Origin of the sequence: Streptomyces sp. NRRL F-5135 (assembly GCF_000719775.1) — a bacterium.
Lineage (GTDB): Bacteria > Actinomycetota > Actinomycetes > Streptomycetales > Streptomycetaceae > Streptomyces > Streptomyces hebeiensis.
The window spans coordinates 57672-172665 of the sequence record NZ_JOHR01000011.1 but is presented as its reverse complement, the minus strand read 5'-3'; the positions used below and the strand labels follow the sequence as shown (position 1 = coordinate 172665).

The 114994-nt window shown below is 71.2% G+C and carries 103 protein-coding genes and 3 pseudogenes (1 of these 106 running past the window's edge); 54 read left to right on the top strand and 52 right to left on the bottom strand.

Features of this window, described 5'->3' with window-relative positions; genetic code table 11:
* Nucleotides 1–135 precede the first annotated feature (135 nt).
* The gene (locus tag IG02_RS0120755; protein WP_078854648.1) at nt 136–1344 is read left to right on the top strand and encodes a cystathionine gamma-synthase; all 1209 of its coding nucleotides are present in this window, start codon (nt 136–138) and stop codon (nt 1342–1344) included.
* A gap of 181 nt (nt 1345–1525) precedes the next feature.
* Here IG02_RS0120755 and IG02_RS0120750 read toward each other — a convergent pair whose 3' ends face one another.
* The 3 genes and pseudogenes from IG02_RS0120750 to IG02_RS0120740 form a co-directional block, all read right to left on the bottom strand.
* On the bottom strand, nt 1526–1780 hold the full coding sequence (locus IG02_RS0120750) for a hypothetical protein (RefSeq protein ID WP_030750077.1): 255 nt from the start codon (nt 1778–1780) through the stop codon (nt 1526–1528).
* A 215-nt stretch (nt 1781–1995) separates the two neighbouring features.
* A pseudogene (locus IG02_RS42960) lies at nt 1996–2448 on the bottom strand (sigma factor-like helix-turn-helix DNA-binding protein); the annotation flags it as partial.
* A gap of 205 nt (nt 2449–2653) precedes the next feature.
* Nucleotides 2654–3322, bottom strand: a complete 669-nt coding sequence (locus IG02_RS0120740) for a MarR family winged helix-turn-helix transcriptional regulator (RefSeq protein ID WP_078854647.1) — start codon at nt 3320–3322, stop codon at nt 2654–2656.
* Nucleotides 3323–3519: 197 nt separating this feature from the next.
* On the opposite strand from IG02_RS0120740, the gene ilvA reads away from it, so the two are divergent.
* Nucleotides 3520–4749, top strand: a complete 1230-nt coding sequence (gene ilvA / locus IG02_RS0120735) for a threonine ammonia-lyase (RefSeq protein WP_030750074.1) — start codon at nt 3520–3522, stop codon at nt 4747–4749.
* Between the two features lie 118 nt (nt 4750–4867).
* Here ilvA and greA read toward each other — a convergent pair whose 3' ends face one another.
* Nucleotides 4868–5365 (bottom strand): transcription elongation factor GreA, encoded by a 498-nt coding sequence (gene greA, locus IG02_RS0120730; RefSeq protein ID WP_030750073.1) that lies wholly within the window; start codon nt 5363–5365, stop codon nt 4868–4870.
* Between the two features lie 186 nt (nt 5366–5551).
* Complete coding sequence (locus tag IG02_RS0120725) at nt 5552–5953, bottom strand: DUF4307 domain-containing protein (protein ID WP_030750072.1); 402 nt, start codon at nt 5951–5953, stop codon at nt 5552–5554.
* Between the two features lie 154 nt (nt 5954–6107).
* Here IG02_RS0120725 and mca point away from each other — a divergent pair, with 154 nt between their 5' ends.
* The gene (gene mca / locus IG02_RS0120720) at nt 6108–6989 is read left to right on the top strand and encodes a mycothiol conjugate amidase Mca (protein WP_037803615.1); all 882 of its coding nucleotides are present in this window, start codon (nt 6108–6110) and stop codon (nt 6987–6989) included.
* 1 nt (nt 6990) lies between these two features.
* Nucleotides 6991–7254: a hypothetical protein gene (locus IG02_RS0120715; RefSeq protein ID WP_030750069.1), complete on the top strand. Its 264-nt coding sequence runs from the start codon at nt 6991–6993 to the stop codon at nt 7252–7254.
* 241 nt (nt 7255–7495) lie between these two features.
* Here IG02_RS0120715 and IG02_RS0120710 read toward each other — a convergent pair whose 3' ends face one another.
* From IG02_RS0120710 to IG02_RS0120660, 10 genes are all read right to left on the bottom strand, one after another.
* A complete protein-coding gene (locus IG02_RS0120710; protein ID WP_030750067.1) occupies nt 7496–10999 on the bottom strand; it encodes a tetratricopeptide repeat protein in 3504 nt (1167 codons plus the stop codon).
* 248 nt (nt 11000–11247) lie between these two features.
* Nucleotides 11248–11394 carry a hypothetical protein gene (locus IG02_RS41665; protein WP_158712349.1) on the bottom strand — a complete coding sequence of 49 codons (147 nt, stop codon included), beginning with the start codon at nt 11392–11394 and terminating at the stop codon, nt 11248–11250.
* 192 nt (nt 11395–11586) lie between these two features.
* Nucleotides 11587–12246: a hydrolase gene (locus IG02_RS0120700; RefSeq protein ID WP_030750065.1), complete on the bottom strand. Its 660-nt coding sequence runs from the start codon at nt 12244–12246 to the stop codon at nt 11587–11589.
* Nucleotides 12247–12879: 633 nt separating this feature from the next.
* Nucleotides 12880–13218, bottom strand: a complete 339-nt coding sequence (locus IG02_RS0120690) for a GNAT family N-acetyltransferase (RefSeq protein ID WP_030750064.1) — start codon at nt 13216–13218, stop codon at nt 12880–12882.
* A gap of 22 nt (nt 13219–13240) precedes the next feature.
* The gene (locus IG02_RS0120685; RefSeq protein WP_030750062.1) at nt 13241–14230 is read right to left on the bottom strand and encodes a pirin family protein; all 990 of its coding nucleotides are present in this window, start codon (nt 14228–14230) and stop codon (nt 13241–13243) included.
* A 292-nt stretch (nt 14231–14522) separates the two neighbouring features.
* Nucleotides 14523–14990 carry a MarR family winged helix-turn-helix transcriptional regulator gene (locus tag IG02_RS0120680; protein ID WP_030750060.1) on the bottom strand — a complete coding sequence of 156 codons (468 nt, stop codon included), beginning with the start codon at nt 14988–14990 and terminating at the stop codon, nt 14523–14525.
* 344 nt (nt 14991–15334) lie between these two features.
* Nucleotides 15335–15901, bottom strand: a complete 567-nt coding sequence (locus tag IG02_RS0120675; protein ID WP_030750057.1) for an NADPH-dependent FMN reductase — start codon at nt 15899–15901, stop codon at nt 15335–15337.
* A 189-nt stretch (nt 15902–16090) separates the two neighbouring features.
* Entirely contained in the window at nt 16091–17830 is a 1740-nt protein-coding gene (locus IG02_RS0120670) for a pyruvate dehydrogenase (RefSeq protein ID WP_030750054.1), read from the bottom strand.
* Nucleotides 17748–18413, bottom strand: coding sequence for an EamA family transporter (locus tag IG02_RS39595; protein ID WP_158712348.1), 666 nt, complete (start codon nt 18411–18413; stop codon nt 17748–17750). Before IG02_RS39595 ends, IG02_RS0120670 begins: the two co-directional genes overlap by 83 nt.
* A gap of 153 nt (nt 18414–18566) precedes the next feature.
* Nucleotides 18567–18875 (bottom strand): GNAT family N-acetyltransferase, encoded by a 309-nt coding sequence (locus tag IG02_RS0120660; protein WP_030750049.1) that lies wholly within the window; start codon nt 18873–18875, stop codon nt 18567–18569.
* A gap of 255 nt (nt 18876–19130) precedes the next feature.
* Here IG02_RS0120660 and IG02_RS0120655 point away from each other — a divergent pair, with 255 nt between their 5' ends.
* Nucleotides 19131–21206: a thioredoxin domain-containing protein gene (locus IG02_RS0120655; RefSeq protein WP_030750047.1), complete on the top strand. Its 2076-nt coding sequence runs from the start codon at nt 19131–19133 to the stop codon at nt 21204–21206.
* 78 nt (nt 21207–21284) lie between these two features.
* Here IG02_RS0120655 and IG02_RS0120650 read toward each other — a convergent pair whose 3' ends face one another.
* The gene (locus IG02_RS0120650) at nt 21285–22325 is read right to left on the bottom strand and encodes an NAD(P)-dependent alcohol dehydrogenase (RefSeq protein WP_030750045.1); all 1041 of its coding nucleotides are present in this window, start codon (nt 22323–22325) and stop codon (nt 21285–21287) included.
* 181 nt (nt 22326–22506) lie between these two features.
* On the opposite strand from IG02_RS0120650, the gene IG02_RS0120645 reads away from it, so the two are divergent.
* The gene (locus IG02_RS0120645) at nt 22507–23505 is read left to right on the top strand and encodes a helix-turn-helix transcriptional regulator (RefSeq protein WP_078854646.1); all 999 of its coding nucleotides are present in this window, start codon (nt 22507–22509) and stop codon (nt 23503–23505) included.
* Between the two features lie 222 nt (nt 23506–23727).
* Here the strand turns inward: IG02_RS0120645 and IG02_RS37890 are convergent, their stop codons facing one another.
* Nucleotides 23728–24312, bottom strand: a complete 585-nt coding sequence (locus IG02_RS37890) for an FG-GAP repeat domain-containing protein (protein ID WP_158712347.1) — start codon at nt 24310–24312, stop codon at nt 23728–23730.
* A 7-nt stretch (nt 24313–24319) separates the two neighbouring features.
* On the opposite strand from IG02_RS37890, the gene IG02_RS36700 reads away from it, so the two are divergent.
* From IG02_RS36700 to IG02_RS0120610, 9 genes are all read left to right on the top strand, one after another.
* The gene (locus IG02_RS36700; protein WP_051765386.1) at nt 24320–29083 is read left to right on the top strand and encodes a polymorphic toxin-type HINT domain-containing protein; all 4764 of its coding nucleotides are present in this window, start codon (nt 24320–24322) and stop codon (nt 29081–29083) included.
* Between the two features lie 5 nt (nt 29084–29088).
* Nucleotides 29089–29559, top strand: coding sequence for an SUKH-3 domain-containing protein (locus IG02_RS39590; RefSeq protein ID WP_158712346.1), 471 nt, complete (start codon nt 29089–29091; stop codon nt 29557–29559).
* A 375-nt stretch (nt 29560–29934) separates the two neighbouring features.
* Nucleotides 29935–30297, top strand: a complete 363-nt coding sequence (locus tag IG02_RS41660; RefSeq protein ID WP_158712345.1) for a hypothetical protein — start codon at nt 29935–29937, stop codon at nt 30295–30297.
* Nucleotides 30298–30618: 321 nt separating this feature from the next.
* Nucleotides 30619–30933: an SUKH-3 domain-containing protein gene (locus IG02_RS39585; protein ID WP_158712344.1), complete on the top strand. Its 315-nt coding sequence runs from the start codon at nt 30619–30621 to the stop codon at nt 30931–30933.
* A 555-nt stretch (nt 30934–31488) separates the two neighbouring features.
* Nucleotides 31489–31704: a DUF397 domain-containing protein gene (locus IG02_RS0120630; protein ID WP_234314837.1), complete on the top strand. Its 216-nt coding sequence runs from the start codon at nt 31489–31491 to the stop codon at nt 31702–31704.
* Nucleotides 31705–32353: 649 nt separating this feature from the next.
* Entirely contained in the window at nt 32354–33415 is a 1062-nt protein-coding gene (locus IG02_RS0120625; RefSeq protein WP_030750029.1) for a hypothetical protein, read from the top strand.
* Nucleotides 33412–34407 (top strand): hypothetical protein, encoded by a 996-nt coding sequence (locus IG02_RS0120620; protein WP_234314836.1) that lies wholly within the window; start codon nt 33412–33414, stop codon nt 34405–34407. Before IG02_RS0120625 ends, IG02_RS0120620 begins: the two co-directional genes overlap by 4 nt.
* A complete protein-coding gene (locus IG02_RS0120615) occupies nt 34404–34976 on the top strand; it encodes a hypothetical protein (protein ID WP_030750025.1) in 573 nt (190 codons plus the stop codon). Before IG02_RS0120620 ends, IG02_RS0120615 begins: the two co-directional genes overlap by 4 nt.
* A gap of 83 nt (nt 34977–35059) precedes the next feature.
* On the top strand, nt 35060–36886 hold the full coding sequence (locus IG02_RS0120610) for an asparagine synthetase B family protein (RefSeq protein WP_030750017.1): 1827 nt from the start codon (nt 35060–35062) through the stop codon (nt 36884–36886).
* A gap of 125 nt (nt 36887–37011) precedes the next feature.
* Here IG02_RS0120610 and trhA read toward each other — a convergent pair whose 3' ends face one another.
* A complete protein-coding gene (trhA, locus tag IG02_RS0120605) occupies nt 37012–37728 on the bottom strand; it encodes a PAQR family membrane homeostasis protein TrhA (protein ID WP_078854643.1) in 717 nt (238 codons plus the stop codon).
* A gap of 321 nt (nt 37729–38049) precedes the next feature.
* On the opposite strand from trhA, the gene IG02_RS0120600 reads away from it, so the two are divergent.
* Entirely contained in the window at nt 38050–39900 is a 1851-nt protein-coding gene (locus tag IG02_RS0120600) for a phosphoenolpyruvate carboxykinase (GTP) (protein WP_030750014.1), read from the top strand.
* A 235-nt stretch (nt 39901–40135) separates the two neighbouring features.
* On the opposite strand, the gene IG02_RS0120595 is transcribed toward IG02_RS0120600, so the two are convergent.
* Nucleotides 40136–40543, bottom strand: a complete 408-nt coding sequence (locus IG02_RS0120595) for a RidA family protein (protein ID WP_030750012.1) — start codon at nt 40541–40543, stop codon at nt 40136–40138.
* Between the two features lie 269 nt (nt 40544–40812).
* Entirely contained in the window at nt 40813–41415 is a 603-nt protein-coding gene (locus IG02_RS0120590) for a DUF3455 domain-containing protein (protein WP_030750009.1), read from the bottom strand.
* A gap of 288 nt (nt 41416–41703) precedes the next feature.
* Between IG02_RS0120590 and IG02_RS0120585 the strand changes: the two genes are divergently transcribed.
* Nucleotides 41704–43188 carry a peptidoglycan D,D-transpeptidase FtsI family protein gene (locus IG02_RS0120585; protein ID WP_030750006.1) on the top strand — a complete coding sequence of 495 codons (1485 nt, stop codon included), beginning with the start codon at nt 41704–41706 and terminating at the stop codon, nt 43186–43188.
* A gap of 195 nt (nt 43189–43383) precedes the next feature.
* On the opposite strand, the gene IG02_RS0120580 is transcribed toward IG02_RS0120585, so the two are convergent.
* The 4 genes from IG02_RS0120580 to IG02_RS0120565 form a co-directional block, all read right to left on the bottom strand.
* A complete protein-coding gene (locus IG02_RS0120580) occupies nt 43384–43770 on the bottom strand; it encodes a hypothetical protein (RefSeq protein ID WP_030750003.1) in 387 nt (128 codons plus the stop codon).
* Between the two features lie 95 nt (nt 43771–43865).
* The gene (locus IG02_RS0120575) at nt 43866–45074 is read right to left on the bottom strand and encodes a pyridoxal phosphate-dependent aminotransferase (protein WP_030750000.1); all 1209 of its coding nucleotides are present in this window, start codon (nt 45072–45074) and stop codon (nt 43866–43868) included.
* A gap of 284 nt (nt 45075–45358) precedes the next feature.
* The gene (locus IG02_RS0120570; RefSeq protein WP_030749996.1) at nt 45359–47005 is read right to left on the bottom strand and encodes an N-acyl-D-amino-acid deacylase family protein; all 1647 of its coding nucleotides are present in this window, start codon (nt 47003–47005) and stop codon (nt 45359–45361) included.
* A 160-nt stretch (nt 47006–47165) separates the two neighbouring features.
* Nucleotides 47166–48503, bottom strand: a complete 1338-nt coding sequence (locus IG02_RS0120565) for an amino acid deaminase (RefSeq protein WP_051765384.1) — start codon at nt 48501–48503, stop codon at nt 47166–47168.
* 269 nt (nt 48504–48772) lie between these two features.
* On the opposite strand from IG02_RS0120565, the gene IG02_RS0120560 reads away from it, so the two are divergent.
* The 4 genes from IG02_RS0120560 (at nt 48773) to IG02_RS0120545 (ending at nt 52665) form a co-directional block, all read left to right on the top strand.
* Nucleotides 48773–49744, top strand: a complete 972-nt coding sequence (locus IG02_RS0120560; RefSeq protein ID WP_051765434.1) for a sugar kinase — start codon at nt 48773–48775, stop codon at nt 49742–49744.
* Complete coding sequence (locus tag IG02_RS0120555; RefSeq protein ID WP_030749986.1) at nt 49741–50517, top strand: IclR family transcriptional regulator; 777 nt, start codon at nt 49741–49743, stop codon at nt 50515–50517. The genes IG02_RS0120560 and IG02_RS0120555 overlap by 4 nt, the downstream gene beginning before the upstream one ends.
* Nucleotides 50510–50929, top strand: a complete 420-nt coding sequence (locus tag IG02_RS0120550; RefSeq protein ID WP_030749984.1) for a RidA family protein — start codon at nt 50510–50512, stop codon at nt 50927–50929. The genes IG02_RS0120555 and IG02_RS0120550 overlap by 8 nt, the downstream gene beginning before the upstream one ends.
* 263 nt (nt 50930–51192) lie before the next feature.
* Complete coding sequence (locus tag IG02_RS0120545) at nt 51193–52665, top strand: GntP family permease (protein WP_030749980.1); 1473 nt, start codon at nt 51193–51195, stop codon at nt 52663–52665.
* A gap of 123 nt (nt 52666–52788) precedes the next feature.
* Here the strand turns inward: IG02_RS0120545 and IG02_RS0120540 are convergent, their stop codons facing one another.
* Nucleotides 52789–53802 (bottom strand): NAD(P)-dependent alcohol dehydrogenase, encoded by a 1014-nt coding sequence (locus IG02_RS0120540; RefSeq protein WP_030749977.1) that lies wholly within the window; start codon nt 53800–53802, stop codon nt 52789–52791.
* A 99-nt stretch (nt 53803–53901) separates the two neighbouring features.
* Between IG02_RS0120540 and IG02_RS0120535 the strand changes: the two genes are divergently transcribed.
* A complete protein-coding gene (locus IG02_RS0120535; RefSeq protein ID WP_030749974.1) occupies nt 53902–54501 on the top strand; it encodes a TetR/AcrR family transcriptional regulator in 600 nt (199 codons plus the stop codon).
* A gap of 120 nt (nt 54502–54621) precedes the next feature.
* On the opposite strand, the gene IG02_RS0120530 is transcribed toward IG02_RS0120535, so the two are convergent.
* The gene (locus IG02_RS0120530; protein WP_030749971.1) at nt 54622–55998 is read right to left on the bottom strand and encodes a M14 family metallopeptidase; all 1377 of its coding nucleotides are present in this window, start codon (nt 55996–55998) and stop codon (nt 54622–54624) included.
* A 241-nt stretch (nt 55999–56239) separates the two neighbouring features.
* Between IG02_RS0120530 and IG02_RS36695 the strand changes: the two genes are divergently transcribed.
* The 6 genes and pseudogenes from IG02_RS36695 to IG02_RS42955 form a co-directional block, all read left to right on the top strand.
* On the top strand, nt 56240–56956 hold the full coding sequence (locus tag IG02_RS36695) for a hypothetical protein (RefSeq protein WP_234314835.1): 717 nt from the start codon (nt 56240–56242) through the stop codon (nt 56954–56956).
* 608 nt (nt 56957–57564) lie between these two features.
* The gene (locus IG02_RS0120515) at nt 57565–58893 is read left to right on the top strand and encodes a cytochrome P450 (RefSeq protein ID WP_234314834.1); all 1329 of its coding nucleotides are present in this window, start codon (nt 57565–57567) and stop codon (nt 58891–58893) included.
* A gap of 181 nt (nt 58894–59074) precedes the next feature.
* Nucleotides 59075–60475, top strand: coding sequence for an Nramp family divalent metal transporter (locus IG02_RS0120510; protein WP_051765382.1), 1401 nt, complete (start codon nt 59075–59077; stop codon nt 60473–60475).
* Between the two features lie 345 nt (nt 60476–60820).
* The gene (locus IG02_RS0120505) at nt 60821–61111 is read left to right on the top strand and encodes a hypothetical protein (RefSeq protein ID WP_030749963.1); all 291 of its coding nucleotides are present in this window, start codon (nt 60821–60823) and stop codon (nt 61109–61111) included.
* 136 nt (nt 61112–61247) lie between these two features.
* A complete protein-coding gene (locus IG02_RS0120500) occupies nt 61248–61949 on the top strand; it encodes a response regulator transcription factor (protein ID WP_051765380.1) in 702 nt (233 codons plus the stop codon).
* Nucleotides 61946–63061: pseudogene (locus IG02_RS42955) on the top strand (sensor histidine kinase); the annotation flags it as partial. The gene IG02_RS0120500 and the pseudogene IG02_RS42955, both read left to right, overlap by 4 nt.
* Nucleotides 63062–63082: 21 nt before the next feature.
* Here IG02_RS42955 and IG02_RS42950 read toward each other — a convergent pair.
* The 11 genes from IG02_RS42950 to IG02_RS0120440 form a co-directional block, all read right to left on the bottom strand.
* Entirely contained in the window at nt 63083–63859 is a 777-nt protein-coding gene (locus IG02_RS42950) for a polysaccharide deacetylase family protein (protein ID WP_030749955.1), read from the bottom strand.
* Nucleotides 63860–64115: 256 nt separating this feature from the next.
* Nucleotides 64116–65870 (bottom strand): chitinase, encoded by a 1755-nt coding sequence (locus tag IG02_RS0120485; RefSeq protein ID WP_051765378.1) that lies wholly within the window; start codon nt 65868–65870, stop codon nt 64116–64118.
* A 211-nt stretch (nt 65871–66081) separates the two neighbouring features.
* Nucleotides 66082–66642, bottom strand: a complete 561-nt coding sequence (locus IG02_RS0120480) for a hypothetical protein (RefSeq protein WP_063756822.1) — start codon at nt 66640–66642, stop codon at nt 66082–66084.
* Nucleotides 66626–67117 carry an RNA polymerase sigma factor gene (locus IG02_RS0120475; RefSeq protein WP_030749946.1) on the bottom strand — a complete coding sequence of 164 codons (492 nt, stop codon included), beginning with the start codon at nt 67115–67117 and terminating at the stop codon, nt 66626–66628. Before IG02_RS0120475 ends, IG02_RS0120480 begins: the two co-directional genes overlap by 17 nt.
* A gap of 160 nt (nt 67118–67277) precedes the next feature.
* On the bottom strand, nt 67278–67964 hold the full coding sequence (locus IG02_RS0120470) for a class F sortase (RefSeq protein WP_030749943.1): 687 nt from the start codon (nt 67962–67964) through the stop codon (nt 67278–67280).
* Entirely contained in the window at nt 67961–68437 is a 477-nt protein-coding gene (locus IG02_RS0120465) for a hypothetical protein (protein ID WP_030749940.1), read from the bottom strand. The genes IG02_RS0120470 and IG02_RS0120465 overlap by 4 nt, the downstream gene beginning before the upstream one ends.
* Nucleotides 68438–68617: 180 nt before the next feature.
* A complete protein-coding gene (locus IG02_RS0120460) occupies nt 68618–69238 on the bottom strand; it encodes a nucleoside/nucleotide kinase family protein (protein WP_030749937.1) in 621 nt (206 codons plus the stop codon).
* A 1-nt stretch (nt 69239) separates the two neighbouring features.
* Nucleotides 69240–69686, bottom strand: coding sequence for a hypothetical protein (locus IG02_RS0120455; protein ID WP_030749934.1), 447 nt, complete (start codon nt 69684–69686; stop codon nt 69240–69242).
* A 153-nt stretch (nt 69687–69839) separates the two neighbouring features.
* Nucleotides 69840–70262: a DUF3592 domain-containing protein gene (locus IG02_RS0120450; RefSeq protein WP_030749931.1), complete on the bottom strand. Its 423-nt coding sequence runs from the start codon at nt 70260–70262 to the stop codon at nt 69840–69842.
* 9 nt (nt 70263–70271) lie between these two features.
* A complete protein-coding gene (locus tag IG02_RS0120445; RefSeq protein ID WP_037803610.1) occupies nt 70272–70853 on the bottom strand; it encodes a hypothetical protein in 582 nt (193 codons plus the stop codon).
* A gap of 49 nt (nt 70854–70902) precedes the next feature.
* Nucleotides 70903–72444: a hypothetical protein gene (locus IG02_RS0120440; RefSeq protein WP_107055652.1), complete on the bottom strand. Its 1542-nt coding sequence runs from the start codon at nt 72442–72444 to the stop codon at nt 70903–70905.
* Nucleotides 72445–72829: 385 nt separating this feature from the next.
* Between IG02_RS0120440 and IG02_RS0120435 the strand changes: the two genes are divergently transcribed.
* The 18 genes from IG02_RS0120435 (at nt 72830) to IG02_RS0120350 (ending at nt 90084) form a co-directional block, all read left to right on the top strand.
* Entirely contained in the window at nt 72830–73708 is an 879-nt protein-coding gene (locus tag IG02_RS0120435) for a hypothetical protein (protein WP_030749925.1), read from the top strand.
* A 357-nt stretch (nt 73709–74065) separates the two neighbouring features.
* Nucleotides 74066–74776 (top strand): Flp pilus assembly protein CpaB, encoded by a 711-nt coding sequence (gene cpaB / locus IG02_RS0120430; RefSeq protein ID WP_030749922.1) that lies wholly within the window; start codon nt 74066–74068, stop codon nt 74774–74776.
* Between the two features lie 55 nt (nt 74777–74831).
* A complete protein-coding gene (locus tag IG02_RS0120425; protein ID WP_030749919.1) occupies nt 74832–76085 on the top strand; it encodes an AAA family ATPase in 1254 nt (417 codons plus the stop codon).
* Nucleotides 76086–76294: 209 nt separating this feature from the next.
* Entirely contained in the window at nt 76295–76675 is a 381-nt protein-coding gene (locus IG02_RS0120420; protein ID WP_324604735.1) for a TadE/TadG family type IV pilus assembly protein, read from the top strand.
* Nucleotides 76676–76678: 3 nt separating this feature from the next.
* The gene (locus IG02_RS0120415) at nt 76679–77044 is read left to right on the top strand and encodes a TadE/TadG family type IV pilus assembly protein (protein WP_030749913.1); all 366 of its coding nucleotides are present in this window, start codon (nt 76679–76681) and stop codon (nt 77042–77044) included.
* A 199-nt stretch (nt 77045–77243) separates the two neighbouring features.
* Complete coding sequence (locus tag IG02_RS0120410; RefSeq protein ID WP_030749910.1) at nt 77244–78584, top strand: CpaF family protein; 1341 nt, start codon at nt 77244–77246, stop codon at nt 78582–78584.
* A 192-nt stretch (nt 78585–78776) separates the two neighbouring features.
* Nucleotides 78777–79718 carry a type II secretion system F family protein gene (locus tag IG02_RS0120405; protein WP_030749906.1) on the top strand — a complete coding sequence of 314 codons (942 nt, stop codon included), beginning with the start codon at nt 78777–78779 and terminating at the stop codon, nt 79716–79718.
* A gap of 15 nt (nt 79719–79733) precedes the next feature.
* Nucleotides 79734–80624: a DUF5936 domain-containing protein gene (locus IG02_RS0120400; RefSeq protein WP_030749903.1), complete on the top strand. Its 891-nt coding sequence runs from the start codon at nt 79734–79736 to the stop codon at nt 80622–80624.
* 165 nt (nt 80625–80789) lie between these two features.
* Entirely contained in the window at nt 80790–82145 is a 1356-nt protein-coding gene (locus IG02_RS0120395; RefSeq protein ID WP_078854638.1) for a sensor histidine kinase, read from the top strand.
* A 169-nt stretch (nt 82146–82314) separates the two neighbouring features.
* Complete coding sequence (locus IG02_RS0120390; protein WP_078854637.1) at nt 82315–83415, top strand: response regulator; 1101 nt, start codon at nt 82315–82317, stop codon at nt 83413–83415.
* A 320-nt stretch (nt 83416–83735) separates the two neighbouring features.
* A complete protein-coding gene (locus tag IG02_RS0120385; RefSeq protein WP_030749896.1) occupies nt 83736–83972 on the top strand; it encodes a hypothetical protein in 237 nt (78 codons plus the stop codon).
* A 2-nt stretch (nt 83973–83974) separates the two neighbouring features.
* A complete protein-coding gene (locus IG02_RS0120380; protein WP_030749894.1) occupies nt 83975–84637 on the top strand; it encodes a pilus assembly protein TadG-related protein in 663 nt (220 codons plus the stop codon).
* A 29-nt stretch (nt 84638–84666) separates the two neighbouring features.
* Nucleotides 84667–85266, top strand: coding sequence for a hypothetical protein (locus IG02_RS0120375; RefSeq protein WP_030749892.1), 600 nt, complete (start codon nt 84667–84669; stop codon nt 85264–85266).
* Entirely contained in the window at nt 85266–85931 is a 666-nt protein-coding gene (locus IG02_RS0120370; RefSeq protein ID WP_030749889.1) for an OmpA family protein, read from the top strand. The genes IG02_RS0120375 and IG02_RS0120370 overlap by 1 nt, the downstream gene beginning before the upstream one ends.
* A gap of 267 nt (nt 85932–86198) precedes the next feature.
* Nucleotides 86199–87719, top strand: a complete 1521-nt coding sequence (locus IG02_RS0120365) for a polymorphic toxin-type HINT domain-containing protein (protein ID WP_030749887.1) — start codon at nt 86199–86201, stop codon at nt 87717–87719.
* A 97-nt stretch (nt 87720–87816) separates the two neighbouring features.
* On the top strand, nt 87817–88431 hold the full coding sequence (locus tag IG02_RS0120360; RefSeq protein WP_030749884.1) for a hypothetical protein: 615 nt from the start codon (nt 87817–87819) through the stop codon (nt 88429–88431).
* Complete coding sequence (locus tag IG02_RS37885; protein ID WP_051765377.1) at nt 88428–89213, top strand: hypothetical protein; 786 nt, start codon at nt 88428–88430, stop codon at nt 89211–89213. Before IG02_RS0120360 ends, IG02_RS37885 begins: the two co-directional genes overlap by 4 nt.
* 73 nt (nt 89214–89286) lie before the next feature.
* The gene (locus IG02_RS0120350; protein WP_030749876.1) at nt 89287–90084 is read left to right on the top strand and encodes a hypothetical protein; all 798 of its coding nucleotides are present in this window, start codon (nt 89287–89289) and stop codon (nt 90082–90084) included.
* Here the strand turns inward: IG02_RS0120350 and IG02_RS0120345 are convergent.
* A complete protein-coding gene (locus tag IG02_RS0120345) occupies nt 90081–90536 on the bottom strand; it encodes a DUF192 domain-containing protein (protein ID WP_030749873.1) in 456 nt (151 codons plus the stop codon). The two genes, IG02_RS0120350 and IG02_RS0120345, sit on opposite strands and share 4 nt — an antisense overlap.
* A gap of 87 nt (nt 90537–90623) precedes the next feature.
* Here IG02_RS0120345 and IG02_RS0120340 point away from each other — a divergent pair, with 87 nt between their 5' ends.
* Both IG02_RS0120340 and IG02_RS0120335 read left to right on the top strand, forming a co-directional pair.
* Complete coding sequence (locus IG02_RS0120340; RefSeq protein WP_030749870.1) at nt 90624–91658, top strand: prepilin peptidase; 1035 nt, start codon at nt 90624–90626, stop codon at nt 91656–91658.
* 158 nt (nt 91659–91816) lie between these two features.
* Nucleotides 91817–92599 (top strand): class I SAM-dependent methyltransferase, encoded by a 783-nt coding sequence (locus tag IG02_RS0120335; RefSeq protein ID WP_051765373.1) that lies wholly within the window; start codon nt 91817–91819, stop codon nt 92597–92599.
* A gap of 520 nt (nt 92600–93119) precedes the next feature.
* Here IG02_RS0120335 and mgrA read toward each other — a convergent pair.
* Nucleotides 93120–94157 carry an L-glyceraldehyde 3-phosphate reductase gene (gene mgrA, locus IG02_RS0120330; RefSeq protein WP_030749865.1) on the bottom strand — a complete coding sequence of 346 codons (1038 nt, stop codon included), beginning with the start codon at nt 94155–94157 and terminating at the stop codon, nt 93120–93122.
* 172 nt (nt 94158–94329) lie between these two features.
* Here mgrA and IG02_RS0120325 point away from each other — a divergent pair, with 172 nt between their 5' ends.
* The 4 genes from IG02_RS0120325 to IG02_RS0120310 all read left to right on the top strand — a co-directional run bounded on the left by IG02_RS0120325 (nt 94330) and on the right by IG02_RS0120310 (nt 99526).
* Nucleotides 94330–95091 carry an isoprenyl transferase gene (locus IG02_RS0120325; protein ID WP_030749863.1) on the top strand — a complete coding sequence of 254 codons (762 nt, stop codon included), beginning with the start codon at nt 94330–94332 and terminating at the stop codon, nt 95089–95091.
* Between the two features lie 390 nt (nt 95092–95481).
* On the top strand, nt 95482–96804 hold the full coding sequence (locus tag IG02_RS0120320) for a PhoH family protein (protein WP_030749861.1): 1323 nt from the start codon (nt 95482–95484) through the stop codon (nt 96802–96804).
* A 438-nt stretch (nt 96805–97242) separates the two neighbouring features.
* Complete coding sequence (locus IG02_RS0120315; RefSeq protein ID WP_030749859.1) at nt 97243–97968, top strand: transglycosylase SLT domain-containing protein; 726 nt, start codon at nt 97243–97245, stop codon at nt 97966–97968.
* Between the two features lie 151 nt (nt 97969–98119).
* A complete protein-coding gene (locus tag IG02_RS0120310) occupies nt 98120–99526 on the top strand; it encodes an AI-2E family transporter (RefSeq protein WP_030749857.1) in 1407 nt (468 codons plus the stop codon).
* A 126-nt stretch (nt 99527–99652) separates the two neighbouring features.
* Here IG02_RS0120310 and IG02_RS0120305 read toward each other — a convergent pair whose 3' ends face one another.
* Both IG02_RS0120305 and IG02_RS0120300 read right to left on the bottom strand, forming a co-directional pair.
* Nucleotides 99653–100195 carry an alkyl hydroperoxide reductase gene (locus IG02_RS0120305; RefSeq protein WP_030749855.1) on the bottom strand — a complete coding sequence of 181 codons (543 nt, stop codon included), beginning with the start codon at nt 100193–100195 and terminating at the stop codon, nt 99653–99655.
* A gap of 6 nt (nt 100196–100201) precedes the next feature.
* A complete protein-coding gene (locus IG02_RS0120300) occupies nt 100202–100756 on the bottom strand; it encodes a peroxiredoxin (protein WP_030749852.1) in 555 nt (184 codons plus the stop codon).
* Nucleotides 100757–100935: 179 nt separating this feature from the next.
* Here IG02_RS0120300 and IG02_RS0120295 point away from each other — a divergent pair, with 179 nt between their 5' ends.
* Nucleotides 100936–101940: a hydrogen peroxide-inducible genes activator gene (locus IG02_RS0120295; RefSeq protein ID WP_030749851.1), complete on the top strand. Its 1005-nt coding sequence runs from the start codon at nt 100936–100938 to the stop codon at nt 101938–101940.
* Between the two features lie 257 nt (nt 101941–102197).
* Here the strand turns inward: IG02_RS0120295 and IG02_RS36680 are convergent.
* Nucleotides 102198–102449, bottom strand: a pseudogene (locus tag IG02_RS36680) (hypothetical protein); the annotation flags it as partial.
* Nucleotides 102395–103366, bottom strand: coding sequence for an SPFH domain-containing protein (locus IG02_RS0120285; RefSeq protein ID WP_030749848.1), 972 nt, complete (start codon nt 103364–103366; stop codon nt 102395–102397). The pseudogene IG02_RS36680 and the gene IG02_RS0120285, both read right to left, overlap by 55 nt.
* 442 nt (nt 103367–103808) lie before the next feature.
* Here IG02_RS0120285 and IG02_RS0120280 point away from each other — a divergent pair, with 442 nt between their 5' ends.
* Nucleotides 103809–106046, top strand: a complete 2238-nt coding sequence (locus tag IG02_RS0120280) for a transglycosylase domain-containing protein (RefSeq protein ID WP_030749846.1) — start codon at nt 103809–103811, stop codon at nt 106044–106046.
* Between the two features lie 98 nt (nt 106047–106144).
* Here the strand turns inward: IG02_RS0120280 and IG02_RS0120275 are convergent, their stop codons facing one another.
* The 9 genes from IG02_RS0120275 to IG02_RS0120230 all read right to left on the bottom strand — a co-directional run.
* Nucleotides 106145–108046, bottom strand: a complete 1902-nt coding sequence (locus IG02_RS0120275; RefSeq protein ID WP_030749844.1) for an ATP-binding SpoIIE family protein phosphatase — start codon at nt 108044–108046, stop codon at nt 106145–106147.
* A 347-nt stretch (nt 108047–108393) separates the two neighbouring features.
* Nucleotides 108394–109071 carry a DUF402 domain-containing protein gene (locus IG02_RS0120270; protein ID WP_030749842.1) on the bottom strand — a complete coding sequence of 226 codons (678 nt, stop codon included), beginning with the start codon at nt 109069–109071 and terminating at the stop codon, nt 108394–108396.
* 165 nt (nt 109072–109236) lie between these two features.
* Nucleotides 109237–110757: a class II fumarate hydratase gene (locus IG02_RS0120265; RefSeq protein WP_267958522.1), complete on the bottom strand. Its 1521-nt coding sequence runs from the start codon at nt 110755–110757 to the stop codon at nt 109237–109239.
* Between the two features lie 188 nt (nt 110758–110945).
* Nucleotides 110946–112124, bottom strand: a complete 1179-nt coding sequence (locus IG02_RS0120260) for a methyltransferase domain-containing protein (RefSeq protein WP_030749838.1) — start codon at nt 112122–112124, stop codon at nt 110946–110948.
* A complete protein-coding gene (locus tag IG02_RS42195; protein WP_199814055.1) occupies nt 112125–112262 on the bottom strand; it encodes a hypothetical protein in 138 nt (45 codons plus the stop codon). It abuts the gene before it with no gap.
* A 347-nt stretch (nt 112263–112609) separates the two neighbouring features.
* The gene (locus tag IG02_RS39570; protein WP_030749833.1) at nt 112610–112816 is read right to left on the bottom strand and encodes a hypothetical protein; all 207 of its coding nucleotides are present in this window, start codon (nt 112814–112816) and stop codon (nt 112610–112612) included.
* A gap of 88 nt (nt 112817–112904) precedes the next feature.
* Nucleotides 112905–113753: a helix-turn-helix domain-containing protein gene (locus tag IG02_RS0120240; RefSeq protein ID WP_030749830.1), complete on the bottom strand. Its 849-nt coding sequence runs from the start codon at nt 113751–113753 to the stop codon at nt 112905–112907.
* A gap of 15 nt (nt 113754–113768) precedes the next feature.
* Entirely contained in the window at nt 113769–114293 is a 525-nt protein-coding gene (locus tag IG02_RS0120235; protein WP_030749827.1) for a DUF6879 family protein, read from the bottom strand.
* 418 nt (nt 114294–114711) lie between these two features.
* Nucleotides 114712–114994 carry the final stretch of a fumarate hydratase gene (locus IG02_RS0120230; protein WP_030749824.1) on the bottom strand. The gene runs 1385 nt beyond the window's last position, so the window shows 283 of its 1668 coding nt (coding positions 1386–1668); its start codon lies off the right edge, out of view — the gene reads right to left on this strand; its stop codon occupies nt 114712–114714.

Sequence of the window (114994 nt, the reverse complement as noted above, 5' to 3'; positions counted from 1 at the left end):
GGGCCCGGCGGGCCACCAGGCGGGCCGCCACGACAGGCCGCCACGACGGGCCGCGGCTCCGGCCACGACGCGCCGCGGCTCCGGCCACGACGGGCCGCCACGGCGGGCGCCCTCTCGGCGCTACGCTCGGGACCCATGAGCCAGCAGCACAACAGCGAGCAGAACCACGGCGGTCAGCGTCCCGGCGGTCAGCGCGACAGCGCCGAGTCCCGGCACTTCGAAACGCTCGCCATCCACGCGGGCAACACCGCCGACCCCCTCACCGGCGCGGTCGTACCCCCCATCTACCAGGTGTCCACCTACAAGCAGGACGGGGTGGGCGGACTGCGCGGGGGCTACGAGTACAGCCGCAGCGCGAACCCCACCCGTACCGCCCTGGAGGAGAACCTCGCCGCACTGGAGGGCGGCCGGCGCGGGTTCGCCTTCGCCTCGGGGCTGGCGGCGGAGGACTGCCTGCTGCGTACGCTGCTGACGCCCGGCGACCATGTGGTCATCCCGGACGACGCGTACGGCGGTACGTTCCGGCTCTTCGCCAAGGTCGTCTCGCGGTGGGGCGTGGAGTGGTCGGTCGCGGACACCTCCGACCCGGAGGCGGTCCGGGCCGCGCTCACCCCCCGTACGAAGGCGATCTGGGTCGAGACGCCCTCGAACCCGCTCCTCGGCATCACCGACATCGCCGCCCTCGCCGGTATCGCGCGTGCGGCCGGGGTGCGGCTCGTCGTCGACAACACCTTCGCCAGCCCCTACCTCCAGCAGCCGCTCGCGCTCGGCGCGGACGTCGTCGTCCACTCCACGACGAAGTACATGGGCGGGCACTCCGACGTCGTCGGCGGCGCGCTGATCGTGAACGACGTCGAGCTGGCGGACGCACTCGCCTTTCACCAGAACGCGATGGGCGCGGTCGCCGGGCCCTTCGACGCGTGGCTGGTGCTGCGGGGCATCAAGACGCTCGCGGTCCGCATGGACCGGCACAGCGAGAACGCGACCCGGATCGCGGAGATGCTCACGGAGCACCCGCGCGTCTCGAAGGTCCTCTACCCGGGCCTGCCCGAGCACCCGGGCCACGAGGTGGCCGCCAAGCAGATGAAGGCGTTCGGCGGGATGGTCTCCTTCCAGGTCGCGGACGGCGAGGAGGCGGCGGTCGCGGTCTGCGACCGGGCCGAGCTGTTCACGCTGGGCGAGTCCCTGGGCGGGGTGGAGTCCCTGATCGAACACCCGGGGCGCATGACGCACGCGTCGGCGGCGGGGTCGGCGCTGGAGGTGCCGGCGGACCTGGTACGGCTGTCGGTGGGGATCGAGTCGGCGGAGGACCTGCTGGCGGACCTCCGGCGCGCGCTGGGCTGAAGGACCGCGCCGGGACGTGCCACCGCGTCGGGCCGCGCCACCGTGCGGGGACCGATGCGGGCCGCGCCGGGCGTGCTCCCCGTGTCTCCCGGCCGCCGGAACGTACGCCGACCGAACGTACGCCGACCGAACGGACGGCGTGCGGCTCCGGCCGGGGCGCGGGACGGTGCGGCGGGCCGTACTACCAGCCCTCCAGCGGTGGCGTCATGTCCGTGGGCGGCACCGCCCACGGGTGCACCGCCCAGGCCCAGACCGCGAACAGCACCGCTGCCGTGGCCAGCACCGTCCACAGCGCGGCCCGAGCGGCCCGGCGCCCGCGACGGAGGCGTACGCCGCGGGCGGTGGCCCGGGGGACGAGGCCGGGCGGGAGGGACACCGGGAGCGTCGGCTCCAGCAGGCCGCGGAGCACCACTTCTTTCCGGTTCGCGCCGCTCACGGGCCGCCCCGTCCGTCGGGCCGCGCGGTGGCGTCGATTCGTTCGGCGGCGGGGGACGGGCGCGCGGGCGCGGAGCCCGGGCGGGTGCCGCACGGAGTCGCGCGCGGCGACGGCTCCGGCGCCGGGGGCGAGCGGTCGCCCGCCCTCCCCGTGCCCCTGTCCGCTGCCGGGCCCCCGCCGCCGCCGCGCCCGGACCCGCGCCCGGCCCCCGTCACACCGGTCCGGCGGGCCGTCGCGTAGCCCCGGGCCAGCGCCCGCGCGTAGACCGCGTGCACCCGTTCCGCGGGAAGGCCGATCAACGCGGCCGTCTGTTCCTCGGGCAGGCCCTCGTACAGGCGCAGCACCAGCACCAGCCGCTCCTGCGGGCCCAGGCCGGCCAGGACGCCCGTGGCCGGGCGGCGCCGACGGGTGTGCCAGGCGGTGGCGGCGAAGCGGCGGACCAGTTCCCCGCGAGTGCGGTCGTACGGGTCGTCGTCCGCGGGCCTTTCCCATTCCGCGTACGTACGGGCCAGCGCCGCGACCAGCAGCCGTTCCGCACGCGGGGCGGCGCCCGGCGGCTCGCCCGTGAGGAGTCCGGCCACATGCAGCAGCCGGCCGGTCGCGCCCGCCGCGAATGCCTCGAACTCCCGGGCCCGCCGGCGGTCCAGAGCCGCCCGCCGCTCTCGCACGACCTCATATCAGGCCGACGGGGGCGCCGTGGTCAAGAGGGCCTCCTGTCCAGGGCGGGCCCGGGCGCCTCTCCCGGCCACCCGGGCCCGCCCTGGACGGGACCTGGACAGGCCCTGGACGGGACCTGGACAGGCCCTGGACGGGACCTGGACAGGCCCTGGCGGGACCTGGACGGGACCGGGACGGGGCGGATCCGGATCCGTCCTACCGGCCGCGGCTCTCTCCCGCACCGGACTCCCCGGGCGCCTCCTGCTCCGCTCCCGGCAGCCTCGCCGCCCGGGCCGCCAGCGCCCCGTTGAAGCGGGTGAGCAGCGTCGTGAACGCGTCCCGCTCCTCCTCCGTCCAGCCGTCCGTCACCTGTGCCATCAGCTCGCGCCGCGACGAGCGGACCTCTTCCAGCCGGGCGAGCCCGCGCACCGACAGCTCCAGGACGACCGCGCGGCCGTCCTCCGGGTGCGAGGTGCGCATGACCAGGCCCGTGTCGACCAGCGGGGCGACCTGGCGGGTGACGGTCGAGGAGTCGATGCCCATGCCGGCGGCCAGCGCCTTGACGCCCATGGGCCCCTCCTGGTCGAGCCGGTTGAGCAGGAGGTACGCGGCACGGTCCATCGAGTTGCGGACCTGCCCGACGCCACCGAGCCGGGTCTGTTCGGCCCGCCGGGCGAAGACGGCCACCTGGTGCTGGAGGGCATCGAGGAGTCCGGCGTCCGCGAAGGGGGCGGCGGACGTGTCCGGGGCTGTCGTCCCCGAGGCCGGGGACGCCGGCTCCGGGGACGCCGTCTCCGGGGGTGTGGCCTCGGGGGTCGGTTCCTCCGAGGATGCCGTCTCGCGGGAGGCCGACGCAGCGGAAGTCATGTCCTGAATGGGGGGCATGGCTGGGGGCTCTCTCGTGCGGGGGTCGGTTGGTGGGGGCAAGGGTACGCGGCCCTGCCCCCGCCCGTACCAGCCGCGTACGAAGGACGAACGAACGACGAACAGATGACGGCGGACGTCCACGGACGACCGCCCCGGATCCGCCCGCTTCGCCGCTCCGGGCTGCCCTCCGCGCCGGAACTGCGAGACTTGCCACCATGAGCTTCGGTACGTCCCGCCCCACGCGTCCCCTGATCCTCGATGACATCCGTGGCGCGCGGAAGATGCTCTCCGGAGTGGCGCGGATGACCGCGATGGAGGGGAGCAGGTACCTGACCGGGCTCGTCGGCTCCCCCGTCCACCTCAAGTGCGAGAACCTCCAGCGGACGGGCAGCTTCAAGCTGCGCGGCGCGTACGTGCGGATCGCGGGGCTCTCTCCCGAGGAGCGCGCCGCCGGGGTCGTGGCAGCCAGTGCCGGGAACCACGCTCAGGGTGTCGCCCTCGCGTCCACCCTGCTCGGCGTGCGGTCCACGGTCTTCATGCCGGTCGGCGCGCCCCTGCCCAAGGTCGCCGCCACGCGCGACTACGGCGCCGACGTCCGGCTGCGCGGCCAGGTCGTGGACGAGACCCTCGCCGCCGCGCAGGAGTACGCGCACGACACCGGCGCCGTCTTCATCCACCCCTTCGACCACCCGGACATCATCGCCGGACAGGGCACGGTCGGCCTGGAGATCCTGGAGCAGTGCCCGGAGGTGCGGACCGTGGTCGTCGGGGTCGGCGGCGGCGGGCTGATCGCGGGCCTCGCGCTGGCCGTCAAGGCCGTACGGCCCGACGTGCGGGTGGTCGGGGTGCAGGCGGAGGGGGCCGCCGCGTATCCGCCCTCACTGGCGGCGGGCCGGCCCCTCGTGGTCGGCGAGCCGCAGACCATGGCCGACGGGATCAAGGTGGGCCGCCCCGGGGACGTACCGTTCCAGCTGGTCCAGGAGCTGGTGGACGAGGTGCGCACGGTCACCGAGGACGAGCTGTCCAGCGCGCTGCTGCTCTGCCTGGAACGGGCGAAACTGGTCGTGGAGCCGGCCGGGGCCAGCCCGGTGGCCGCGCTGCTGAGCGACCCCGGTGCCTTCAAGGGACCGGTGGTCGCGGTGCTGTCGGGCGGCAATGTGGACCCGGTGCTCATGCAGCGCATCCTGCGGCACGGCATGGCGGCGGGCGGGCGCTATCTGAGCCTTCGGCTGCGCCTGACCGACCGCCCCGGAGCGCTCGCGACGCTGCTCCAGGCGCTCTCGGCGGCCGACGCCAACGTCCTCGACATCAGTCACGTACGGACCGATCCGCGCCTCGGACTGACGGAGGCGGATGTCGAACTTCACCTGGAGACGAAGGGCCCCGCCCACTGCGCCCAGGTCGCGGCGGCGCTGCGCGAGGCGGGCTACACGATCCTGGGCTGACGCGGCGACGGCTCGCCGGAATCATTCCGGCGAGCATCATTCCGGCGAGCATGACGAAAGGCCGGTCCGTGCGGCGGCGGACCGGCCTGTTCGATCGGGCGTTCGATGCTGGAGTGGTTCAGCCTTGGTACGGCTTGGCATCGAGGATCTTCACGGTGGCCGTCCTGCCGTTCGGCAGTTCGTACTCCGCGTCCTCGCCGATCTTCTTGCCGTTCACCCCGTCGCCCAGCGGGGACTGAGGTGAGTACGTCTCGATGTCCGAGCTGGCGTACTCGCGCGAGGCGAGCAGGAATTCCAGGGTGTCGTCCTCGTCGCCGTCGAACGCGATCGTGACGACCATCCCGGGAGCCACCACGCCGTTCGCGCTGGGGGCCTCGCCGACCTTCGCGTTCTCCAGGAGCTGGGTGAGCTGGCGCACTCGGAGCTCTTGCTTGCCCTGCTCTTCCTTGGCCGCGTGGTATCCGCCGTTCTCGCGCAGGTCGCCCTCTTCGCGAGCGGCCGCGATCTTCAGAGAGATCTCCTGTCGCGCGGGACCAGACAGATACTCCAGCTCGGCCTTGAGCTGGTTGTACGCCTCCTGGGTGAGCCAGGTGACGTTGTCGCTGGTCTGGGTCACAGGTGCTCCTCGTAGGTACCGGGAATACAAAGCAACGCCCTACCCAGAAGGATGTTCCTTCTCGGGTGGGCGAAACCACGAGCCTAACAATTGTGCGGTGGAAGAGGGAGAACAAAACCGATCGACGGCGCGTCGCAGCAGGTCAGAAGCGTACGGGCCGGGGATTCCGCAGGTGTCGGCCGGGCGTCAGCCGGACGTGCAGCCCATCAGCTCGGTGCTGGTGGCGCTCTCCGTCGTCCGTACGGTTACGATCTGGTCGATTCGCGTCTTTCCCGGACCGAATCGGAAGTCCTTGCGGCCCACTTCCGCGCCGTTCTCGGCGAGGGAGCGCAGCGTGCAGCTGCCGCTCGCGTCCTGGTCCTTGCGGACCTCCAGATGGGCCTCGACCTCGGTCGCGGAAATCCGCTTGAACTTGATGAGTTCGCCGGAGACGCTCTGGTCGACCACGTAGTGATAGCCGAACCAGGCGATCAGGGCGATCAGCCCGGCACCGAGCACCGCTCCCAGAGCCTTCAGCTTCCGGTCCGCGTCCCGGTCCGCCGTGCGGCCGTAGCGGCCCGGGGGGAGCTGCTCGCGCACCACGGCCATGATCGTTCCCTTCGTCGGGCGGCCCTGTCGCCGGGCGGGACCCCTTCGAGCCGGGCCGGAACCGTGCGGCCTGATCGGGCGCCCGGAATTTCCGTCCCTCGGTATCCGTCACTATAGAAGCCGTTCGATGCGACAAATCACTGAGGATCGAGTCTTGACTGAGCAGCTTCGACTCATGGCCGTGCACGCCCACCCCGACGACGAGTCGAGCAAGGGTGCGGCCACGATGGCCAAGTACGTGTCCGAGGGGGTGGACGTGCTGGTCGTGACCTGCACGGGGGGCGAGCGCGGCTCCATCCTCAACCCCAAGCTCCAGGGGGACCCCTATATCGAGGAGCACATCCACGAGGTCCGCAAGAAGGAGATGGACGAGGCCCGGGAGATCCTCGGCGTCAAGCAGGAGTGGCTGGGCTACGTCGACTCCGGGCTGCCCGAGGGCGATCCGCTGCCGCCGCTGCCGCAGGGCTGCTTCGCCCTGGAGGACATCGACGAGGCGGCGGGCCGGCTGGTCCGCTCCATTCGCTCGTTCCGGCCGCAGGTCATCACGACGTACGACGAGAACGGCGGCTACCCGCACCCCGACCACATCATGACCCACAAGATCTCGATGGTGGCGTTCGAGGGGGCGGGCGACAAGGAGAAGTACCCGGAGGACGAGTTCGGTCCGGTCTGGCAGCCGCAGAAGCTCTACTACAACCAGGGCTTCAACCGGCCCCGCACGGTCGCGCTCCACGAGGCGCTGCTCGCGCGCGGGCTGGAGTCCCCGTACGGGGAGTGGCTGGAGCGCTGGAAGGAGTTCGAGCGGGCGGAGCGGACGCTGACCACGCACGTGCCGTGCGCCGACTTCTACGAGATCCGTGACAAGGCGCTGATCGCGCACGCGACGCAGATCGACCCGGACGGCGGCTGGTTCCGGGTGCCGATGGAGATCCAGCAGGAGGTCTGGCCCACGGAGGAGTACGAGCTGGCGAAGTCGCTCGTCGATACCTCCCTCCCCGAGGACGACCTCTTCGCGGGCATCCGGGACAATGCCTGATATGTATGCGACTCAGGCCATGGCCCACGCACTGCCGCTCGCCCAGGAGCTGGACCCCGACAAGGTGACCCCGGGAGCTCTCGGGTTCGTCGTGTTCGCGGTGATGGCGGGAGGTGTGTGGCTGCTGATGAAGTCGATGAACCGCCACATGGGCAAGGTCGACTTCGAGGAGGCCCCGGCCCCGGCCCCCGCCCGGGCCCCGGCCTCGGCGGCCCCCTCGGCCAAAGCCGCCGGTCCCGCCCCGGGGCAGAGCGACACGGAGTGACGCCGCCCCCTCCTCCGCCGGAACCGGGACCGGAATCGGGACCGGAATCGGCAGGTGAGGGTGGCAGGTGAGGACGGTCGGCACGCCCGCGCCGTCACGCCACGGCGCGGGCGCGACCGGGTCGGTACGCGCTCACGCCCGTACCGTCGTCGGCCTCCGCACACCCGCGTACGCCCGCGCCGCGCTCACGCCCGCGCCGCGCTCGTCCCGCGCTCAGGCTCGCGCCGCGCTCGTCCCGCGCTCACGCCCGCGCCGCCTCCACCGGTACGCCCAGAACGTCCCGGGCCTGCCGGTCGGGGACCATGCCCAGCTGCCACGCCTGCCAGCCGTCCTCCAGGCTGACCCCGCGCGCCAGCATCACCGACAGTGCCGCCGCGCTCTCGGACAGCTTGGGGTCGCGGGCCGCGTGCGCGGGGTCGCCGGTCTCCCGCCGTTCCACGGCCGGCGTGGCGAGCAGTTCGGAGAGTTCCTGCTCCGCCACCACCGTGCCCACCTCCGTACCGCCCGCCGAGGCGTACGGCAGCAGCGTGCAGCGCAGGAAACGGGACCAGTCGGTGCCCCGGTCGTCCCCGTACGAGGTGAAGAGCGCCGTCGCCTCGTCACAGAGCTGGAGCGCCTGGGCCGGGCGGTTGTTGCCCGCGTCGATGACGGCGAGCTCCAGGCAGGTCCACGCCTCGCCGTGCGCGACGCCGATGCGGCGGAAGTCCGCGCGCGCGTCCATCAGCAGCTGGCGGGCGAAGCCCGAGTTGCGCAGGTTGCCGGTCCGTTCCGCGCGCTGGTCGCGGGTGACGCGGCCCGAGTGGTGCCGGGCGCAGGCAAGGCCGTAGACGTCCCGCATCCGGGAGAACATGGTGCGCGCCCGCTCCAGCTCCCGTACCGCCTCGTCCAGGTCGCCGGTCTCCTCCAGCGACTGGCCCAGGTAGTACAGCGTCCACGCCTCGCCGCGCGCGTCCTCGTTGTCCCGGTGCCGCGCGAGCGCCTCACGCAGCTGCTCCGCCGCCTCGGCCGGCTCGCCGTCCATCAGCCGGGCCCGGGCCAGCTGGGTCGTCGCCCATGCCTCGCCCCGGCCGTCGCGCGTCCTGCCGTACAGCTCCAGCGCCGCGCTCAGCTCGCCCTCCGCCCGCGCCGCGTCCCCCGCCCGCAGGTACAGCTGGCCCAACTGGAAGTGCGTCCACGCCTCGCCGTGCACGGATTCGCTCTCCCGGTGCAGCTCCAGCGCCGACGACAGCAGCGACCGCGCCTCGGCGAGGGCGCCCCGGTCCCGTTCCACCGCCGCCAGCGCGTGCATCGTCCAGCCCCGGTCGCCCGCCAGCTCCTCCGGCGCCTGGAGCTCCAGCGCCTCGCGCAGCTTCGCCGACGCCTCGGTCAGGTTGCCCTGGTGGTGCAGGGTGATGCCCAGCGAGCACAGCGCGCGAGCGGCGCCGGCGTTCTGCTGCGCCTCCCGGTAGAGGTCGACCACCGAGGTCAGCGTCGTACGGGCCTTGTCCAGCTCGCCGAGCTGGCGCGCCGCGATGCCCGTACGCCACTGCACCGAGCGCACCAGCAGGCCCTGGTCGACCGCCTGCGTCAACTCGCTGATCTCGCCCAGCCGGTACAGGTCGCCGCGCAGCAGGCAGTAGTCGCACAGCGCGCCCAGCAGGTTCAGGACGGTCTGCTGGTCGACGCCCTCCGCGTGCCGCAGCGCGGCCGTGATGAAGCTCGACTCCTCGTCCAGCCAGCGCAGTGCCGAGTCGAGCGAGGTGAAGCCGTGCGCGCCCGCCGCGCTCTTGAACAGGTCGGCGCGGGTGGAGGTCTTGCCGTCGACGAGCCGGATCACGGAGTCGGCCAGTTCGCCGTAGTTGCGGATCAGCCGTTCCTGCGCGGCCGTCCGCTCCGCCGCCTCCTCCTCGTCCCGCAACCGGGCCTGCGCGAAGGTCCGCACGACGTCGTGCAGCCGGTAGCGGCTGGCCCGTACGTGGTCGATCAGGCCCGCCCGCGAAAGCTCCCCGAGCAGCCGCCCGGCCGTCCGCTCGTCGGTCTCCAGCAGCGCCGCCGCCGCGGCCGCGCCGAGTGAGGCGCGGCCGGCGAGCGCCAGGCGGCGCAGCAGGCGGCGGGCCTGTTCGCCCTGGTCGGTGTAGCGCAGCCACAGGGCGCGCTCGACGGGCTGGACCGGGCCGTACGCCGAGAGGTCCGTGGCGAGCTGGTGTGTGCTGCGCGCCCCGGGGGACGTGCCGAGCGACGATCCCGCGATGCGCAGCGCGAGCGGCAGGCCGCCGCACAGGTCACGTACGAGGTCGGTGGACTGGGCGTCGTAGGGAACCTGTTCGGGCGACGGCCCGGGCTCCGGGGCCGTGGTGCCCGCCGGCCCCGCAGACGCGTCCGGCCCCGCAGACGCGTCCGGCCCCGCCGACGCGTCCGGCCCCGCCGACGCGTCCGGCTCCGTCGGCGCGTCCGGCCTCGCCTCCGCGGGCGCACCCTGAGCCGTGCCTGTTACCGCCCTGTCCGTCACCGACCGGCCCGTCGGCGCCCTGCCCGGCAGTGCCCGGTCCGTCGGTGCCCTGTCCGTCACCGCCCGCAGCAGTTCCTCCGCGCCCGCGCCGTCCAGTGCCTCCACGGGCAGCCGGTGCACCCACGCCGGCAGGTCCTCGGGCAGGTCGAGCGGCTCCCGCGCGGTCACCAGCACCAGGCTGTCCGACCGCTCCGGGAGCAGCGTCCGTACCTGCTCGGGGTCGGCGGCGTCGTCCAGGACGACCGTCACCGGAAGCCCCGTCAGGTGCTGGTGGTACAGCTCGCTCAGCCGCCGCACCTGCTGCTCGGGCGACGCGCCCTCGCGGAACAGCAGCTGCTCGCGCGGCGCGCCGAGGCGGTTCAGCAGGTGCAGCAGCGCCTCCCGCGTCGACAGCGGCACCTCGGCGGCGCCGCCCCCGCGCAGATCGACGACGCACGCGCCCCGGAACTGGTCCTTGAGCTGGTGCGCCGCCCGTACGGCCAGGGTTGTACGGCCCGAGCCCGGGTCCCCGTGCAGCACCACGACCGTCGGCTTCGTCTCCGTCGACGCGCGGGCCGCGTGCACCCACTGCGCGATCCGGGCCAGTTCGGCGCGGCGGCCGGCGAACGGCCCGTGAGGTTCGGGGAGATGGCCGAACGACTGCTCCAGCACGGTACGCCGCCGGGCCGCCGCGCTGCGGTCGGCGCCCCGGAGCGGACGCACGGCCGACGGCTTCTTGGCCGTGCGCCGGGTCGCGGACGTCAGGACCCGCTGCTGGTCGAGGAACGGGCGGATGCCCCGTACCTCCAGGGCCGTCAGCCACTGGAGCTTGAGCTGTTCCGTCCCGCCGGGCTGGCCTGCGGCGGCCGCCCGCTGGTGGGCGGCCGGCCAGTGGGACGCGGTCACCTTGGCGACGGTGGCCGCCGCTCCGGCGGCGGCGACCACCGCGCCCGCGCCGAACGCCACGCCGGTCGCCGTCCCCAGCGCCACGTCGGCGCCGACGGCCGCCGCGGCGGCAACGACGGTGACGACGGCCGGAGTTCCGAGCGACTGCCTGGTGAAGCGCTCGGACAGCGGACGGTCCTCGGCCTCGGCCGCGTCCACGGCCCGTACGTAGACGGCGTACTCCTCGCTCGCCCCGGCCGCCATCGAGTCCAGCGCGGCCCGCGCCCGCGTCAACAGCACGCTCCCGTCGGTCCGTCCGCCGGAGCGCCGTACCTCCTCCTCCACGGCGCGCGCCAACAGCCGCTCGGCCTCGGCCCGGTGGCTCTCCCGCATACGTCGCCCCTCCACGGTCGGTTCCGGGTGAGAGGACATTGTCCCGGTCCGGGCGTCTCCGCGCGAGGGGAGCGCGAGGGAAGCGGAAGGCGCGCTTCGCGCGCGGACGCGCGCCGGGCGCCGTGCGGCGGTCGACCGCGTCGTCGCCGGTGAGGTCCTTCGTGCCGCTGAGCGTGGCGACGGCCAAGCCGCAGGTGGTCGCGTCGAAACCCGGCACCTGCGTGGCGCCCTGCCGCAAAGAGGCCAGGTCATGACCGACGGCGGGGCGTGCGGTCCTCGGCCGGCAGCGGGCAGGTGGCCTCGTCGACGATCTCGATCCCGTGCTTCTCGGCGTTGATCTTGGCGTCGAGAACAGGATTGCGGGAGAACCCGGCGTCCGTGGAGACGAGCGCCACGGACGCCGGCCGCGGGTCCTTCCGCGCGGCGCGTTCGAACCCCCTCGATCAGCGCGGGGTTGGGATCTGCCCGGTCGGGATCGTCCTCGCTCCGGATCTCATGGGCGAGACGGGTCGAAGGCTGGTGTCCGCGAGCGGACCGTTCGGCGGCGGGCGGTCCCCGATACGGATCGGGGCCCGCGCGTCGTCAGGTCAGACGTTGGTTCCATCGCGTCCTGTGGCGAGCAACTGCGTCTCCCAGGTGAAGGCGACGCCGGTTGCGCCCCCGTGCTCCAGCAGCACGTCGGTGAGGCCCGGGAGGGTCTTCTCGCGGGCGTAGTCGCGCTGCCACTCACTGAGCACGGCCAGCCAGGTGATCGGTGTCACGCCCGCCTGGACCATGCGCCGCACGGCCATGTCGTGGGTTTCCTTCGAGGCACCGCCCGAAGCGTCGGTGACGACGAAGACGTCGAAGCCCTCACCCGCCGCGTGTATCGCCGGCATCGCGACACAGACCTCCGTCCAGAGACCGGCGATGATCAGCTTCTTGCGGCCGGTCGCCTTGACGGCGTCGACGACGACCTGGTCTTCCCAGGTGTTGATGATCGTGCGGTTGATGGGCTTCTGCTCCGGGAACACGTCCTGCAGTCCCTTGATGAGGTAGCCGCCACGCTCCTCCAGGACGGTCGTCAGGATGGTCGGTACATCGAACGCCTTGGCGGCCTTGGCGAGGCCGACGGAGTTGTTCACGACCATCGTGGGCTCGTGGCTGTGCAGGTTGGCGAACTGGAACGGCTGGTGGTCGATCAGGACGACGACGCTCTCCTCGGGCGTCAGCAGTGCCTGCAGCCCGGACTTCGCTTCCTTGCTCATGGGATCTCTTTCCTGGTGTCTGTGTCTGCGTGCTCGGACGGGTCATCGTCGATACGGCCGTACACCGCTCCTCGGGCCGAGCCGGCAAGCCGTCACGCTGAACGCTCCGCGAACCGGTTCGGACCCCGTGCGGAGAGACGGCCCCCGGCGTCAGAAGCAACCGGCTCGACCAAGTAGATGACGTGTCATCTATATTAGCGTTGGAAGTTGATGCGTCAAGTAGCTGCGGGAGAGGGGAAGTTGGTGACGCCGGCCTGGGGGCGAAGCCGGTGGTCGGCCGCGTACGCCGTTGTGTGGCCGGTGGCAGTCGCCGTCTCGGCGGGGGGAGCGCGCGGGGCGCCGTGTTCGGCCGTCGCGAAGCTGTACGACGCTCATCGGAACGTCTTCACAGCCAACGAGATCGAGGTGATCGCCGGACTCGTGGATCACCGACGGCACTGAGGTCCGGGCGCACTGCCGACCTGCTGGTCACTACCGTGCGATGAAGCGGGACGGCCGGCTGCCTGCGTCGAATCCGAACCTCCGGACCGCGCGGGTGTACCTTCTCGCCGCGCCCGGCCGATGGGGGGCGGACAGCCGATGCCCGGCCGGGGCCGGCAAGGGGATGCCCCGCGTCCGGGCCGGCTCACCCGCTCAGCCGAGCTGTGTCTCCAGCCACCGCAGGGTGTCGGGTGTGACCGGGTCGGTGATGTCCGCGAACTCGTCGTGCCGCTTGAGGAACTTGGCGACGTAGGGGCAGACCGGGACGATCCGCATTCCGGACGCGCGCACGTCGACGAGTGCCCGGCGGACCAACTGTGCGCCCAGTCCCTGGCCGGCGAAGGCCTTGTCCAACTCGGTGTGGAAGAAGACCCGCCGCATGCCCAGGTCGCGGTAGGCGGTCAGGCCGGCGTGCCGGCCGTCGACCATGATGTCGTACCGGCGCTCGGTATCCATCCGCTTGACGACCGTGGTGGTGGAGGACTCGCTCATGGTGGGCCTTCGGTGAGGGAGGTCAGCGCGTCGGAGGGTTCCGGCGCGGTGTGATGACGGCGTTCGGCAGAGCCGGTGCGGGAAGGCGGCCGCCGGGGAAGTCCTCGATGACGCCGAAGCGGTCGGAGGAGGCCTCCCAGTCCTCGCGGGCTTTCACGATGTCTTCGTGGCCGCGGCCGATGAAGTTCCACCACATGACGATCTCCTCCTCGAAGGGAGGCCCTCCGAGGAGGATGGCCCGCGCCGGGGCGTCCGTCTCGTTCACCATCGTCAGAGTGTCCGCGCCGCGAGGGGCGTAGCCGAGTTCGGCGGGCCGCAGCACCGTGTCGATCAGGCGGATGTCCCCACTGTCCACGAGGAGGCCGTGCTCGAAAGCCGCGTCCACGGCGAGAGTGAGCGTCGTGTGCGCTTCGATGACGATCTCGGCGCCGAGCAGCGGCGTGAAGGTCCGGACCGGGGAGGTCCGGCCGACGAGCGAGCCCAGGAAGACCCTGATCTCGGCCCCGTCGACCTGCGTGAGTTCGGGCGCGTGGTGCTGGAAGTCCCGGGTGGTGTCGCGGTGTTCCTCGGGCAGCGCGACCCACAACTGGACGCCGTGGATGACGGTCGTGTCCGGGGTGGAGACCTCCGAGTGGGCGATGCCGTACCCGCCGGTCATGACGTTTGTCTCGCCGGGCCTGACCAGGGCACGGGTGCCGAGGGTGTCGCGATGCTCGACCTCACCGCTGAACAGCCAGGTCACCGTCTGCAGTCCGGTGTGCGGATGCGGAGGCATGTTCATGCCGCCCGACGCGGCGACCTGGTGCGGCCCGTAGTGATCGGCGAAGCACCAGGCGCCGATGAGTGTGCGCCCCCGCTGGGGCAGCGTCCGCCGCACGCGCATAGCGCGCGGACCACCCAGGGGGACCTCACGCGCCGACAGGACATCGACCCGCGGCGCTCCGGTCGGCCGCTCGCGGTCGAGGAGCGCGCCGCACCGCAGCGCCGCGGCATCGGTTTCCGCATTGCTCACCGAGAGCACCTCCCACACAGTCTGGTTGTCACGTCAACCATGGTGTCACGAGGGCGGGCCGATGGCCACAGCACCTGTGGGATGGCAGTCACCATCAACGTGTTCCATCGCGTGCCGACCATGAGCAAGCACCCGGTACCGCCGCTTCACGACGAGTGGAGGCCGTCGGCCCGCCACACCCCTGGCCTTCGGCGTGGCCGGTGCGACGGAGACGTGGTTGACGAGTCACGTAAATGCCACTGCGGCGACGCTCACGCCGACCGCGTGAGGCCCCCCGGGCCGCCCGTTCCGGTCAGGACGATTCCTCGTCCAGCTTCTCCACCACGCGCTCGGAGATCCGGGCCAGCAACCGCAGCTCCGACGGCGTGACGTTGTCGAGGAAGAGCTCGCGCACCGCCTCCACGTGGCGCGGGGCGGCGGCTTCGATCATCGCTCGCCCCTCATCGGTGATCACCGCGAACGCGCCACGGCCGTCCTCGGCGCACTCCTCCCGCACCACCAGCCCACGCTTCACCATCCGGGCGATGTGATGGGACATCCGGCTCTTCTCCCACTCCAGCGCCCTGGCGATGTCCAGAATCCGTCGCCGCCCGTCCGGTACGTCCGTCAGCTCGACCAGTACGGCGTAGTCCGCACGCGACACGTTGGACTCCGTCTGCAACAAGCGGGACAACCGGCCCATGAGCCTCTCGTGCATGTTGACGAAGCTCCGCCACGCAAGCTGCTCCTCCGCGGTCAGCCAACGCACTCCCTGTTCCATGAAGCGAGTTTAAACATAGTTGACAGTTCACTAAGGAGGCGCGGGGCGCCGACCGCATGCGCGGCCCCGTCTCGCCCGGCCGCGTTCGAGGGCCACCACGACTTTTCGAGGGCGCGGTATGACACCGTCCGGTGTCGACGCCGTCATCGACGTGTCCGGCCGGGCCCGCCGATCGTCGCGTCGGTCGTGTACGGCTGCCCGAGCCTTGGCGGCTTGGGCAGCCGTCTCCCCTTCCGCCGCCTGATCCGGGCGTGCTCCCGGGCAGGAGGGATGCCGGCTACCGGGCCCGTCGGAACCGGACCCGGCGTGGACAGACCGGCGTCCCGAACGGCGTCCCGAACGGCTCAGGCGGCGGCCGTACGGAGCGGCGCCAGTGCCTGGCTCCAGGCGACGACCTGGTCGAGCAGGGTGTCGAGGGCCCGCACGTTGTACTCGCCGGGCTTGAGGACGCTGAAGTTCTCGAACTCGGTCATCAGCGACAGCGCCACCTGCTGGCGGACGTCGGCCATCTGCAGCTCGCCGGCGACCAGGCGCAGGTGTTCCACAGCCCGGGCACCGCCGACACCGCCGTACGACACGAAGCCGGCCGCCTTGTTGTTCCACTCGGTGTAGAGGTAGTCGATGGCGTTCTTGAGCACGCCGGACGTGCTGTGGTTGTACTCCGGGGTGACGAAGACGAACCCGTCGAAGGAAGCGATCTTCTCGGCCCACTTCTTCGTGTGCTCGCCCTGGTATTGGCCCATCGACGGGGGCAGCGGCTCGTCCAGGTGCGGCAGCGGGTAGTCACGCAGGTCGACGACCTCGAACCCGGCGTCGCTGCGCCGAGAGGCGATGTCGTAGACCCACTTGGCGACCTGCTCACCGTTGCGGTTGGGGCGGGTGCTGCCGAGGATGATGCCGATTTCGGTCATGGATTTCCTTAAGGGTGCGGATGGTAGTGCCGTCCTGAACGAGACGTCAGGAGGTGTGAGGGAGGTGGTGGGCGACGGTGTCCGGCGGTGACGCATCAAGGTAGATGACGCATCAACCCGAAGTGGGATATCTGTCCGGCGACCGTCCCGGGGCCGTGAATCCGGACCTCGGTGCGGACGGCGGCCATCTCAGGGGCGGGGGATGTTCCGCAGGTTGGCGCGGGCCAGGTCGAGCATCTTGCCGACGCCCCCGTCGAGCACTGTCCGGCCCGCGGCGAAGGCGAATCCCCTGACCTGGGAGGCCGAGACGCGCGGCGGGATCGACAGCGCGTTGGGGTCGGTCACCAGGTCGACCAGGAACGGTCCGTCGTGGGCGAATGCCCGCTTGAGTCCCTCGGCGACATCCCCGGGGCGCTCGATGCGGATCGCCTCGATACCCGCGCCGCGGGCGATCGCCGCGTAGTCCACCGGCTCGTGATCGGTCTCGTGCTCGGGCAACCCCTCGACCAGCATCTCCAACTTCACCATGCCCAGGGAGGAGTTGTTGAAGACGATCGTCTTCACCGGCAGATCGTGCAGCTTCACTGTGAGCAACTCGCCCATCAGCATGCCCAGTCCACCGTCACCTGACATGGAGATCACCTGGCGGCCGGGGTAGGCGAACTGCGCGCCGATGGCGTGCGGCAGCGCGTTGGCCATCGTGCCGTGCACGAACGAACCGATCACCCGGCGTCGCCCGTTGGGGGTCAGATAACGCGCCGCCCACACGTTGGACATGCCGGTGTCCACGGTGAACACCGCGTCGTCGGCGGCGAGTTCATCCAGCAGCGAGGCCGCGTACTCAGGGTGGATCGGGGTGTGCCGGTCGACGTCGTGGGTGTAGGCGGAGACCACCGTCTCCAGCGACTTGGCATGCTTGTGCAGCATCCGGTCCAGATAGGTGCGGTCCCGCTTCGCCTCGACCAACGGCAGCACGGCCCGCAGCGTCTCCCGGACGTCACCGTGGACCCCGAGTTCCAGCACACTGCGACGGCCGAGGCGGCCCGCGTCGTGGTCGATCTGCACGGTCCGCGCCTGCGGCAGGAAGTCGTCGTACGGGAAGTCGGTGCCGAGCAGAACGACCAGGTCGGACTCGTGCATCGCGTCGAAACAGGCGCCGTAGCCCAGCAGACCGCTCATACCGACGTCGTACGGGTTGTCGAACTGGATCCACTCCTTGCCCCGCAGCGTGTGCCCGACGGGGGCGGCAGCCTTCTCGGCGAGCGCCATGACCTCGGCGTGCGCGTCCCGCACCCCCGCACCGCAGAACAGCATCACCTTCCGTGCCGCGTTCAGTTTCCCGGCCAGCGCCCGCACCTGTCTGTCCGGCGCGACGACCCGGCCGCGCTCAGTGACCAGGTCGCTGCTTCCCGTCGGGTGAGTCGCCCCGTCGTGCGCGACATCGCCCGGTATGACCAGGACCGACACCGCGCTGTTGCCGAGGGCCCGCTGTATGGCGATCCGCGGAACCCGGGGCATCTGCTCGGGGGTGCTGACCATCTCGCAGTAGTCGCTGCACTCGGTGAACAGCCGTTCCGGGTGGGTCTCCTGGAAGAAACCGGTGCCGATCTGATGGGACGGGATGTGCGAGGCGAGTGCCAGCACGGGCGCACCGGAGCGGTGCGCGTCGTACAGTCCCTGGATCAGATGCGTGTTTCCGGGGCCACAGCTTCCGGCGCACACCGCGAGCCTGCCGGTCAGCTGTGCCTCCGCTGCCGCGGCGAAGGCGGCGGCCTCCTCGTTCCGTACATGCACCCACTCGATGCCGTCGGTACGGCGCACCGCGTCGACCACCGAGTTCAGGCTGTCACCCACCACGCCGTAGATCCGCTCCACGCCCGCCTGGCGCAGGATGTCCACCAGTTGCTGGGCCACGGTCAGATTCCGCATCGTCGTACTTCTCCCCTCGGGCTGCACACCTGTCTCGGGTGACTCTCGACAGCCTCAATATAGTTGATACGTCCACCATGGGGGGCGTGGGTGCGTGGGTGCGTGGGTGCGTGGTCGTCGTGGGTCCTGCGGCGGGCCGGGATCTGCTGAGGAGGGTGGTGCAGAGGGCGACGGCGATGAGGGCGGTGCCGGCCAGGACATGGGTGGTGAGGGGTTCGTCCAGGAAGAGGGCGCCCGACAGGACGGCGATCACCGGGGCGACGAAGGCGTAGCTCGTGGCCAGAGCCGGGCTGGTGCGGGCGGTGAGGTGGCGGTAGGCGGCCATGGCCAGCGGGGACCCGAAGACCACCAGGTAGGTGAGGGCGAGCCCGGCGCCCCAGGTCGGCCGCGGCGGTGACGCGAACTCGCCCCGGACGGCGGCCGCCACGGCCGGCGCCGCGCCGCCCGCGAGCAGCTGCGCGGCCGGCCCGCGCACGCCGGCCGAGTGGTCGTCCAGATGGGAGCCGAGTACCCAGCGGATGGCGGCCGGCAGGAGGATCGCCGCACCTGTCAGCCCGCCGCGTCCGAGTCCGGCCGACAGCACGGCGACGCCCGCCGGGCCGAGCCGGACCCCCGCCCATTCCGCGCCGCGCGTCCGCCGTCCCCTTGCGGTGTTCAGCGGCGCGCTCCACAGCGGAACCGTGGCGATGAACAGCGCCGTCGTGCCCGGCGGTTCCTCTGAACGTCGGCGACACGCTCAGTCGCTGACCCTGCTGCGGGACTGGTACAGGAGGTCCTGATACTCGGGATGCCGGGCGATCCAGTCCGCGAAGAACGGGCATGTGGCGAGAACTCGCAGGTTCGTGGCCCGTGCCTCGTCAAGGGCTGTGCGAGCCAGCGCGGACCCCACTCCTCTGCCCCCGTACTCCGGCGCGACCTCGGTGTGCACGAAGGCGATGAGCTCCGTCGTACGGATGTATTCAGCGACGCCCGCGACCTTGGACTCTCCGTCGACGCGGGCCTCGTAACGCTTCGCATCGGGCACGTCGCCCACTTCGACCGCCATGTGACCTTCTCTCGGGTGCGATCCCGCTCGACTCGGCGGGAGTTCCGTCAGTCCGGACAGCACCATAGCCCCGTTCGGTTGACGTATCAACTTAATTCTCCGCAGGTGAGCTCGCGTCGCGGACGCGCCGGCGGCTGAAGCGGGAGCGGGCCGGGAGCCGTCCCCGGCGGGGTGAACCGCTGCTGCTCCATCGAGGACCACCGCCGGGCCACGCGAAGCCGGGCTCGTGGGTCCGGATCATGCGACGATGCGCGTATGAACCGACTTGCCGATGAGCAGTCGCCGTACCTGCTGCAGCACGCCTCCAATCCGGTGGACTGGTGGCCGTGGGGGGAAGCGGCGTTCGCGGAGGCGGCCCAGCGCGACGTGCCCGTACTGTTGTCCGTCGGATACTCCGCGTGCCACTGGTGCCACGTCATGGCGCACGAGTCCTTCGAGAACGATGAGACCGCCGCGTACATGAACGAGCACTTCGTCAACATCAAGGTGGACCGCGAGGAGCGGCCCGATGTCGACGCCGTCTACATGGAGGCCGTGCAGGCCGCCACCGGGCAGGGCGGCTGGCCCATGACCGTGTTCCTGACGCCGGACGCGAAGCCCTTCTACTTCGGCACCTATTTCCCTCCCGAACCCCGGCACGGCATGGCCTCCTTCCCGCAGGTACTGGAGGGCGTGAGCACCGCCTGGGCCGGGCGGCGCGCGGAGGTGACCGAGGTCGCGGGGCGGATCGTACGGGACCTGGCCGGGCGGTCGCTCGCCCTGGCGGGGGACGGGGTGCCCGGCGAGGAGGAGCTGGCGGGGGCGCTGCTGGGGCTGACGCGGGAGTACGACGACCGGCGCGGCGGGTTCGGGGGAGCGCCCAAGTTCCCGCCGTCGATGGTCCTGGAGTTCCTGCTGCGCCACCATGCCCGCACGGGCTCCGAGGGCGCGCTCCAGATGGCCGCCGACACCTGCGAGGCGATGGCCAGGGGCGGGATCTACGACCAGCTCGGCGGCGGATTCGCACGGTACTCGGTGGACCGCGAGTGGGTCGTGCCCCACTTCGAGAAGATGCTGTATGACAACGCGCTGCTGTGCCGTGTGTACGCGCACCTGTGGCGGGCGACCGGTTCCGACCTGGCCCGCCGGGTCGCGCTGGAGACCGCCGACTTCATGGTCCGCGAACTGCGCACCGCCGAGGGCGGCTTCGCCTCCGCCCTGGACGCGGACAGCGACGACGGCACCGGCCGCCATGTCGAGGGCGCCTACTACGTCTGGACCCCGGAGCGGCTGCGCGAGGTGCTGGGCGAGGCGGACGGCGAGTTCGCCGAGCACTACTTCGGTGTGACGCGGGAGGGGACGTTCGAAGAGGGCGCCTCCGTGCTCCAACTGCCGCAGGGCAACGGGGTCGTGGACGCCGAGCGGGTCGCCTCCGTACGCCGGCGCCTGCTCGCCGCGCGCGAGGAGCGGCCCCGGCCCGGCCGGGACGACAAGGTCGTGGCCGCCTGGAACGGGCTGGCGATCGCCGCGCTGGCCGAGACAGGCGCGTACTTCGACCGGCCCGACCTGGTCGAACGCGCCACCGAGGCCGCCGACCAGCTCGTACGGCTGCACATGGACGAGGCGGCACGCCTGGCCCGTACCTCGAAGGACGGACGCGCGGGCGCGCACGCCGGAGTGCTGGAGGACTACGGCGATGTCGCCGAGGGGTTCCTCGCGCTCGCGGCTGTCACCGGCGAGGGCGCCTGGCTGGAGTTCGCCGGCTTCCTGCTGGACAGCGTGCTGGACCGGTTCGTCGGGGAGGGCGGTGAGCTGTTCGACACCGCCCATGACGCCGAGCGGCTGATCCGCCGCCCGCAGGACCCGACGGACAACGCCACGCCGTCGGGCTGGACGGCGGCGGCCGGGGCGCTTCTCTCGTACGCCGCGCACACCGGATCCGAGGCCCACCGGGTCGCCGCGGAGGGGGCGTTGGGCGTGGTCAAGGCGCTGGGGCCGCGGGCGCCACGCTTCGTGGGGTGGGGGCTCGCGGTGGCCGAGGCGCTGCTGGACGGGCCGCGCGAGATCGCGGTCGTCGGGCCGGCGGACGGTGGCGGCGGTGGCGGCGGTGAGGGAGAGGACGGCACGGCGACCCCGCGCCGTACCGCCCTGCACCGCGCGGCCCTCCTCGCCACCGCCCCCGGGGCCGTGGTCGCCACCGGGGAGGCGGAGGGCGGGGAATTCCCGCTGCTGGCCGACCGTCCGCTGGTGGACGGCCGGCCCGCCGCCTATGTGTGCCGGCGGTTCGTGTGCGCGGCGCCGACCACCGACCCGGCCGTGCTGAAGGCCGAGGTGGGCGTGCGCGCCGAGTGACGCGTGGTCCCTCTTCGGTTCTCGTGCCGCGAGGGGCACCAGGCTCCGCCGCGCATGTCACCATGCGCGGCGGTGGCCTCAGATCGTGGAGGTGTCGATCACGAACCGGTAGCGGACGTCACTCGACAGCACCCGCTCGTACGCCTCGTTGATCTGGTCGGCGCGGATCAGCTCGATCTCGGCCCCGAACCCGTGCTCCGCGCAGAAGTCCAGCATCTCCTGGGTCTCCGCGATGCCGCCGATCATCGATCCGGCGAGGGTCTTGCGGCCCCCGAGCAGGGCGAAGAGGTTCAGCGACACCGGCTCCTCGGGCGCGCCGACGTTCACCAGCGCGCCGTCCGTCTTCAGCAGCGACAGGTACGCGGCGAAGTCCAGCGGGGCGGAGACGGTGGACAGGATGATGTCGAACGTGCCGGCCAGTTCCTCGAAGGTCTTCGGGTCGCTGGTGGCGTAGTAGTGGTCGGCGCCGAGCTTCAGCCCGTCCTCGCGCTTGCGCAGCGACTGGCTGAGGACGGTCACCTCCGCCCCCATCGCGTGCGCGATCTTCACGCCCATGTGGCCCAGGCCGCCCATGCCGAGGACGGCGACCTTCTTGCCCGGCCCGGCGTTCCAGTGCCTCAGCGGGGAGTACGTGGTGATACCCGCGCACAGCAGCGGCGCGGCCACGTCCAGCGACAGGCTGTCGGGGATGCGGACGGCGTAGTTCTCGTCGACGACGACGTGCGTGGAGTAGCCGCCGTAGGTGGGCTCGCCGTTCTTGTCGAGGGCGTTGTACGTCGCGGTGTTGCCCTTGACGCAGTACTGCTCAAGGCCCTGCCGGCAGTACTCGCACTCGCGGCAGGAGTCGACGAAACAGCCCACGCCCACCCGGTCACCGACCGTGTACTTGGTGACACCCGCGCCGACCTCGGTGACGACGCCGGCGATCTCGTGGCCCGGCACCATGGGGAAGATCGCCTCTCCCCAGCCCTCGCGGGCCTGGTGGATGTCCGAGTGGCAGATCCCGGCGAACTTGATGTCGATCAGGATGTCGGACTCGCCGACCGGGCGGCGTTCGATCGTGGTGCGCTCCAGGGGAGCCTTGGCGGCGGGAGCGGCGTATGCGGCAACGGTACTCATCGGGAAAAGTGCTCCTCAGACGTGGTTTCCGTGTGCGGCCGACTGCTTTTCCGCCCGCACACTGTCCCCCAGCGTGCCTCCGTCGTACGCGGCCAGCCAGGGCCCCGTTCTGCGTACGCCTGCCGGTCCTACCACTGACCGGGTCAGGCTCGGGTGCCCACCGCGCGGAATACTGGACACCATGAGCGACCAGTCTGATGCCGGAAATGCGGTGAATCATCCCGCGAGTGCCGCGGCGGCGCAGGGGGCTACGGCGCAGGCGGCCACGGGGCAGGGGGCCACGGGGCAGGGTGCCTCGGAGCAGGGGCTCGACAGTCGGGTCGAACTCAGCGAGTACCTGCGCAGCCGGCGGGCCCGGCTCAAGCCGGAGGACGTCGGCCTGTCCGGGGCCGGGCGGCGCCGACGGGTACCGGGGCTGCGCCGCGAGGAGCTGGCCCAGCTCGCCGGGGTGTCGGTCGCGTACTACACGCGCCTGGAACAGGGCAATGGACGCGGTGTGTCGGCGGAGGTGCTGGACGCGGTCGCGCGCGCCCTGCGGCTGACGGACACCGAACACGCCCACCTGGTGCACCTCGCCAGGCCGAAACGCCACGCGAGAAAACCGGCGGCCAGGCAGCAGAAGGTGCGGGTGGCCCTGCGGCAGCTCCTCGACACCCTGGACGGCGTCCCCGCCTACATCGTGGGGCGGCGTTCGGACATCCTCGTCTGGAACCGGATGGCCGCGGCCGTCTTCGGCGACTGGGGCCGGCTGCCGCCCCAGGAGCGCAACTGGGCCCGGCTGGTCTTCCTGGAGTCCGACTCCAGGGAGCTGTTCGTGGAGTGGGAGACCAAGGCCGCCGACATCGTCAGTCACCTGCGGATGGACGCCGGGCGCCACCCCGAGGATCCGCAACTGTCCGCGTTGGTCGGCGAGCTCTCCGTGAAGAGCGAGGAGTTCCGTCAGCTGTGGGCCACGCACGACGTCAAGGAGAAGGGCCACGGCGTCAAGCGGCTGCGGAACCCGCTGGTGGGGGAGCTGACCCTCTCCTTCGAGACGTTCACGCTCCCCGACGACCCGGAGCAGTCCTTGATCGTGTACCACGCGGAGCCCGGCTCCGCGTCGCAGGAGAGCCTGCGCCTGCTGGCGAGCTGGGGCGCGGACGCGACCCGCGCGGGGGCCGGCCGCCGCGCGGGGAACTGACCCGGACGGAGGCCGGTCGGCGCGCCGGGAACTGACCCGGGCGGGCCGTCGGCGCGGGACGAGGGCGGACCTGGGCGGGGGCCGGCCGGACCTTCCGCCCGGTCAGCCGACCGCCTGGCGTGTCTTCCACCAGGTGGCCGCCCCGACGACCTCCGTGCCGTTGCCGGAAAGCGCGGTCCTGCTTCCGGCGTGGAAGCGTACGGAGCCGCCTGCCTGGACGGCCTACAGGTCGGGGACGGAGTCGCCGTTGGCGTCGGGGGTCCCCAGGATGAACGGGACGGCGCCGCTGGACCAGCCGGACGCCCCGTACTGGGTGTCGCCCCCGCCCGCCGAGCCCCCGGCGGTGGCGAGGGACGCGAAGTCGACTCCGCCGGACGCCGCCTTGATCCCGCCGCGCAGCAGCAGGCGTCCCGTCTCGTCGGTCCGGTAGAGCAGGTCGGTGACACCGTCGCCGGTGATGTCCTGGACGGTCACGACGTCGCGGTTCGCCCATGAGGCGGCCGACAGCCGCGTGGCCCGGTCGACCGTCGCGCCGTTGTAGCCGGTGAGGACCCACAGCGCGTCGCCGACGGTGACGAAGAAGTCGGCTTTGCCGTCCCCCGTGGCGTCGCCGGCGGAGACGATCTGGGTGAACGTACTGGGGTCGGGTGCCCCGTCCGGGAGCAGGATCTCGCGGCGCCGGTCGATGTTCACGGCGCCGTAGCCGTCGCCCGGGTAGACCTCCTCCCAGCAGGGCGATCCGGAATCGCAGTCGTACACCGTCACCCGCTTCTTCCAGGGCACGGGCGGCGCGGTCAAGGACTCCAAGAACGCCGTGGAGCTCCTGGCCGACGACGCCCCGCAGTTCGCGGGCATGGCGGCGGAGACCCTCACGTACGAGCATTCCGAGGGCAAGCTCCTCAAGCGGGCCCTGACCTTCCCCAAGTCGAAGCAGACCGCCTCCCGCGCCCGTCAGGCCGAGGACGGCACCGCTCTCGACCCGCTGCTCGCCCACCGCACCTGGGTCGCGCGTGCCGACGCGATCCAGACCGTCGACACCAGCTGGCAGGCGATCCGCACCGAGACGACGGCGGACGACACCTACGGGCTGCCCACGCAGCTCCAGATGTCGGTGGTCAAACCCAACGGCACCGGCGAAACCCTCAGCGACCAGGTCTGCATGCGGACCGCGTACGTGCACAACACCGCCGACTGGATCATTGGCAGGGCCAAGGAGACGCGTTCCACCGCGACGCCCTGCTCCGGCTTCGACACCGCCGATCCGAAGACCCAGCTGCTGACCTCGACGCGTACGTCGTACGACAACCAGGACTGGGGCGCGGCCCCGACCAAGGGCCTGGAGACCTCGGTCGCGGAGATCAACGGCGCGGGCACCGCCCACTCGGTGGTGACCACCACGACGTACGACCCGCTGGGCCGGGTCCGGAAGGTCACCGCGCCGCTGACCGGCACCACCGAGACCGTCTACACCCCCGGTGACAGCGGCGGCCCGGTCACGTCCGTCAAGACCGTCAACCCCAAGGGCCACACCGCCACCACCACATACGATCCCGGCCGGGCCCTGCCGCTGACCGCGACCGACACCAACGACCGGGTCACCCGCACCGAGTACGACGCGCTCGGACGCCTGGTCAAGGGCTGGTCGCCGTCCCGTTCGTCCGGCGGGAAGTCCCCCGACACCGAGATCTCCTACCAGCCGGCCGTCGCCACGGGCGACGAGACCAGGCCGGCCGCCGTCACCGTCAAGACGCTCCAGGACGACGGCGGTTACGACCGGGCGGTCACCCTCTACGACGGCCTGATGCGCCAGGTGCAGACGCAGAGCGAGGCCCATGGCGCCGGCCGGATCATCACGGACACCAAATACGACGACCACGGCCTGGTGTGGGAGCAGACCAGCGGCTATCTCGCCAAGGGCGAGCCGGAGACCACGCTCTTCGCCCGCAGGTCGGAATCGCTGGTGCCGAGCAAGACGAAGACGCGGTACGACGGCCTGGAGCGTGTGGTCCGCTCGTCGGTCTACCACGGCGCCGACTACCAGTACGCCACCTACACCTGGTACACCGACACCTCCGTCCACGTCGACCCGCCCGGCACGACCGCCCCGTCCACCAAGAGCTTCACCGACGCGCTGGGACGGGTCACCTCGATCCGGCACTACACCGAGGCCGGGGGCACCACGTCCTTCCGGACGACGAACTACCGCTACGACGCGCGGGGCAACCGCACCGAGGTCACCGACCCGGCCGGCAACACCTGGACCTATGCCTATGATGTCCGAGGCCGGCTGACGAGCTCCACCGATCCCGACACGGGCGAGTCCTCCTCCGGGTACGACGACGCCGACCGCAGGACGCGGACCACCGACGCCCGCGGCAAGAGCCTGTACACCGACTACGACCAACTGGACCGCCCCACCGCGGTCCGGGAGGGCTCGGCCACCGCGGCGCCGGTCAAGGAGTTCACGTACGACAGCCTGCCCGGAGCGGTCGGGCAGCCTGTGGCGTCGATCCGCCACGACGCGTCCGGCGACTACGTCAACCGGATCACCGGCTACGACACCGACTACCGGGTCACCGGCCGCGAGACCGTCGTCCCCGCCCATGCCATGACCACCGGCCTGTCCGGCACGTACGCCTACTCCTATGCGTACACACCGACGGGCAAGCCGCTGTCGGTCACGCTGCCCGCCAAGGGCGGCCTCGCGGCCGAGAAGGTCGTCACGCGTTATGACGAGGACGGCCTGGCGGAGTCGACCTCCGGCATCGACTGGTACACCTCCGGCGTCACGTACTCCCCGTACGGCGAACCCCTGCGCACCGTCAGCGGGGCGCAGCCGGCGCGGGTGTGGACCACCAACTTCGTCGACCAGCACTCGGGCCGGCTCCAGCGCACGGTCGCAGACCGGGAGACGGCGGGCAGCCACCGGATCTCCGACAGCTACTACTCCTACGACACCTCGGGCACCATCACCTCCAACGCCCGCAAGCTCACCGACGCGACCGGCTCCACCTGGGACAATCAGTGCTACACGTACGACGCGCTGGGTGAACTGGTCCACGCCTGGACGTCGAACATCGCCCCGGGCACCTCGGGCACCGGCTGCCGCTCGTCGGGCGGTACGAACTGGGGCTACCGGGCCGACGGCAAGCCCTCCGGCGGGCCGGTCGCCGACGCGGCCGACGTGGCCACGGACACGACGGCCCCCGACACGGCGCTGGCCGACTCGCTGACGGCGGCCGGTCCGGCCACGGCCACGGTGTCCACCGGCGCCACCGCCTACCGCCAGTCCTTCACCTTCGACTGGATCGGCAACCGGGCCTCCCTCACGGAACACGACACCGCGGACCCGGCCAAGAACGTCACCTACACCTACGGGTACGGCCGCCAGGAGACCGGCAACGGTGTCATCGAGCCGGTCACGGTCCAGCCGCACGTCCTGACCAGGGTGTCCTCCACCCCGGCCGGGAAGGGCAGCGTCTACACCAACGACGTGGTGGGCAACGCCACCGTCCGCGACCTGCCCGCCACCACGCAGACGCTCGACTGGACCACGGAGAACAAGCTCGACACCATCACGGACGACGGCATCACGACGCGGTACGTCTACGACGCCGACGGCAACCGCATCCTGGAGAACTCACCGACCGGCTCCACCCTGTACCTGGGCGAGACGGAGCTGACCACCGACTCCGTAGGCAAGATCACCCGGGCGTCCCGCGCCTACGGCCACGACGGCGCCCCCACCGTGGTGCGTACGACCACGAACGGCGCGAGCACGGGTCACCAGCTCAACGTCCTGATCGCCGACCATCTCGGCACGGCCAACACCACGGTCGGGCTGGGCGGCGCGCAGACGGTGACGCGGCGGGCGTTCAAGCCGTACGGCGAGGCTCGCGGTCCGAAGCCGGCGAGTTGGCCGAACAAGCGGGGCTACCTCGGTGTCGGTATCGATGACGCCGCGACGGGTCTGACGCACCTGGGTGCCCGGGAGTACGACCAGGCGGCGGGCCGTTTCCTCTCGGCCGACCCGGTCATCGACATCGCCGACCCGCTCCAGATGAACGGGTACGCCTACAGCAACAACAGCCCGGTCAGCACGAGTGACCCGACGGGTCTGTGCCCGGCCGAGATCTGCGGCACGGGTACGGCGAACCCGAGCACCGTCGCGTCCCAGCAGGCCGCAAGCGGCGGGGGCGGCGGAGGCGGTGGCGGCGGTGGCGGCGGCTCCAGTGCCCCGCCCCCCAGCACCTACAGCGGCACCACGACGACGGTCACGTACACGGTCACCAAGACGGTCACGGTCACCAAGCCCGCGCCGTGCGACTGGTTGTGCAAGGCGAAGGGCTGGTTCAAGAAGCACGTCACCGTTGTCACCGTCGTCACCGAGGTCGTGGTCGGCGTCACGTGCGGGGCGGTCGCGGTCGGCGCGGGAGCGGCCACCGCGGGAGTCGGTGCCGTGGCGGTGGGGGCGGCTTGCGGGGCTGTCGCGGGGGCCGCGGCGGGAGTCGTGGGCAACGCGCTCGACGACAAAGCCGACCACAGCCTGGGCGGCTACACGGCCGCCGCGGGCAAGGGCCTGGCCATCGGGGGAGTCAGTTCCGTCGTCGGCGGAGCAGTAGGAAAAGCGGTCGCCAAGGGAGCCAAGGCCGCCGCGTCCAAACTCCTCGGCAAGACAGGCGGCGCGTCGTCGGCAGCAGCCAAAGCGAGCACCAAACCGGCCGCTAAAGCAGGCATAGCACAGTGCTTCCTGGCCGGCACCCTGGTCCTCCTCGCTGACGGCGCGTCCAAGAAGATCGAGGACATCAAGGTTGGTGACAAGGTCCTTGCCACCAACCCGATAACCGGCGAGACCAGCACCCAGCCCGTCACCGAGCTCCTGCCCTCCGAAGGCGACAAACAGCTCAACGAGCTCACCATCGCCACACCCGGCGGAAACAAAAAGATCACGGCCACCGCCGAACACCCCTTCTGGGTGCCCAAGGAAAACGCCTGGGTCAACGCAGCCGCCCTGAAGCCGGGCACCACCCTCAAGACCTCCAACGGCGCCACAGCGAAGGTCACAAGGAACCGCGCCTACAACGACCACGTCCGCACGTACAACTTCAGCGTCGCCAACCTCCACACGTACTATGTGCTGGCGGGCAACGCCCCGATCTTGGTTCACAATTCTTGTGGCCCGGATATGGGTGCTGCTGCGCGCGCAGCCGCTAAGAAGGCTCCAGAAGATGCCACGATGACGTCGGTTGCGCGAATTAAGAATACGGGCATAATGGAGCCTGGTTATTCAGGAGCCGCCTCTCGCCCTGCCTACCTTGAACCTGAGATCCAGGAAGCTGCCGCAGACGGCGGGCAGATGTTCCAGGGTGATGCGTTGAACTGCGCGGAGATGCGTGCGTGTAATGCTCTGTTTGCCAATCATGCGGCAGGCTTTGAGGACACGTTCGGGCGTCCACTTGAAATCAGCGATGTCGAATTTCTCACTGTCAGGAGCTCTACTGGCCTACCAGAGGCAGCGTGTCTATCCTGTCAAAGCGCACTCGTGAGACGCGGTGCCACTGATCTGTCGGTCGGATGATGAGCATGGAGATCGCTATCCACGGTCGAGGTCGCTTCTTGGCTGAAGCTTCAGGCTGGAGGCCTGGGCGTGTGGTCGACGTCTCTGGACTCGTCCACGAGATGAATCTCGTCGGCTTCGACGTATCGGCTGCAGCACGTCGATTCCTGGAGACGTTCTGGAAAGTACGGATTGAGCATCCGCCCAGCATCGAGTTGAACGGCAGAGAGATGTTCAGTTGGACTGAGTTCGATCCCGCGCGAGTGTGCACTGAGCGTGACGCTAGAATTGCGGGTCGCTGTGCTGGGGTGGCTGGTGAACCTCTGTGCCCATTGGGAATTGACGGGTTTCATCTCACCGTCTACATGTCGCCCTCCGGGAAATTTTTTGCCGGGATGGACTCTTCGCTGTTCTCCTATGCGGACCGCATCGACGAATTTTTTGCGAAGCTGGCAGATGGATCCAGGCCACAGCTCGTAGGGAACTGGGAGCTGTAAGGCACGTCCAGCGCTTTGCAAAGAGGTGGGTCGTCGGCGTCGTAGGGACGGGCGAAGGCGTGGCCACTGTCGATCCCGTCCGTTTCGGCCTGCTGCCACTACTCGGACGCTCCGAGCAGCGCAGACTTCCTCGATTACGTCGCCGGTAGCTTGAGCTCTGGCGGACGCGGCTTCAGACGTAATAGAGCAGACCTTCTGCAGGCTGCGCTGGCGAGCTCAGCAACGGTTCATCGGAGCAGATTTGGGCGACTATGGTGCAATTTAAAACAGTTGTGTCACATGCTGTGTGGCAATAATGAGAGCGGGTGGCGTGAGCATACCGGTCGGGGCGCGCCGAATGATCGCTCTTCGGGGAACTCTAAAGTGAGGATCGCTGTGACCTGGCAGGCTGAACATTATAATGCCGTGTTGACTGAAATCCTGCTGAGCCGGAAGGTTGGCGTCGCGCATGTTCGGCATATCGGCGATCTGATCTCGGTCAGGGCGCAGTTGAGCATGGGGATGCAGGGGGCGGTCGGACTTTCCTTCGATCGGCGCGCGGATATCGCGGAAGCAGTGTTGGGGTTTGAAGAGGCTTGCCAGCAAGCCTGGAGAGCGGTTGCTGGCGAACCGAATATTGATCGACGCGTCTCAAAGTTGACATGCTTGGAGCAGGCATTGGAGAGCGCCGTTGCGGGCATAAGAGGAATCGCCCATCGGAATGGAATCAGGTGCGACGCTGCCCGCCTGGATGGATGAGGTGGGCAGCGTCGCTACTATCGTGGGAAAGGCCTTGCCATCCAGGTCGATGTCTTCCCAGGGAGGTGAAGTATATCTGCGCAGTCTTGCCAGCGCCTTGTCTCTTGCGAGGATGCGGCCCGTTCTTGAGGTTGCGAGAATCTCTTCATTGAACCAGATTGGCCGCATCGTTACTGAGTGCAGTGATCGAGAATTCGCCGACTGTACGAAGGAGTTCACTTCACTGCGGATGCAGCGAAGTGAACTCGGTATGCTAGAAGATTCAAGCCCGTGTGGTCGGTGTGCGCGATTGCTGGACAACCTCGATATCGGTTAGCCGTCGTGATCAGCTTTGACTCGCTGCGCCCTGATCTGGTTCAAGCTCTTCGGGATGCGGGCTGGTACTCCCAGAGGAGAGTGGACGCCGCCCCCTGGCTCGAATCTTTGCGGCAAGAAGGATACGTTCCGAATTCGAAAGCTGAAGAAATTCTTGCCTCGCTGGGAGGGTTGGTGATTGAACCGACAGCTAAGTGCGGCCCAAATTTCAGCAATGATGAGCCTTTCAATTTAGACCCCATTTCGGCAGGGGCTGGTCAGCGGGGCCTAGCGCTGGAAATCGAAGCTGCTCTGGGTGGGCAATTTTTTTCCGATCGGTGAATGGCTCAGCTATTCAAGTGTCTTCGTGGAGGCCAGTGGGAGGGTGGTTGCCGCTGGTCTCGGGTGGGTTTGGGGTATGGGTTCCACGTTCGAAGATGCTTTGGAGTTGGCGATTTGCTCAGATCGGCCACTGGTGTGTCTGTACTCTGACCCGGGGCTAGATGCGTGGCCTCGCTGAATCGCGCCAGTAAAATGACGCACTATTAGGCGCGTCCTGGCGGCGCTTCTGCGTGGTGTGCGTTCAGATGCTGCGCCTGGCGGGTGGCCATAGCAGGCGTCGGGGGTCCGCTGGAACTGTGGGGCAGCCCTTTTCCGGCTGGGGTGGCGGACGCGGTGTCAGCCGTTGTCCGTGTCCACCACTCCGAACTATCCCACGGGGCATCCTTGATTTTCGGCTACTCGTCGGCGGTCGCTGGGGTCGGTGAGTTCCATTCGGCCCAGACGAGTTTGCCAGGGCCGGTCCGGTGGCTGATGCCCCTTCGATCTGTTGCGAGCGGCGGCCCTGGACGTAGGCCCTTCGCACGACATGATCGAGCGCCGAATTGGGGAACAGACGTGATTCACTCCACCGGCCACCACCACACAGGCCTCAGCCGCGCGCACTGGCGAAAGAGCAGTTACAGCGGTGACCAGGGCAACTGCATAGAGGTGTTCGACGGCCTGCCCGGGCGGGTGCCCGTGCGGGACAGCAAGGTGCCGACCGGGCCGGTTCTGGTTTTCGGGTGGCGTGCCTGGGCCGCCTTCACCGCGCAGGCGAAGCGCTCGGGCTGAACGCGGTAAGCCAGGGCGCCGCCGCCGCGAGTTCGTGAGGGTGCCCCCATCGCGGTGCGCTGGAGTCTGCATGCCAGGTGTGTGGCGCACTCTTGCGTCAGCTGTTGCGTTCAGCGCTACGGAAGTGGGGGCTATCGATTCTGGTGGGCCCGGCGGTGCTGGTTCTCGCGGAGGCTGTGGCCGACGCCGGGCGGCACGTGCGGGGGCAGGGGCGGGGCAGGGGCGGGGTCGGGGCTCGTGGGGCGGGCCCCCTCGGCTGGGCGGATGCGGCGGGACCGGGTGCCCCCGCGCATCGGGCCTGCTGGCAACTCCGGCCCGCAACTCCGTCTCGTACGCCGCCCGTTCAGCTCGTTCACATCTGGACGTCGTATTTCGCGTCCCCGGTGTTCCGGGACGGGGCTTACGATGCGATCGTGTTCGGCAGCGCGAGGGGGGCGTTGATGGGGGATCGGGGAGCGAGACCGTGGGCGGGGCCGGGCGGGGGTGCCGGCGTCGTCCGTGACGGGTACCGGGCGGTTGCCCGTGCTCGGGGTGGTGTCGGGTGGCGCCGTCGAGGCCGGGGGGTCGGCTGCGCGCTCGTTCCCCGTTTCGTACGGGAACGCCTCGCCGCGACGCCGCGACCGGCCGCCTCCGTGCTGGAGGGCCCGCGATGATATGCCCGCACTGCTCCCAGTCGCTGCTCTACAAGGAACGCACCGGCCAGGTCTGCTCCAAGTGCAAGCGCGCGTACGCCTTCGAGCCGAAGACCCACCCCCTCGGCCTGCACGATCTCCGGATCCGCCGTCTCGTCCAGAAGCTCGGCGACGACGGGAAGATCAAGATCACGGTCGACCAGCTGTGGTTCGCGGTGACGCGCAAGACGCGGAAGGCACGCAAGAGCGGCGGCGAGGCCTCGGCCGCCGCCGGGTGTGCCGGGTGCGGGGTGCCGGTCGGGCTGCTCATGCTGGTCGCCGGCCTCACCATAGGCGGCGGCGCGGGCGTACTCGCCTTCTTCGGTTCCTTCCTTCTGATAGCTGTCGTCATCACCGTCGTCTCCACGTGGAGGTCAGGACGGCGTACCACGGCCGCCCTCCCGCGTGAACGCTTCCGGAGCGAGGACGTGCGGCGGTGGAAGCACATCTACGGCTCGCTCCCGGACGGGGTCGTGGAGGGGACGGACGCCGCCGCGTTCCGGCCCGCGGAACCGAAGGCCGTACGAGCCGCCCTGCTCTGCCAGGACCCGGACATCGCCCTCTTCCTCGCCGCCAACGGCGTCCCCCAGCGGTACGGAGTCGTCCTCGTCCCCGATGTCCGGCAGGTGCCGGACTCGGTGCCCGTCGTCGTCCTGCACGACGCCGACCCGGCCGGCTGCCTGCTGGCCGGGCAGACCCGGCATGCGCTTCCCGGCCGACGGGTCGTCGACGCGGGCCTGCCGCCCCGGGCCGTGATGAAGGCGGAGAACGCGCTGCCGCTGCAAGGCCCGGAACCCGGGGCCGAGGTGGTGGAACAGTTGCGCGCGGACACCTCGCTGACCCGCGACGAGGTCGACTGGCTGGCCAAGGGCTGGTCCACCCCCCTGGTCGGCGTGCCACCCGCCAGGCTGCTGGCCGTCGTCACCAAGGTCCTGGAACGCGCCACCGCATATGCCGACCCCGGCACGGACCCCGACCCCGACCACCGCAAGGCCGCGTCCATCGGCTTCCTCACCTGGCCCGGCGAGGCCGCCCGGTGAGCGCGCTCCACGACATCGGGGCCGCTGGTGCCGCCCGGACCGTCGGGGACCTGCTCCTCGACCGCGCGCTCGCCAAGGCGGTCGTCCGGGTGGCCGCGCCCGGCGGAATCCGGTTCACCGACCGGCAGCTGTACTACGAGGCGTGCCGCGTGCTGCGCCCGCTCGGGGCCCTCCCGCGCCGGGTCCCGCTCTCGCCGGCCCCGCCCGTACGGTACGAGAGCTTCGCGCGCGCCCTGCGCCGGTACGAGGAGCGGTACGGGAAGGTGCCGGGGCTGCTCGGGCCCGTACCCGTACCGGAATCCGTACCGGAATCCGTACCCCCGCTCCCGTCCGCGCCCCGGCAGCCCGCGCCCGACCTCTACGACTACGGGCTGCCCCGGCTGCTCGTCTGCCAGAACCGTGCCGTGGCCCGGATGCTCCTCGCGAACGACGTGCACCTGGAGGCCGCCTGTCCGGTGCTCGCCGCCGAGGATCTCCCGCTCGACCACCGGCTGGTGGCGGGCCTCGTCCGCGCGGGCGAGGGCTCTGGTTCCGGCACCGGCACGGGCACCGTGTACGTACTGCACGACGCCGACGCGTCCGGCCTCGCGCTGGCCGCGCGCATACGCGGCGAACTCCGTCAGGACGCCGCGCGCGACGGCGGCCCCGCCGTCCGGGTCTCCTCCCTCGGCCTCGCGCCCCGGCACGCCCTGGCGCTGCACCTGTTCTCCGCGCGCGGTCCCCGGCGACAGCTCGGGGCCGACGACCGGCTGCCCGCCGCGCTGACCCCCCGTGAGCGGGGCCGGCTCGCCCGGGGCCGGACCGCCGAGGTGGAGGCCGTGCCCCCGGCCAGGTTGCTGCGCACGGTCCTGCGCCTGGTGCGCGGGCCCAGGACACCGCACCACTCCGCATGGACCTGGCCCGGCCTCCGGGACCTGCGCGCGGCGGGCTTCATGACCTGGCCGGACGACGAACCGGCCGGACGAACCGAGGACAAGGTCACGTCACGATGAACCGGCCACGCGAGATTTCCTACCGCGACGAACTGCTCGCCGACGGCAGCGTCCACCGCATCTACGAGGACGGCGAAGGACGCGAGGAGTGGCGCACGCGCGTGCCGGGCACCGCCGGCGTGCGCTGGCGCGACAACCGGGGCGCCAGCGGCACCGACGAACTGCTCGGCAACCGGATCATCAAGCGCAGTCACGCGGACGGGACCGTGACCTACGGCCGCGACATCGGCTACGGCCGTACGGTCTGGGGCCAGGGCGAGTCGGTCATGCTCAACCGGACCTCGTACGGCGCCCGCATGGGAGTGCTCCTGGGCACACTGGGCCTGGCGACCCTCGCCGTCACCGCCGCCCACTACCCGCCGGTCAGCCTCACGCCCGAAGAGGAGGAGGAACTGCGGCAGCAGGCGGCGGCCCAGAGTTCGGGCGGGGGAGGGGACTACCAGTACGACGGTGACGACGACGGCAGCGGCAGCGACGCGGGCGGCGACTCGGGTAACGACGACTGGGACTCCGGTGACTCCTGGGACTCCGACGGCGGCGGCGACTGGGGCGACGACGACTTCGGCTGACCCGTCCGTCCCATGCGTCCCATGCGTCCTGTGCATGCTGTGGGTCCTGCTCATCCCCCGCGTCCCGTGAGAGGACAACCGCCATGGCGCGCTTCTGTGCCTGCCTCGCCCCCGCCCCCGGCCGCGCTGACGACCACCTCGCCGCGATGGGCGCCACCGTACGCCCGCAGGCCCCCGGCCTCGCGCTGGTGGAGGGGGAACCGGGCCACGCCACCGGCCCGTTCACCGCGTACGGCCGTACCGCCGTCGGCGAGGTCACCCTGCACAACCGGCCCGAGCTGTTCGCCGCCCTGGCCGCCGCCGGCGCGCCCGCGCCGCCCGACTGCCCCGACGGCGAACTGCTGCTGCGCTGCTGGGCCCGGCTCGGCACGGCCGGGATCCGGGCGGCGGACGGCATGTTCGCCCTCGCCGTACGCGACGGCGCGGAACTGGTCCTGATCCGGGACCACGTGGGCGCCCGCACCCTCTTCTACGCCCGTGCCGACGGCTGCTGGGCCGCGTCCACCTCGCTGCGCGCGCTGCGGCGCTGGCCCGCGCTCGGCACGGGGCTGGAACTGGCCGCCGTACGGTCGTTCCTCACGTTCGCGTACCTCCCGGGCGAGGAGACGCTGCTGCGCGGGGTGCGCGAGGTGCTGCCCGGCCGGGTGCTGCGACTCCGGGCGGACGGGTCCCCGGCGGACGGGGCGCGGACGCCGGTGGAGCCGGTGGAGGAGACGTACTGGGAGCCGGAGGAACGGCTCGACGCCGGGCCGGCCGGCGACGGCGGCGCGGCGCGGGGGCCCGGGGAAGGACCCGGCCCGTACGCCGCGCGCCTGCGCGAGCTGCTGGAGGCGGCCACGGCGCGCCGGTTGCCGCCGGCCGAGGCCGTGGGCGTCCTGCTCTCCGGTGGCGTGGACAGCTCACTGGTGACCGCGCTCGCGGCGAAACTGCACCCCCACCCCGTCCACACGTACTCCATCAGCTTCGGTACCGAACTCCCCAACGAACTGGGGTACTCGGGACTCGTCGCCGCCCACTGCCACACCCGCCACCGGATCCTCACCGTCTCGGGCGCCGCCGTCGCCGCGCGCCTCGCGGAGGCCGCCGCGCTGCTCGACAGCCCGGTGGGCGATCCGCTGACCGTGCCCAATCTCATGCTCGCGGAGGCCGTGGCGGGCGACGGGCTGAGCGTGGTGCTGAACGGGGAAGGCGGCGATCCGGTCTTCGGCGGACCGAAGAACCTGCCCATGCTGGTGTACGAGATGCACCGCGACGACCCGTACGCGAGCGGGGTCGCGGACGACCCGCGCGAGACGGCGTACCTGCGCTCGTACCGCAAGTGCTACACCGACCTTCCCCGCCTGCTCACCGCGGACGCGCTCGACGCGCTGGCCACGGCGCCGCGCCCGGAACGGTTCGTCGCGCCCTACCTCAGCCCCGGGCCCCGGGACGGGCGGATGAACCACCTGCTCAACCAGCTCCTGCACTGCAATCTCCGCACCAAGGGCGCCCACCACATCCTCACCAAGGTCGAACGCCTCACCGCCTCCCAGGGCATCGAGGGCCGCGCCCCGCTCTTCGACCGCCGGGTGGTGGACCACGCCTTCGCCACCCCGCCGCGCTGGAAGCTGTCCGGCACGGTCGAGAAGTGGGTGCTCAAGGAGGCCGTACGGGATCTGCTGCCGGGCACGGTGGTGGACCGGCCGAAGAGCGGGATGCGCGTACCGGTGCAGCAGTGGCTCGGGGGGCCGCTGCGGGAGCTGGCGGAGGACCTGCTGCTGGGGCGGGCGGCGCGGGAGCGCGGGCTGTTCCGGCAGGACACCGTACGGGAGTGGCTGCGGGGCGAGGGCGCGTTGCTGCCCCGGCAGGGCGGGAAGCTGTGGCTGGTGCTGACGCTGGAGCTGTGGCTGCGGGCGTACGACGTCACGTGAGCCGGGCCGGTCCTGCTGCCGGGCCGGTGGCCGGGCCGGTCCTGGAGCCGGGCCGACCGCCGGCACCTGTCCGGTCCTGTCGCCGGGCAGGCCCCGACACCTGCCCGGCCCCGGACCGGTTTTCGTCAGGAGTGCTGGTACGCCACCAGCGAGATCCCGATGAAGTGCACGACGAACGCGGCCAGCGTCAAGGAGTGGAACACCTCGTGGAAGCCGAACCACCGCGGTGACGGGTTCGGCCGCTTCAGCCCGTAGATCACGCCGCCCGCGCTGTAGAGCACCCCGCCGACGATGACCAGGACGAGCACGGCGATCCCGCCGGTCCGCAGGAAATCGGGCAGGAAGAAGACCGCGGCCCAGCCCATGGCGATGTAGCAGGGCGTGTAGAGCCAGCGCGGGGCGCCGACCCAGAAGACCCGGAAGGTGATACCGGCCACGGCGGCGGCCCACACCGCCCAGAGCAGGATCCGGCCGGACGACTCGGGGAGCAGCAGCATGGTCAACGGGGTGTAGGTGCCCGCGATGATCAGGAAGATGTTCGCGTGGTCGAGCCGGCGCAGCACGGCCTCGCCGCGCGGGCCCCAGGTGCCCCGGTGGTACAGCGCGCTGACGCCGAAGAGCAGGCACGCCGTCAGGACGTAGATGCCGCACGCGATCCGGGCCCGGGTGGAGTCCGTGAGCGCGATCAGGGCGAGGCCCGCTATCACCACGGCGGGGAACATGCCGGCGTGCAGCCAGCCGCGCAGCTTCGGCTTGACCGGGCTTGGCAGTTCGATCTCGACCGGGCCTTCTCGGCCTTCTGAGGTGTTCGCGGTCGGCTCGGGCACGGCGGCAGGAGTCATGGAGGTAATGCTACCTACGGGTGCGTAGGTTCGGTCCGGGGACTGTGGCGTACGAGCAGTGCGACGGGCGATGAGTGCGACGTGCGAGCAGGGCGACGCACGAGCGCCCCACGTGACGCACAGGTGGCGTCCACGTACCGTCCGCGTTCCTTACGCCTGTATCGCGAGTGGCGATGCTCACGTGTGCGGCCCTCTGGACAGATGGGCGGAAGCGTCGGATGATCAAATGAGTGCGGTCGGCACCGGATGAGCGGCTACGAAGCATCCGGGTCGCAGCCCCCAAGGGGCACAAAACCTCAAAACCCTCACCAAGGAGCAATCGTGGCGCGCGACATCGCGGCTCCCACCACCGTCCCCACCCCCGCCCCCACCCGCCACCAGGAGCTGATCTCCTGGGTGGACGAGATCGCGAGCATCACCGAACCGGACAGCGTGGTCTGGTGCGACGGATCCGAGAGTGAGTACGAGCGCCTGTGCGGGGAGCTCGTCGCCAAGGGCACGTTCACGAAACTCGACCCGGTCAAGCGGCCGAACTCCTACTACGCCGCGTCCGACCCCACCGATGTCGCCCGGGTCGAGGACCGTACGTTCATCTGCTCCGAGAAGGAGGAGGACGCCGGGCCGACGAACCACTGGAAGGACCCCGCCGAGATGCGGGAGATCTTCACCGGTGAGCAGGGCCTGTTCCGCGGCTCGATGCGCGGTCGCACGATGTACGTCGTGCCGTTCTGCATGGGCCCGCTCGGCTCGCCGCTCTCCGCGCTCGGCGTCGAGATCACGGACTCCGCGTACGTCGCCGTCTCCATGCGCACGATGACGCGCATGGGCAGCGCCGTGCTGGCGGAACTCGGCGAGGACGGCACGTTCGTCAAGGCCGTGCACTCGCTGGGCGCGCCGCTGGAGCCGGGCCAGGCGGACGTCCCCTGGCCCTGCAACTCGACCAAGTACATCTCGCACTTCCCGGAGGCCCGCGAGATCTGGTCGTACGGCTCCGGGTACGGCGGCAACGCGCTGCTGGGCAAGAAGTGCTACGCGCTGCGCATCGCCTCCGTCATGGCGCGCGACGAGGGCTGGCTCGCGGAGCACATGCTGGTCCTCAAGCTCACCCCGCCGCAGGGGGAGCCGAAGTACGTGGCGGCGGCCTTCCCGTCGGCGTGCGGTAAGACGAACCTCGCCATGCTGGAACCCACCATCTCCGGCTGGACGGTGGAGACCATCGGTGACGACATCGCCTGGATGCGGTTCGGGGAGGACGGCCGGCTCTACGCGATCAACCCGGAGGCCGGTTTCTTCGGCGTCGCGCCCGGGACGGGCGAGCACACCAACGCCAACGCGATGAAGACCCTGTGGGGCAACTCCGTCTTCACCAACGTCGCGCTCACCGAGGACGGTGGCGACGTCTGGTGGGAGGGGATGACCGAGGAGCCGCCGGCGCGGCTGATCGACTGGAAGGGCAACGACTGGACGCCGGAGTCCGGCACGCCCGCCGCGCACCCCAACGCCCGGTTCACCGTCCCGGCCGGGCAGTGCCCCATCATCGCGCCCGAGTGGGAGGACCCCAAGGGCGTCCCGATCTCGGCGATCCTCTTCGGCGGGCGCCGCGCCTCCGCCGTACCGCTGGTCACGGAGTCCTTCGACTGGCAGCACGGCGTCTTCCTCGGCGCCAACGTCGCGTCCGAGAAGACGGCGGCGGCCGAGGGCAAGGTCGGCGAGCTGCGCCGCGACCCGTTCGCCATGCTGCCCTTCTGCGGCTACAACATGGGCGACTACATGGCCCACTGGGTCAAGGTCGGACAGGACGCCGCGCGGGACGGGGACCGGGCCGGCCTGCCGAAGATCTACTACGTGAACTGGTTCCGCAAGGACGAGGACGGCAAGTTCGTCTGGCCCGGCTTCGGCGAGAACAGCCGCGTCCTGAAGTGGATCGTGGAGCGCCTGGACGGTACGGCCGAGGGCGTCGAGACGCCGATCGGCGTGCTGCCGACCAAGGAGTCGCTGGACACGGAGGGGTTGAAGCTGTCCGAGGCCGAGCTGGACTTCCTGCTCTCGGTGGACAAGGAGGTCTGGCGAGAGGAGGCGGCGCTCGTGCCCGAGCACCTGAACACCTTCGGGGACCACGCGCCGAAGGAGATGTGGGACGAGTACCACGCGCTGGTCCAGCGCTTGGGCTGATCCCGCGCAGCGGTACGAAGACGCCCTCGGCCGGGGTCGGCCGGCCGGGGGACCCGCTGCCCGGCCGCCCCGGGAGGATGTCCTTCCCGCGTGGGGCGAGCTGGGGCGGTGGCGTGACGGCGGCGGCCCCTGCGGAGTGTTGTCCGCGGGGGCCGCCGCTCCGTTCGGGCCCCGCCTCGGGCCCCGAGGGTCCGGGCGTATGGGCGTGTGGGCGCCCGGCGGGAGAACGCCGTGCTCAGTCGAGGACCGCGACGGCCTCGATCTCCACCAGGTGCTCGGGGATGTCCAGCGCGGCGACGCCCAGCAGTGACGCCGGCGCGAGCGGGGTGGTCCCCAGCTTCGCGGCGGCCCGGGCGATCCCCTCCAGGAACAGGGGCATCTTGTCGGGGGTCCAGTCGACGACGTAGGCGGTGAGTTTCGCGACGTCGTCGAAGGAGCCACCGGCCTCGGCCAGCGCGGTGCCGACGTTGAGGTAGCACCGTTCCACCTGGGCGGCGAGGTCGCCCTCGCCGACCGTGACCCCCTCGGCGTCCCAGGCGACCTGCCCGGCGACGAAGACCAGCTTCGACCCGGTCGCGATCGACACCTGCCGGTAGACGTCGATCTTCGGCAATCCGGTGGGGTTCACCAGGGTGACGGCCATGCTGCCTGCCTTCGTGTCATGAGCGATCGTGCTCTCTCGTGGTTACCCTGGAACCGTAAGAGAGTGGCCGCTGACATGGAAGAACGCACTTTTCGGTGACTGGGGAACCTGAAGGTGACCCAAGCAGCTCAACAGTTCAGAGGCTCGCCCGAGGATGCGGACCCGACCCGACGCGCGCGGCCTCTCCGGCGAGGGGGTCTCGCGGGCGGGGCCCGGGGCCGGCTTTTCGGCCGGTTCCGGGCCCCGCCCTTCGGGGATCACCGGGGAGGTCAGGCCGCCGGGGTGTGGAAGACGTAGGTGGCGCTGTACGGGACGGCGGTCTGGGTGCCGTCGGCGCAGGTGCCGGCGGGGGCCACGCCGCCGCGCGTCTCCAGGCGCTGTATGTACGAGACCTTTGAGAACACGCCGGTACCCCGGTGGTCCGCGGCCTTCAGCAGGAGTTCGGGGACCGCCCCCTCGCGCGGGGAGTTCGCGACCGCCGTGGCGGTGACGGCGCTGCCGTCCGTGGTCGAGACCCACACCGGGCCGCGCGAGTGCAGCGCCACCGGCGTCTTCGTGCGGTCGCCCTCGCGCCAGAGAGTGGCGGCGGGCTCCAGCAGGGTCCAGCCGCCGCCCGCGCAGGTGTAGACCTGCACTCCGCGCGCGGAGAGCACCGGACCCCGCTGGTGGCCGTCCGGGACGCGCAGCGTCTCCGGAACGTCCCGGACGTGTGCCCGCGCCGCACCGGAGGCGGCCACGGAGGCCCCGTCGGCGCCGGCGACGGCGTCGGTGGTGCCGACGGTCGCCGAGCTCGTGCTCGCCCCCGCCACCAGCAGTCCGCTTGCCAGCGCGAGACCGCCCGCGACCCGGGAGAGACGTTTGCCGAGCTTCATCTGTTCTCCAACACTGTTGGTACGAAAGGGACTTGGCGTAGACCGCCCGCCCCGCGCAAGAGTATGGCCGCGATCCGTACCACAGGCATCACCGGCCCCACCGGCCCCGGCGCGCGGGCCCGCTCGCGGTGGTCAGGGGGGACCGTGGGACGCGCGCGCCCGGCTCGTCCGTCCCGCTGATCGGCGGTCAGTTGCAACCGAGCGCCCATTTGCCGCATCTTTACTTTCCGGGGGTTTCAAGCGGACGAGCGTACGGCCATGGCGCGTGCGCACGAGAAGTGGGGCGCGATGAACAAGCCGTTGAGACATATAGCCGTCTTCTGCGGGGTGCTGGTCCTGGCCCTGCTGATCCGGTCGAACTGGCTCCAGTTCGTCAAGGGGGAGGAGCTGGCCACGCACGAGAACAACTACCGCGTGCGCATCGAGCAGTTCGCCCAGCCCCGCGGCGACATCATCGTGGACGGACGCCCCATCACCGGCTCGTCGAAGGACGAGAAGGCGGACCTCAAGTACAAGCGGACCTTCAAGGACGGTCCGATGTACGCCCCGGTCACCGGCTACGCCTCCCAGGCCCAGGGCATGTCCCTGCTGGAGAACACGTACGACGACATCCTCAGCGGCCGCGACGACCGGCTCGCCTTCAACCGGGCCATGGACATCCTCACCGGCGAGGACCCGCGCGGTGGTGATGTGATCACCACCATCGACCCGGCGGCCCAGAAGGCGGCGTACAAGAGCCTGACCGACCTCAAGGCCCGGGGTGCCGTCGTCGCTCTCGACCCGAAGACCGGCAAGGTCCTCGCGCTCGTGTCCACACCTTCGTACGACCCGTCCGTCTTCGCCGGTATGTCCTTCAACGAGGGCGACAAGTTCCAGGCGATGAACAAGGACAAGAGCAAGCCGCTGGCCAACCGCGCGCTGCGCGAGACCTATCCGCCCGGCTCCACCTTCAAGATCCTGACCGCCGCAGCGGCCCTGGAGAACGGTGTCGTCACGGATGTCGACGCCAGGACCGACGCGGTCTCCCCGTACCCCCTGCCCCTGTCCACCAACAAGATCGGCAGCGAGGCGGGCGACGCGGTGTGCGGCAAGGCGTCGATGAAGACGGCCATGCAGCACTCCTGCAACAACGTCTTCCTGGACGCCGCGTCCAAGGTGGGCGAGGAGAAGATGCGGGAGACGGCCGAGAAGTTCGGCTTCAACACCGATGTCTACGACGAGGACTTCGGCGACATGCTCGCCACGAAGAGCCTCTACCCCGCCGAACTGGACAAGCCCGGTACCGCCCTGACCGGCATGGGCCAGGGCAGCCTGACCAGCACGCCGATGCAGATGGCCATGGTCACGGCCGCGCTCGCCAACGACGGCAAGCTGATGCAGCCGTACATCGTCGACGAACTGCGCGGGCCCGACCTGTCCACCCTGGAGAAGAACGAGCCCAAGCTCAAGAGCCAGGCGGTCTCGGAGGAGACGGCGCGCAAGGTCCAGGAGATGATGGAGTTCACGGCCGCGGAGGGCAGCGCGAAGCGGGCGCTGATCGACGGCATCACGGTCGGCGGCAAGACGGGCACGGCGCAGCGGGGTGTGAACGTGCGGGACGAGGTGCCGTACGGCTGGTTCGTCTCGTACGGCAAGAAGGCGGACGGCCAGTCGGTCGCCGTCTCGGTGTTCATCGACCCGACGGACATGGACATCTCGCGGTCGGACATCTCCGGCGGCAAGCTCGGCGCGCCGATCGCGAAGAAGGTGATGGAGGCGGTCCTGAAGCCCTGAGCGCCGGGCGGGGGCGCCGCCGGTACCCGGGTTCGAGGTGTGGCCGATCACAGCTCGGACCCGGGGAGCGCGCACGGCCAGTCGTGTGCTTCGTGGCCCCCGACGCAACGGCTGACGCAAGACCCGGCGGCGCGGGCCGCGGCGGCGGGCCGCGCGGGTCCGCGGCCGCCGCCGAGCCCCGCCCCGCCGGAGGGGCTACGCCTCGACCAGTTCCGCGGTCGCCAGCGCCGCCGTGTGCGCGTCCATCCGCTCCGCGGTCAGGATCGCCGCCGCCGTGTCCGCGCGGGACGCGGCCACCACCAGGGCGCGCCCGGCGAGGTCCAGGGCGCGGTGGTGCAGCTCCGCCGTGGAGGCGCCGGTCAGGCCGGCGCGCCGGGCGGGCGGGGCGCCGCGCAGCCGGGCGATCTGGGTCGCTATGGCCTCCGCGGCCTCGTCCAGACCCAGCTCGTCGGTCACCGCGAGCAGCGCGGCCAGATGCCCGGCGAGCTGGATCCGGAGCTCTTCCTCGCGGCTGCGGTGCGGGATGTCGGTGGGGGCGTCGGCCATCGCGTGGACCGACTTGCTGCGGATCGGCTCGTACATAGGATGGCCTCCTGGCATCGTCAGGAGGCCATCCTACATTGGATCGAGTCTAAAGTTGAGTGAAGTCGAGCAGAGTCCGGTGATTACTGGTTTGATTACTGGGCGTAGCGCTCCAGGAACGTCCCGATCCGCGTCACCGCGTCCTCCAGATCCGTCACCGACGGCAGCGTCACGATCCGGAAGTGGTCCGTGTCCGGCCAGTTGAAGCCCGTCCCGTGCACCACCATGATCTTCTCGGACCGCAGTAGGTCCAGCACCAGTTGCCGGTCGTCCTCGATCTTGTAGACGTTCGGGTCGAGCCGGGGGAAGAGGTACAGCGCCCCCTTCGGCTTCACGCAGGTCACGCCCGGGATCCGGGTGAGCAGCTCGTACGCCACGTTCCGCTGCTCCAGGATCCGGCCGCCCGGCAGCACCAGGTCCTGGATCGACTGCCGGCCGCCCAGCGCCGTGGCCACCGCGTGCTGCGAGGGCATGTTCGCGCACAGCCGCATGTTGGCCAGGATCGTCAGGCCCTCGATGTACGAGGCGGCGTGCGCCTTCGGGCCGCAGACCGCGAGCCAGCCCGAGCGGAAGCCGGCCACCCGGTAGTTCTTGGAGAGGCCGTTGAAGGTGAGGGTGAGCAGATCGGGCGCGACGGCGGCGGTCGGGGTGTGGGTCGCGCCGTCGTAGAGGATCCGGTCGTAGATCTCGTCCGAGCAGACGACCAGGTTGTGGCGCCGGGCGATCTCGGTGAGGGAGCGCAGCATCGGCTCGTCGTACACCGCGCCCGTCGGGTTGTTCGGGTTGATGATCACGATCGCCTTGGTGCGGTCGGTGATCTTGCGCTCGATGTCCGACAGGTCCGGCATCCAGTCGGCCTGTTCGTCGCAGCGGTAGTGCACCGCCGTGCCGCCCGCGAGGGAGACGGACGCCGTCCACAGCGGATAGTCGGGCGCCGGTACGAGCACCTCGTCGCCGTCGTCCAGCAGCGCCTGCATCGACATCTGGATCAGCTCGGAGACGCCGTTGCCGAGGTAGATGTCCTCGACGCCGAGGTCGATGCCCTTGGTCTGGTAGTGCTGCATCACCGCGCGCCGGGCCGAGAGCAGCCCCTTCGCGTCCCCGTAGCCGTGCGCCCCGGCGAGGTTGCGGAGCATGTCCTCGAGGATCTCGGGCGGGCACTCGAAGCCGAACGCGGCCGGGTTGCCGGTGTTCAGCTTGAGGATGCGATGGCCCGCCGCCTCCAGCCGCATCGCCTCGTCGAGGACCGGGCCCCGGATTTCGTAGCAGACGCCTGAGAGCTTGGCCGACTGGGTGACTTGCATGTCCGCGAGCTTACGACCGTGTGACGCGGAGTGCTCGGTGTTTTCGGACACGTCGGGCCATCCGGGCGGCCGTCTCCGCCGGTGGGGTGAAGGGTGAGGCGCGCCTGCGCGCGCGACCGGCACGCGCTCCGACGGCCGCCCGCCCGGCGGGGCCGCCGCCGGGGCGCCAGGCGTTCTGCGCTCCGACGGGTCGGGTGTGGCTGTTCACGCAACGCACGACACAAGAGCGCCTTCCGCGCGCCTGCGAACGGGCCGTCGGCTCGGCATCGGGCCGGCCCGATCCGCTACCGCGCCCCGGACCGCGTTCCCGGCCCCCGCACCGACCTGCCCGCCAGGACATCCGTGCGCCGGCCGTCCTCGATGACGAAGCGGCCGTCGATCAGCACGTACGGGATGCCCACCGGCGGGGTGCGCGGGGCGTCGAAGGTGGCGCCCGACGCCACCGTGGCAGGGTCGAAGAGGACCAGGTCCGCGCGGTGGCCCTCGCGGACCAGGCCCCGGTCGCGCAGGCCGAGGCGGGCCGCGGGGCGCGAGGTCAGGTGGGCCACGCACTCCTCCAGCGTGAGGACGCCCAGGTCACGGGCGTACCGGCCCAGGTAGTGCGGGAAGGTGCCGTACGCGCGCGGGTGCGGCTTCGCGCCCTGGAGGATGCCGTCGCTGCCGCCGGTGTGGACGCGGTGCCGCATGATCAGGCGGACGTTCTCCTCGTGACCGACGTGCTGGAGGATCGTCGGGCCGAGCCCGTCCTCGATCAGCAGCCGGCGCGCGGTCGTCCACGGTGCCTCGCCCGCTCGCGCCGCCGAGTCCGCGACCGTACGCCCCACGTGGTCCGTCAGGTGCGGGGCCGTCACTCCGGAGATCTCGATCGTGTCCCACTCGATGGGCACGCCGTGGCAGCCGTCCGCGCCCACCTCCTCCAGGTGGTACCGGATCCGCTCCGCCGTCCCCTCGTCCCGCAGCCGGCCCAGGACCGCCTCGGGGCCGCCCTCGCTCGCCCAGCTCGGCAACATCGCGACCAGCGTCGTACAGCCCGGCGTGTACGGATAGGTGTCCAGCGAGATGTCCGCGCCCGCCGCCAGCGCCCGGTCGAGCAGGGCGAGCAGCTCGGGCGCGCGGCCCTCGTTCACGCCGAAGTTCATGGTGGCGTGGGCCAGGTGCAGGGCGCAGCCCGCGCGGCGCGTGAGCGTCACCATCTCCTCGTACGCCTGGAGCGCCCCCGCCCCGTAACTGCGGTGGTGCGGGCAGTAGTAGCCGCCGTGGCGCGCCACCACCCGGCACAGCTCGGTCAGTTCGGCGTCGTCCGCGTACATCCCGGGGGTGTACGTGAGCCCGGACGACATGCCGACCGCGCCCTCCTCCATGGACCGCGCCACCAGGTGCCTCATCCGTTCGAGTTCGGCGGCGGTGGCGGGCCGGTCGTCCCAGCCCACGACGTGCATACGGACCGTGCCCTGCGGGACGAGGTAGGCCGCGTTGACCGCGATGCCCCGGCCGTCGAACCCGTGGTCGAGCCGGTCCAGGTACTCGCCGACCGTACGCCAGTCGAAGTCGACGGAGTCGTCGCCCGGGCCGCTGCCGTTCCAGCCGGCGATGGCCTGCCGTACCTGGCCGAGCGTCGTGTCGTCCACCGGCGCGTACGACAGCCCGTCCTGGCCGATCACCTCCAGGGTCACGCCCTGTGCCGCCTTGGCGGAGTGGTCCGGGTCGCGCAGCAGCGCGAGGTCGCTGTGCGCGTGCATGTCGACGAAGCCGGGGGAGAGGGCCAGCCCGGCGGCGTCCAGGACGCGGGTACCGGTCGGGCGGCGGCCCCCGGCGGCCGTGCCCTCGCGCCGGATCTCCGCGATCCGGCCGTCCTCGACGCCCACGTCCGCGCGGTACGACGGGCCGCCCGTGCCGTCGATGACCCGTACGTCGCGTATCACGAGATCCATGCCCGCTCCCGGTCCTCTCGGATGATGTGCCGGCTTTGCCGGTGGCCGGTGTGTCCGTGGCCGGTGTGTCCGGCGTCCGTGGTTCCTGGTTCGTGGTCGATGGTTCGTGGTCCGTGACGGCGGCCGGCGTTCCCGGCGGTGGTCGCGGTGCGCGACGGCCTCAGAAGAACGTGCGGATGAAGTCCGTGACCGTGCCGTCCGCCTCCACCAGCGGGATCAGCTGCCACTTGTCGAACGTCGTGCACGGGTGCGACAGCCCCATCCCCACCCAGTCCCCGACCTCCAGGTCCGCGCCCGGCTCCGTGGCCAGCCAGCCGTGCTGGTCCGACAGGCCCGTGACCGTGATGCCCGTGGCCGGGCGGATCTCGCCGGTACGGGCGTCCCGTACGGCCTGGGGCTCCGGCAGGTCGATGTCGTACGGCGCGTCCCGCTTGCCCGCGTTGACGAACGCCTGGCCGGGCGACGGGCGGGAGACGACCTGCGCCCACAGCCGGAACGCGGGCTGGAGGCTGCCTTCCTCCGGGACGCGGTTGAACGGGGTGACGCGCCGGTAGTGGCCGTCGTCGTGCGAGACGTACGCGCCGGAGCGCAGCAGCTTGAGCACCGGCCGGGACAGCGCCGGGATCTCCCCGAACACCTCGGCCACCGTGTCGAACCACGCGCTGCCGCCCGCGCTGATCACGATCTCCTCGGGGCCCCCGGGCCCGGCGGAACCGTCCGTGCCTGCGAACCGGCCCTCCCCGTCGAACCTCGCCGCCAGGGCCGTCAGCCGGCGCAGATAGGCGCCGACCCGGTCGCTGTCGGGGGAGGGGACCTCGCCCTCGTAGCCGGCGACCCCGGCCAGCCGCAGCGTGGTCACGGCGGCCACCGCGTCCGCGACGGCCGCGCAGTCCGCCTCCGTACGGGCGCCGGTACGGGCGCCCTCGCCGGCGCCCAGCTCGACCACGACGTCGACCGGACGGCTGGCGCCCGCGTCCCGGAGCGCCTCGTCCATCAGCTCCACGCCGCGCACGGAGTCGACGTAGCAGAGGAACCGGAAGCCGGGGTCGCGGTCCAGCTCGGCGGCGAGCCAGCGCAGGGCGGCGGCGTCCACCAGCTCGTTGGCCAGGAAGATCCGCCGGATCCCGAAGGCGCGGTAGACGCGTGCCTGGTGGGGGACGGCGGCGGTGATGCCCCAGGCGCCGCGCGCCACCTGGCGGTCGAAGAGCTGCGGGGACATCGAGGTCTTGCCGTGCGGGGCGAAGGCGAGGCCGTGGCGCTCCGAGTAGGTCTCCAGCAGGGCGAGGTTGTGCTCGACCGACTCGGCGGAGAGGGCGAGCACGGGCGTCGTGAAACCGCCGGTGAACAGGGACCGGCGCTCGGCGGCGAGCGCGGCGACGGTCAGCCCCTCGGCGTCGGGCGGGAGCGCCTTGAAGCGGTGATCGACCCGCTCGTCGCCGAGCCGGTCCTGGTGCGGCGGATCGTCGTGACGTCGCTCGGCGTGGTGCTCGACGGCCATGAAGTCTCCCCTTGGGGCCTGCGGCCCGGTCCCGGCGTCTTTCATTGCGTATGCTGCAACGACCATTGCGTATTGCGCTGCACGCTGTCTAACATCCCAGCCGACAGCGGGTCAATGGTGCCCCTCTGGAAGACAGCTGTGGACAGGCGAACGCCCAGGAGCCCCAAGTGACCGATCCCGTCGAACCCGCCGACACCGACACCGCCGCCCTCCCCCTCCCGGACGGCGCGGGGGCCGACGGGGTGGAGGTCGTCTGTCTCGGCGAGTCCATGGTCACCTTCCTGCCGTCCCGGCCCGGCCGTCTCGCCGACGTCCCCTCCTTCGCCCGTACGATCGGCGGCGCCGAGTCCAACGTCGCCTGCGCCCTGGCGTCCGCCGGACACCGGGTGCGGTGGATCAGCCGGGTCGGCACGGACGGCTTCGGGGACCACCTGGTCGACGCGGTCGGCGCGTACGGCGTCGACGTGTCGGGCGTCCGCCGCGACTCCGGCCGGCCGACCGGTATCTACTTCCGCACGGCCACGGACCGGGACACCGCGGCGCACGAGGTCGCGTACTACCGGGCGGGCTCGGCGGCGTCCGCGATGTCCCCGCGGACCATGGCCTACGACGACCTCTTCGCCGGCCGGGTGCTGCACCTGTCGGGCATCACCGCCGCGCTCTCGGCCGACTGCCTCGCGCTGATGCGCGACCTGACCGCGCCCCGCCCCGGGCGTCCGCTGGTCTCCTTCGACGTCAACCACCGCCCGGGCCTGTGGCGCGACGGGTCAGGACCGGATGTCCTGCTGGAGCTGGCCCGGGGCGCCGACCTCGTCTTCGTGGGCGAGGACGAGGCGGCGTCCGCCTGGGACCTGCACGGGGCGGACGCGATACGCGCGGCGCTCCCCGAGCCGCGCACGCTCGTGGTCAAGCGCGGCAGCGCGGGGGCGACGGTCTACACAGGCGACACCGTCACCTCGGTCCCGGCCCTCCGCGTCGACGTCGTCGCGCCCGTCGGGGCCGGGGACGCCTTCGCGGCCGGTTTCCTCTCCGCGACCCTGCGCGGCCTGCCCGCGGCCGCCCGGCTGCGCCACGGACACCTGATGGCCGCAGCCACCCTGACCGTCGCCGGCGACCTCGGCACACCGCCCTCCCGGTCCCGCGCCGACCACCTCGCCGCACTCGACGCGGACGCCTGGGGCACACTGCGTCTCGGGCCCGGCTGGACGGCCGAGGCCCCGGCGGAGGTACGTACCCCATGAGCCAGACGGTCGACCGCGCCCTGAGCATCCTGCCGCTGCTCGCGGAAGGCCCCGCCGACCTCGGGCAGGTCGCCGAACGGCTCGGCGTCCACAAGTCCACCGCGCTCCGGCTGCTGCGCACCCTGCACGAGCACGGACTCGTCTACCGCCAGCAGGACCAGCGCTACCGCCTCGGCGCCCGCCTCTTCGCACTCGCCCAGGAGGCGACGGAGAACCTGGACGTACGGGAGATCGCGCACCCCCACCTGGTCGCGCTCAACGAGCGGTGCGGCCACACCGTCCATCTCGCCGTCCGCGAGGACGACGAGGTCCTCTACATCGACAAGGTCGACAGCCGCTACCCGGTCCGCATGTACTCACGGATCGGCAGACCGGTCGCGATCACCGTCGCGGCCGTCGCCAAACTGCTGCTCGCCGGCGCGCCCGAGGCCGAGCGCCGCGCGCTGGCCGAGCGGCTCGACTACCCCATGTACACGGCCCGTTCGACGCCCGACGCCGCCTCCTACCTCAAGGAGCTGGCGACCGTACGCGAACAGGGCTGGGCCACCGACCTCGGTGGCCACGAGGAGTCCATCAACTGCGTCGGCGCGCCCATCCGCGGTGCGGACGGCCGGGTCGTCGCCGCCATGTCGGTGTCCGCCCCGAACGTCGTCGTCAGTGCCGACGAACTCCTCGCCCTCCTCCCGCTGGTGCGCCGCACCGCCGACGCGATCAGCCGGGAGTACTCCGGCACCACCCATCCCAAGGACCCCGAGGAAGCCACGCATGAGTGAGCAGACCCCCAAGACCGCGCTGACCCCGGCTACGCACACCACCCCGCCGGCGAAGTTCTCGCACGGCGTCCGCAAGGGCAACATCCTCCAGGTCGCGGGCCAGGTCGGCTTCCTGCCGGCCGTCGAGGGCCAGGCGCCGACCCCGGCCGGCCCGACCCTGCGCGAGCAGACCCTCCAGACCCTCGCCAACGTCAAGGCGATCCTGGAGGAGGGGGGAGCGAGCTGGGACGACGCCATGATGGTGCGGGTCTACCTCACCGACGTCGACCACTTCGCCGAGATGAACGCGATCTACAACGAGTACTTCGAGGGACAGGGCCTGACGGAGCCGCCCGCCGCGCGGACGACCGTCTACGTGGGTCTGCCCGCGGGCCTCCTGATCGAGATCGACGTGCTCGCGGTCCTCGGCTGACGGCCGGAAGCCCGCCGCACCCGCGCCCGCACTCACCGCCCGCGTAGGCACTCACCGCCCGCGCCCGCACTCACCGCCCGCGTAGGCACTCACCACTCGCGCCCGTACTCACCACTCGCACTCGTCACCCGTACACGTCACCCGCACCACTCGAAAGACCTTGCCCTCACGCATCTCACCGCCCGTCGGCCCGGGCGCCCACCCCTGGGCGCCCGGGCCGCGGTCCCCCTTCGCCGCCGCCCGGAACGCGAGGTCCCCCTCCCATGCTGCTCGCCGCCGACGCGCCACCCCAGACCCCGCCCCACACGGGCGGTCTGCTCCTCCTCATACCCGGCACCGCCGGCCTGCTGACCGTCGCCGCCCTCGGTATCGCCCTGCTGCTCGTACTGATCATCAAAGGCCGGCTCCAGCCCTTCGTGGCACTGCTCGGCGTCTCCATAGCCGTCGGCCTCGCCGCCGGCCTCTCCGTCACCGAACTCTTCGGAACGGTCCAGAAGTCCGCCGCCGTATCCCTGATCGAGTCCGGCATGGGCGGCATCCTCGGCCATGTCGCGATCATCATCGGCCTCGGCACGATGCTCGGCGCGATCCTGGAGGTCTCCGGCGGCGCCGAGGTGCTCAGCGCCCGCCTGCTGCGGCTCTTCGGCGAGAAGCGCGCGCCGCTCGCGATGGGCGTCACCGGTGTCGTCTTCGGCATCCCGGTCTTCTTCGACGTCGGCATCTTCGTCCTGGCACCGATCGTGTACGCCGCCGCCAAGCGGTCCGGCAAGTCGATCCTGCTGTACGCCATGCCGCTGCTCGCGGGTCTCTCGATGACGCACGCGTTCCTGCCGCCGCACCCCGGTCCGGTCGCCGCCGCCGGGCTGTTCGGGGTGGACCTGGGCTGGGTCATCCTCATGGGCCTCGTCGTCGGCGTCCCGTCCGTCATCGCCGCCTGGGCGTACTCCGCCTGGATCGGCAAGCGGCTGTTCGTGGGAGTGCCGCAGGACATGATGGAGGCCGCGGAGGAGTCCAAGGCCGCCGTCGCCGCCGAGCAGCGGGCGTCGGGCACCGCGCCGGCCGAGCGGCCGGTCTCGCTGGCCACGGTCCTGTTGATCATCGGCACGCCGCTGGTGCTGATCCTGATGGCCACGTTCTCGTCCGTCGCGCTGGACCCGTCGACGGTCCGCTCGGTCCTCGAGTTCTTCGGCCACCCCTTCGTCGCGCTGACCATCGCGCTGCTGCTCGCGTACTACCTGCTGGGCATCCGCCGCGGCTGGTCCCGCCAGTCCCTGGAGACGGTCTCCACCTCCTCGCTCAAGCCGGTCGGCAACATCGTGCTGGTCGTCGGCGCGGGCGGGGTCTTCGGCGCGGTCCTCAAGGGCAGCGGCATCGCGGACGCCCTGGCCGACACCTTCAACGACGTCGGCCTGCCGGTCATCCTGCTGGCCTGGCTGATCTCGGTCGTCCTGCGGGTCGCCCAGGGCTCCGCGACGGTCGCGATCGTCACCACCGCGGGCATCGTGGTCCCGCTGGTCGAGGGCCAGGACCTCTCACAGGCGCACCTCGCGCTGATCATCATGGCGATCTCGGCGGGTTCGATCTTCGCCTCGCACGTGAACGACGGCGGCTTCTGGATGGTCGCCAAGTACTTCGGCATATCCGAACGCGACACGCTCAAGTCCTGGACGGTGCTGGAGACCGTGCTGTCGGTGGCGGGCTTCGTGGTGGCGGCGGCGCTGAGCCTGGTGATCTGAGCACACGGGGCCCGCTCCTCGGCGCGGGCCCCGTCGTACCTTCCGTATCCCCGGTACCCCGGACCCCCGTTGCTCCGGACCCGCGTATCCCCGTACCCCCGTACCCCCGTTCTCCGTATCCCTTCAGAGCTCCAGCACCGCGCGGTAGCGGGAACGGCCGCGGCGTACGTGCTCCAGCGCTTCGTCCAGGCGCTCGGCCGGGAAGGTCTCCACGTCCGCCCTGATGCCGTGGCGGGCCGCGAAGTCGAGCATCCGCCTGCTCTCCATCGGTGTCCCGACGACGCCGCCCACGAGGCTCTTCTCGGCCACCAGGAGGTTCAACGGCTGAACGGCCAGCGGCCCCTCGGGGACCCCGACCACGCACAGCGTCCCGTGCGGCCGCAGCGCCGCGAGATACGCGTCCCAGGGCAGATCGGCCGAGACGGTCGAGAGGATGAAATCGTATGAGCCGGCGACCCGTTCAAGCCCCTCGTCCGCGACGACGAACTCGTGTGCGCCGAACCGGCGGGCGTCGTCCGCCTTCGCGGAGGTCGAGGAGATCGCGGTCACGTGGCAGCCCCATTTCGCGAGGAACTGGATCGCGAGATGGCCCAGGCCGCCCACCCCCACCACGGCGACCCGGTCCGTGGGCCGCACTCCGTGCCGTGTGATCGCCGAGAACACCGTGATGCCCGCGCACATCAGCGGTGCCGCGTGCTCGGAGGCGAGGGCGTCGGGCAGCGGGTGGACGTACCGCCAGTCACTCGCGCGCACCCGGGTGGCGAACGCGCCGCGGTCGCCACGGAAGACAAGATCGTCCTTGTCCGCGCACAAGTGCTGCCGGCCGCTGAGACACCACTCGCAGGCGAAGCACGCCCCCGCTGTCGCGCCGACTCCCACGCGCTGCCCGACGGCCAGGCGCGTGCGGTCGACGGCGCCGCCCACCGCCGTCACCACGCCGACCGCCTCATGGCCGGCGACCAGGGGGTACCGGGAGAGGCCGTGCTCGTCGTCGACCATGGCGACATCGGTCTGGCAGACGCCGCAGTGCGTCACGGCGACGTCCACCTCCAGAGGGCCCAGGGGCTCCGGCTCGTAATCGAGCCGCTGAACGGGGCCGCCGGCCTGTTCCACCGCGTATGCGCGCACCAATGACACGTCTCTCCACCACTTTCTAACTAACTAGTTGGTTTCCGTTACCGCACGCTAGCCCGACGCGCGCTCGTTCGGCAACTGACCAGTTGGTAACCTGGCGGCGTGTCCACTCGGCCCACTCGGAAAAGCGACGTCACCCGCCGCCGTCTGCTCGACGCGGCCACCGTCGACTTCGCCGCCCATGGGATCGCGGGAGCCCGCGTCGACCGCATCGCCGCCGCCGCGGGCGTCAACAAGGCCCAGCTCTACGCCTACTTCGGAGACAAACTCGGTCTCTTCGGCGCCGTCTTCCGCCTGCACGCGGACGCCGTCGTCGACTCCGTGCCGTTCACGGCCGAGGACCTGCCCGGCTACGCCGTGGGGCTGTACGCCGCCGCCGCTGAGCGGCCGGAGCTTGTCCGCCTGGCCGCCTGGGCGAGGCTCGAAGGCGTGGTGACCGAAAAGCTGGTGACCGACACCTCGGCGGTCGCCGCCAAGCGCCGGGCGATCTCCGAGGCGCAGCGGGCCGGCCCCGTCACCGCCACGATGGAGCCGGAGGATGTCCTCACCCTGGTGATCGCCATGGCCCTGGCCTGGTCCCCGGGCGGCCCCTCCGCCCCCGCTGCCGCCTCCGACGACCCGTCCTCGGACCACGCACGCCGCAAGAAGGCGCTCTTCGCGGCGGTCTCCGGCGCCTTCGCCCCGGCCCCGCGGGGACCATGAGCCCGCACGCCGAAGGCCGTTCCCGGGTGTCCGTCCGGGAACGGCCTTCGTGGTGGCCGGAGCGTGCGGCCGGGCAGGCGGTCGGGCCGTACGCCGTCCGGCCGCCGCGCGGTCGCGTCGTCAGCTCGCGCAGTACGTCGCTTCCTTTCCGATGGACCGGTACATGCAGTCAGCGTTCTCGACGAGCTGGAGCACCGCGTCCCTGTTCCGGCTGGTCTCGCGCTCGATCACCTCGTCGGGCGGGTAGAAGCCGCCGCCCGAGGCGCCCTTCGGGTACATCTCGAAGGTGTACGCGAAGATCTTCTGGTTGCCCCACAGCCAGTCGTCGATCGAGCCGTCCGTGATGTACAGGTCGCTGGACTGCTCGGGCGTGTAGCCGTTGCTGGCGGCCATCTCGCGGCCCACGGTGGCGAAGGCGTCGCGGTCGTCCTGGGTCAGCCCGGGGGCGGTGTCGGCGGTGGTGTAGCCGTACGGCCAGAGCACCAGCTCGCTGTAGGTGTGGAAGTCGATCGCGGCCTTGATCTGCTGCTTCCCGCCGACGACCCGGGAGCGCACGAAGTCCGCGATGACCTTGACCTCGGGGGCCGACTCGCCGGCCGCGCCGCGGTAGGTCTCGGAGCCGGTGGAGCCGGACGAGCCGCCGCAGCAGCCCCACTTGAAGTTCCAGTTGCGGTTCAGGTCCGTGCCGACGGACGAGGAGCCGGAGTTGGGCTGCCGGTTCTTGCGCCAGCTGCGGTACGAGCCGGTGGCGATGTCGTACTCGCCGCCGTCCGGGTTCAGGTCCGGCACGATCCAGATCTCACGGTTGTTCACCGCGCTGGTGATCCGGCTGTCCGAGCCGTACCCCGCGCCGAACTCGCGCAGCAGGTACAGCGCCATCTCGACGGTGAGGTGTTCGCGCGCGTGCTGGTGGTGGGTGAAGAGGACCTCGGGCTCGTTCTGGTCGGCCGCGACATTGTCGCTGATCTTGATCGCGATGATGTCGCGGCCCTCGTGACTCTTCCCGATCACCCGCTTGCTCATGATCCCCGGGTACGCGGCGATCCGCTGGTTGATCTCCGCCGCGGCCTCGGCGTAGTTGTGGTAGCGGGAGTCCGCGGACGGGAAGTCGAAGGGCTGGGCGGCCAGGCCGTTCGTACGCGCCGGGGGCGCGGCGAGGGCCTTGAGTCCGTAGCCGAGCGCCCGCAGCCGCGCCGCCTCGGTGCCGTCGGCGCTCACGACGACGGAGTGGTCGCGGACCTCGTCGATCGACACGCCGGTGGAGGCGAGAGCGGTGCGGTCGGCGACGGTGGCGGGGCCGTTGATCTCGTACTGCCTGATCTCCTGGTCGCCGAGAGCGATGGAGGAGGCGGACGCGGCGGAGGCGGCGGAAGAGGTGGAGGCGGTCGCCGGGGGCGCCGGGGCGGAGGTGGCGGTCGCGATGAAGGGGGTGCCCACCGCGAGGGCCACCAGGGCCGCGAGGACGGTGGATCTGCCACCGGGAGTGCGACGTCGCATGCTGTCTCCTGGGTGTGGAGTGTGGGGGTGGGGCGTGCGTCGGCGTCTGCGGGCGCGGAGTCGGTCACGCTGTGCGTTCCCTGTGCGCGCCGTGGTCCGCGCACATCGTGAGTGGGATGGCATGGACGGGTCAAGATGGCGCCTCCGGTCATTCAGTCATACTGTTCGGCGACGGGAGAACGGCGGTACGCCGCCGGCCTGCGACAGGCCGGCGGGCGAACGGGGCGAGGCGGGGCGTCATATGACGGACAGCGGGTGGAGCGACGGGGACCGGAGTGAGCGGGCGGCGCCGCCCGGGAGCGCCGACTCGGAGGAAGGCCCCCGGCCCGGCTTCGGCCCGCCGCCCTCCGGGCCCGCGCCGGTGACACCGCCGTCCGGGCCCGCGCCCGGCGCCCCGCCGAACCACCCGGCGTACGCTCCGCCGCAGTCGCCGCCTCCCCACGCCCCGCCGGGCGCTGCTCCGTACGGACCGCCCGCGCCGCACGCTTCCCCGTACGGTGCCCCGCCGCCGTACGGACCACCCGCGCCGTACGGACCACCCGCGCCGTACGGACCACCCGCGCCGTACGCCCAGCCGTACCCGGCCCACCCGCAGGGGCCGGGACAGCCGCCCTACCCGCAGGGCCCCGGGCAGTCGTTCGCCGCGCAGCCCGCGGCCGTACAGCCGTCGACCGGGCCCGACTTCCTGGCCGCCGACCGCCGCAGCGCCGTCGTGGTCGACGCCGCCGGGGTGTCCTTCGAGTGCAACGGCCACACCCTGGACTTCCCCTGGCAGGACATCGCCACGGTCCACTACAAGGCGGGCAGTCCGGGGCACGTCCTGATGGTGGCCGTGGTGCTGCCGGACGGCAGGTTCTTCGAATGCGCGGTGATCGCCCGCAACCGGGGGAAGCTCCAGCAGTGGTTCGCTGACCTCGCGCCCGTGCTCGGCTTCCACCTCGCCGGCCGGGGCCGATAGTCCAGGCCAGTGTGAGCTGCGGCGGCCGCCGCGTTCCGGCGAAGGTCCGTACAGGACGGAACGGGCGGAGGGCCGTCCGGCGGCCAGCCTGATGTGAACGTGCGTGCCACTAGTGGCAGTTGGGACCCCTGTGCTCAGTGGGATGCGGTGGCGCGATTCCTATGGGTAGGGTGCCCGTCAAGAACGGGATGTCCGAACGAAGGGCGCACGATGGCCGCACGGATCAGCGTCGACCGTCACGCCTGCGCGGACCATGGTCTGTGTTACGGCGCCGCCCCTCGATCCTCGACTGTGACGACCAGGGCGATCCCGTGGTGACGCTCTCACCGCTGACGGGGGAGGCCTCGGCGGTCGCGCGGCACGCCGTGGAACTCTGTCCCGAGCGGGCGCCGAGGGTCGAGGATGGCGGCCGTACACCCGGCTCCTGACGCGCCGTCAGCGAAACCGCGGTCCCGTCTCCGTCAGTCGCGACGACGTCCCCCGTGAGCCACGAAGAATGTCCCGTCAGTCACGACGAACCCGCCGTCAGCCACGACGCGGATCCGCCCGCCGAGGGGAACGGGATCCGTGCGGGGATCCCCGTACCCGACCTCGGAGGTACCACAACGATGACGCCGACCGACCCCACCGCCCAGAGCGCGGAAGAGCTCGCCCCGCCGCCCGGGTGCCCGGCGCACCAGGGCGGGGACGCCCCGCACGGCGGGGACCATGTGAGCCCCTTCGCCGTCTCCCTGAACGGCCCCCGTTTCCATTCCGAACCCCACCGCCTCTACGAGGAGATGCGGCGCGAGCACGGCGCGGTGGCCCCCATCGTCCTCGAGGGCGGCATCCCGGCGTGGCTGGTTCTCGGCTACCGCGAACTGCACCAGGTCACCGGCGACCCCGTGCTCTTCAGCCGGGACTCCGAACTCTGGAACCAGTGGGACCGCATCCCCGAGGACTGGCCGCTGACCCCGCTGATCGGCCGCAAGCAGCCGTCCATCCTGTACACGACCGGCGAGCGGCACCGCGAGCGGGCCGCGATGATCAATGACGCGCTGGAGTCGGTCGATCCCTTCGCGCTCCGCCAGTACGCCGAGCGGTTCGCCGACGAACTGATCGACGGCTTCTGCGGCGAGGGCAGCGTGGACGTCATCTCCCGGTACGCGATGCCCTTCCCGGTGCGCGTCCTCGCGAAGCTCTACGGCTACCCGGACGAGATGGGGCCCGGACTGGCCGCGGCGGCCATCGACCTGGCCGACGGCGGTGACCGCGCCCTGGCGGCCCAGGTTCATCTGGCCGAGGCGACGGCCGCCCTGATGGCCGACCGGGAGGCCGGGAGCGGCCCCCGCGACGTCGCCGCCCAACTGGTCGGCAACACCTACGGCTTCACGGAGGAGGAGATCCTCCACGACCTGATCGTGCTGGTCATCGCGGGCCACACGCTGACGGCGGACTGGATCGGCAACTCGCTGCGGCTGATGCTCACGGACGAACGGTTCGGCGCGTCCCTGGCCGGTGGACGCAACAGCGTCTCGGAGGCCATGAACGAGGTGCTGTGGGAGGACACGCCCGCTCAGAACGGTTCGGGCCGGTGGGCCTCCCGCGACACCAAGCTGGGCAACCGGCAGATCAGGGCCGGCGACATGGTGTGCCTCGGCCTGGCCGCCGCCAACAAGGATCCGCGGATCCGGCCCGACGGATCGTCGCTGACCGGCGGGAACAACGCGTTCTTCTCGTTCGGACACGGCGAGCACCGCTGCCCGTTCGCGGCGCAGGAGATCGCCGAGACCATCGCCCGTACGGCCATCGAGGTGCTGCTCGACCGGCTGCCCGACATCGATCTCGCCGTCCCGGCCGAAGAACTCACCCGCCGTCCGTCCCCCTGGGCGCGGGGCATGACGGCGCTGCCGCTGACGTTCGCGCCGACGCCGGCGCTGGGCGCGGGCCACGGCTGAGCCGCGGTCGCCACCGGCGCGACGAGGAGCGCGGGCACGGTGCGGGGACGAGTACGGGGAGCGGTGGCGCGCCCGTGCCCACCGAACTCTCACCCCGCGCCCCCTTGCGCGATCACCGTCACCAGGATTTGGTGACTTCGATCACGTAGGTACGCAGGACGAGCGGGAGGCGGCGACACGTATGGCGGACACCGCGGACAGCACGAACACCACCGACGGCACCACCCCCGACCCCACCACCGGCGTCACTGGCGCCACCACCGGTACCGGCCCGGACGCGGCCGTCTCCCGGCCGCGCAAGTCGAGTTGGACGTACATCGGCCCGGGCATCGTCGTCGCCGCGACCGGCGTGGGCGCCGGCGATCTGGTCGCGACGCTGATCGCGGGCAGCAAGTTCGGCTACACCCTGATGTGGGCGGCGGTCATCGGCTGTGTCGTCAAGATCTCGCTGGCGGAGGCCACCGGCCGCTGGCACCTCGCCACCGGCCGCACACTCTTCGACGGCTGGCGCAGCCTCGGCCGCTGGACGACGGTCTACTTCGCGGTGTACGTCGTCGTCTGGGGCTTCGTCTACGGCGCGACCGCGATGTCCTCCAGCGCGCTGCCCCTCGCCGCGCTGTTCCCCGACGGCCCCGGGCTGAAGACCTGGGCGGTGATCACCGGCCTGATCGGGCTGGTCTTCGTCTGGTTCAACCGGTACGCCGTCTTCGAGAAGGTCATGACGGTGCTGATCGGCGTCATGTTCGTGGTCGTCATGTACGTCGCGATCCGCGTCACCCCCGACATCGGCGCGTCCTTCGCCGGCCTGCTGCCCGTCCTGCCCGACGGCTCCCTGCTCTACACGCTGGGCCTGATCGGCGGCGTCGGCGGCACGATCACGATGGCGGCGTACGGCTACTGGGTCAACGCCAAGGGCTGGACCGACACGGGCTGGATGAAGGTGATGCGGCTGGACAACCGGGTCGCGTACATCACCACCGGCCTCTTCGTCGTCGCGATGCTGATCGTGGGCGCCGAGCTGCTGCACGCCTCGAACATCGCCCTGACCCAGGGCGACCGGGGCCTGATCGACCTCGGCAAGGTCCTGGAGGACCGCTTCGGCGCCACGACGGCCAAGCTGTTCCTGGTCGGCTTCTTCGCGACGTCGTTCTCGTCGCTGATCGGGGTCTGGCACGGAGTCAGCCTGATGTTCGCGGACTTCGTGGCCCGGATGAGGCGGAACGAGACCGCGGACAGGGCGGAGGCGGTCTCGGCCGAGGAGGTCACCTCCGGGGCCGGCGCGACCACCGAGGTCGCCTCGGGCGCCCGGGAACGTTCGCTTCCCTTCCGCGCCTACCTGTTGTGGCTGACCTTCCCGCCGATCACCCTGCTCTTCCTGGACGAGCCGTTCGGCCTGGTGGTCGTCTACGGCGTGCTGGGCGCCTTCTTCATGCCGTTCCTGGCGCTGACCCTGATCTGGCTGCTCAACTCCTCCCGCACCCCGAAGGAGTGGCGGAACGGCATCCTGAGCAATGTGATGCTGGCGGCGGCCGGGCTGCTGTTCGTGGTGTTGTGCGTGCAGCAGGTCCGGGACCTCTTCTGACCGGGCGCCGCCGCCCCAGCGTCCGGCGCGTGCCCAGCCGATCGCAGAGGGCATCGTGCCGGCGGAGGCTGGCGGCGGGGGCGTCACGGCAACAGCGCGGGATGAGGCGTTCGTAGTCCCTCGCGTGGCGGCGGGGCGACACGGCCATCCCCGCCGACGTCCTGTGGGCGGTGGAATCCTCGACGCGGAGCCGGAGGGGCCGACGGGGCTTGCCGCCCGTCCTGCCCACGTCAGCGGGGCGTCCTTCGCAACGCAGAGGCGCGGCTGCCTCTTTAAACTCTCGCAACATCCCTCCGGCTTGACTGCGGGAGCCGGCCCACCTGGGGTCCGCAGAGAGGATTCATCATGCAATTCACGCGAAGCTGGGGCATCGGTCTGGTCACCGCCGCCGTGCTGATCGGCGGCGGGGCGACGATTGCCAATGCCGCATCCGGCGCCTCCTCCCACGACGGTGGGGACCAGCCCGCGGTAGTTCTGCCCGAGGGGGACCGTCCCGGTACGCCCGCGGGCGACGAGACGTACCCCCTGCCCGAGGGGGACCGTCCCGGTACGCCCGCGGGTGACTCCCAGGCGTACCCCCTGCCCGAGGGCGACCGTCCAGGTACGCCCGCGGGCGACGAGACGTACCGCCCCTGATCTCGCGTAGCTTGAGGCAGCTCGGTGCCGGGGCGGCTGCCCCGGCACCGGGTATGACGGTCCGCGAAGCTATTGCTGGGGCCCGTTACGAAAGGAAGAGCTCGGAAGTGGTGCGGGGGACGAGAGGAGCAGGGACGTGAAAGTCCTTGTGGTCGAGGACGAGCCTCTGCTCGCGAAGGCGCTGCGGATCTGTCTGCAGCGAGACTCGATGACGGTCGACGCGACCGGTGACGGTGGATCAGCTCTGGAGATGCTGGAGCTCAACGACTATGACGCCATGGTTCTCGATCGTGATATCCCGGTCGTGCATGGTGATGAGGTGTGCCGTCGCGCCGTTCATGCGTACCCGCAGGTAGGGGTGCTGATGCTGACCGCCGCTGGTCGGCTGGATGACCGCGTGGAGGGTCTGCGACTCGGTGCTGATGACTACCTGGCCAAGCCTTTCGAGTTTCCTGAGCTCATTGCCCGGCTCCGGGCGATCTCGCGACGTACGGGGCCTCGACTCCCCACGCTGCTCCGGGCCGGTGACCTGAGCCTTGACCCCTTCACCCGCCAGGTCTCTCGCTCCGGCGTCCCGCTGAGCCTGACCAACAAGGAATTCGCCGTCCTCGAGCAGCTCCTGCGCGCGGGCGGCGGAGTGCTGAGTGCCGAGGAACTTCTTGCCAAGGCATGGGACCGGAACGCCGATCCGTTCACCAACTCTCCCCGGGTGGTGATCTCCACCTTGCGTCGCAAGCTCGGCCACCCCTGGCCCATCGAGACCATCGCCGGCGCCGGGTACCGCATCATCACCGAGCAGGCCTCGTGTCCTCAGAAAGATCAGGACGCCGCCCGATGACCTCTCGGCGATTCTCGGTGAAGGCGCGGGTCACTATCGTGTTCGGTGCGTTGCTCACCCTCAGCGCCGCCCTGCTCATCATGCTGGTGGTGGCTCTTATGGCCTATGTGCCGCGGTACACCCTCACCCCGGTCGATGTGACGCTCGTCCCGGGTCAGGCACCGAGTTCGGCCAGATCCTCCAGTGTTCCGACCACCGTGTCGAGCCCCGCCGATTTCCTGCGCCTCCTGACCATCTTCTCCTCTCTCGCCTTTCTCGTCGTCATCGTGATCGGCGCCCTGCTCATGCGCACAGTGGTCGGCCGAGCTCTGGCACCCCTCGCCGAAATCGACGCCGCGGCACGCAGCGCGGTCGCGGGCGACCTCAGTTCCCGCGTGGACGTGGACGGCCCGCCCGACGAGGTCACCAGCCTGGCCCGCACGTTCAACGCGATGCTGGCCCGACTGCAGCGATCTTTCGACACCCAGCGCCAGTTCGCCGCCAACGCCTCGCACGAACTCCAGACACCGCTCGCGACCAGCCAGGCGGTTATCGACGTCGCCCTGGGCGACCCGAATCTGGGCCATGTGCACGACCTGCTCACTGATCTCCGCCAGCTCAGCACCCGCAGCACACAGACAGTGACGGCACTCCTCGATCTCGCGGCGGCGGAAGACGGCGAACTCAACCGGCAGACGGTCGCGCTGGACGCCGTGGTCCAGCAGGTGCTGAGTGAACAACGGCCCCAGGCAGCTGTCGTGGACGTCGAGCTCCGACTTGCCCCAACCTCTCCGGTCCCGGTCAAGGCCGACCCGGTACTCCTGCGACTGATGCTGGACAATCTCGTCAGCAACGCCATCCAGCACAACACGAAGCCGGGAACGGTGGATGTCAGCCTCACGGTCGACGCCGAGCAGGCCCTCTTCAGCATCAGCAACTCCGGACCCGCCCTCTCTCCCGAACAGGCCGCCCAGGTCACCCAGCCGTTCTACCGAGCCGAGGGCCGGACGGTCAGTGTCACCGGCAGAACTGGACGCGGGCTGGGCGCCGCGCTGGTCGCCCACATCGCGAAGCGGCACAGCTGGCCCTTGGGCGTGACCGCGCGACCAGCCGGCGGCCTTCTTGTCACTGTGCGAATACCGTGTAGCCCCATGTCACCGTACGGGGAAACCGAAGGAGTACCCCTGCTGCTTCAGCCAGGGCAGCACCTCGCGCAGGGCGGCCACGGTCTGAGCGCGATCCCCGCCCGCGTCGTGGAAGAGGACGGTCGGTCCGCCTGAGATCTCGCGCTTGACGGTGGCGACCATGGCGTCCGCGCCGGGACGCTCGAAGTCCCTGGAGTCGACGTTCCAGCCCAGCGGCCGCATCCCGTGGGACGCGGCGAGCTGCCGGCTGTACGGGGTGAAAGCGCCGCCCGGGGCCCGGTAGTACTGCGACCGGACGCCTCCGGACGCCTTGGTGATCATGCGTTCGGCGTCCAGGATCTGCTGGGACTGGTAGGCCTCCGGCTTGGTGTCCATGGTGGTGTCGTGGGAGACCGTGTGGTTGCACAGCCGGTGTCCGGCCGCCACGATCTCCTTGACCAGGTCCGGGTGCGCTTCGGCCTGCGGGCCCACCATGCAGAACGTGGCCTTCGCACCGTTGTCCTCCAGCAGTCGCAGCACCTGCGGCGTCCAGGTCGGGTCCGGTCCGTCGTCGATGGTGATGTTGACGCCCCGGGCGCCGGCCTCCGAGGCGTGCGCGATCTCCGCCGACACCTTGGCCGGGGCCCGGTCCTGGGCGGCCGGAGCCGAGGCACGGGCTTCCGGCTGCCGGCCCCCGGCGGGGTCCGCCTGCGCGGTCCACACCGAGGTGGCGGCCGCCACCGCCGTCACCCCGAGCGCCGCCGCGACAACCCGGCCGTGCCAGCCCCGTCCCTTGTGCCTCGCCACGTCCGCCCGCCCCTTTGCTGTCTCCGCCGATGTCGTGCACCCATGAAGACACACGAACCCGCTTGGGGGCTCCCGCTGTTACCGATCACGGACACACCCGCAGGCGGTCGGCGACAGTCGCAGGAGTTCCGCGACAGATGGGACGGGGCTCGGGACGGGGCTCGGGACGGGGCCGATGGGGACGGGCCCCGGCACGCCGGACGGCGCGCTGGGGCCCGAGGGGTTGTCGCGGCGGTGCCGCCCGACGCCCGTACGGCTACGGGAGGCCGTGGACGTGCGGGCCGACCGCGTTCGACCAGGCGTTGCCGGCCGTCGCGTCCCAGTTGGTCGACCAGGTCATCGCGCCACGGATGCCCGGGTAGGTGCGGGACGGCTTGAACGAGCCGCAGTTGGTGCCCCGCGCCAGGCAGTCCAGGGCGCTGCGCACCACCGACGGGTCGACGTAGCCGCTGCCCGCGCCCCGGGTGGAGGCCGGGACGCCGATGCCCACCTGGGACGGGGCGAGGCCGCCTTCGAGCTGGATGCAGGCGAGGGCCGTCAGGAAGTCGACGGAACCCTGGGAGTAGACCTTGCCGTCGCAGCCCAGCATGGAACCGCTGTTGTAGTACTGCATGTTGACGACCGTGAGGATGTCCTTCACGTTCAGCGCGGTCTTGAAGTACTCGCCCGCCGTCGACTGCATGTCGATCGTCTGCGGCGCCATGGTGAGGACCATCCCGCTGCCCGCCTTCGCCGACAGCTGCCGCAGCGCCTTGGTCATGTACGTCGAGTTGAGGCCGTTCTCCAGGTCGATGTCGATGCCGTTGAAGCCGTACTCCCGCATCAGCGCGTACGCGCTGTCGGCGAAGGCCGTCGCGGAGGCGTCGCTGTTGACCGACACCGTGCCCCGCTCGCCGCCGACGGAGAGGATCACCGAGACACCGGCGTTCTTCTTCGCCGCGATGTCCGCCTTGAAGTCGGCGACCGAGGCGTAGCCGACGGCCGGGTCCAGGGTGAAGCCCAGGCCGCCGGGCGTCGAGGTGGCCTCGGCGAAGGAGACCGCGATGATGTCGTACTGCGACGGGACGTCACGCAGCTTCTGGACGGCCGCGCCGTTGTCGAAGTTCTGCCAGTAGCCGGTCACCGCGTGCTTCGGGACGGACGGGCCGTTCGGCTCCGGGTCGCCCGGGCCGGTGCCCGGCGCGGTCCGCGCGGTGACGGCGGCGGACTTCGCGGACTCGCCCGCCGCGTTGGTGGCGCTCACCTGGAACTGGTACGAGGTGTTCGCCGCGAGCCCCGTCACGGTCGCCGAGGTGCCGGTCGCCGACTGGACCTTCGTACCGCCCCGGTAGACGGAGTAGCCGGTCGCCCCGGCGGCCGCGCCCCAGTTGAGCGTGGCGGAGGACGAGGTCACGGAGGCCACGGTGACGCCCGTGGGGGTGGCGGGCGGCTGGGGGTCGGGGTCGCCGCCCCCGCCGCCGTCGGGACCGAGGACGGAGACGTCGTCGACGTAGTACGGGCTCTGCCCGTACCAGCCGTGGGTGTAGACCGTCACGGAACGGGTGGCGGGGCCCGTCCTGAAGCTCGTGGTGAGCTGCTTCCAGCCGGAGCTGTCCGGGGTCCAGGTGGACACGTCGGTGGTGCCGGTGCCCTCGGCGCCGAGGTAGGCGTAACCGCCCTGGACCCAGGCGCTGAGCGCGTACGCCGAGTTGGGCCGGACCGCCACGGTCTGTACGCACTTGGCGTTGTCCTGCCCGGCGGGCGTGGCTTTGAGGGCGGCGCCGCCGCCGTGCGCGGGGGAGCTGACGGCGCTTCCGCTGCCCGCGGAACAGCTCCAGCCCGACAGCCCGGACTCGAATCCCGCGTTCTTGACCACATTGACGTCGGCGGCCTGGGCTGTCCCGCTCAGGCCGGTGATACTCAAGGCGCCGACGGTGACCACGGCCGCCGCGGCACCGAGCAGTGATTTCAGGCGTGCCGGTATCCGAGGGGCCGGCAGTCGTGCGGGGGCGCGTCTGCCGCCGCCGTTCATTGACGTAACCGCGCGTTCCACTTGTTGCCTCCGCTGGGTCGTGGGGGGACGGTGGCCATCGCCCATACAGTTGGTCCAGACCAATTGCCTTGTCAAGACCCCTGCGACCAGAGGGGATTGGAACGGCCCGCGCGCGGGCCCGGAACGTACGGCCGGGACCTGCGCCCGGGACCCGCGCCCGGGGCCTACGGCTGGTACCCGAGGCCGGGGCCTACGGCCGGGCGCTGGGCTCGGGGCCGGGCGGTGCGTCGGGCCCGGGCTGGGTGGTGCGTGGCTCGGGCATGGTGTCGCGCCCGGCCCCGGATTCGGCCGCTCTCTGTTCCGCGGACGGTTCGTCGGACGCCCTGGCCGCCGCGTCCGACGGGGTCCGGGCGCGGTCCGCGGGCTCCGCCGGGCTGCCGGGGCCGGAGGCCCGTGACGGGTCGGTGGGGCGGTCGTCGGTGGTCGGGCCCTTCTCGGCGGGCCGCGGTGACGCCGACGGGACGGGCGCGGCCGGCTCGCGACTGGGCGGCGGCGGTGGGGCGAGCGGCACCACCGGGGGCGCGGGTGCCACCTGGGCCGACAGCCGCAGGGGCAGCACGATGAGGGCGGCGACGGCGCAGGAGGCGCCGACCGCGGCCCCGGCCCGCAGCAGCCGCCGCCGCGCCGCGGTCCGGCGGATCGTCTCGTAGCGGCCCGGGGGCGGGGCGAGGTGGTCCGAGGGAGGTCGCAGGACGAGTGCGAGCGGGTCGTCGGGCTCGTGGTCCCGTCCCTCGTCAGCGGGTGTGATCAACGCTTCTCCTCAGGTGGGCGCGGAGCCGTTCGCGGGCCGCGTGGAGGTCGGCCTTGATGGTTCCTTCCTTGCGCCCGGTCAGCGCGGACACCTCCCGGAGCGGCATGTCAGCGTAGTAGTGCAGCAGGATGGGGACGCGCAGCCGTTCCGGCAGCGACTGCACGAGCATGCGGACGGAGGGGTCGGCCTGCTCGGCGTGCGGGCGGACGGCGGCTTCGGCGGTGGCCCGGCGGACGGCCTTGCGTTCGCGCTCGAGCTTGCGCCAGTGGTCCCGGACGAGGTTGGCCGCCGTGACGTAGAGGAATCCCTGGGGCTCCGAGACGGAAGTCCAGCGGGCCCAGAGCCGGGTGAACGCCTCCGAGGCGATCTCGTGGGCCGTCTCGTCGTCGTCGACCAGCCGGCGGCACCAGCCGGCGAGGCGCGGGTAGAGGGCGGCGAACAGTTCGGACGCTGCCTTCTCGCGGGACCGTTTCAACGCTCTCCATGGTCGTGGGGGCACTCGTGGGGGCAGGGGGGGGAAGACCCCGGGCCGCCGGAACGGGTTCCGGCGGCCCGGCGCCAGGGGTACGGGTGGGGCCGGTGGCCGACGGGGAGCGGGCCGCGGGCCGCACGCGGCGGGCGCTGGACTCGGTGGGTCAGCGGCTCACCGAGTCCAGCGCCGCGAAGACGATCACGTTGTCGCGGTAGCCGTCGTCGCTTTGAGGGCCGCCGCAGGTGATGAGCCGCAGCTCGGGGCGGTCCACGTTCCCGTAGACGTCGTCCGCCGGGAAGCCGGCCTTGGCGACCGTCCGTACGGTGCCGACGGCGAACACCGCCGTCGTCCCGTTCTCCAGGCGCGCCTCGATCCGGTCGCCCCGCCGAAGCCGCGCGAGGTGGCGGAAGACCCCGTCCCCGTAGTCGCCGACCGTGACATGACCGAGGATCACCGACGGGCCGGTCTGACCCGGTGTCGGCGAGTGCCGGTACCAGCCGGCCCGGTCGTCGGCCGTGGCCGGGGGCACCTCCACGCTGCCGTCCGAAGCCAGCCCCAGCCGCATGACCGGGGTGTCGACCTCGATGGCGGGGATGCGCAAGCCGACCGGGACCGAGCGTCCGAGGGGCCGCGCGGCCTTGGCGGGGGAGCCCGGAGGCGGCGGCGTGGCGCCGGTGCGTGCGGTCGTCTTCCGGCCGGACGCGCCCTGATCGGCCGCGGCACGGCCGGACGTGTCCCGACCGGACGTGTCCCGACCGGACGTGTTCCGACCGGTCCCGGGGCCGCCGCACCCGACGAGCAGCGAAGCCAGCGCCGCGGTGGCGAAGGCGCGCCTGGAGAGCGGTGTCATGCCCCGGTCGCCTGCCGGCGGCGTACGAGGAAGAACCCGGCGCCGCCCAGCGCGAACGCCGCGGCGGCCCCGCCACCGATCAGCGTGCCGTCGGTGCCGGCGTTCGCCGACTCGGTCACCACACCGGTGTTGGGCGCTCCCTCGGGCACGACGGAGACCTGGTCCCGGGCCGGTGCGGGTGCGACGGCGGGGCCGTCCGAGTCCTTGGCGGGCTGGTCGGCCGGCCGGGCCTGCTCGGGGACCGCGCTCGGGGCGGTCTTCTCCGCGGGCCTCGCCGCCTGCTGCTCGGCGGCCGGTGCCTTGGGAGCATCGTCCGAGGCCTGGGCCGCCTGGGCCGCCTGGGCCGCCTGGGCCGCCTGGGGAGCCCGCTCGGCCGGCCGGGCCGGGGCCGCGTCGTCGGCGAACGCGGGCACCGTGCTCGCCAGCACGGCGGTGCACGCGAGTGCGAGGGCACTGAGGACAGTTCGGCGCATGAACGCTCTCTCTCGTCGGCCCGCCCGGTGACGCGGGCGGGCTGCGTTACGGATCGAGCGGAGAGACGAGGCGCCGCCCGGACCGGTTGTAAAGAGAAGGCAAAGTCATGCGCGGGGCGCGTGGGTACGGGGGTGGCCGTCGCCCGGCCAAGAGGCGAGCGGAGATCGGCCCTCGTCCTGCTACAGGGCCGTGACCACCAGGTCCGCCGCCGACCGGCCCGGGGCGACCAGGCGGGCGTTCGCCTCGTCCGAGGTCAGGACGAAGCGTTCGGCCTCCTCCCGGCTCTTGCCGAAGCGCTCATGGCGGGTGATCAGCCTCCGTACCCGCTCCTCGGTGGCCAGATCCACCCACCAGGTCTCGTCCAGCAGCTCGCGCACCGCGCCCCACGGGGCGTCGTCGAGCAGCAGGTAGTTGCCCTCGGTGATCACCAGGGGCACCTCCGGGAGGACCGGAATGCTCCCCGCCACGGGCTGCTCCAGCTCGCGGTCGAAGCCCGGCGCGTACACCGGCTCGCCCGGCCGCGCCGCGCGCAGCCGCCGCAGGAGCGCGGTGTAGCCGTACGGGTCGAACGTCTCCGGAGCGCCCTTGCGCCCCATCAGGCCGAGCCGGCGCAGTTCGGCGTCGGCCAGGTGGAAGCCGTCCATCGGCACCAGAACGGCGCGCTCGGGGCCCAGTTCGGCGACCAGGTGCGCGGCCAGCGTGGTCTTCCCGGCGCCGGGCGGGCCGGCGATGCCGAGCAGCCGGCGGCCGCCGGACGCGGCCAGGCGCTCGGCGCGCTCCAGGAGTTGCCGGGGAAACATGTCAGTCCTCCTCCTGGAGCCGGTCCGCCACGTACCCCGTCACGCACCCGACCACCAGCACCGCGTTCGACAGCGACAGGTCCTCCACGGTCATCCGTTCCCACTGGAGCGCCAGATTCAGCGCCTGCGCCGCCACGGGGACGGTCAGGACCGCCACCAGGTGCCGTGCCGCGCGGTCACGGAACGGGTCCCGGTGGAAGCGGCCGGCGGCCCAGGCGGCGGCCGCGACACACAGGGCGTTCGGCAGGTGGACCAGCGTCAGACGGCCCGCGAACGTGTCCAGGCCCTCTCTCGGGGCCAGTTCTCCGTAGACCAGGGTCGCCTGGACGTACTCGGTGACGAGCAGGACGACGATGCCGGCCGCCCAGGCGACGGCGAGTGCGAACACCGGGGCGCCCGGCCCCTCGTCGCGCCCGGAGCGCGTGCCCGGGTGGTCGTACCGGGTCATCGGCTCCCGCCTCCCCTCGGCGTGCCGCACGGCCGGGCCCCGTGCGGCTCGGATCCGTATGTCTCGCACATCTCGCACATCTCGCACACCTCGCACATGCCGCGCGTTTCGCGCCTCTGACCCCGCCCGCACCGTCCCGTCACTCCCGCCGCCTCACAGCACCGTGAAGACGTACACCACCGCGAATCCGGCCGCCCCCAGCCCGCATCCCGCCACCAGCAGCGCGTACTGGAGCACGGGCGTCCCCGAGCCGCGGCCCGTGACCGTCGCGGTCCGGTCGGGGGCGGCCGGGTCGTAGGCCACCGTGACCCGCGTACCGGCCCGCACCGACCGGGTCGCCAGGTCCTCGAACTCGATCTCCCGCCCGTCCTCGGTCCGGAAGGTGAAGAAGTACCGTCGCGTGTCCGAGCGGTTGTACGGCTCGGTCTCGACGCGCGCGCAGGTGCCGGGCACCCGCACGCCCCGGCGCAGCGCGCGGGTGACCGCGGCCAGCCGGCGCGCGTAGTGCGTCGCGAGCCAGCCGAAGAGCAGGACCATGCCGAGGAAGAAGAGGTGGTCGCCACCGGGAATGTCCATGGTGCCCGCCTACGTGACCGTGATGGAGCGGAGGATCTTCGTCAGGTCGCCGTCGCCGAGTCCGCCCTTGCGCGCGTCGACCCGTACCGCGTACGTCTTCTTCGCCGAGTCCAGTCCCGCCACGATCACTCCTTCGACGCGCGTCCCCTTCTCCGTGAACGCGAAGTCGGTGCGCCGGGCCTCCGCCGGGCCGTCGGGCCCCGCGACCTCGATCGCGCTCTGTTCGCCCAGCGTCGAGCCCAGGGCGACGGCCGCCTCGGCGCCGATCGCCGCCTCCTCGGCCGAGTCGGCGTCGGTGAAGTCCAGCTGGACGGTGATCATCCCGATGTCCTCGCCGCCCTCGGTGAGGGTCGCCGCCGCGGCGTTGTGGCGGCTGCGCTCCTTCTCGCCCTGGGGGACGAAGCCGGGCGGGTGTGCGACGGTGACCGAGGAGGTCTTCAGCGTGCCCCAGCCCTCCGGGACCGTGCCGCCGCCCGCGTCCGTGGCGCCGCAGCCCGCCGCGGTCAGGACGACGGCGGCGGCGACGGCGAACCGGGCGGCGACGGCCAATCGGGCCCCGGTGGTGGCGGTGGAGAAAGAGTGCCTGCTCATCACGGATTCGCTCCTGTCACCCGTCTTCACTCCTGTCACCCGTCGGCCGTCAATTCGCACAGTAGCTGTACGGCACATAGCCGCGGCTGTCCCCGTGCGGCGCCCCCAGGAACCGCGCCTCGTCCAGGGTCTCTTCCTTCCGCTCGGTCGACACCGAGAAGCCGAGACTCAAGCCCAGATTCAGCTCGAAGCCGTACTCCGCCGCGTCGGTCCGCCCGGTGTAGCGGAGCCTGCTGGACAGCCCCTCGTCGAACAGCAGTCGCCCGAACGGGTCGTCCGCGCCGGGACGCTTCGTCGGCGCGTGGTCGTCGAACATGTAGGCGAAGGGCGCGGTGTTGTCGCCGTGGCCGTCCAGCCACTCCTGGGCGATCCGGCGCTGCCGGTCGCCCTCGGAGCCCTTCGGGATGATCACCGAGTTGGAGACGACCTCGATCCCGGACTCCTGGTCGCCGCCCTTCGCGCTGCCCTTGCCGCCGCGCTTGTCGGCCCCGTCCTTGCCGTTGCCGCCGTCGAGGCCGGCGCCGTCCTTCGCGCCGCCCTTCTCCACCGTACGGGTCATGTCGATGCGCACCAGTTCGCCCGTCTTCTTGTCGTAGGAGACGGTGATCGTGCCCGTCTGTGTGGTGGAGGCGGACGACTCGCCGGTCAGGCGCCCGGCCTCGTAGCCCGCCTTCGAGCCGTACTCGACGGCCGCGCTGTACGTGTACGCCTTGGTGCCCCGGAAGTCGTTGTTCGTCCAGGTCGCTTCGGGCGAGAAGGTGAAGTTGCCGCCGAGGGTGGCGCTCAGCTTCTTCTCGTCGCCCGCCGACAGCTTGAGCCCGCCGGCCACGCCCGTCTCCAGGCCGACCTTGCCGTAACTGATGTGCCTGTTGCCGAGCTTGTCCTCGATCCGGTCACGCAGCTTCTCCTCCTCGGCCATCGGGCCCTTGCCGAAGAGATAGAGGATGCTGTTGCCGAGGCCGCCGCCGCGCGCGCCCGACTGCCGGTTGGCCAGTTCGTACGTCTTGAGCTTCTCGATGTCGTCCCGGAAGGCGGCGGCCTCCTCCTCGCTCTCGAAGACCCAGGTGTCGCCGTTGGTCACCTTGAGCCCGGCGCCCAGTTCGACCTTGTCCGCGCCGAACTTGCCGACCTTGGCGCCCGGTTTCCAGTCCTTCTTGGCGGCGGCGGACGCGGCGTCGGTGAAGGTGAGCATCACCAACTGGTCCTTCCCGTCCACCTCGCCGTCCCCGTCGAGGTCCTTGCCGGAGGCGAACATCTGCTGCTGGAAGCCGTACTCCTGGCCCCATTCGAAGAACAGGACCTTCGCCTTGCCGCCCGCCTTGTCCGTGACCGAGGAGATCTGGCAGAGGGCCGGCTCGTAGTCGGCGTCGCTCCTGGGTGCCGACTCGTCCCGGTCGCCGCCACCACCGCCCGCGGCGCAGGGGCCGCTGAACGTCACCAGGCAGCGGAGTTCGGCCGCGATCCGGGTGTCGACTCCCGTGCCGACCAGGGCTCCGGCGACCGCGGCGACGACCACCAGCACACCCACGTACTCGGTGGCGGTGGCGCCGCGGTCGCGCGCCACCGGCTTCTTTCCCGTTCCCCGTCTCACCCGACGTCCCCCTCGTCCGATGCGCGTCCCCCGTGGGACTCCGGTGCCTTTCGCACGCGGAATCGGAATGGGAGCGTACGGTCGCGGCCCGCGCCATGGCGTGGGCCCGTGGGCCCAATCCGGGCCCAAAACGGAGCGCTTGGTTACCGAAACGGAACGAGTTGGTGCTGGAAGCAAACAAACCGAATATTCATTGAAACGTGGGTTAACTATTGACTGCTTCGCCCGACTTTGCTGGTTCTTGTTACTCGGAGCTGCAGGACTGTCATCCGATAGGTGTTCTCTAGCCCTTAACTCGTGGATAAAGTGCTCTGCCAGAAGAGCCGAACAGGCGTGAACCGTGGCCGACGGGTTCCCGACGGCTGGATCGGAACGGGGAATCACCGTGCCCACCGCGATCGCAGTCACCAGCCCCGATCTGGTGCTACCGCCCACGGACCCGTCGACGCCCACCGCCGCCCTGGTGCAGCCGCCGGACGCCCAGCCCCTCGACGCGGCCCTGGCCGACATGCAGGTTCTGGTGGAACAGCACGGCTACGTCGTCGTGCTCTGTCCCGCCTCCCTTCCCCTCGCTCACGAACGGCGCCTGCACACGGTGCGCGGCATCCTGGAGAGCGACCGCATCGCTCTGCTGAAGCTCGATCTGCCGCCGCTCGGCGTGGCCGTACTCGTGCGTCAGCTGCGTCAGTTGTCCATCTGCGACTTCAGCGCCGGCGTCATCGCCTCGGCGGCCCGGCTGCTCACGCACTACATCCACGCCGGGGCGCTGCTCCACTCCGTGACCAAGCTCGACCGGGTTCCGGTGAGCCTCAAGACGCATGCCAAATCATGGTTGCCGGGTACGCAGTTCGGGGTGGTCGCGAACCCCGAACCCCAGTTGATCAGGATTGGTGCCGGAGAACTCGCCGGACCGGACTTCGCCACCCAGATGGTGATCGGAAAGGGGCAGTCGCAGTCGGACTGGGTGACCACGAAGCTGGCTCCCGCCTGGCAGGTGCGGGGAATCCAGGAGAGCGCTCTCCTCGCCGATTCACCGCGCTGGTGGGGCACCGCCAAGATGGTCGAATTCGCTGCCTTCCTCCCGGACATCTCCGTCCTTTATCAGCTGGTCGCCTCCGTCCGCCGGGAGAAGTGCCCCTGGTGCGGTATCGAACTGATAGGGGACCGGTGCGGATTCTGTTCGGCGCCTCTCGTGCCGTACGAGAACCGGGTCCGGCCGGCAGGCGTCCTCAGCCACGGAACGCCCATGCAGCCCGACTCCTAGCGCCCGTAGCGCCCGGCGCCCGGCCGGTCCCGGCGGCCCGCCCGTGGCCGGTACTCGGAGACGGTGGCCGCTCCCGGGGGTTGCTCCCGGAAACCGCTCCGGGGAGGCCGGTGGCCCGGACCGCCGCTTACCGGACACCGCTTCCCGGGCCCCGGGAGCACCCTCGCCGCCGACCCGGCCGGACCGGCTCCGGAGCCCGCCGCCAGGGCCTCGGGAGCGCCCCGCCGGCCCGAGCGCACCGTACCGCGCGACCGCGCGACCGGCCCGTCCGCACCGCGGCGGTACCGCACCGGTGGCCCGCCGCCCGCCCTCCACCCGTCCCTCCGCACTCTGTCACCGAACGAGGTTCTACCGCCCATGAATTCACGGCAGCGCCGCGGCGTCATACTCCTTCTTCTCTCGGTCCTGTGTGCCTTCGGCGCTTTTGTCGGCGTCCTTTCGGTGATCAGCGACGTGAATTCGAAGGTCGGCCCCGTGGTCAAGGCGTACGAGCTGAAGGAAGACGTGGCGCCGTACACGGAACTCAAGCCCAATCAATTCGCCAAGGTCACCATGCCCAGGCGGTGGCTTTCCGAGAACGCCGTGACCGATCTGGGAGTGCTGAACGGCAAGATCGCCGTCACCCAGCTGAAAAAGGGATCCCTGCTCCAGGACGACATGATCGTCCAGCGGCCGGAACTGGCCAGTGACGAGCAGGAGATCGCCATCATGATCGACGCGGAGACGGGGGTGGCGGGCAAGATCACCCCCGGCGACCTGGTGAACATCTTCGCCACCTTCGAGGGCGACGGCCAGGCCGCCAGGGCCCAGTCCCGGATCATCGTCTCCAACGCCAAGGTGCTCGACGTCGGCAAGATCACCGCGCTGGAGCCGGGCAGCGACAACAACAGCCGCAGGGCGGCCCGGCAGGCCGTGCCCATCACGTTCGCCCTGAAGACCAAGGACGCCCAGCGCGTGGCGTACGCCGAGTCCTTCGCCTCGCACGTACGGCTCGCGCTCCTGGCCGACGGCAGCCCCACCACCCTGAGGCCGGGCGAGAACACCTACACCCTCGAAGGGGACAAGTGAGAGACACCGACGCCTTCGGAGGGGAACGAGTCGGAGGGGAACAAGTGAGGGACGCATGACCACCCGAATCCTGCCGGTCGTCGGCGACGCCGACGCCGCCCGGTCCATCACCACACTGCTCAGTCAGCTCCCCGACGCGGAACCGGCCGGTCCGGTCGGTGACTCGACCTCGCTCATCGACACCCTGGCGCGGCTGGCCGCCGAGTCGGTCGAGGAACTGCCCGAGGTGGTCCTCGTCCATGAGCGGATCGGCCCCGTACCGGCGCTCGAGCTGATCCGGGAAGTTGCCCTGCGCTTCCCCGCCGTCGGTGTCGTCCTGGTCACGACGGACGCGAGCCCGGGCCTGTTCTCCGCGGCGATGGACGCGGGGGCGCGCGGCCTGGTCGGGCTGCCGCTGTCGTACGAGGAACTCGCCCAGCGCGTCCAGGCGGCGGCCGGCTGGTCCGTGGGCGTACGACGCCACCTCGGCCCGGGCGGGGACGTCTTCACCGGCCCCGGTGGCACGGTCGTCACGGTCAGCGGGGCGAAGGGCGGTGTCGGCACGACCGTGACCGCCGTCCAGCTGGCGCTGGCGGCCCAGGCGTCGGGCCGGACGACCGGACTCGCCGACATGGACCTGCAGTCCGGTGACGTCGCCTCGTACCTCGACGTGCAGTTCCGGCGTTCGATCGTCGACCTGTCCACCATCCAGGACATATCCCCGCGCGTGCTCCAGGACGCGGTCTTCAGCCACCAGAGCGGGATCGGCCTGCTGCTGGCGCCGGCGGAGGGGGAGCGGGGCGAGGAGATCAACGAGCGGTCCGTACGGCAGGTCGTCTCCGCGCTCCGCAACCGTTACGAGGTCGTGGTCATCGACTGCGGCACGCAGATGAACAGCGCGAACGCGGCGGCCATCGAGATGGCGGACATCACCTTGCTGGTGACCACGCCGGACGTGGTGTCCGTCCGCGCTGCCAAGCGCATGGTGCGGCTGTGGGACCGGCTCCAGATCCGCAAGGCGGAGGAGACGGTGACCGTGGTCAACCGCTTCACGCGGAACACGGAGATCCAGCCGCCGCTGGTGGAGCGGATCACGGGCACGCGGGTTTCGCGCGTGACGATCCCGGCGAACTTCAAGGAACTGCAGGCGTCGGTGGACGCGGGCCGGATGCAGGACCTGGAGGCCAAGTCCACGGTGAAGCAGGCCCTGTGGGGCCTCGCGGGAGAACTGGGACTGGTGAAGATCCCCGAAACGGGGGAGAAACAAGGCAGGTTCAAGGGGGACCGCGGGTCGATCGGGGTCCTGCGAGGACGGTCGAAGTCACGGTGACTGCGGCGGTTTGGCGACGGACGAGGACCGAGGGGGCGCGTTGAACCATGAGAGTCCAGGAACCGGCAGAACGACGCGAGCGACGCGGGCTACGCGGGCGACACGGAAGGCGTGAACGGCGCGAGCGGTACGAGTGGCGCGAGCGGTACGAATGGGGTGAGCGGCCCGGGCGCCGGTCACGTCCGGGGGCGCGGCCCGGGGCGCGGCCGTTGTCCCGGCTGTCGGCGCGGCTGAAGGACGACCGGGGCCAGGCCGTCATCGAATTCGTCGGGACGGCCCCCCTCATCCTGGCCACCTGCGTCCTGCTCTGGCAGGCGGCGCTGGTGGGCTACACCTTCTCGCTGGCGGGCAACGCGGCGGACGAGGCGGCGCGGGCCGGGGCCGTGGCGGACCCGGGCAACCGGAACGCCGCGTGCCACGAGGCCGCCTCGGACAAGCTCCCCGGTGCCTGGAGCCTGGGCGACGTCAGGTGCCCGGAGGCCGGTGACCTCGTCGAGGCGACCGTCCCGGTGAGGATCCCGGTCCTCGTCCCCGGCTTCGACCTCCCGGTCGGCCTCGAGGGCCGCGCGTCCGCGACGAAGGAGAGCTGACCCATGCTGAAACGTCGTCCGAACGGCGAGGCGGACACGGGCCAGGCCGCCATCGAGTACGCGGGCGTGCTGACGCTCCTGATCTTCGTGGGGCTCGTCGGCGTCCAGCTCGGCCTCGTCGCGTACGCGGCCCAGCAGGCGGGTACGGCGGCGCGGGCGGCCGCCCGTACCGCGTCGTACGCCGAGACCTCGATGAGCGCCGACGCCGCGGCCAAGGCCGCGGTGAGCGGCTGGCTGGACGCCGGGATCGATGACATGAACACGACGTCGGAGGCGGTCACGGTCACGGCGCGCGTCAAGGTCCCGGAAATCCTGCCCGTCTTCAACTTCGGCGATGCCAAGAGGACGTCGACCATGCCCCGCGACTGACCGACGTGCGACCGAGGAGCGTCGGACGCGCGATCGACACGCGACGTACGCGCGGGACCTACGCGCGGGACCTAGGCGCCCGACGAACCGACAGCGGCGGTCGCGGCGGCCGCGGTGAACGTGACACCGCGACAGCGACAGCAGAGACAACAGAGACAACCGAGCAGCAGTACACCAGCACACCCTGGGAGTTGAGGACATGAGCCTGCGGGCGCGCATCAACAGCCCCGAGCCGGCCAAAGGGCAGAGCGAGGAGAGTCTCCTCGTCGGGGTCTACCGCGCCAAGCTCCTGGAGGAGATCGACCTCGCGGAGATGTCCGCGCTGGCGGCGGCCGAGCGACGGGCCCGGCTGGAGCGGGTGCTCGGCCACATCATCAGCCGCGAGGGCCCGGTCCTGTCGAGCGTGGAGCGCACGCAGCTGATCCGCCGGGTGGTCGACGAGGCCCTCGGCCTCGGCATCCTGGAGCCACTGCTGGAGGACGCGTCCATCAGCGAGATCATGGTGAACGGCGCGGACCAGGTGTTCGTGGAGCGGGGCGGCCGGCTGGAGCTGCTGCCCATGCGGTTCACCTCCAACGAGCAGCTGATGCAGACCATCGAGCGCATCGTCTCCACCGTGAACCGCCGGGTGGACGAGGCCAATCCGATGGTCGACGCCCGGCTGCCGTCCGGCGAGCGCGTGAACGTGATCATCCCTCCGCTCTCGCTGACCGGGCCCATCCTCACCATCCGGCGCTTCCCTCGGGCCTTCACGCTGCACGAGATGATCGCCCTCGGCTCGCTGGACGAGCACATGATGCTCCTGCTGTCCGGCCTGGTGCGCGCCAAGTTCAACGTGATCGTCTCCGGGGCCACCGGCACCGGCAAGACGACGCTGCTCAACTCGCTCTCCGGGCTGGTCCCGGACGGCGAGCGCATCGTCACCATCGAGGACTCCGCCGAGCTCCAGCTCCAGCAGTCCCACGTCATCACGCTGGAGAGCCGGCCGGCGAACGTCGAGGGCAAGGGCCAGATCACCATCCGTGACCTCGTCCGCAACTCCCTGCGTATGCGCCCCGACCGCATCATCGTCGGCGAGGTCCGTGGCGGTGAGACGCTCGACATGCTCCAGGCCATGTCCACCGGTCACGACGGCTCGCTGGCCACCGTGCACGCCAACAGCGCGGAGGACGCGCTGATGCGGCTCCAGACGCTGGCGTCCATGTCGGAGGTCGAGATCCCGTTCGTGGCGATCAAGGACCAGATCAACAGCGCCGTCGATGTCATCGTGCAGCTGACCCGGCACGCGGACGGTTCCCGCCGGGTCACCGAGATCGCCATCCTGGACTCGCACGGCCGGGAGGAGTACCGGATCGTCTCCGTCTGCCGCTTCCTGGCCGAACCGATGGCCGCCGACGGGCGCGTGCACGGGAAGTTCGCGTACTACCCGCTGCCCCGGCGCATCGCCGACCGCCTCTACCTCAAGAACGAGCCCGTGCCGCCCGCCTTCGGGGTCGCTGAGGCGGAGTCGGACCTGACCGTACGCAAGTCGGTGGCCTGAGCATGCGCCCGGCCCGCCACTCGCGCACGCGCCCGGACCACACGCGCCCGGACCACACGCGCCCGGACCACACGCGCCCGGACCACACGCGCCCGGACCGTCGCCCGCTCGGGCGTCCGGCCCGTCGCCGTTCCGGCCCTCCCCCCACAGCGCGCCGCGCATGTCCCGCCCACCGAAAAGGTCCCCTCCGCCATGGCTAACCTCCCGCTGCTGACGATCGGCGTCACCCTGCTCACCTGCGTGCTCGCCGTCATCGGCCTGCACGTCTACGCGTCGGGCAGGGCCCAGGGGCAGGTGCTCTACGAACGCATGTCCCAGACGGGACCGCCGAGAGCCGGGAGCGGCCGGCCCCGGCGGTTCGTCGCCCTCGACCGCCGGCTGCGCGCCACCTCGGTCGGACGGCGTATCGAGCGCAAGATCGCCGCCACCGGCCTGGACCTGACCCCGGGCGAGTACGTGGTGTACGCGGCGGCCGGGGTGCTCGGCCTGTACTTCGCCGTCGGCGCGGTCTTCGCCCCGTTCTTCGGGGTCCTCGCCGCGCTGATCGGCATATGGGGAGGCAACGCCTTCCTCAACTACCAGCGGGCCAGGCGCACCGAGGCGTTCATCAACCAGCTGCCCGAGCTGACCCGCGTGCTCGCCAACGCGACCCAGGCCGGTCTGGCGCTGCGGACCGCCCTGGCGATGGCGGCCGACGAACTGGACGACCCGGCGGGCGAGGAACTGCGCCGGGTCGCCGACCAGCTCGCCGTCGGACACTCCATGGAGGACGCCCTCGGGGAGCTCTCCGACCGGCTGCCCTCGCGCGAGCTCGTCGTCCTCGTCACCACGCTCGTACTCTCCAGCCGGGCCGGCGGCCAGGTGGTCAGTTCCCTGCGCAACCTCACCGAGACCCTGGAGGAGCGCAAGGAGACCCGGCGTGAGGTCACGACGATGCTCTCCCAGATCAAGGTCACCTCGGTCGCCGTGCCGGTGCTCGGTCTCGGCTTCCTTTTGCTGATCAATGGCATGGGAGACGGCGCGCTGGACAAGATGACGGGGTCGGTCCTGGGCCAGGCGGCGGTCGTCGCGGCCTTCGCCATGTACGCGGTCGGCTTCGTGCTGATCCGGCGGCTGTCCCGGGTCCTGGTCTGAGAGGGGGGACGACACATGACAGGTCTGCTGCTCGCGGTCGCGTTCGGACTGGCCGTCTACGGCGCCTTCTTCGGGGTACGTCTCATCCGCGCCGACGCCAAGCTGCCCAGCGACCTCGCCATCGCTCTGGAGGTCGGCGCCGGCCGTACCACCGCGGTCGGCTCCGGCATCGACCGGCTCGGGATGCGCTACGCCCCGGCCGTGCTGCGGATGATGGGGCCCAAGCGGGTCGAGGCGCTGCGCCGCCGGCTGGACATGGCGGGGAATCCGGGCGGCATCACGGTGGACCGGTACGCGGCCCGCCGCGCGGTCTACGGGTTCCTCGGGATCCTGGCGGCGCTGGCCCTGGTGGTACGCGGCCAGCCGGTCATCGCACTGCTCGCGCTCGCGTTCGGACTGGTGTGGACCGATGTGATCATCCGGTCGGCCATCCGCCGGCGCAAGGACGACATCGAACGGACCCTGCCCGACTTCCTGGACGTCCTCGCGGTCGTCGTCTCGGCCGGGCTCGGCTTCCGCCAGGCCCTGGAGAGGGTCGCGGAGAAGTACCAGGGACCGTGGTCCGACGAACTCCGCATCACCCTGCGCCAGATGGACATGGGCGTCAGCCGCCGCGTCGCGTTCGAGCAGTTGCGCAAGCGCAACGCGTCCGAGCAGGTGTCGATGTTCGTGACGGCCCTCCAGCAGGGCGAGGAGCTCGGTGCCCCCATCGTGGACACGCTCATCCAGATCGCCAACGACATGCGCCGCACCGACGCGCAGAACGCCCGGCGCAAGGCGGCCCAGGCCGTTCCGAAGACCACGCTCGTGGTCACGATGGTGATGCTCCCGGCCACGCTGATGCTGATCGTCCTGGGCTTCTACTACGGCTCGGGGGTGGACTTCGGCGACATCCTGGGCGGGTGACGTACGGGACCGCCGCCGACGTGGCGGGACCGCCGCACAGCACGTCGTTCGAACCACCCGCCACCACGGACCCACGACCCCGACCGACGACCCCGACCCACGACTCCACCGACCTGCACGAAGCGCGATCCAGCCCCGCACAGGAGAACGGGAGGTGACCCCACCATGTCCCCGAAGACCGTCGCACTCACCGGCGGCGCCCACGACGACGCGTTGTCGACGGCGGCGAGAGGCGCCGCTCCGCGCCATGTCCCGCCCCTGGCGATCCAGGTCAACGCCCTCCAGGCGCTGTGCCGCCAGGTGTTCGCCTTCAGACTGGCGATGATCGCCCTCGCCACCCCCTTCGCCCTCTCCCGCACCGCCGCGGGCGTGGGCCTCTGGCTTGTCGGGGCGGCCGTCCTCGCCACCTTCATGGTGTCGTACGCCCTGCTGCGGGACTGGGAGCGGTTCGGGCCGTTGCTCCTGCGCCATCCCCTCCTGCTCGGCATCGACATGATCTTCGGCGCGCTGCTGCTGGTGACGGCCTCCCCGGACTCCACGCTGGCGTACGTCACCATCTGCACGCCCCTGCTGGCCGGGCTCGTATACGGCTGGCGGGGCGCGGCGTTCTTCGCCGTGCTGCAGTCGCTGTTCGTCGCCGGGGCGTACGCGGTCAACAGCGCCGCGGAGCCCGCTTTCACCGCCCTGCTGCTGCCCGGTCTCTGCGTGATAGCCGGCGCGATCGGCAGCACCCTGCGCAACCTCATGCTCGGCTTCGGCACCGCGAGCCAGGCGCTCACGGAGGCGCGTGCCCAGCTCGCCGTGACCGGCGCCGTGGAGGCCGAACGCGCCAGGCTCGCCCGCGAGATGCACGACTCGGTCGCCAAGACGCTGCACGGCCTCGCCCTGGCGGCGGACGGCCTGGCGTGGTCGGCGGACCGGATCGACCCCCAGGACGTCAAGCGGCAGGCGGAGCTGGTGGCCCGCTCCGCGCGGCGGGCCGCCGCGGAGTCGCGCGAGCTGCTGTCGGACCTGCGGCGCGAGTCGGGACTCGACGGCGGGGTCGACGTACTGAGGGAACTGGATTCGCGGACCAAGGACTTCGCCCGCCGCCACGGCGTACAGGCCACCTTCCTGCTGATCAGCGGTACACCGGTGCCGCCCGTCCCGCACGCCGTGGCCCGGCATGTGCTGACGATCGCCACCGAGGCCATGGAGAACGCGTACCGACACGGCCGCCCGAGCCATGTGAACGTCTCGGCGGGACCGGTGGGCCCGGTGCTGAGGGTCAGCGTGTACGACGACGGTGCCGGACTGCCGCCGGGCACGACCCTGGCCGACCTGCGGCGGGCGGGCCATTTCGGCCTGGTCGGGATGGTGGAGCGGGCGGCGTCCATCGGCGCCCGGATCCGGATCGGCCGGGGGCGGGCCGCCAAGGGCACCGAGGTACGGCTGGAGCTGCCGATGACCGCCCTGCGGCCCGTGACGCGGAAGCAGCCGGCCGGGCCCTCGGCCGCGCCTCCCACCCCGGCACTGCGGTGACGCCGCACGTGCCGCGCCGGGCCCCGGCCGCGGTGCCGCGGCTGCCGCCGGTCCGCGGAAGCAGTGAGGCCGCGGAAGCCGTGAGGCCGCGGAAGCCGTGAGGTCGCGGGGCACATCCGGACCGAGAACACATCCACCCATTCGCTCACTGTGAGAGGAGGCCGCGGCCATGACGCACGAGATCCCCGGTGACCCGGGTCCGTACGCGGCACCCCGGCATCCCGCACCGACAGCACCGCCGGAACGACCGGGGCGACCGGGCCGACGAGAACAACGAGGGCGGCCCGGACGGCCCGAACAGGTGTGGGCGCCCGGCGATCCCTTCCCGCAGGCGATGCCGGCCGCGCCGCCGATGCGGGTCGTGGTCGCCGACGACAATCCGGTGGTTCGGGCGGGGCTCACCGTCCTGCTCTCCGGCCGCGACGACATCGAGGTCGTCGCGGAGGCGTCGGACGGCCGCCAGGCGTACGACGAGGCCCTGCGGCACCGGCCGGACGTCATCCTGCTGGACGTGCGCATGCCGGGCGTCGACGGCATCTCCGCGCTGCCGCACCTGGTGGGCCTGGCCCCGGTGCTGATGATGACGTACAGCCGGGAGAGCGAGATCGTGCACGAGGCCCTGCGGCTGGGAGCAGGCGGTTACCTCGTGCACGGGGAGTTCACCGCCGACCAACTGGTCGAGGCCGTACGGGACATCAGACAGGGCCGGGCCCACTTCACCCACTCGGCGTCGAGCGCGCTGCTGGCGTCCGTACGGGACGGGGGCGCGAGCGGCGGACCGGACGGCGGGCCGGTGGTGCCGCTGCCGGACGGCCTGGGCACGGCGTTCACCGGGCGGAGCCATCCAGCGAATACGCGACAGCAAACATCTGCAAATACGTATGAGGTGCCATCTGGTCATCCTTCCCTGTCTACCGCAACGAATCGCCAGGCGGGGGGCGTTGGACAAGAATCGGCCGCTCGGAAATTTCCTCAAAGTGCTTCGCTTTCGCAAGTTGATGTGGCACATTCTTCCCAGGGTCGGCAGCAGACCGGTGCCGCCGGGACCCCTGCCCTGTACGCGGAGCTGAGCCAACGGGAGGTGGAGATCATGGACCTGATCGCGTCCGGTATGACGAATCAGCAGATCGCCGCCGCCTGCTTCATCAGCCAGAAGACCGTCAAGAACCACATCAACCGGATCTTCGGCAAGCTGAACGCGGGAAGTCGCGGCGAGGCGATCGCCCTGTGGCACGGCATCGGCGGAAGGGGGCCGGCGACCCATGGCTGACCGCGAACGGCGCTCCCCGCGCGGCCATGACGGAGACGAGCCGCGCACCTGCGACGGGCAGGGCCCGCGCGGCTACGGCGTACCCGCCCCGGACGCCCGCCCCGCCCCGGGCGCCACACCCGTCGCCCCGTCCTGGCGGGCCCAATCCCCGAGTTGGGCCCGGAGTTGGGTCCTCGGGCCCATGGCCGGGAGCGCCTCCCCCGCGTACGTTTCTCATGCCGCCAGCGAGACCGGCCGGGAGGAAGCCGGAACCGCGAACGGCACCGAGAATTCGTATGCGTCGGCCGACAAGGGGCCGGCCGGCACCGGAGGGGTACCCCATGTCGAACATCACGCTGAAGGCCGCCGCCCACGCCAAGGTCTACGTCGGCTCCTGGGCGAACACCGCCGTGTCGGCGATCAAGAGCCGCCGCGACCAGGGCCAGGGCGCCGTCGAGTACGTGGGTGTGATCGTGCTGGTGGCGCTGATCATCGTGGCCATCGTGGGCTCGGGCGTGGACGAGACGATCGCCGACGGTCTGACGGAGAAGGTCGAAGAGATCCTGAGCGGCGAGTAACCATGCGCCACGCTCGTGAGTCAGGGCAGGCCGTCCCCATCTACATCACGATGGTGGCGGGCCTGCTCTTTCTCGCGCTCGCGTTCTTCACGGTCGGTCAGGCCGGCGCCGCACGCAATGGCGCGCAGGGCGCGGCGGACGCCGCGGCCCTGGCGGCGGCCCAGGAGTCCCGCGACCAGTTCCGTCTCGATCTGGAGGCCAACCTTCTCGACCCCGGCTGGCTGGACGACGTCTTCAACGGAAATCCGCTGGGCACGTACGACGGCTGCCGGGCCGCGAGTCAGTTCGCCGCGCTCAACGACGCCCAACTGGTCGACGGGGACTGCCGCGCGCTGGGGGGCGGCCGGTGGGGCTTCACGGTCCATGTCGAGAACCAGAAGCCGATGGGCGAGAACATCCTGTCGGCGGCCGAGAACAAGCGGGCCGATGCCCACGCCACGGCCGTCGTCGTGCCCCGGTGCTCCTTCGAGCCCGCGGAGGAGGACGAGGAGCCGCCCGCGGACGGGGAGGACGGCGACGACGAGGGTGGCGAGGGTGACGACACGCCGACGTCACCCGGCTCCCTCGTTTGCGACGACGACTTCGAGTGGACTATCGAGCCGGAGCATCTCGACCTTCTCCCGGACATGGCCGACCTGTTCTCCGTCCGTCTGGACGAGGACTGACCGCGAGCGAACGCAAAGGAACCGGATTCATGAGTGTGTGGCACGGGGCGAAGGCCCGTAGGGCGGTGGGGGCCGCCCTCGCCGTGGTGGCGCTGAGCGTGTCCCTGACCGCTTGTGGCGGCGGCGACGGGGGCGGTGACAAGGCGAAGAGTGCCGACTCGTCGTCCTCGTCCTCCACCCCCGGCGACGCGAAGCCGAAGGAGAGCGACGGCCCCACGGTGCCGGACACCAGCAAGACGCTGGCGACGATCAACGGGAGCAAGGGGCTCCAGTTCGTCATTCACACGGCCACACGTGACGAAGGCGGCTTCCTCACGATCACCGGGACCCTGAAGAACACGTCCAGTTCGTCGGAGACGATCCCGATCGCGTGGAACGGGTCGGAGACGCAGGTCCGCAGGACCGGCCGCTCCCTGGCCGGGTTCACGATGGTCGACAAGGCGGAGAAGAAGCGCTACTACGTCCTGCGCGACACCGACGGCTACCCGCTGACGACCACCGGCATCAGCCGTCTCGACGGCGGGGCCGCCGAACCGTTCTTCGCCCAGTTCCCGGCCCCGCCGGCCTCCACCACTCAGGTGGATCTCCAGATGCCGCTGATGCCCACCGCGACGATTGAGATCTCCTGATGCGTGCCACGACGCCCCGCGCCCGCGGGGCCTCCGCGCTCGCGGCACGCCCGGCGGTGACGGCGCTCGCGGCGGCGGTGCTGTTCACCGGCGTCCAGTTCACCCTGGCGGACGGGGCCCGCGCCGACGAGACGCCGAGCGTCCCGCCGGGCACCGAGTCGACCTCCCCGCCGCCCCAGGTCGACGCCAACGCACCGGGCCTCAAGCTCCGGGGCGGCGCCACCCTCGCCCCGGCGAAGGTGCTCGACATCATCTCGGTGGTCGAGTCCCAGGGCGGCGAGGAGCGCCGCGAGGACACCCCGGAGAACGTGAAGATGGCGCTCCAGGCCGAGGTCCTCTTCGGCAAGGACAGCGCCAGGCTGACCTCGTCGGCGAACGCGCGCATCGCCGAGATCGCCGCGGAGATCAAGAAGCAGAAGGCCACCAAGGTCCGCGTCTTCGGCTTCACGGACGACCTCGGCACGTACGAGCACGGAAAGGTCCTCTCCAAGCAGCGCGCCGACGCCGTACAGGGCGTCCTGAACGATCAGTTGGGCTCCGCCGGGATCACGTACGAGGTCCGTGGCTACAGCGAGGACTACCCGATCGCGGACAACAGCAGCGAGGAAGGCCGCAAGAAGAACCGCCGCGTGGAGGTCTCCTTCCCGCGCGGGGAGAGCTCGTAGACCTTCTTCCAGGTCCCACACCGAGGGGCGGACCCGCCGGGGGCCGCCCCTCGGCACGTCGCAGGGGTGTCGGGGCCGGCCGGATGAGTCCGGTTTTGGGCCCTGGGGCCCAAGACCGGGGGTGTATGCGCCCATAACCTGCCGCGTATGTCGCCATCGGGGGTAGTGCGTCGTTTTCGTCGTCGTGCGCGTCGGCTCGTCCCGCGTACGGATGTGAGATTGCCGGGGCTGCGCGGAAGGCAGCGAGGTCAGGGAGCCATCGAGTACGTGGGGGTGGCGGCCCTCGTGGCCGGCATCGTCGGCGCGCTGGTGCTCACCGGGGTCGGGCCGACGCTCGCCGAGGGGATCGGTACGCAGGTGTGCCGGATCACCGGCGGTGACAACTGCGGCGGGGGAGCGGCAGGCAACGACGAAGCCGGCGGCAGCGACGAAGCCGGCGGGAACGACGAAGCGAGCGGCGATCCCGGTGCAGGCGACCGCGATCCCGGTGACGGGGACACCTCCCGGGCCCAGATCGACTACGACGCCGCCCTCAAGGAACTCCAGGACGCCCAGGCCGCCGAGCAGTCCGACTCGGACAAGGCCAAGGAGGCCGCGCGGGAGCTGGCGAAGATCCTCGCCGAAGAACTGGGCATCACCGACGCCCTGAACTGCGTCACCAAGGGCGACATGGGCGCGTGCACGGAGACGCTCATCAACGTGCTCACGAATCTCGTCGGCGGCGCCGTGGGCAAGCTCGCGGCGAAGTACGGCGCGCCGTGGAAGTGGAAGAAGGCCGTCGAACTGGTCAGAAAGCTGAAGAAGCACGGCGGTGACCTGTACGACGGCCTGAAGAACCTGGTCAAGAACCGCAAGCGGGTGGGTGACGCGGAGGACCGGCTCGCCGACGCGAAGAAGAAGCTCGACGCCGAGCGCGAGAACAAGCCCGAGGACCGGCCGGGCGAGAAGAAGCCGGTCGCCTGCCCCGTCCGGCACAGCTTCCTCCGGGGCACGCCGGTGCTCCTCGCGGACGGCACCCGGGTCGCCATCGACCGGGTTCCCGTGGGCGCTCGGGTCCTCGCCACCGACCCCGTGACCGGCCTGACCCGGGCCCGTGCCGTCGAGCGGACCATCGTCACCCACGACGACAAGGACTTCACCCGGCTCACGGTCCGGGCGGCCGGTACGTACGCACAGCTCACGGCCACGGACACGCACCCGTTCTGGCTGAGCGGGGAGCGCCGTTGGGCACCGGCCGGCGAACTGGCCCCGGGGGACGAGCTGCGCACCCCCGGAGGCGGGACCCTGGCGGTCACCGCCGTCGCCCGCCACACCCAGCGGCAGACCACCTACGACCTCACCGTCCAGGGCATCCACACGTACTACGTCGGGGCCGGCGCCGCGAACGCGCTCGTCCACAACAACGACTGCGAGATGACTCCGGAGGAGGCCGAGGGCGCCCGGAAACCGACCGTGGGCGAGGGCGACGCGAAGAAGTTCAAGGACCACTTCCTCCGGCACAAGAAGCTGATCGAGGACGCGCTGGGGACCAAGTACAAGAAGCTGAAGGACGACGGCCCGCGGTTCCGGGAGGACATCGCGAACGCCATCAAGGACGGCACGTTCGAACTGGTCGGCAAGGGAACGCTGAAGAAGGGCGAGCCCGAGGGCCTGATCTATCGTGGCAAGGGCGTGACCGTCGTTCTCAGGGAGAACGGCGACTTCTGGACGGCCCTCAAGAGCGGTGAGGGGCTCGACACCTCGATCGAGATCACCAAGAAGGTGCCGAAGAAGAAGGGCGACGGGTGAAGCACGAAGAAGTGGTGAGGCACCGACACGCGGTGAGGCGCGAAGCCGCGCTGAGGCCCGGAGCAACCGGCGAGACGCGCGAAGGGCTGGTGAGGTCGTGAACGCGGCGAGCACGCACCGGACCGTGGAGGAGACCCTTCGCGACCGCCGGGTCCGCGACGTCCTCGTCCCCGGCTGGGTGGACCGGGACGGCGACGTACCCGAGTTCCGCCCGCAGCCCGTGGTCGTATGGCTGCGACTGGACGAGGGCGTGCTGAGGTTCGCGTCCGCCGGCGGGTCCGCCGGTCTGACGGCGGCCCGCGCGGCGGCCGTGGACTGGTCGGACATCGAGCTGCTGGTGGACGCCGAGGACGAGGTGATCGTCGCCTCGTACGGGGAACAGCTCTTCGGCGACGGCCGGGAGGAACTTGTCTGCACGCGGCTGCGCGTCCACCCCGGGGACGGTACGGGGACGTCGCCCGGCACGGAGACGCGGGCCGGCGAGGGGACACCGCCCGGCACGGAGACGTCGGCGGTCGCGGGAACACCGTACGGACCGGCCGAGTGCGGCTGCCTCGCCCTCGACTTCGAGGGCGGGCACACTCTCTTCCTCGACCCCACCTGGACCTTCGGCATCCGGCTCGGCAACGGGGCGGACGAGAGGCGCCGCCTGGAGCTGTACGGCGGCGGCCCGGCCCCCCTCGTCACCCTGTTCCCCCGGAACGGCGCATGACGCGCGGGGCGCGGGGAGCGCGGACGGCGGTGCCGTTCGGGGACGAGCTCCGTGACCTGCTCGGCGAGCCCCGCCGGGCCCGGGAGCTGGCCAGCAGCCCGCGGTCGCGCGTCTGGCGGGTCGACCTGCCGGACCACGGGCCCGCCGTCGTCAAGCAACTGGTCGGGGGGAACGGGGCGGCCGGACGGTACGCCCGTGAGGTCGCCGCGCTCCGACTGGCGGGCGACGCCGCGCCCCAGGTCGTCCCCCGGCTGCTCGGCACGGAGGACCGGGCACGGCTGCTGGTGCTGGAGCGGCTGGAGCACGGCCGCCCGGCGGAGGGATGGCAGGTTGGCTACGCGGCGGCGCTGGCCAGGCTGCACGCGGCCGGGCAGGCGGCGCCACGGAGGCGGTCGTCGGCGACGCCGGTGACCGCGGCGGCGACAGCGGCGAGTGCGGACCCGGCGAGTGAGGCCTCGGTGACCGACGACCTGCTGACCGAAGAACCGGTGACCGAAGTCGTGGTGACCGAAGACCTGATGACCGAGGCATCGGCCGACGAGGGCGCCCTGCCCCGTTGGGCCGCCCCCACACGCACCGACATCGACTCCTTCCTCGCCCTCGCGGACACCCTCGGGGCCCCGCCCGTGCCTTTGGTGGCGAAAGCGGTGGAGGACAAGGACGGCGACGACACGTCGCTCGACGGACTGGGAAGGCTGTGCGGCCAGATGGCCGACCGGATGACGTCCCGCTGGCCGCGCCTGGGCCCCGTGCCCGCGCTGCGGCCGGACGATTCGGCCTGAGCCGCCGGTCCGACCGCCCACGGCGAACGAGGAAAACGAGGAAAACGACGAACGAGACGGGGGAGAAGCGGACATGAGGACACGCACCGCGTACAGGACCGGGGCCGCCGTGGCGGTCGCCCTGCTCCTCGGACTGACCGGCGCCTGCGGAGGCGGGCAGGGCGACGGCGGAGACGGCGGGAAGGACGGGACCGACGACCGGGCGAGTACGACGACAGGGGCGACGACGGGACCGCCGGAGCGGGCTCCCGCACCGGCCGCCGCGAGTCCGCGCCCCGGTCCGACCGGCATCGGGGCACGCGACGGAAGGGTCCTGGCGCAGGGCGAGCTGGACCGCGCCGTCCTCGCCACCGGCGACGTGTCCGGTTTCGAGGTCCGCCCGATGGACCCGCCCCCGGCGCGGGGGGAGACCGCCGACAGGCGCGCGTGCGCACCACTCGTCGGCCTGATCAACGGAACACCGGAACCGCGGGCCAAGGCCGTGGCCTACCGTCAACTCGTGGGCGGGGACGGCAACGGCGGTCCGGCCGTGTCGGAGTTCCTCACCGCCCACGGCGTCGGTGACGCGCGCACGCTGCTGAGCCGGCTCAGCACCGCCATCGGCTCCTGCGCGGACGGCTTCACCGCACGCGGCGGCGACGGTCCCTCGACGTACACCGGTGTGCGCCGCCTCGACGTGGCGAAGACGGGCGACGACGCGCTCGCGTACGAGGTCACGGGAGACTACGAAGGCGATCCGGTACCGCTCGTCTTCCATCTCGTACGGGTGGGAGGCACGGTGGCCACCTTCTACACGGCGAACTTCGAGAGCGGCACGACGCCGATCCTCCCGGCGGGCCTGCTGACCGCCCAGGCCGCCAAGCTCGCTTAACCCGCCGCTCCCGCCGCTCCCGCCGCTCCCGCCGCGCCACCGGCCCCGCCGGACGCGGTGCCGCCGTCCACGCTGATGCTCACGCGCGCGCCCGGCCGCAGGCCCCACCGCTCCATGGCTCCGGCCTCCGCCTCCAGGACGTGGCGGGCGCGCAGGCGGGGGAGGGGGAGCCGGCCGGGCTTGAGCGTCTGCACGTCGAGGACGGCCAACTCCTTGTCGAGATAGGCGACATCGATGGCGAAGCGCATCCGGAAGGTGTGGACGCTGTTGCAGGGCGTGATGAGCAGCGCGCCCTCGATGCCGTCCCGTCCGAGAAGCCCGCGCCGTCGGGTGCCGTACGACGCCGCGATCTCCAGGGCGATTCCGGTGGAACGATCCGTGGGACTCTCCGCCGGGGCCCCGTTCCGCCCGATGACCGTCAACTGACCGCTGCCGTTGCGCCACATGCCCATGGGGGTAGACCGTAGCGGTCCCGCGGCGGGATGTTATGGGCCCCTGGGCCCATGACCGGGCCCGCCGTTGGCCCTAGGGTCGGTGTCGTGTACGCCACGCTGATCGTCGTCGCCGCTCTCTGGGGCGGAGCCACCGGACTGCTGCTGCCGCGCGCGGCGTACCGGCTCTCGGTCGAGCCGGACGAACCCTGGCGCCAGGGCTGTCCGGCGGACCACCCGTTCACCGGCCCGGCCCGGGGCTGGCTGGGCCCGGCGACCTGCGCCACCTGCCGTACGCTCCGGGCGGCCGCGGCGTCCGGCTCCGGCGGCGCCGCCCCGTACCCGGCCCGCTCCGTGTCCGGCGGCGGCCCGGAGAGCTTCGCCGCCGCCCCGCCTCCCGTCCCGGACTCGCCTCCCGCCGCCCCGCCTCCTGTCCCGGGCCCGTCCCCCGTCCCGGACTCGGACAGTGACAGTGCCTCGGATCCGCTTACCACCCCGGACCCGGAACCGACCCCCGCCTCGGCCTCGGCCGCCGGCACCGAGCGGGCCCCCCGCCCCGACCCGGCCGCCGTCGCGACCGGGCCCGGCCGGGCCGTCCCGTACCGGCCCTCCCCCCTCGTGCCGCTCCTCACCGCCCTCACCTGCGCGTTGCTCGCCGCCGCGGTCGGGGCCCGGCCGGAGCTGGGTGTCTGGCTGCTGCTCGCGCCCTTCGCCGTGCTGCTCGCGCTCGTCGACCGCAATGTCCACCGGCTGCCCGACCAGCTCACGCTCCCCCTCGCCGGAGCGGCCACCGTGCTGCTCGGGCTCGCGGCGCTGCTCCCCGGGCACGGGGGAGCCTGGCACACCGCCGTGCTCGGCGGACTCGCCCTCGGTGCCTGTTACTTCGTGCTGTTCCTGATCAACCCCAACGGGATGGGCTTCGGTGACGTCAAGCTCGCCCTCTCGCTCGGCGTGGTCCTCGGCTGGTACGGCTGGCCGACGCTGTTCGTCGGCGCGTTCGTCGGATTCCTGCTGGGCTCGCTGTACGGGATCGGGCTGATCCTGCTGCGCCGCGCGGGCCGCAAGTCGGCGATCCCCTTCGGCCCGTTCATGATCATCGGGGCGTTCCTCGGTATCGTCCTCGGCGCCCTCGCCGCCCCCTGACCGACGGCACCGCCCGCCCCGTGACCGAGGCCGTCCGCCGATGACCGACACCCGCTCGCCGATCACCCACGGGACCGCCCGACGACCGGTGCCGCCCGCCGAGTCACCGCCCCAAAACCGTTCGCCGCCGCCGGATCCCCTCTGCCACCATCACCCCCATGGAGCCGTCCGACCGCCGCTTCGAAGAACTGATCGCCGAGGCCGAGGCCTCTGCCGTCGACGGCTGGGACTTCTCCTGGCTGGACGGCCGGGCGACCGAGGAACGTCCTCCTTGGGGCTACGCCCGGTCCATGGCCGCCCGCATGGCACGGGCCACCGCCGCGCTGGACCTCCAGACGGGCGGCGGTGAAGTCCTCGCGTCCGTACCGAAGTTGCCGCCGCTCACCGTGGCCACCGAGGGATGGCCGCCGAACATCGACCGGGCCGCCGCCCGGCTGCGGCCCCGCGGGGTGCGTCTGGTGGCCTGTTCCGACGACTCGCCGCTGCCGTTCGCCGACGGCGCCTTCGACCTGGTCGTCAGCCGGCACCCCGTACGCGTCCGGTGGGACGAGGCCGCCCGGGTCCTGCGGCCCGGCGGTACCTATTTCTCCCAGGAGGTCGGGCCCGCCAGCGTCTTCGAACTGGTCGAGTACTTCCGCGGCCCGCAGCCGCCCGAGGTACGCGACCACCGCGATCCCCGCCACGCCGTGCGCGGTGCCGAGGCGGCCGGGCTCGAGGTCGTCGATCTGCGGACGGCGCGGCTGCGCACCGAGTTCTTCGACGTCGGAGCCGTCGTGCACTACCTGCGCAAGGTGATCTGGATGGTGCCCGACTTCACGGTCGAGCGGTACCGGGATCTGCTGGCCGGGCTGCACCGGCGCATCGAGGCGGAAGGCCCCTTCGTGGCGACGACGACCCGCTTCCTGATCGAGGCCGCCAAGCCGGACCGGGCCGCCCCGTAGCCCGCGCCGACGACTCCGATCCGTCCGGCCCCGCCCCGGTGGCCCCGCCCGCTCCGGCCGCCCGGTCACGCCTCCGGCTTCTCCACGTCCCCGGTACCCGATCCGAGTCAAGGCCGGCCGAGAGACGCTCGCTCCTGTGGGTGACGACACGCCATGGCGACTATGTGCCATACCGCCATCCGAAAACGTCATCAAGCCCGACATACCTGGCCACGGGACACCCTTTGGTCATTCCATCACGACTCCCCGGCACGCCAAGGGCTCCATCCGCCCTTACGAAGGGTTATGGTGGAAACCCCCCCTCGGGCCGGTCCGTATCCCCCCCACGGACCGGCCCGGTTTTCTGTCGCGGGACCGGCCGGTTCCCCGCCTCGCCGGTCCCGGCCGGTCCGGGCGCGGCCCGTCGGCCTCACACCGGCCCGCCGACCCACCGACCTCATGCCGGCCGTCGGCCCCGGACCGCCCCACGGCCCAACCGGACCGGCCCGTCGGCCCCCGGCCCCGCGTCAGCTCGGCGCCGTCAGCTCCGCGCCGCCCAGATGTTCGTCCCCGCCGTGTCCACCGCGAACGCGTCGATCTCCCGCAGTTCCTCCGCGCTCAGCGCGGGCCCGGCCAGCGACGCCACGTTGTCCTCCAGCTGCCGCACGCTGGAGGCACCGATCAGCGCGGACGTCATCCTCGGGTCACGCAGCACCCACCGCAGCGCCAGCTGGGCCAGCGACTGGCCCCGGCGCCGGGCGATCTCGTTCAGCCCGCTCAGCCGCCGCAGCACCTCCTCCGACAGCAGGCCCGGATCCAGCGACGTGTCCCGCGCGGCCCGGGAACCCTCCGGGATCCCCTTCAGGTACTTGTCCGTCAACAGGCCCTGCGCCAGCGGGGCGAACGCGATACAGCCCATTCCGGCCGTCTCCAGGGTGTCCAGCAGCCCGTCGTCCTCGATCCAGCGGTTGAGCATCGAGTACGACGGCTGGTGGATCAGGGCCGGTACGCCCATCTCCGCCAGCAGGGCGGCGGCCTCCACGGTCTGCTCCGCCCGGTACGACGACACCCCCACGTACAGCGCCTTGCCCTGCCGGACGGCGGACGCCAGCGCGCCCATCGTCTCCTCCAGCGGAGTGTTCGCGTCGAAGCGGTGCGAGTAGAAGATGTCGACGTAATCCACCCCCATCCGCTTCAGGGACGCGTCCAGCGACGACAGCAGATACTTCCGGGAGCCCCATTCGCCATAGGGGCCGGGACGCATCCGATATCCGGCCTTGGTCGAAATGATGATTTCGTCCCGATAGGCCGAGAAATCCTGGGCGAAGAGCTTGCCGAAATTCAGCTCGGCCGATCCCGGCGGCGGTCCGTAGTTGTTCGCGAGGTCGAAGTGCGTGATCCCGAGATCGAAGGCGCGGCGCAGGATCGCGCGCTGTGAATCCAGCGCGCGGTCGTCGCCGAAGTTGTGCCACAGGCCCAGGGAGATCGCGGGCAGTTTCAGGCCACTGCGCCCACTGCGCCGGTACTCCATGGCGTCATACCGGCTGTCGGTCGCGAGGTGAGGGGGAAAATGAGTCACGCTTCTCTCCTTATCACGGACTTGTGACATACCGGGTTGGGTGCCGGTGGCACCCGCGCAGTAGTGTGACGGCTTCGGGGTCCCAGGACCGGCCCCAGGATCCCGTGAGCGGACGCGCCGGTCCCCCTCAAAAACCGAGCCGGTCCCCGTCAAAAGTCGAGAGGTGGACTCAGTGAACTTGCGCGACCTGGTGTACAGGCTCTACGCACGCCGCGTGGAGGGCCGTCTCGACCACACCCAGGTGCCCAAGCACATCGGGGTCATCCTCGACGGCAACCGCCGTTGGGCCCGGGCCTCCGGCGGGACCGCCGAGCAGGGGCACAAGGCCGGGGCCAGCAAGATCCAGGAACTGCTCGGCTGGTGCTCCGAGACCGACGTCGAGGTCGTCACGCTCTGGATGCTCTCCACGGACAACCTCAGCCGTCCCGAGGAGCAGCTCAAGCCGCTCGTCGCCATCATCGAGGACGCCGTCCGTGACATCGCGGCCGACGGCCGCTGGCGTGTGCACCACGTCGGCACGCTCGACCTGCTGCCCGCCGGTACCCAGACCGTCCTCAAGGAGGCCGAGGAGGCCACCGCCGGCAACAAGGGGATACTCGTCAACGTCGCCGTCGGGTACGGCGGCCGACAGGAGATCGCGGACGCCGTCCGCTCGCTGCTGCTGGACCACGCGGACAAGGGCACCAGCTTCGAGGACCTGGCCGAGATCGTCGACATCGACATGATCTCCTCCCACCTCTACACGCGCGGGCAGCCGGACCCGGATCTGGTCATCCGGACCAGCGGCGAGCAGCGGCTGTCGGGGTTCATGCTCTGGCAGACCGCCCATTCGGAGTACTACTTCTGCGAAGTCTTCTGGCCGGCTTTCCGTAAGGTGGACTTCCTCCGTGCCCTGCGCGACTACGCGGCACGCGGCCGTCGTTACGGCGGCTGACCGGGTCTGACCGGCCCTGACGGGCCTTGACCGGCCGCCGAACCCTCGGCGGCCCGCCCGCTCGTGACTGGAAACGCCCGGTTCCGCGGCGCCTCGCCCGGGCCCTTCACCATCGGTTCACCCGCTGTCCGCCGTCCGCTCCGGCATGGCGGCGCGCGTTCGAGGGAATACCTCCCCCAAGCCGGTGTCCGAAAGTAAGAGGGACATCGCGTCTCAGCGGACGGCATGGGGCCGTCCGCCCGGGAGGCCCTTTGCACCAGGACGACCGTGCGGTGAGACGTACGGGCGACTCGGAGGGCCGGAGCTCGGCCCGCGCAGGGGTCCGTGCCCGGCCCACCCGCCCCGCGACGCCGTCGCACCCCGACCTCATCCGAGGGGGTACGTCCTTCCGTGGTGACCAGCACAAAGCGCCGCACGCCCGACAGGCGCACCTACGTTCTCGACACCAGCGTCCTGCTGGCCGATCCGAACGCCATGTCCCGCTTCGACGAGCACGAAGTGGTGCTCCCGATCGTGGTGATCACGGAGTTGGAGGCCAAGAGGCACCATCCGGAGCTCGGCTACTTCGCCCGGCAGGCGCTGCGCCTGCTGGACGACTTCCGGGTCAGGTACGGACGTCTCGACGCCCCCGTCCCGCTCGGCGACCTGGGCGGCACCCTGCGCGTCGAGCTCAACCACTCCGACCCCGGCATCCTGCCCGCGGGCTTCCGGCTGGGGGACAACGACTCCCGGATCCTCGCGGTCGCGCGCAACCTCCAGGCAGAGGGGTACGACGTGACGGTCGTCTCCAAGGACCTGCCGCTGCGCATCAAGGCGTCCTCCGTCGGTCTCCTCGCCGAGGAGTACCGCGCGGAACTCGCCATCACCGACTCCGGCTGGACGGGTATGAGCGAGCTGTCGCTCACCGGGGACCAGGTGGACCTGCTGTTCTCGGAGGAGACGCTCTACGTGCCCGAGGCGGCGGACCTGCCCGTGCACACGGGGCTGGTCCTGCTGTCCGAGCGCGGCAAGGCGCTCGGCCGGGTCACCGCCGAGGGCAACGTCCGGCTGGTCAGGGGCGACCGCGAGGCGTTCGGGATCCACGGCCGCAGCGCGGAGCAGCGCATCGCCCTGGACCTGCTCCTCGACCAGGACGTCGGCATCGTGTCGATGGGCGGCCGGGCGGGCACCGGCAAGTCGGCGCTCGCGCTGTGCGCGGGGCTGGAGGCCGTGCTGGAGCGCAGGCAGCACCAGAAGGTCATGGTCTTCCGGCCGTTGTACGCGGTCGGCGGCCAGGAGCTCGGCTATCTGCCCGGCACCGAGGCCGAGAAGATGAGCCCCTGGGCGCAGGCGGTCTTCGACACGCTCTCCGCGGTCGCCGGCCGCGAGGTGATCGAGGAGGTGCTGGGGCGGGGCATGCTCGAAGTGCTGCCGCTCACGCACATCCGCGGCCGGTCCCTGCACGACGCGTTCGTCATCGTCGACGAGGCCCAGTCGCTGGAGCGGAACGTACTGCTGACCGTTCTGTCCAGGATCGGGGCGGACTCCCGGGTGGTCCTCACTCATGACGTGGCGCAGCGGGACAACCTGCGCGTGGGGCGGTACGACGGAATTGTCGCGGTCGTGGAGAAACTGAAGGGGCATCCGCTCTTCGCGCATGTCACGCTCACCCGCTCCGAGCGCTCCCGCATCGCCGCGCTCGTGACCGAAATGCTGGAGGACGGACAGATTTAGGGAGTTGTGCGGGGCGCTGTACGGTGATGTGCCCGTCACGCGTATTGCGCCCCGTATCACCGCAGTTGGCGCCGCCCGGCAAAGGCGATAGAGCCTAGCCGGGCGGCGTTGTGCCGCGCGCCTTTTCCTCGAATCCCTTGCCACAAACGGAGTGTGAGCTTTCCCACGCGACGGGGAATTGCCTCGCGGCGGCGCCGTCCGGCAGAGTCTTGCTTCCGTCAGGCCCCGCATGCGGCACACGCACACCTCCATGGGTGTGGCACCACACAACTCAAAAGCTGTCGCCGCATGCCGCCCGCGAACCACGCGGCAGCCCCGTATCGGGGTTGCCCGCCGGGCCCGTGTCTCCCGTGACCAGTAGCAGTGGAGGCCAGTGCCAGGGGCACGATCCGCGCCCGCGAGGTCACCTAGGTGCGGGCGATGCTGGAAGGACACCGTGTGAGCCGGATCTCGGTCCGGGGGTTCGCTGTGGCGTCGGCCACCGCGGTCACCACCGTCGGCGCCGTCGTCGGCGTTGCCTCGGGCAACACCGCCCAGGTCGCGTCGGACGACAACTTCGAGACGACCGCAGCCGATACGACCCTCCTCGCGGACATCCCCGCGGGGCAGCAGGCGCAGGTGCAGACCGCGTCACTGGCCCAGCAGGCGGACGTGCAGGCGGCCGCCGCCGACGCGACGGCGAAGAAGTCCGCCGAGGAATCCGCTCGTATCCAGGCCGCCAAGGACGCCACCTCCAAGAAGAAGGCTGCCGACAAGGCGGCCGAGGAGGAGCGCAAGGCGGAGGAGGAGCGCAAGAAGGCGGCGGCGGAGAAGGAGCGCGCCAGCCGCGACGAGGTCCGCTCCACGGCCTCCTTCACCCAGCAGAGCTCCTACACCGTCGCCGAGGTCCAGGCGATCGCCCGGCAGATCGTGCCGGCCGACCAGTTCCAGTGCTTCAGCAACATCGTGAACCACGAGTCGACCTGGAACTACAAGGCGCAGAACCCCTCTTCGGGCGCGTACGGTCTGGTGCAGGCGCTGCCCGGCTCCAAGATGGCCTCCGCGGGCGCCGACTGGCAGACCAACCCGGCCACCCAGATCAAGTGGGGCCTGAACTACATGAACGAGCGCTACGACAGCCCCTGTGGCGCGTGGTCGTTCTGGCAGGCCAACAACTGGTACTAGGCGTCCGAGTCCGCCGGAACCTCTCTGTCCGGCGCTCAACCCCACGCAGCCCTCCGCCGTCCTACGGTGGGGGGCTGCGCACGTGTACCGTCGGTCCCGACGACCCCCGGGACCGAGCGTGGGGAGAGCGACAGGGGGAAGAGGAAGCATCATGTCGAAAGTGCCGGGGTGGCTCGGTCAGGTGGGCGCGGAGCTGACCCGTATCGGCGAGCGCCTGGAAGAGCGCAGGGCCGAGGCCGAACGCAGAGCCGAGGCGGAGGCCGGCGAACCGGCCGCTCCGGCGCCGGCCGACGGAGCGGTCCCCCCGCCCCCCGCGTACGCCCCCGCGGTCTCCGCCAGGCCCGAACCGGTCGAGGCCATACCGTGGGGCATCCGGGTCGCGGCCGAGGCCGGCTGGCGGCTGCTCGTCCTCGCGGGCACGCTGTGGGTGCTGATGCACGTCATCAGCGCCGTGCAACTGGTCGTGCTGGCCTTTGTCGCGGCCCTGTTGATCACGGCGCTGCTCCAGCCCACGGTCGCCTGGCTCAAGCGCACGGGCGTGCCGCGCGGTCTCGCCACCGCCCTGACGGCGGTGGCCGGCTTCGTCCTGATGGGGCTGGTCGGCTGGTTCGTGGTGTGGCAGGTCATGGAGAACATCGACGACCTCTCCCACCGGGTCACGGACGGTATCGAGGAGCTCAAGTCCTGGCTCCTCAACAGCCCGTTCCATGTGACCGAGGACCAGATCAACGACATAGCGAAGAATCTGAACGACTTCGTCGGCTCCAACACCGAGGCGATCACCTCCGCGGGGCTGCAGGGCGTGACCGTGATGGTGGAGTTCCTGACCGGGATGTTCCTCGCGATCTTCTCGACGCTGTTCCTGCTGTACGACGGGTCGAAGATCTGGCAGTGGGCGCTCAAGCTGGTTCCGGCGCAGGCCCGGGAGGGCGTGGCGGGCGCCGGACCGCGCGCCTGGCACACCCTCACCGCGTACGTGCGGGGCACGGTGCTGGTGGCCCTGATCGACGCGCTCTTCATCGGGCTCGGCCTGTACTTCCTCGACGTCCCGCTGGCCGTGCCGCTGGCGGTCTGCATCTTCCTGGGCGCCTTCGTGCCGCTGGTCGGCGCGGTGGTCTCCGGGGCGCTGGCCGTGGTCGTGGCTCTGGTCACCCAGGACGTGTTCACGGCGCTGATGGTGCTGCTGGTCGTCCTCGGGGTGCAGCAGATCGAGGGCCATGTGCTCCAGCCCTTCATCCTGGGCCGGGCGGTACGGGTGCACCCGTTGGCCGTCGTGCTCGCCGTCGCGGTCGGCGGCCTGGTCGCGGGCATCGGCGGCGCGGTGGTGGCGGTGCCGCTGGTGGCGGTGACCAACACGGTCGTCGGCTACCTCCGCGCGTACAGCCAGGGCCTGGAGCCCCACCACCCGCCCGCACCGCCCGCACCCGCCTCCGCCGCCGCTTCGGCCCCGGAACCGGCGGTGGCCGGCGGCCCGGCTGCGTCGGCCACGCCTTCGGCGGCGGCACCGGGGAGCGCGCCCGGGTCCGACAGCACGGCGCGGGCCCAGGAGAGCACGTAGGCCGCTGCGGCGGGCGGCCGGTACGGACACGAGAGACCGACGCGCGGGGCCCCGGTGGACGGATGAGTCCACCGGGGCCCCACGGGCGTGTACGCGCGCCCGCTGACGTTCCGCGAGGCGGAAGCCTCAGCCGGCCGCGTCGGCCAGGACGGCCTCCGCGTCCAGGGTCGTGCCGACCGCCTGGATCACCGCGGCGATCTTGAAGGCTTCCTGGATCGTCTCGCGGTCGACGTCCGCCTTGCGCAGCACCTGCTCGTGCGAGTCCAGGCACTGGCCGCAGCCGTTGACGGCGGAGACGGCGAGCGACCAGAGTTCGAAGTCCACCTTCTCCACGCCCGGGTTGCCGATGACGTTCATCCGCAGGCCCGCGCGCAGCGTCCCGTACTCGGGGTCCGACAGCAGGTGCCGGGTCCGGTAGAAGACGTTGTTCATGGCCATGATCGCGGCGGCCGACTTGGCGGCCGTGTACGCCTCGGGGCTCAGGTTGGCCTTGGCCTCCGGCTCCAGCTCACGCAGCACGCGCGGCGAGCGCGAGGCGATCGCGCAGGCCAGCACCGTGCCCCAGAGCCGCTGCGGCGGCAGGTCGCTGTTGCCAATGACCGAGCCGAGGTTCAGCCGCAGGTCCTTCGCGTAGTCCGGCAGCGCGGACTTCAGTTCGTCGAGTGCCATCGGATATCACTCGCCCGACAGGAGCTTGACCGGGTCGAGGGTGTCCTCGCCCTTGCTCCAGTTGCACGGGCACAGCTCGTCCGTCTGGAGGGCGTCGAGGACCCGCAGGACCTCCTTGGGGTTACGGCCGACCGAACCGGCGGTCACCATCGTGAACTGGATCTCGTTGTTCGGGTCGACGATGAAGACGGCGCGCTGCGCGAAGCCGTCCTCGCCCTCGATGCCCAGGTCGCGCATCAGCTCGTGCTTGGAGTCGGCCATCATGGGGAAGGGCAGGTCACGCAGGTCGTCGTGGTCCTTGCGCCAGGCGTGGTGGACGAACTCGGAGTCGCCGGAGAACCCGAGGATCTGGGCGTCGCGGTCGGCGAACTCGTCGTTCAGCCGGCCGAAGGCCGCGATCTCCGTCGGGCACACGAAAGTGAAGTCCTTGGGCCAGGCGAAGACGACCTTCCACTTGCCCTCGTAGCTCTTGTGGTTGATCTGCTCGAACTCCTTGCCGCTCTCCAGCGACACACAGGCGGTCAGATCGAACGAGGGGAACTTGTCACCAACAGTGAGCACGTGCTCTCCTTGCAGGGTCGGAATTCCCCTTTTCGGGGTCTTCCAGGGGGTTGGACAGATCACCGATGGTGGCACAGACGCCATTGATCATAGAAATAGCTAGACTCGGTCGCCGCGATCGGAAGGACCTATCAGTGGTGGCCACGCAATACGTCAAGCTCTCCGGCCCCCGGCCCGGCATGCACGCCGGCCCTCGGGCCAGGCAGCCCAGCCTCTCCCAGCTGCGCGCGTTCGTGGCGGTGGCCGAGCAACTGCACTTCCGGGACGCGGCCGCCGCGATCGGGATGAGCCAGCCCGCGCTCTCCGGCGCGGTCTCGGCGCTGGAGGACGTCCTGGGCGTGCAGTTGGTGGAGCGTACGACACGCAAGGTGCTGCTCTCGCCCGCGGGGGAGCGGCTGGCGGTCCGGGCCCGGGCGGTGCTGGACGCGGTGGGGGAGCTGGTGGAGGAGGCCGAGGCGGTACGGGCGCCCTTCACCGGGGTGCTGCGGCTCGGCGTGATCCCGACGGTGGCGCCCTACCTGCTGCCGACGGTGCTGCGCCTGGTCCATGAGCGGTACCCGGACCTGGACCTCCAGGTCCACGAGGAGCAGACGTCGTCCCTGCTGGACGGGCTGGCGGCGGGGCGTCTTGACCTGCTGCTCCTCGCGGTGCCGCTGGGGCGGCCGGGCGTCACCGAACTTCCCCTGTTCGACGAGGACTTCGTCCTGGTCACCCCGCGCGGCCACGAACTCGCGGACCGCCACGACCTGCCCCGCGACGTGCTGCGCGAGCTGCCGCTGCTGCTGCTCGACGAGGGGCACTGCCTGCGTGACCAGGCGCTGGACATCTGCCGGGAGGCGGGCCGCGGCGAGGGGGTGGCCGCGACGACCACCGCGGCCGGACTGTCGACGCTGGTGCAACTGGTCGCCGGCGGGCTCGGGGTGACGCTGCTGCCCCGTACGGCGGTGACGGTCGAGACGGGCCGCGACGACCAGCTGGAGACGGGGTACTTCGCGGACCCCGCGCCCTCGCGCCGGATCGCGCTCGCGATGCGTACGGGCGCGGCGCGCGGCGGCGAGTTCGAGGCGTTCGCGGGCGCGCTGCGGGACGCGGTCGAGTCGCTGCCGGTACGGGTGGCGGAGGCCCCGCCCGTACGCGAGCCGGCGGCCCCGCCCGCGCCGCGACGGCCGGGACCGGCGGCCTGACGGCGGTCCCGGCCGTCGCGTCAGGACTCCCGTCGAGGGCCCGGACGCCGGTCCGCGGCCGGCTGTCGGGGGGCGCCCCCGGAGGCCGGGGCCGGTCCTGGGACCGGGGGCTCGGCGCGGGGCGGCTCGCCCGCTGTCCCGGGCGGCGGGACGGGTGCCGGGACGGGCGGCGGGACGGGTGCCGGGGCGGGTGCCCCGGGCGTTCCTGGCGCGGTCCCGGCCGCCTCCGGCCCAGGTGACGCCTCGGGCGGTGTCCCGTCCGCCACCGGCTTCCTCGGCCGGCCCCGCCGGGGGATCGGCTTCGCGTTCCCCGGCAGCCGGCCCGCCTCCGCCAGCGATCTGCGCAGCAGGAACTCGATCTGCGCGTTGGCGCTGCGCAGTTCGTCGGAGGCCCAGCGCGCCAGCGCCTCGTACACTGCCGGGTCCAGCCGCAGCAGGATCTGTTTGCGTTCCGTCACTGGTAGAGAGAGCCCGTGTTGACCACCGGCTGCGCGGCCCGGTCGCCGCACAGGACCACCAGCAGGTTGCTCACCATCGTCGCCTTCCGCTCCGAGTCGAGCTCCACGATCTCCTCCTCGGTGAGCCGCGTCAGCGCCGCCTCGACCATGCCGACCGCGCCGTCCACGATCTCCCGCCGCGCCGCCACGACCGCGCCCGCCTGCTGGCGCTGGAGCATCGCGGAGGCGATCTCCGGGGCGTACGCGAGGTGCGTGAAGCGGGACTCGATGATCTGTACGCCCGCCGCCTCGACCCGCGCGTGCAGTTCGACCGCCAGCTTCTCCGTGATCTCCTCGGCGTTGCCGCGCAGCGACAGCTCGCTGTCGTCGTGGGCGTCGTACGGGTACTCGATGGCGATGTGGCGCACGGCCGCCTCGGTCTGCGTGGAGACGAACTCCAGGAAGTCGTCCACCTCGAACGTCGCCTGCGCGGTGTCCTCGACCTTCCAGACCACCACCGCGGCCAGCTCGATCGGGTTGCCGTAGGCGTCGTTGACCTTGAGGACGGCCGTCTCGTGGTTCCGGACGCGCGTCGAGATCTCCGTACGGGACGTCAGCGGGTTGACCCAGCGCAGCCCGTCCGTGCGGATCGTGCCGCGGTAGCTGCCGAAGAGCTGGACGACTCGCGCCTCGCCGGGCGAGACCATGTTCAGCCCGCCCATCGCGAAGAGCGCGGCCAGGGCGATCAGGACGCCGACGATGATCAGGGCCGCCTTCGCGCCCCCGGCCAGGGTGGTGCCGAGGACGATCAGCCCGACGCCCGCGGCCAGCCCGATCAGCCCCAGCAGCAGGGCGAGCCCGCCGCCGATGTCGTGCGCCGGGAATTCCCGGACCCGGGGCGCGGGCAGCCGCACCGCGTCGCCGGCGGGCGCGCCGGACGTGGTGCTGGAAGCGCTGGAATCAGTGGAGTGTGTGCTGGTCACGGCCATCCTCATGCCCCGTTTTCGGCTGCGTGCCGCGGGCGTGCCGCGGCTGTCATGTCCTGCGGTCGCCACTGCGGCGACCGCTATCATTGTGATTACACATTAATTGTTTTGGCAACCCTGGGGCGGTGTCGCGAGTCGGTTCCAGTGCGGGCGGGTGCTGATTGTCACGTCCGGAACGACCGGATCGGGTGGGCTTTGTCGGGGCACGCGGTGTTAGCTTGCTGCGATGTTCCGGACCCGGGCGGAACGGCAGGAACGGCCGTGAACCGGTCCCGGACGCGCGTAAGGCACGTAACCGCGCCGCACGTACACGCAAGAGACGGACACAGACGGACGCGCACAGGTCGCGGCGATGCGCGGCGGGGCGTGCCGCGCACGCGGCGCGGAGGACACCCGTACCGCGTGCGCACCACGGAGACGGAAACGAAAACGGAGCGAGACGGCCATGGCCCGAGCTGAGAACGGACGCGCGGGGACCGGGCACTCCCGGCGCGCGTCACGCGGTGGCGAACGCCGTTTCCTCACACCGAGGAAGCTGCTCGGCACCTTCTTCGGGCTCTGCCTGCTCGGCATGGGCGGACTCTTCGTGATCTACCTGATGGTCCCGGTGCCCAGCGCCAACGCGCAGGCCGAGATGCAGAGCAACGTCTACAAGTACAGCGACGGCACGGTCCTGGCCCGCACCGGCGAGGTCAACCGCGAGATCGTCGGCCTGGACCAGATACCCAAGGACGTCCAGCACACCTTCGTCGCCGCCGAGAACAAGACCTTCTACAAGGACGCGGGCGTCGACATCAAGGGCACCGCGCGGGGCCTGTTCAACACCCTCTCCGGCAAGGGCAAGCAGGGCGGCTCGACCATCACCCAGCAGTACGTCAAGAACTACTACCTCAACCAGGACCGGACGGTCACCCGCAAGCTCAAGGAGCTGGTGATCTCCCTGAAGGTGGACCAGCGCAAGAGCAAGAGCGAGATCCTCGCCGGGTACGTCAACACCAGCTACTACGGCCGTGGCGCGTACGGCATCCAGGCGGCGGCCCAGGCGTACTACGGCGTCGACGCCTCGAAGCTGAACGTCGCGCAGGGCGCGTACCTGGCCGCACTGCTTCAGGCCCCCAACCAGTACGACTGGGCCCAGGGCGGCGCGACCGGCAGGAAACTGGCCACCGCGCGCTGGAACTACGTCCTGGACAACATGGTCGGGCAGCGCTGGCTGGACGCCTCCACCCGCTCCGGCCTGACCTTCCCCGTCCCGCGGGAGCCGAAGGCCGCGCAGGGACTGGAGGGCCAGACCGGCTATCTGGTGGAGGCCGCGGACGACGAACTCGCGCGGCAGGGCGTCGACAAGGCGGCCATCGACGCCGGCGGCTGGACGATCACCCTCAACATCGACAGGAAGCGGCAGGAGCGGCTGGAGAAGGCGGTCGACGACCAGCTGGAGAGCAAACTCGACCGGAAGAACAACAAGACGGACGCGACCGTGCAGGCCGGCGCCACCTCGGTCGACCCCGCGACCGGCCGGGTCGTGGCGCTCTACGGCGGCAGGAGCGCCACCGAGCACTGGATCTCCAACGCCACCCGGGCCGACTACCAGCCCGCCTCGACCTTCAAGCCGATCGTCCTCACCTCGGCCCTGGAGAACGGCTCCGAGACCCAGGACGGCCGGGCCATCGGCCTCGGCACGGTCTACGACGGCACCAGCGAACGGCCCGTCGTCGGCAGCGACATCCCCTTCGCCCCGCAGAACGAGGACGGCCGGGACTACGGGAAAATCGACGTCCAGAGGGCGATGAACGACTCCGTCAACTCCGTCTTCGCGCAGATGGTCGTGGACGTCGGCCCCGCCGCGGTCAAGCGGACCGCGCTCGGCCTCGGGATGCCCGACGAGAACTTCCCCGCGACCCCCGCGATCACCCTCGGCACGATGAACGCCTCCACCTGGGACATGGCCGGGGTGTACGCCACGTTCGACCACCACGGCCGGAAGGTCACCCCGTCGATCCTGAAGTCGGCCACGCACAAGGACCGTACGGTCGACCTGCCGGACCCGGTCGGTGACCAGGTGATCGACCGGGAGAGCGCCGACACCGTGACCCGGGCGCTCCAGGGCGTCGTGGACAACGGATCGGGGCGCGAGGCCGACACGACCGCCTACGACGCCGCGGGCAAGACCGGTACGTCGGAGAACAACAGGTCCGCGTGGTTCGCCGGATACACCCCCGAACTGACCACCGTCGTCGCGCTGTTCGGCGAGTCCCCCAAGGACGGCGGCGGCCAGGTCACTCTGACCGGCACGGCCAACTCCGGCCGGGCCAACGGCGGCGGCTTCCCCGCCCGGATATGGGCCGACTACACCCGCGGCGCGCTGAACGGCGGCTCCGACGCCACGTTCGACCTGGACGTCCCCCAGCCCCTGCCGACGGCTCCCGTCACGCCTCCGACCGCGTCCTCCCCGCCGAGTTCGCCCTCGGAACAGCCCTCGCGGAGCCCGTCGCCGGAGTCACCCGCCGACCCGCCGCCCGTCACTCCGAGCCGGCCGCCCTCCCCGACGCCGTCGGAGAGCTCCGGATCGTCGCCGTCGATCGAGCCTCCGCCGGACGGCGGCGGCGAGCAGCCGCCCGAGCCCGGCGGCTCGCCCAGCGGTGAACCGGACGTGGGGCAGGGGCCGCTGACGGGCCGGTGACGGATGGCACGGATGACGGGGATGACACGGATGACGGGGGCGGCCGTGCTCGCCCCTGCGCCCGGGTCCTCACGCCCGGGTCCTGACCGCCCGAGTCCTCAGGCCCGGGTCGGGAGCTCGAACCAGACGACCTTGCCGGTGGACAGCCGCGTCGCTCCCCAGCGCCGCGCCAGCCGGTTGACCAGGAACAGCCCGCGTCCGCCCTCGTCGGTGTCCCGGGCCCGGCGCTGGCGCGGCAGTTGCGGTGAGTCGTCCCCCACCTCGCAGCGCAGGACGTCCGTACGGAGCAGCCGCAGCGTCACCGGCCGCTCCGCGTACCGGACGGCGTTGGTCACCACCTCGCTGATCAGCAGCTCCACCGCGTCGCTCAGGTCCTCCAGGCCCCAGCGGTCGAGTGCCCGCCGGGCCAGGCGTCTCGCCCGGCCCGGAGCGGCGTCCTCCGGGTCCAGGAACCAGTACGCCACGTCGCTCGGCGCGATCCCGTCGAAACGGGCCGCGAGCAGCGCGATGTCGTCGTCCCGGTCGCCGGGGCCCAGCACGTCGAGCACGTCGTCGCAGAGCGCCTCCAGCGGCGGCGCGTGGTCGGGCCCGGTCAGCTGCGCGGTGGCCGCGAGCCGTTCCCGCAGCTGCTCGATGCCGGTCCACACGTCCCGCAGCCGCGACTCGACCAGCCCGTCCGTGTACAGCAGCAGCGTCGCTCCCGAGGGCGCGTCCAGCTCGACCGCCTCGAAGTCCACCCCGCCGACGCCGATGGGCGCGCCGGGCGGCACCCGCAGCACCTCGGCCCGGCCGCCCAGGTGCAGCAGTATCGGCGGCGGGTGACCGGCGTTGGCGATCGTGATCCGGTGCGCGACGGGGTCGTACACGGCGTACAGGCAGGTCGCCATCCGGTCCGAGCCCAGCCGCTGCGCCTGCTCGTCCAGGTGGTGCAGCACCTCCTGCGGCGGCAGGTCCAGACCGGCCAGCGTCTGCGCCGTCGTGCGCAGCTGGCCCATGATGGCCGCCGAGGTCATGGAGTGGCCCATGACGTCGCCGACGACGAGCGCGACGCGGCTGCCGGGCAGCGGGATCGCGTCGTACCAGTCCCCGCCCACCCGGGCCGTCTCGGCGGCCGGGAGATAGCGGGAGGCCAGCCGGACCCCGGTGGGCTGCGGCAGGTTCTCCGGCAGCATCGTGCGCTGGAGCTCGTCCGCGATGTACGCCTCGCGGCCGTAGAGCACCGCCTTGTCGATCCCCAGTGCCGTGTGCGTCGCCAACTGCGCCGCCACCAGCAGGTCGTTCGGTTCGAAGGCGGCGCGGTCCGGCCGGCGCAGGAAGACCGCCGCGCCGATGACCCGGCGCCGCCCGCGCAGCGGCGCCAGGATCGCGCGGTGCCCGCTCGGTACGGCACGGTCGGCCCCCAGCAGCTCCGGCAGCGCGGCGCGGGCCGCGGCCGAGTCGCCGAACACCGGACGCACGCCCCGCAGCACCTCCGAGAGCGCGCCGCCCGAGTGCACCTCGCACAGCTCGGGCGCCGGGATCACGTCGGACTGCGGGTCCAGGATCGGCAGCCGCAGGGTGTCAACGGTCTGCGGCGGGATGGTGGCGCCGGGCGGGCCGTTCTCCAGGTCCTCGTCGGTCAGCCGCAGCCGGTCCGTGCGCCGCAGCCGCAGCACGAACGGCAGCACCGGCCGCTCGTCACCGACGGGCAGCGGATCGCGGAGGTAGACCAGTATCGCGTCGGAGAACGTCGGCACGGTCGCCCGGCACAGCCCCAGCACGATCTCGTCCAGGTCTATGCCGCGCGCGATCCGGCGGGTGGCGGCTCCGACGAAGCGCAGCCGGTCGCCCTCGCGCCGCGCGAGGCCGGCGAGGTCCGTGGCCGGGCCCGGTACGGCGGGCTGTGGCGCGGCCGGCTGCGGCGGCGCGGAGGCCGCCGCCTCCGTCCGCGGCCGGGTGCGTTCCTGCGGCCGGGCAACCAGGGGCTGCCGGCCTTCGTGGGAGGGTGGATGCTCCGTCACGCGTGGGGTTCCGTCCGTCCGGGCCGGTGGTGCGATGCGATCGCCTGGGCAGGGTGGCAGCCCTCCCGCATGGCTCCACCCCCCTCCTGGTGACTCGCGATCGTTGTGCTGCACGGTCGTCGTGATGTGCGTTCGTAGCGGCTAACGGTGTGGGCAACGGTGTGACGCAGGATGTGACTGCTGGTCAGGCCGCTTGCTGTATACACTTGTTGGGACAGTCTTCGGTGTTCCGGAGGACGATCCTACGTTTGCACCCAGGGGGCACATCAAGGGTCTCATGGCGGGGCCGGACGCGCCCGGGTGATCACGACCTCGGGTGGCGCGCATTCGGACAGTCACCGTCGCGGTCACGAGGCCGTCGCCTCCGCCCGTACCGGCGCCCGGTCCCAGCCCTCGGGGAGCTCCGGCACCGTCCAGCCCGGATCGGGCCGCCAGCGCTCCCATCCCTCGCTGTACGGGGCGCTCCAGGCGCTGATCGCCTCGACCGCGGCCCGCCCGGCCTCGCGCACCCGGCGCGCCTGCGCGGGCCCCATCAGGCCGTCCCGCTGTGCCTGGGCGAACTCGTCCTCGTCGCGCCACCGCCAGCTGTGGTCCGGGTAGACGTCGATGTCGAGGAAGTGGTCCTCGGAGTCCACACCGCCCGCCCAGCGGGTACGGGGCTCCTCCAGGTTCACGTACCAGTTCTGGAAGCGCCAGTCGCGCTCCCACCACAGCCACACCGACCAGGGCTCGCCGGGCCGGGCGAGCTTCAGCACGCCCATCCCGTACCAGCGGTCGCGCACCACCGTCCGCGGCTTGGTGTAGCGGGTGGCCAGCGGCTCGTGGTTGACGGGCGTACCGTCCGCGAGCACCGGGCGCACGCACGGGGTGTCCGGGGCCAGCCAGGCGGCGAGCAGTTCGTCGGTGTCCTGTACGACCGTGACGGGACGGCAGATGTGCACACGGTTCCCGGCGTTCTCGCGGTACCGCCACAGGATCTGGGTGCCGGGAGCCCAATGCCGGCCGTTCGCTTCCGTCGCTGTCATGCGCAGATCTTAGGGCTTCCGCCGACGATCGGGCCGGTCGGTGGTCCGGGTGGTGGCTCGGGGCGTCGGCTCGGATCGTCGTCGGAGTGGCGCCCCGGGCGGCGGCCTGGGTGTCGGCCCGGGTGGCGGCCCGGGTGGCGGCCCGGGCCGAGGGCCGGTCGGTGGTCAGGGCCGGGTCATGCGCAGCACGTCCAGCGCCTCGTCCAGTTGCTCCAGCGTGAGGACGCCGCGCTCCACATAGCCCTCGGCCAGCACCGTCTCCCGGATGGTGCGCTCCTCGGCCAGGGACTTCTTGGCGACCTTCGCGGCCTCCTCGTAGCCGAGGTACCGGTTCAGCGGGGTGACGACGGACGGCGACGACTCCGCGTACTGCCTGGCCCGCTCGGTGTGGGCGACGATGCCGTCGACCGTACGGTCCGCCAGCAGGCGGGAGGCGTTGGCCAGCAGCCGTACGGACTCCAGCAGGTTCTTGGCGATGACGGGGAGCATCACGTTCAGCTCGAAGTTACCGGCCGCGCCGGCCGCGGCGACCGTCGCGTCATTGCCGGTGACCTGGGCCGCGACCATGAGGACCGCTTCCGGGATCACCGGGTTGACCTTGCCGGGCATGATCGAGGAGCCCGGCTGGAGGTCGGGCAGGCTGATCTCCGCGAGGCCCGTGCGCGGGCCGGACGCCATCCAGCGCAGATCGTTGGCGATCTTGGTCAGGGAGACGCCGAGCGTACGCAGCTGTCCCGAGGTCTCCACCAGCCCGTCCCTGGCGCCCTGTGCCTCGAAGTGGTTGCGCGCCTCGGTCAGCGGCAGTCCGGTCGACCGGGCGACCTCGGCGATGACGGCGGCCGAGAAGCCGGGCGGGGTGTTGATGCCGGTGCCCACCGCCGTGCCCCCCAGGGGCAGCTCGGCGAGGCGGGGGAGCGAGGCGGTCAGCCGCTCCACCGCGTACCGGACCTGGGCGGCGTAGCCGCCGAACTCCTGGCCCAGTGTGACGGGCGTGGCGTCCATCAGGTGCGTACGGCCCGACTTGACGACGTCGCGGAACTCCTCCGCCTTGCGCTCCAGGGCCGCGGCCAGGTGCTCCAGCGCGGGGATCAGGTCGCGGGTGACGGCGGCGGTCGCGGCGATGTGGATGGAGGACGGGAAGACGTCGTTGGAGCTCTGCGAGGCGTTCACCTCGTCGTTGGGGTGCACCGGCCGGCCGAGGCGCTCGGAGGCGAGCGTGGCGAGCACCTCATTGGTATTCATGTTCGAAGAGGTACCGGAGCCCGTCTGGAAGACGTCCACCGGGAAGTGGTCGTCCCAGCGGCCCTCCGCCACCTCGGCCGCCGCCTGCCGAATGGCGTCCGCGACCTGGGCGTCGACCACCCCGAGCTCGGCGTTGACCTTGGCCGCGGCGGACTTGATCCGGGCGAGCGCCTCGATGTGGGCGCGCTCCAGGCGGGCGCCCGAGATCGGGAAGTTCTCCACGGCGCGCTGCGTCTGCGCCCGCCACTTGGCGTGCGCGGGGACCCGTACCTCGCCCATGGAGTCGTGCTCGACGCGGTACTCGCCGACGTCCGTGCGGGTGTCCGGGCTCGTGCCCGCCGGCGTGTTCGCGGGCGGGTTCGCCGGCGTGTTCGTGTTCGCGTTCGTGTCCGCCGGGGGGTTCGCGGGCGGGTTCGCCTGGGGCCGGCTCTCGTCCGTCGTCATGGTCGTGCCTCCTTGGGGATCCCTGGGGACAGCGTGTGTGCCGTCCCCAGTGTTCCCGCTTCCCCGGTGGCCACCCGAGGGTGACCACCGGAGCGAGGCCGGGAGCGAGGAAACATCGGTGGCTCCGATCTAGTCCTTCGAACTCAGCGGGCACCCGGCCGGCGCCGGGTGCCCCTGGTGGTTCTTGTTTAGCCGAGAATCGGAGGAACTGGGTTTCCTGGTTCATCCAGCCATATGGTTTCGCCGTCCACAGTGGCCGTGAGCCCGAATCGTTCGAAGCCGGGACAACCTTGCTTCTCCCACCAGCGGTACGCCTTTTCGACCTCGTCCCACAGTTTCCTGGGACCAGACTGCACGACTGCGAACTCTGTCCGATCCTTCTCGAAGTCGGCCGTAGCCCACGACGTGACCGCCGTGTCTCGAAGCCACAGGGTGTAAGAGCCGTCCTTGTATGTCTCCACCCAAGGGAATGCGTCGGCCACCTGAACCCCGATGGCGAACATGACGCGCCAGTCGCCCACGTCATCCGGGGAGAGCGCCGTGGTCGACTTGACGCCGTCGGCTGGCCACGGCTTGCCCTTCAGGTACTCCCGAACGTGTTTTCGCTCCGTGCGCTGGGCACGAAGCCGCATGAACGCCGAGGACCCGAGGAACTTCCCCGACGCCGATCCATCCGACTTCACCGTGAGCCTCACGACCGCTTCTCCGCCGTACGTCGGCCCCCAAGGGGCCACGATCACCCCGCCCGGCTTCGTCTGCTCGATCCAGGCGTAAGGGATCTGGCCAATCGAGCACGTCGCAATCACCCGGTCGTACGGGGCCTCCAGCCCGAATCCGGCTGCACCGTCACCGACCACGGCCAGCGGTACGAACCCCGCGTCCTGAAGACGCTTCCTGGCGTCCGCCGCCGTGGCTTCGTCCACCTCGACCGTGACGAGGTTCTCAGGGCCTACGCGGTGCGACAGCAGCGCGGCGTTCCAGCCGGTACCCGTCCCGATCTCCAAAACCCGATGGCCTTCATGGACGCTCAGGGCGTCGAGCATCGAAAAGACCATGGTGGGCATAGAGTTGGAAGACGAAGGGATCTTGCCCTTATCGGGACCCGTGTGGGCGCCGTCGTCCCATTGCGTCGTGATCGGCGCGTCCGTGTAAACGGCGTCCCACCACGCCCGAGAGTCCTCGGAACGGATGATCCGGCTCTTCTGCCGGTTGCCGCCCGCAGTACCCGGCCAGATCACATCCGGTACGAACAGATGGCGCGGCGCCCGCTTGAAGGCGGGAAGCCAGTCAGACGTCAGGGCGCCCTTCTCCATCAGCGCGGACGCCAGCCGCTCGGGGCTGGCGTCCGTTCCTTGCTGCTCGGTCATTCAGCGGCCGTCCGCCGGTCCCTGGCCGTCGTTCGTGTTGCCGCCCTCGTCGGACCCGCCGCCGCCGTGCTTGTTGCCGCTGTCGCTGTCGTCCTGGGGGTTGCCGGGGTCTTCGGCCGTGAGCCACTGCTTGCGCATCTGGTTACCTCCAGTTGGATGGTGCCTCTTGAACCGTCCCGCTGTATGCGGAACGGGGTGTTGCCCGCCCCCACCGGGATTCCGAGCCATGGGGGAGAGGGGATCGGGTCAGACCCGACAGGGGCGGAGATCAGCGAGAAATGATCAACAGACGTTGGGCAGGAGCTGACCGCCGGCACACGTAGGGCAAAGCACTTTCCGCCGGTTGTTGCAGCCCGAGCAACCCTCGAAGCCGAAGCAGAGGGGGCACCAGATTTCGCGGTGTCCGGCACACGTTCCGCAGTACTCCCCGTGCGACCACAGATTCTGAGTGATCGTTCTGGGGCGGCGCGGTTCGGTGCGCGCCATCAGAGGATTTCGCCACGGCTCCGAGCATTGGCCTCGGCGACCCGTTCCCGCAGGCTCGTACGGCCCACTCCCGAATGAGGCGGAGCGTCCGCCCCCTCAGCCGTCGTTCCCAACGGATCATCCGAGTCGTGGAACACCAACAGCATGCCGTTGCTGCCGAACACGTCGAACGCCTCAGACAGTCGGGCTCTTGCGTCGCTCGCCATGATCGCTCGCCCCTCCTCTGGTCGTGCAGGCCACGTTAGGAACGGGCCACATCGGGGCTCTACGAAGTTCTACGAAATTGCACGCGCGTTAGCCGAGTGCCTCGATGGCCTTCGCGATCAAGGTTCGTGCCGTGGCCCCGTAGACAGCCGCTTCCGACAGTCGTTCGAAGGCTCTCGCGTACTGCTCGATCTCCGATGGCGCTGTCACGTTCACAGCCGCTGTCAGCAGCTCCACCTGAGCTTGCGCGCTGTCGTAGATCGAGAAGGTTTCCAGCGGCCACATGTGCCGGGAGGCGCTAAACGGCACGACTCCGAGGGAGACGGCCGGCAAGGACATGATCGACAGCAGATGGCCCAGTTGCCCGGCCATGACTCCGGCGTCGCCGATGCAGTACCGCAAGACGGCTTCTTCAACGAGGATGGCGAATCGGTGATCTCCTTCGCGGAGAACACGCGCCCGATCCATGCGGGCGGCCACGGCCTCCATGACGTCATTGGGCGTTTGCCGAAAGTCGGTGATCTCACCCAGCAGCGCGGTTGCGTACGCGGGTGTCTGGAGCAGACCGGGCACCACGTTGGAGCAGTAGATTCGGAAGGTTCGGGTGCGCTCGAAGAGCGGTACGTACGACTCCTGGAGTCGGCGTAGCCCGGTGCGCTGGAGCCGTCGCCACTCGACGTACATCGACTCTGCCGACCGAGACGCGGCGATCAAGTCGGCTGCTTGATCGTCGGCTCCACAGATGCGGCACCAATCGCGAATGTCGGCGTCCGAAGGGGGCGTTACAGCGTTCTCCAGCCGACTCGCCTTGGAGGGGTGCCAGCCAGCCTGTACGGCCACCTCGCGGGCCTTCAGGCCAGCGTCCAGGCGAATATCCCGAAGGCGTGCTGCAAGCGCCTCACGGGCCGCCTGGACGCTGGACGAAGGGGAACGGGCCATTGGTGCTGTGTGTTCTCAGATCCTGTAGCGGTCGTGCGGAACGGCCCGGTCCCAGACGGCTTCGAACGCCGAGGCGCACAGCTTGACCACCTCGGGGCGGTCGTCCACTTCGTCGCCGAGGTACACGCCCTCACCGGAGAAGTAGCCGAACCTCACCAGTCGGTCATCGAAGCACCAGAAGTCATTGCCGGGGAGTGCCAGATCCGACGCGTTCCGGCGGGGAAGCCAACGGATCTGCTCACCGGCGGCGATGTTGGTGAACGTGCCGTCGTAGAGGTAGCGGGTGTACTCGCTCACCGGCTCGGAGACGATCCGGGCGCGGCGGATGACGACGCCACGGGAGACCGCCTCGGACACCATGTCGAGCCAGGGACGCCACCAGGACGCTCGGTCGTTCGGGTCCGCCCGATGCCCGGCCTTCCACGCGGCCACGCGCGGAGCTTCGTCGGGGTCGTCGTAGAAGTCGCGCATCTCCAGGTGCACGGCGGATCGCTGGCAGTTCGCCAGCAGCTCACTGAACGGTGGGGCCGTCTGCGGCACTGCAAGCCATCCCTGATGGCGGCGACCATACGCATAGGCAGCCGGACGACGGTCTCACTGTCGGGCATGGGGCCGGTCTTCAGGCACTCGGCGCGCGTCGCCTCATCCACCGTCCAACCCTGCAACACGATCTCTTGCTTCTCCTCGTCAACCCACACCGTGGGGCAGTTCGCCCCGTCCGTGTTCGGGTCCTTGGCGATGAACCGTAGCGACACAGCAGCCTCCCGGGCTACGCGGATTGCACGGACTTCTACGCACGGACCCTTCCGATGCTGCCGCGTTGGCGTCAAGGGTGCCCTTTAAGCCACGGGAGCGGGGGACTCATAGCGCCGCCAAGGCGCGCAACAGCAGACCCCCCGGCGACGCCGAGGGGTCTGGGAGGCTGTTGGTACACCGCTGCTGGAGTATTAGGGGTGACTCAGGACAGGCCGGGGCCCCGGACCGGGATGCTGGTGAATGTCGGGGCCGGTGCGGGCTCGGTGAAGAAGTCGTTGCCCTTGTCGTCCACGACGATGAACGCGGGGAAGTCCTCCACCTCGATCTTCCAGACGGCCTCCATGCCCAGCTCCTCGTACTCCAGGACCTCGACCTTCTTGATGCAGTCCTGCGCGAGCCGGGCGGCGGGGCCGCCGATCGAGCCGAGGTAGAAGCCGCCGTGCGTCCCACAGGCATCGGTGACCTGTTTCGAACGGTTGCCCTTG

Bases quoted from the DNA above. Each gene is read 5' to 3' on its own strand.
- IG02_RS0120755 (WP_078854648.1), top strand. From the start codon at position 136: ATGAGCCAGCAGCACAACAGCGAGCAGAACCACGGCGGTCAGCGTCCC.
- IG02_RS0120740 (WP_078854647.1), bottom strand. From the start codon at position 3,322: ATGCCCCCCATTCAGGACATGACTTCCGCTGCGTCGGCCTCCCGCGAG.
- ilvA (WP_030750074.1), top strand. From the start codon at position 3,520: ATGAGCTTCGGTACGTCCCGCCCCACGCGTCCCCTGATCCTCGATGAC.
- IG02_RS0120725 (WP_030750072.1), bottom strand. From the start codon at position 5,953: ATGGCCGTGGTGCGCGAGCAGCTCCCCCCGGGCCGCTACGGCCGCACG.
- IG02_RS0120715 (WP_030750069.1), top strand. From the start codon at position 6,991: ATGTATGCGACTCAGGCCATGGCCCACGCACTGCCGCTCGCCCAGGAG.
- IG02_RS0120710 (WP_030750067.1), bottom strand. From the start codon at position 10,999: ATGCGGGAGAGCCACCGGGCCGAGGCCGAGCGGCTGTTGGCGCGCGCC.
- IG02_RS0120700 (WP_030750065.1), bottom strand. From the start codon at position 12,246: ATGAGCAAGGAAGCGAAGTCCGGGCTGCAGGCACTGCTGACGCCCGAG.
- IG02_RS0120690 (WP_030750064.1), bottom strand. From the start codon at position 13,218: ATGAGCGAGTCCTCCACCACCACGGTCGTCAAGCGGATGGATACCGAG.
- IG02_RS0120680 (WP_030750060.1), bottom strand. From the start codon at position 14,990: ATGGAACAGGGAGTGCGTTGGCTGACCGCGGAGGAGCAGCTTGCGTGG.
- IG02_RS0120675 (WP_030750057.1), bottom strand. From the start codon at position 15,901: ATGACCGAAATCGGCATCATCCTCGGCAGCACCCGCCCCAACCGCAAC.
- IG02_RS0120670 (WP_030750054.1), bottom strand. From the start codon at position 17,830: ATGCGGAATCTGACCGTGGCCCAGCAACTGGTGGACATCCTGCGCCAG.
- IG02_RS0120660 (WP_030750049.1), bottom strand. From the start codon at position 18,875: ATGGCGGTCGAAGTGGGCGACGTGCCCGATGCGAAGCGTTACGAGGCC.
- IG02_RS0120655 (WP_030750047.1), top strand. From the start codon at position 19,131: ATGAACCGACTTGCCGATGAGCAGTCGCCGTACCTGCTGCAGCACGCC.
- IG02_RS0120650 (WP_030750045.1), bottom strand. From the start codon at position 22,325: ATGAGTACCGTTGCCGCATACGCCGCTCCCGCCGCCAAGGCTCCCCTG.
- IG02_RS0120645 (WP_078854646.1), top strand. From the start codon at position 22,507: ATGAGCGACCAGTCTGATGCCGGAAATGCGGTGAATCATCCCGCGAGT.
- IG02_RS39590 (WP_158712346.1), top strand. From the start codon at position 29,089: ATGGAGATCGCTATCCACGGTCGAGGTCGCTTCTTGGCTGAAGCTTCA.
- IG02_RS0120625 (WP_030750029.1), top strand. From the start codon at position 32,354: ATGATATGCCCGCACTGCTCCCAGTCGCTGCTCTACAAGGAACGCACC.
- IG02_RS0120615 (WP_030750025.1), top strand. From the start codon at position 34,404: ATGAACCGGCCACGCGAGATTTCCTACCGCGACGAACTGCTCGCCGAC.
- IG02_RS0120610 (WP_030750017.1), top strand. From the start codon at position 35,060: ATGGCGCGCTTCTGTGCCTGCCTCGCCCCCGCCCCCGGCCGCGCTGAC.
- trhA (WP_078854643.1), bottom strand. From the start codon at position 37,728: ATGACTCCTGCCGCCGTGCCCGAGCCGACCGCGAACACCTCAGAAGGC.
- IG02_RS0120595 (WP_030750012.1), bottom strand. From the start codon at position 40,543: ATGGCCGTCACCCTGGTGAACCCCACCGGATTGCCGAAGATCGACGTC.
- IG02_RS0120590 (WP_030750009.1), bottom strand. From the start codon at position 41,415: ATGAAGCTCGGCAAACGTCTCTCCCGGGTCGCGGGCGGTCTCGCGCTG.
- IG02_RS0120585 (WP_030750006.1), top strand. From the start codon at position 41,704: ATGAACAAGCCGTTGAGACATATAGCCGTCTTCTGCGGGGTGCTGGTC.
- IG02_RS0120580 (WP_030750003.1), bottom strand. From the start codon at position 43,770: ATGTACGAGCCGATCCGCAGCAAGTCGGTCCACGCGATGGCCGACGCC.
- IG02_RS0120575 (WP_030750000.1), bottom strand. From the start codon at position 45,074: ATGCAAGTCACCCAGTCGGCCAAGCTCTCAGGCGTCTGCTACGAAATC.
- IG02_RS0120570 (WP_030749996.1), bottom strand. From the start codon at position 47,005: ATGGATCTCGTGATACGCGACGTACGGGTCATCGACGGCACGGGCGGC.
- IG02_RS0120565 (WP_051765384.1), bottom strand. From the start codon at position 48,503: ATGGCCGTCGAGCACCACGCCGAGCGACGTCACGACGATCCGCCGCAC.
- IG02_RS0120560 (WP_051765434.1), top strand. From the start codon at position 48,773: ATGGTCACCTTCCTGCCGTCCCGGCCCGGCCGTCTCGCCGACGTCCCC.
- IG02_RS0120555 (WP_030749986.1), top strand. From the start codon at position 49,741: ATGAGCCAGACGGTCGACCGCGCCCTGAGCATCCTGCCGCTGCTCGCG.
- IG02_RS0120550 (WP_030749984.1), top strand. From the start codon at position 50,510: ATGAGTGAGCAGACCCCCAAGACCGCGCTGACCCCGGCTACGCACACC.
- IG02_RS0120545 (WP_030749980.1), top strand. From the start codon at position 51,193: ATGCTGCTCGCCGCCGACGCGCCACCCCAGACCCCGCCCCACACGGGC.
- IG02_RS0120530 (WP_030749971.1), bottom strand. From the start codon at position 55,998: ATGCGACGTCGCACTCCCGGTGGCAGATCCACCGTCCTCGCGGCCCTG.
- IG02_RS36695 (WP_234314835.1), top strand. From the start codon at position 56,240: ATGACGGACAGCGGGTGGAGCGACGGGGACCGGAGTGAGCGGGCGGCG.
- IG02_RS0120515 (WP_234314834.1), top strand. From the start codon at position 57,565: ATGACGCCGACCGACCCCACCGCCCAGAGCGCGGAAGAGCTCGCCCCG.
- IG02_RS0120510 (WP_051765382.1), top strand. From the start codon at position 59,075: ATGGCGGACACCGCGGACAGCACGAACACCACCGACGGCACCACCCCC.
- IG02_RS0120505 (WP_030749963.1), top strand. From the start codon at position 60,821: ATGCAATTCACGCGAAGCTGGGGCATCGGTCTGGTCACCGCCGCCGTG.
- IG02_RS0120485 (WP_051765378.1), bottom strand. From the start codon at position 65,870: ATGAACGGCGGCGGCAGACGCGCCCCCGCACGACTGCCGGCCCCTCGG.
- IG02_RS0120470 (WP_030749943.1), bottom strand. From the start codon at position 67,964: ATGACACCGCTCTCCAGGCGCGCCTTCGCCACCGCGGCGCTGGCTTCG.
- IG02_RS0120465 (WP_030749940.1), bottom strand. From the start codon at position 68,437: ATGCGCCGAACTGTCCTCAGTGCCCTCGCACTCGCGTGCACCGCCGTG.
- IG02_RS0120460 (WP_030749937.1), bottom strand. From the start codon at position 69,238: ATGTTTCCCCGGCAACTCCTGGAGCGCGCCGAGCGCCTGGCCGCGTCC.
- IG02_RS0120455 (WP_030749934.1), bottom strand. From the start codon at position 69,686: ATGACCCGGTACGACCACCCGGGCACGCGCTCCGGGCGCGACGAGGGG.
- IG02_RS0120450 (WP_030749931.1), bottom strand. From the start codon at position 70,262: ATGGACATTCCCGGTGGCGACCACCTCTTCTTCCTCGGCATGGTCCTG.
- IG02_RS0120445 (WP_037803610.1), bottom strand. From the start codon at position 70,853: ATGAGCAGGCACTCTTTCTCCACCGCCACCACCGGGGCCCGATTGGCC.
- cpaB (WP_030749922.1), top strand. From the start codon at position 74,066: ATGAATTCACGGCAGCGCCGCGGCGTCATACTCCTTCTTCTCTCGGTC.
- IG02_RS0120425 (WP_030749919.1), top strand. From the start codon at position 74,832: ATGACCACCCGAATCCTGCCGGTCGTCGGCGACGCCGACGCCGCCCGG.
- IG02_RS0120415 (WP_030749913.1), top strand. From the start codon at position 76,679: ATGCTGAAACGTCGTCCGAACGGCGAGGCGGACACGGGCCAGGCCGCC.
- IG02_RS0120410 (WP_030749910.1), top strand. From the start codon at position 77,244: ATGAGCCTGCGGGCGCGCATCAACAGCCCCGAGCCGGCCAAAGGGCAG.
- IG02_RS0120405 (WP_030749906.1), top strand. From the start codon at position 78,777: ATGGCTAACCTCCCGCTGCTGACGATCGGCGTCACCCTGCTCACCTGC.
- IG02_RS0120400 (WP_030749903.1), top strand. From the start codon at position 79,734: ATGACAGGTCTGCTGCTCGCGGTCGCGTTCGGACTGGCCGTCTACGGC.
- IG02_RS0120395 (WP_078854638.1), top strand. From the start codon at position 80,790: ATGTCCCCGAAGACCGTCGCACTCACCGGCGGCGCCCACGACGACGCG.
- IG02_RS0120390 (WP_078854637.1), top strand. From the start codon at position 82,315: ATGACGCACGAGATCCCCGGTGACCCGGGTCCGTACGCGGCACCCCGG.
- IG02_RS0120385 (WP_030749896.1), top strand. From the start codon at position 83,736: ATGTCGAACATCACGCTGAAGGCCGCCGCCCACGCCAAGGTCTACGTC.
- IG02_RS0120380 (WP_030749894.1), top strand. From the start codon at position 83,975: ATGCGCCACGCTCGTGAGTCAGGGCAGGCCGTCCCCATCTACATCACG.
- IG02_RS0120375 (WP_030749892.1), top strand. From the start codon at position 84,667: ATGAGTGTGTGGCACGGGGCGAAGGCCCGTAGGGCGGTGGGGGCCGCC.
- IG02_RS0120370 (WP_030749889.1), top strand. From the start codon at position 85,266: ATGCGTGCCACGACGCCCCGCGCCCGCGGGGCCTCCGCGCTCGCGGCA.
- IG02_RS37885 (WP_051765377.1), top strand. From the start codon at position 88,428: ATGACGCGCGGGGCGCGGGGAGCGCGGACGGCGGTGCCGTTCGGGGAC.
- IG02_RS0120350 (WP_030749876.1), top strand. From the start codon at position 89,287: ATGAGGACACGCACCGCGTACAGGACCGGGGCCGCCGTGGCGGTCGCC.
- IG02_RS0120345 (WP_030749873.1), bottom strand. From the start codon at position 90,536: ATGGGCATGTGGCGCAACGGCAGCGGTCAGTTGACGGTCATCGGGCGG.
- IG02_RS0120335 (WP_051765373.1), top strand. From the start codon at position 91,817: ATGGAGCCGTCCGACCGCCGCTTCGAAGAACTGATCGCCGAGGCCGAG.
- IG02_RS0120310 (WP_030749857.1), top strand. From the start codon at position 98,120: ATGTCGAAAGTGCCGGGGTGGCTCGGTCAGGTGGGCGCGGAGCTGACC.
- IG02_RS0120305 (WP_030749855.1), bottom strand. From the start codon at position 100,195: ATGGCACTCGACGAACTGAAGTCCGCGCTGCCGGACTACGCGAAGGAC.
- IG02_RS0120295 (WP_030749851.1), top strand. From the start codon at position 100,936: ATGCACGCCGGCCCTCGGGCCAGGCAGCCCAGCCTCTCCCAGCTGCGC.
- IG02_RS0120285 (WP_030749848.1), bottom strand. From the start codon at position 103,366: ATGGCCGTGACCAGCACACACTCCACTGATTCCAGCGCTTCCAGCACC.
- IG02_RS0120280 (WP_030749846.1), top strand. From the start codon at position 103,809: ATGGCCCGAGCTGAGAACGGACGCGCGGGGACCGGGCACTCCCGGCGC.
- IG02_RS0120270 (WP_030749842.1), bottom strand. From the start codon at position 109,071: ATGACAGCGACGGAAGCGAACGGCCGGCATTGGGCTCCCGGCACCCAG.
- IG02_RS0120265 (WP_267958522.1), bottom strand. From the start codon at position 110,757: ATGACGACGGACGAGAGCCGGCCCCAGGCGAACCCGCCCGCGAACCCC.
- IG02_RS0120260 (WP_030749838.1), bottom strand. From the start codon at position 112,124: ATGACCGAGCAGCAAGGAACGGACGCCAGCCCCGAGCGGCTGGCGTCC.
- IG02_RS42195 (WP_199814055.1), bottom strand. From the start codon at position 112,262: ATGCGCAAGCAGTGGCTCACGGCCGAAGACCCCGGCAACCCCCAGGAC.
- IG02_RS39570 (WP_030749833.1), bottom strand. From the start codon at position 112,816: ATGGCGAGCGACGCAAGAGCCCGACTGTCTGAGGCGTTCGACGTGTTC.
- IG02_RS0120240 (WP_030749830.1), bottom strand. From the start codon at position 113,753: ATGGCCCGTTCCCCTTCGTCCAGCGTCCAGGCGGCCCGTGAGGCGCTT.